This is a genomic window from Acidovorax sp. 22279, from assembly GCF_052045435.1.
GTDB lineage: Bacteria > Pseudomonadota > Gammaproteobacteria > Burkholderiales > Burkholderiaceae_C > Acidovorax > Acidovorax delafieldii.
Map to the genome: position 1 here is coordinate 113,870 of NZ_JBQEOV010000003.1, position 113,506 is coordinate 227,375.

The 113,506-nt window shown below is 64.8% G+C and carries 101 protein-coding genes (2 of these 101 cut by a window edge); 64 read left to right on the forward strand and 37 right to left on the reverse strand.

Going from position 1 to position 113,506, the window contains the following annotated elements; all coding sequences use genetic code 11:
• The 3 genes from yghU to ACTJKQ_RS05040 form a co-directional block, all read left to right on the forward strand.
• On the forward strand, positions 1-671 hold the 3' portion of the coding sequence (gene yghU, locus ACTJKQ_RS05030; protein WP_440596209.1) for a glutathione-dependent disulfide-bond oxidoreductase. It extends 229 nt beyond the left edge of the window; only the last 671 of its 900 coding nucleotides appear in the window; its start codon lies beyond the left edge, outside the window; the stop codon is at positions 669-671.
• A gap of 21 nt (positions 672-692) precedes the next feature.
• Positions 693-1,325 (forward strand): glutathione S-transferase family protein, encoded by a 633-nt coding sequence (locus ACTJKQ_RS05035; RefSeq protein ID WP_440596210.1) that lies wholly within the window; start codon positions 693-695, stop codon positions 1,323-1,325.
• 70 nt (positions 1,326-1,395) lie between these two features.
• Complete coding sequence (locus tag ACTJKQ_RS05040; RefSeq protein WP_440596211.1) at positions 1,396-2,325, forward strand: LysR family transcriptional regulator; 930 nt, start codon at positions 1,396-1,398, stop codon at positions 2,323-2,325.
• A gap of 63 nt (positions 2,326-2,388) precedes the next feature.
• Here ACTJKQ_RS05040 and ACTJKQ_RS05045 read toward each other — a convergent pair whose 3' ends face one another.
• Positions 2,389-3,603: a D-amino acid dehydrogenase gene (locus ACTJKQ_RS05045; RefSeq protein ID WP_440596212.1), complete on the reverse strand. Its 1,215-nt coding sequence runs from the start codon at positions 3,601-3,603 to the stop codon at positions 2,389-2,391.
• 356 nt (positions 3,604-3,959) lie between these two features.
• Here ACTJKQ_RS05045 and ACTJKQ_RS05050 point away from each other — a divergent pair, with 356 nt between their 5' ends.
• From ACTJKQ_RS05050 to ACTJKQ_RS05060, 3 genes are all read left to right on the forward strand, one after another.
• Positions 3,960-4,850 carry an amino acid ABC transporter substrate-binding protein gene (locus tag ACTJKQ_RS05050; protein ID WP_056061154.1) on the forward strand — a complete coding sequence of 297 codons (891 nt, stop codon included), beginning with the start codon at positions 3,960-3,962 and terminating at the stop codon, positions 4,848-4,850.
• A gap of 11 nt (positions 4,851-4,861) precedes the next feature.
• Entirely contained in the window at positions 4,862-5,674 is an 813-nt protein-coding gene (locus ACTJKQ_RS05055) for an aspartate/glutamate racemase family protein (protein WP_108498741.1), read from the forward strand.
• A gap of 95 nt (positions 5,675-5,769) precedes the next feature.
• The gene (locus ACTJKQ_RS05060) at positions 5,770-6,765 is read left to right on the forward strand and encodes an amino acid ABC transporter substrate-binding protein (RefSeq protein WP_440596213.1); all 996 of its coding nucleotides are present in this window, start codon (positions 5,770-5,772) and stop codon (positions 6,763-6,765) included.
• Positions 6,766-6,786: 21 nt separating this feature from the next.
• On the opposite strand, the gene ACTJKQ_RS05065 is transcribed toward ACTJKQ_RS05060, so the two are convergent.
• Positions 6,787-7,677 (reverse strand): NAD-dependent epimerase/dehydratase family protein, encoded by an 891-nt coding sequence (locus tag ACTJKQ_RS05065; RefSeq protein ID WP_440596214.1) that lies wholly within the window; start codon positions 7,675-7,677, stop codon positions 6,787-6,789.
• A 93-nt stretch (positions 7,678-7,770) separates the two neighbouring features.
• Positions 7,771-10,161, reverse strand: a complete 2,391-nt coding sequence (locus tag ACTJKQ_RS05070) for a PAS-domain containing protein (RefSeq protein WP_440596215.1) — start codon at positions 10,159-10,161, stop codon at positions 7,771-7,773.
• Between the two features lie 259 nt (positions 10,162-10,420).
• Between ACTJKQ_RS05070 and ACTJKQ_RS05075 the strand changes: the two genes are divergently transcribed.
• The 3 genes from ACTJKQ_RS05075 (at position 10,421) to arsA (ending at position 14,444) form a co-directional block, all read left to right on the forward strand.
• Entirely contained in the window at positions 10,421-11,317 is an 897-nt protein-coding gene (locus tag ACTJKQ_RS05075) for a dienelactone hydrolase family protein (RefSeq protein ID WP_440596216.1), read from the forward strand.
• A 402-nt stretch (positions 11,318-11,719) separates the two neighbouring features.
• Positions 11,720-12,559 (forward strand): ZIP family metal transporter, encoded by an 840-nt coding sequence (locus ACTJKQ_RS05080; RefSeq protein WP_056747512.1) that lies wholly within the window; start codon positions 11,720-11,722, stop codon positions 12,557-12,559.
• A gap of 52 nt (positions 12,560-12,611) precedes the next feature.
• A complete protein-coding gene (gene arsA / locus ACTJKQ_RS05085) occupies positions 12,612-14,444 on the forward strand; it encodes an arsenical pump-driving ATPase (protein WP_440596217.1) in 1,833 nt (610 codons plus the stop codon).
• Between the two features lie 101 nt (positions 14,445-14,545).
• Here arsA and ACTJKQ_RS05090 read toward each other — a convergent pair whose 3' ends face one another.
• Positions 14,546-15,295, reverse strand: a complete 750-nt coding sequence (locus ACTJKQ_RS05090; RefSeq protein WP_056061176.1) for a LytR/AlgR family response regulator transcription factor — start codon at positions 15,293-15,295, stop codon at positions 14,546-14,548.
• A complete protein-coding gene (locus tag ACTJKQ_RS05095; protein WP_099729638.1) occupies positions 15,276-16,526 on the reverse strand; it encodes a sensor histidine kinase in 1,251 nt (416 codons plus the stop codon). Before ACTJKQ_RS05095 ends, ACTJKQ_RS05090 begins: the two co-directional genes overlap by 20 nt.
• 52 nt (positions 16,527-16,578) lie before the next feature.
• Between ACTJKQ_RS05095 and argH the strand changes: the two genes are divergently transcribed.
• The 3 genes from argH (at position 16,579) to ACTJKQ_RS05110 (ending at position 20,787) form a co-directional block, all read left to right on the forward strand.
• A complete protein-coding gene (gene argH, locus ACTJKQ_RS05100; RefSeq protein WP_440596218.1) occupies positions 16,579-18,066 on the forward strand; it encodes an argininosuccinate lyase in 1,488 nt (495 codons plus the stop codon).
• 41 nt (positions 18,067-18,107) lie between these two features.
• Entirely contained in the window at positions 18,108-19,097 is a 990-nt protein-coding gene (locus ACTJKQ_RS05105) for a Bug family tripartite tricarboxylate transporter substrate binding protein (RefSeq protein WP_099729640.1), read from the forward strand.
• Between the two features lie 232 nt (positions 19,098-19,329).
• Positions 19,330-20,787, forward strand: a complete 1,458-nt coding sequence (locus ACTJKQ_RS05110) for a diguanylate cyclase domain-containing protein (protein ID WP_440596219.1) — start codon at positions 19,330-19,332, stop codon at positions 20,785-20,787.
• Between the two features lie 125 nt (positions 20,788-20,912).
• Here the strand turns inward: ACTJKQ_RS05110 and ACTJKQ_RS05115 are convergent, their stop codons facing one another.
• Together ACTJKQ_RS05115 and ACTJKQ_RS05120 are read right to left on the reverse strand one after the other, a co-directional pair.
• A complete protein-coding gene (locus tag ACTJKQ_RS05115; protein WP_056061194.1) occupies positions 20,913-21,521 on the reverse strand; it encodes a hypothetical protein in 609 nt (202 codons plus the stop codon).
• Positions 21,522-21,563: 42 nt separating this feature from the next.
• Entirely contained in the window at positions 21,564-23,681 is a 2,118-nt protein-coding gene (locus tag ACTJKQ_RS05120) for a catalase (protein WP_440596220.1), read from the reverse strand.
• 222 nt (positions 23,682-23,903) lie between these two features.
• Between ACTJKQ_RS05120 and ACTJKQ_RS05125 the strand changes: the two genes are divergently transcribed.
• From ACTJKQ_RS05125 to ACTJKQ_RS05150, 6 genes are all read left to right on the forward strand, one after another.
• Entirely contained in the window at positions 23,904-29,876 is a 5,973-nt protein-coding gene (locus ACTJKQ_RS05125; protein WP_440596337.1) for an alpha-2-macroglobulin family protein, read from the forward strand.
• Positions 29,877-29,955: 79 nt separating this feature from the next.
• Complete coding sequence (locus ACTJKQ_RS05130; protein WP_056747520.1) at positions 29,956-30,324, forward strand: hypothetical protein; 369 nt, start codon at positions 29,956-29,958, stop codon at positions 30,322-30,324.
• A gap of 55 nt (positions 30,325-30,379) precedes the next feature.
• Entirely contained in the window at positions 30,380-31,249 is an 870-nt protein-coding gene (locus tag ACTJKQ_RS05135) for a methylglyoxal synthase (RefSeq protein WP_440596221.1), read from the forward strand.
• Positions 31,250-31,309: 60 nt separating this feature from the next.
• Positions 31,310-33,631 (forward strand): penicillin-binding protein 1C, encoded by a 2,322-nt coding sequence (pbpC, locus tag ACTJKQ_RS05140; protein ID WP_440596338.1) that lies wholly within the window; start codon positions 31,310-31,312, stop codon positions 33,629-33,631.
• 84 nt (positions 33,632-33,715) lie between these two features.
• Complete coding sequence (locus ACTJKQ_RS05145; RefSeq protein WP_440596222.1) at positions 33,716-36,004, forward strand: diguanylate cyclase domain-containing protein; 2,289 nt, start codon at positions 33,716-33,718, stop codon at positions 36,002-36,004.
• A gap of 142 nt (positions 36,005-36,146) precedes the next feature.
• Positions 36,147-37,313, forward strand: coding sequence for an alpha-hydroxy acid oxidase (locus tag ACTJKQ_RS05150; protein ID WP_108499988.1), 1,167 nt, complete (start codon positions 36,147-36,149; stop codon positions 37,311-37,313).
• A gap of 15 nt (positions 37,314-37,328) precedes the next feature.
• Here ACTJKQ_RS05150 and ACTJKQ_RS05155 read toward each other — a convergent pair whose 3' ends face one another.
• The gene (locus tag ACTJKQ_RS05155; RefSeq protein WP_436078047.1) at positions 37,329-37,742 is read right to left on the reverse strand and encodes a c-type cytochrome; all 414 of its coding nucleotides are present in this window, start codon (positions 37,740-37,742) and stop codon (positions 37,329-37,331) included.
• A gap of 245 nt (positions 37,743-37,987) precedes the next feature.
• On the opposite strand from ACTJKQ_RS05155, the gene ACTJKQ_RS05160 reads away from it, so the two are divergent.
• The 9 genes from ACTJKQ_RS05160 (at position 37,988) to ACTJKQ_RS05200 (ending at position 46,236) form a co-directional block, all read left to right on the forward strand.
• Positions 37,988-38,563: an RNA polymerase sigma factor gene (locus tag ACTJKQ_RS05160; RefSeq protein WP_395455790.1), complete on the forward strand. Its 576-nt coding sequence runs from the start codon at positions 37,988-37,990 to the stop codon at positions 38,561-38,563.
• Positions 38,564-38,570: 7 nt separating this feature from the next.
• Positions 38,571-39,362 (forward strand): anti-sigma factor, encoded by a 792-nt coding sequence (locus ACTJKQ_RS05165; protein ID WP_440596223.1) that lies wholly within the window; start codon positions 38,571-38,573, stop codon positions 39,360-39,362.
• Between the two features lie 149 nt (positions 39,363-39,511).
• Entirely contained in the window at positions 39,512-41,065 is a 1,554-nt protein-coding gene (locus ACTJKQ_RS05170; protein ID WP_440596224.1) for a DUF4331 domain-containing protein, read from the forward strand.
• Positions 41,066-41,082: 17 nt separating this feature from the next.
• Positions 41,083-41,334, forward strand: coding sequence for a hypothetical protein (locus tag ACTJKQ_RS05175; RefSeq protein ID WP_440596225.1), 252 nt, complete (start codon positions 41,083-41,085; stop codon positions 41,332-41,334).
• A gap of 96 nt (positions 41,335-41,430) precedes the next feature.
• Positions 41,431-42,573 carry a hypothetical protein gene (locus ACTJKQ_RS05180; protein WP_440596226.1) on the forward strand — a complete coding sequence of 381 codons (1,143 nt, stop codon included), beginning with the start codon at positions 41,431-41,433 and terminating at the stop codon, positions 42,571-42,573.
• Positions 42,574-42,581: 8 nt separating this feature from the next.
• Positions 42,582-43,901 (forward strand): HupE/UreJ family protein, encoded by a 1,320-nt coding sequence (locus tag ACTJKQ_RS05185; protein ID WP_440596227.1) that lies wholly within the window; start codon positions 42,582-42,584, stop codon positions 43,899-43,901.
• A 146-nt stretch (positions 43,902-44,047) separates the two neighbouring features.
• On the forward strand, positions 44,048-44,980 hold the full coding sequence (locus ACTJKQ_RS05190; protein WP_440596228.1) for a DUF3034 family protein: 933 nt from the start codon (positions 44,048-44,050) through the stop codon (positions 44,978-44,980).
• 10 nt (positions 44,981-44,990) lie between these two features.
• A complete protein-coding gene (locus ACTJKQ_RS05195; RefSeq protein ID WP_288850892.1) occupies positions 44,991-45,467 on the forward strand; it encodes a group I truncated hemoglobin in 477 nt (158 codons plus the stop codon).
• A 79-nt stretch (positions 45,468-45,546) separates the two neighbouring features.
• Positions 45,547-46,236, forward strand: a complete 690-nt coding sequence (locus ACTJKQ_RS05200; RefSeq protein WP_440596229.1) for a cupredoxin domain-containing protein — start codon at positions 45,547-45,549, stop codon at positions 46,234-46,236.
• Positions 46,237-46,370: 134 nt separating this feature from the next.
• Here the strand turns inward: ACTJKQ_RS05200 and ACTJKQ_RS05205 are convergent, their stop codons facing one another.
• The 8 genes from ACTJKQ_RS05205 to ACTJKQ_RS05240 form a co-directional block, all read right to left on the reverse strand.
• Positions 46,371-47,354: a c-type cytochrome gene (locus tag ACTJKQ_RS05205; protein ID WP_440596230.1), complete on the reverse strand. Its 984-nt coding sequence runs from the start codon at positions 47,352-47,354 to the stop codon at positions 46,371-46,373.
• A gap of 193 nt (positions 47,355-47,547) precedes the next feature.
• Positions 47,548-48,618 (reverse strand): ABC transporter substrate-binding protein, encoded by a 1,071-nt coding sequence (locus tag ACTJKQ_RS05210; RefSeq protein WP_440596231.1) that lies wholly within the window; start codon positions 48,616-48,618, stop codon positions 47,548-47,550.
• A 50-nt stretch (positions 48,619-48,668) separates the two neighbouring features.
• Positions 48,669-49,826: an NAD(P)/FAD-dependent oxidoreductase gene (locus ACTJKQ_RS05215; RefSeq protein WP_440596232.1), complete on the reverse strand. Its 1,158-nt coding sequence runs from the start codon at positions 49,824-49,826 to the stop codon at positions 48,669-48,671.
• The gene (locus ACTJKQ_RS05220) at positions 49,823-51,223 is read right to left on the reverse strand and encodes an FAD-dependent oxidoreductase (protein WP_440596233.1); all 1,401 of its coding nucleotides are present in this window, start codon (positions 51,221-51,223) and stop codon (positions 49,823-49,825) included. Before ACTJKQ_RS05220 ends, ACTJKQ_RS05215 begins: the two co-directional genes overlap by 4 nt.
• Positions 51,220-51,516, reverse strand: coding sequence for a (2Fe-2S)-binding protein (locus ACTJKQ_RS05225; RefSeq protein WP_440596234.1), 297 nt, complete (start codon positions 51,514-51,516; stop codon positions 51,220-51,222). Before ACTJKQ_RS05225 ends, ACTJKQ_RS05220 begins: the two co-directional genes overlap by 4 nt.
• Positions 51,517-51,531: 15 nt before the next feature.
• Entirely contained in the window at positions 51,532-52,326 is a 795-nt protein-coding gene (locus ACTJKQ_RS05230) for an ABC transporter permease (protein ID WP_440596235.1), read from the reverse strand.
• A 4-nt stretch (positions 52,327-52,330) separates the two neighbouring features.
• Entirely contained in the window at positions 52,331-53,203 is an 873-nt protein-coding gene (locus ACTJKQ_RS05235) for an ABC transporter permease (RefSeq protein WP_440596236.1), read from the reverse strand.
• Positions 53,200-54,306 carry an ABC transporter ATP-binding protein gene (locus tag ACTJKQ_RS05240; RefSeq protein WP_440596237.1) on the reverse strand — a complete coding sequence of 369 codons (1,107 nt, stop codon included), beginning with the start codon at positions 54,304-54,306 and terminating at the stop codon, positions 53,200-53,202. Before ACTJKQ_RS05240 ends, ACTJKQ_RS05235 begins: the two co-directional genes overlap by 4 nt.
• 286 nt (positions 54,307-54,592) lie before the next feature.
• Between ACTJKQ_RS05240 and ACTJKQ_RS05245 the strand changes: the two genes are divergently transcribed.
• The gene (locus ACTJKQ_RS05245) at positions 54,593-55,447 is read left to right on the forward strand and encodes an IclR family transcriptional regulator (protein ID WP_121943455.1); all 855 of its coding nucleotides are present in this window, start codon (positions 54,593-54,595) and stop codon (positions 55,445-55,447) included.
• Between the two features lie 45 nt (positions 55,448-55,492).
• On the opposite strand, the gene ACTJKQ_RS05250 is transcribed toward ACTJKQ_RS05245, so the two are convergent.
• Positions 55,493-56,191 carry a DUF4336 domain-containing protein gene (locus tag ACTJKQ_RS05250; RefSeq protein ID WP_440596238.1) on the reverse strand — a complete coding sequence of 233 codons (699 nt, stop codon included), beginning with the start codon at positions 56,189-56,191 and terminating at the stop codon, positions 55,493-55,495.
• A gap of 173 nt (positions 56,192-56,364) precedes the next feature.
• Between ACTJKQ_RS05250 and ACTJKQ_RS05255 the strand changes: the two genes are divergently transcribed.
• The gene (locus ACTJKQ_RS05255) at positions 56,365-56,931 is read left to right on the forward strand and encodes an ankyrin repeat domain-containing protein (protein WP_440596239.1); all 567 of its coding nucleotides are present in this window, start codon (positions 56,365-56,367) and stop codon (positions 56,929-56,931) included.
• A gap of 108 nt (positions 56,932-57,039) precedes the next feature.
• Here the strand turns inward: ACTJKQ_RS05255 and ACTJKQ_RS05260 are convergent, their stop codons facing one another.
• Positions 57,040-57,951, reverse strand: a complete 912-nt coding sequence (locus ACTJKQ_RS05260) for a LysR family transcriptional regulator (protein WP_440596240.1) — start codon at positions 57,949-57,951, stop codon at positions 57,040-57,042.
• 256 nt (positions 57,952-58,207) lie between these two features.
• Between ACTJKQ_RS05260 and amaB the strand changes: the two genes are divergently transcribed.
• The 5 genes from amaB (at position 58,208) to ACTJKQ_RS05285 (ending at position 64,887) form a co-directional block, all read left to right on the forward strand.
• Complete coding sequence (gene amaB / locus ACTJKQ_RS05265; protein WP_440596241.1) at positions 58,208-59,743, forward strand: L-piperidine-6-carboxylate dehydrogenase; 1,536 nt, start codon at positions 58,208-58,210, stop codon at positions 59,741-59,743.
• Between the two features lie 23 nt (positions 59,744-59,766).
• On the forward strand, positions 59,767-60,963 hold the full coding sequence (locus tag ACTJKQ_RS05270; RefSeq protein WP_440596242.1) for an NAD(P)/FAD-dependent oxidoreductase: 1,197 nt from the start codon (positions 59,767-59,769) through the stop codon (positions 60,961-60,963).
• Between the two features lie 74 nt (positions 60,964-61,037).
• Entirely contained in the window at positions 61,038-61,955 is a 918-nt protein-coding gene (locus ACTJKQ_RS05275) for an amino acid ABC transporter substrate-binding protein (protein ID WP_440596243.1), read from the forward strand.
• Positions 61,952-63,178 (forward strand): pyridoxal phosphate-dependent aminotransferase, encoded by a 1,227-nt coding sequence (locus tag ACTJKQ_RS05280; RefSeq protein ID WP_440596244.1) that lies wholly within the window; start codon positions 61,952-61,954, stop codon positions 63,176-63,178. Before ACTJKQ_RS05275 ends, ACTJKQ_RS05280 begins: the two co-directional genes overlap by 4 nt.
• A gap of 23 nt (positions 63,179-63,201) precedes the next feature.
• On the forward strand, positions 63,202-64,887 hold the full coding sequence (locus ACTJKQ_RS05285) for a thiamine pyrophosphate-binding protein (protein WP_440596245.1): 1,686 nt from the start codon (positions 63,202-63,204) through the stop codon (positions 64,885-64,887).
• 30 nt (positions 64,888-64,917) lie between these two features.
• Here the strand turns inward: ACTJKQ_RS05285 and ACTJKQ_RS05290 are convergent, their stop codons facing one another.
• A complete protein-coding gene (locus ACTJKQ_RS05290) occupies positions 64,918-65,799 on the reverse strand; it encodes a LysR family transcriptional regulator (protein ID WP_440596246.1) in 882 nt (293 codons plus the stop codon).
• Positions 65,800-65,934: 135 nt separating this feature from the next.
• Here ACTJKQ_RS05290 and ACTJKQ_RS05295 point away from each other — a divergent pair, with 135 nt between their 5' ends.
• The 4 genes from ACTJKQ_RS05295 to ACTJKQ_RS05310 all read left to right on the forward strand — a co-directional run bounded on the left by ACTJKQ_RS05295 (position 65,935) and on the right by ACTJKQ_RS05310 (position 70,349).
• Positions 65,935-66,882 carry a DMT family transporter gene (locus ACTJKQ_RS05295; protein ID WP_440596247.1) on the forward strand — a complete coding sequence of 316 codons (948 nt, stop codon included), beginning with the start codon at positions 65,935-65,937 and terminating at the stop codon, positions 66,880-66,882.
• A 45-nt stretch (positions 66,883-66,927) separates the two neighbouring features.
• Positions 66,928-68,235 (forward strand): Y-family DNA polymerase, encoded by a 1,308-nt coding sequence (locus tag ACTJKQ_RS05300; RefSeq protein WP_440596248.1) that lies wholly within the window; start codon positions 66,928-66,930, stop codon positions 68,233-68,235.
• Positions 68,236-68,429: 194 nt separating this feature from the next.
• Entirely contained in the window at positions 68,430-69,989 is a 1,560-nt protein-coding gene (locus ACTJKQ_RS05305) for a methyl-accepting chemotaxis protein (protein WP_440596249.1), read from the forward strand.
• 93 nt (positions 69,990-70,082) lie between these two features.
• Positions 70,083-70,349, forward strand: a complete 267-nt coding sequence (locus tag ACTJKQ_RS05310; RefSeq protein WP_056061307.1) for a hypothetical protein — start codon at positions 70,083-70,085, stop codon at positions 70,347-70,349.
• 32 nt (positions 70,350-70,381) lie between these two features.
• Here ACTJKQ_RS05310 and queF read toward each other — a convergent pair whose 3' ends face one another.
• The 4 genes from queF to ACTJKQ_RS05330 all read right to left on the reverse strand — a co-directional run bounded on the left by queF (position 70,382) and on the right by ACTJKQ_RS05330 (position 76,436).
• Positions 70,382-71,227: an NADPH-dependent 7-cyano-7-deazaguanine reductase QueF gene (gene queF / locus ACTJKQ_RS05315; RefSeq protein WP_260666767.1), complete on the reverse strand. Its 846-nt coding sequence runs from the start codon at positions 71,225-71,227 to the stop codon at positions 70,382-70,384.
• 99 nt (positions 71,228-71,326) lie between these two features.
• Entirely contained in the window at positions 71,327-72,232 is a 906-nt protein-coding gene (locus tag ACTJKQ_RS05320) for a 2OG-Fe(II) oxygenase (protein WP_260666768.1), read from the reverse strand.
• Positions 72,233-72,268: 36 nt separating this feature from the next.
• A complete protein-coding gene (gene yaaA / locus ACTJKQ_RS05325; RefSeq protein WP_440596250.1) occupies positions 72,269-73,054 on the reverse strand; it encodes a peroxide stress protein YaaA in 786 nt (261 codons plus the stop codon).
• A 226-nt stretch (positions 73,055-73,280) separates the two neighbouring features.
• Complete coding sequence (locus ACTJKQ_RS05330; RefSeq protein WP_260666770.1) at positions 73,281-76,436, reverse strand: Rne/Rng family ribonuclease; 3,156 nt, start codon at positions 76,434-76,436, stop codon at positions 73,281-73,283.
• Positions 76,437-77,035: 599 nt separating this feature from the next.
• On the opposite strand from ACTJKQ_RS05330, the gene ACTJKQ_RS05335 reads away from it, so the two are divergent.
• The 4 genes from ACTJKQ_RS05335 to ACTJKQ_RS05350 all read left to right on the forward strand — a co-directional run bounded on the left by ACTJKQ_RS05335 (position 77,036) and on the right by ACTJKQ_RS05350 (position 80,283).
• Complete coding sequence (locus tag ACTJKQ_RS05335; RefSeq protein WP_440596251.1) at positions 77,036-78,037, forward strand: RluA family pseudouridine synthase; 1,002 nt, start codon at positions 77,036-77,038, stop codon at positions 78,035-78,037.
• A 25-nt stretch (positions 78,038-78,062) separates the two neighbouring features.
• On the forward strand, positions 78,063-78,737 hold the full coding sequence (locus ACTJKQ_RS05340) for an HAD family hydrolase (protein ID WP_108497127.1): 675 nt from the start codon (positions 78,063-78,065) through the stop codon (positions 78,735-78,737).
• A 26-nt stretch (positions 78,738-78,763) separates the two neighbouring features.
• On the forward strand, positions 78,764-79,144 hold the full coding sequence (locus ACTJKQ_RS05345) for a Rieske (2Fe-2S) protein (RefSeq protein WP_056061328.1): 381 nt from the start codon (positions 78,764-78,766) through the stop codon (positions 79,142-79,144).
• Between the two features lie 92 nt (positions 79,145-79,236).
• Positions 79,237-80,283: a S49 family peptidase gene (locus ACTJKQ_RS05350; RefSeq protein ID WP_099729682.1), complete on the forward strand. Its 1,047-nt coding sequence runs from the start codon at positions 79,237-79,239 to the stop codon at positions 80,281-80,283.
• A gap of 274 nt (positions 80,284-80,557) precedes the next feature.
• Here ACTJKQ_RS05350 and ACTJKQ_RS05355 read toward each other — a convergent pair whose 3' ends face one another.
• The gene (locus ACTJKQ_RS05355) at positions 80,558-81,334 is read right to left on the reverse strand and encodes an SAM-dependent methyltransferase (RefSeq protein WP_108497130.1); all 777 of its coding nucleotides are present in this window, start codon (positions 81,332-81,334) and stop codon (positions 80,558-80,560) included.
• Entirely contained in the window at positions 81,331-81,930 is a 600-nt protein-coding gene (locus tag ACTJKQ_RS05360) for a Maf family nucleotide pyrophosphatase (RefSeq protein WP_056747581.1), read from the reverse strand. The genes ACTJKQ_RS05355 and ACTJKQ_RS05360 overlap by 4 nt, the downstream gene beginning before the upstream one ends.
• 25 nt (positions 81,931-81,955) lie before the next feature.
• On the opposite strand from ACTJKQ_RS05360, the gene ACTJKQ_RS05365 reads away from it, so the two are divergent.
• The 22 genes from ACTJKQ_RS05365 (at position 81,956) to nagZ (ending at position 101,635) form a co-directional block, all read left to right on the forward strand.
• Positions 81,956-82,504, forward strand: a complete 549-nt coding sequence (locus tag ACTJKQ_RS05365; protein WP_056061340.1) for a YceD family protein — start codon at positions 81,956-81,958, stop codon at positions 82,502-82,504.
• A gap of 111 nt (positions 82,505-82,615) precedes the next feature.
• Positions 82,616-82,798 carry a 50S ribosomal protein L32 gene (rpmF, locus tag ACTJKQ_RS05370; RefSeq protein ID WP_005794249.1) on the forward strand — a complete coding sequence of 61 codons (183 nt, stop codon included), beginning with the start codon at positions 82,616-82,618 and terminating at the stop codon, positions 82,796-82,798.
• 107 nt (positions 82,799-82,905) lie between these two features.
• Positions 82,906-83,958 (forward strand): phosphate acyltransferase PlsX, encoded by a 1,053-nt coding sequence (plsX, locus tag ACTJKQ_RS05375; protein WP_099729686.1) that lies wholly within the window; start codon positions 82,906-82,908, stop codon positions 83,956-83,958.
• Positions 83,958-84,935: a beta-ketoacyl-ACP synthase III gene (locus ACTJKQ_RS05380; RefSeq protein WP_099729687.1), complete on the forward strand. Its 978-nt coding sequence runs from the start codon at positions 83,958-83,960 to the stop codon at positions 84,933-84,935. Before plsX ends, ACTJKQ_RS05380 begins: the two co-directional genes overlap by 1 nt.
• Positions 84,936-84,994: 59 nt before the next feature.
• Complete coding sequence (fabD, locus tag ACTJKQ_RS05385) at positions 84,995-85,945, forward strand: ACP S-malonyltransferase (RefSeq protein WP_440596252.1); 951 nt, start codon at positions 84,995-84,997, stop codon at positions 85,943-85,945.
• Complete coding sequence (fabG, locus tag ACTJKQ_RS05390; protein ID WP_056061353.1) at positions 85,942-86,700, forward strand: 3-oxoacyl-ACP reductase FabG; 759 nt, start codon at positions 85,942-85,944, stop codon at positions 86,698-86,700. The genes fabD and fabG overlap by 4 nt, the downstream gene beginning before the upstream one ends.
• Positions 86,701-86,803: 103 nt before the next feature.
• Entirely contained in the window at positions 86,804-87,043 is a 240-nt protein-coding gene (acpP, locus tag ACTJKQ_RS05395; protein WP_003058049.1) for an acyl carrier protein, read from the forward strand.
• Between the two features lie 48 nt (positions 87,044-87,091).
• Positions 87,092-88,336, forward strand: coding sequence for a beta-ketoacyl-ACP synthase II (gene fabF, locus ACTJKQ_RS05400; RefSeq protein ID WP_056061355.1), 1,245 nt, complete (start codon positions 87,092-87,094; stop codon positions 88,334-88,336).
• Between the two features lie 329 nt (positions 88,337-88,665).
• Positions 88,666-88,980, forward strand: coding sequence for a hypothetical protein (locus ACTJKQ_RS05405; protein WP_440596253.1), 315 nt, complete (start codon positions 88,666-88,668; stop codon positions 88,978-88,980).
• Between the two features lie 6 nt (positions 88,981-88,986).
• On the forward strand, positions 88,987-89,613 hold the full coding sequence (rpoE, locus tag ACTJKQ_RS05410) for an RNA polymerase sigma factor RpoE (protein ID WP_440596254.1): 627 nt from the start codon (positions 88,987-88,989) through the stop codon (positions 89,611-89,613).
• Positions 89,614-89,622: 9 nt separating this feature from the next.
• Positions 89,623-90,273 carry a sigma-E factor negative regulatory protein gene (locus ACTJKQ_RS05415; RefSeq protein ID WP_082522408.1) on the forward strand — a complete coding sequence of 217 codons (651 nt, stop codon included), beginning with the start codon at positions 89,623-89,625 and terminating at the stop codon, positions 90,271-90,273.
• A 194-nt stretch (positions 90,274-90,467) separates the two neighbouring features.
• Positions 90,468-91,370 carry a MucB/RseB C-terminal domain-containing protein gene (locus tag ACTJKQ_RS05420; RefSeq protein WP_440596255.1) on the forward strand — a complete coding sequence of 301 codons (903 nt, stop codon included), beginning with the start codon at positions 90,468-90,470 and terminating at the stop codon, positions 91,368-91,370.
• A gap of 161 nt (positions 91,371-91,531) precedes the next feature.
• The gene (locus tag ACTJKQ_RS05425) at positions 91,532-93,001 is read left to right on the forward strand and encodes a Do family serine endopeptidase (protein ID WP_099729690.1); all 1,470 of its coding nucleotides are present in this window, start codon (positions 91,532-91,534) and stop codon (positions 92,999-93,001) included.
• A 509-nt stretch (positions 93,002-93,510) separates the two neighbouring features.
• The gene (gene lepA, locus ACTJKQ_RS05430) at positions 93,511-95,319 is read left to right on the forward strand and encodes a translation elongation factor 4 (protein ID WP_056061364.1); all 1,809 of its coding nucleotides are present in this window, start codon (positions 93,511-93,513) and stop codon (positions 95,317-95,319) included.
• Complete coding sequence (gene lepB, locus ACTJKQ_RS05435) at positions 95,319-96,293, forward strand: signal peptidase I (protein WP_436078017.1); 975 nt, start codon at positions 95,319-95,321, stop codon at positions 96,291-96,293. The genes lepA and lepB overlap by 1 nt, the downstream gene beginning before the upstream one ends.
• 37 nt (positions 96,294-96,330) lie before the next feature.
• Complete coding sequence (locus ACTJKQ_RS05440) at positions 96,331-96,693, forward strand: DUF4845 domain-containing protein (protein WP_056061375.1); 363 nt, start codon at positions 96,331-96,333, stop codon at positions 96,691-96,693.
• On the forward strand, positions 96,694-97,377 hold the full coding sequence (gene rnc, locus ACTJKQ_RS05445) for a ribonuclease III (RefSeq protein ID WP_108497139.1): 684 nt from the start codon (positions 96,694-96,696) through the stop codon (positions 97,375-97,377).
• Entirely contained in the window at positions 97,374-98,378 is a 1,005-nt protein-coding gene (gene era, locus ACTJKQ_RS05450) for a GTPase Era (RefSeq protein WP_440596256.1), read from the forward strand. The genes rnc and era overlap by 4 nt, the downstream gene beginning before the upstream one ends.
• 92 nt (positions 98,379-98,470) lie before the next feature.
• Positions 98,471-99,235 carry a DNA repair protein RecO gene (recO, locus tag ACTJKQ_RS05455; protein ID WP_440596257.1) on the forward strand — a complete coding sequence of 255 codons (765 nt, stop codon included), beginning with the start codon at positions 98,471-98,473 and terminating at the stop codon, positions 99,233-99,235.
• The gene (locus ACTJKQ_RS05460; protein WP_440596258.1) at positions 99,232-100,014 is read left to right on the forward strand and encodes a pyridoxine 5'-phosphate synthase; all 783 of its coding nucleotides are present in this window, start codon (positions 99,232-99,234) and stop codon (positions 100,012-100,014) included. Before recO ends, ACTJKQ_RS05460 begins: the two co-directional genes overlap by 4 nt.
• Before the next feature lie 58 nt (positions 100,015-100,072).
• Positions 100,073-100,480 carry a holo-ACP synthase gene (gene acpS / locus ACTJKQ_RS05465; RefSeq protein WP_056747600.1) on the forward strand — a complete coding sequence of 136 codons (408 nt, stop codon included), beginning with the start codon at positions 100,073-100,075 and terminating at the stop codon, positions 100,478-100,480.
• A gap of 63 nt (positions 100,481-100,543) precedes the next feature.
• Entirely contained in the window at positions 100,544-101,635 is a 1,092-nt protein-coding gene (nagZ, locus tag ACTJKQ_RS05470; RefSeq protein WP_440596259.1) for a beta-N-acetylhexosaminidase, read from the forward strand.
• Between the two features lie 60 nt (positions 101,636-101,695).
• On the opposite strand, the gene ACTJKQ_RS05475 is transcribed toward nagZ, so the two are convergent.
• From ACTJKQ_RS05475 to ACTJKQ_RS05530, 12 genes are all read right to left on the reverse strand, one after another.
• Complete coding sequence (locus tag ACTJKQ_RS05475) at positions 101,696-102,355, reverse strand: mechanosensitive ion channel family protein (protein WP_108499018.1); 660 nt, start codon at positions 102,353-102,355, stop codon at positions 101,696-101,698.
• 62 nt (positions 102,356-102,417) lie between these two features.
• The gene (locus ACTJKQ_RS05480; protein ID WP_440596260.1) at positions 102,418-103,452 is read right to left on the reverse strand and encodes a GGDEF domain-containing response regulator; all 1,035 of its coding nucleotides are present in this window, start codon (positions 103,450-103,452) and stop codon (positions 102,418-102,420) included.
• 72 nt (positions 103,453-103,524) lie between these two features.
• Positions 103,525-105,069 carry a lysine--tRNA ligase gene (gene lysS, locus ACTJKQ_RS05485; protein WP_440596261.1) on the reverse strand — a complete coding sequence of 515 codons (1,545 nt, stop codon included), beginning with the start codon at positions 105,067-105,069 and terminating at the stop codon, positions 103,525-103,527.
• Between the two features lie 64 nt (positions 105,070-105,133).
• Positions 105,134-105,766: a sugar transferase gene (locus tag ACTJKQ_RS05490; protein ID WP_440596262.1), complete on the reverse strand. Its 633-nt coding sequence runs from the start codon at positions 105,764-105,766 to the stop codon at positions 105,134-105,136.
• Between the two features lie 2 nt (positions 105,767-105,768).
• On the reverse strand, positions 105,769-106,923 hold the full coding sequence (locus ACTJKQ_RS05495; RefSeq protein ID WP_056061407.1) for a DegT/DnrJ/EryC1/StrS family aminotransferase: 1,155 nt from the start codon (positions 106,921-106,923) through the stop codon (positions 105,769-105,771).
• Complete coding sequence (locus ACTJKQ_RS05500; protein ID WP_056061410.1) at positions 106,920-107,615, reverse strand: class I SAM-dependent methyltransferase; 696 nt, start codon at positions 107,613-107,615, stop codon at positions 106,920-106,922. The genes ACTJKQ_RS05495 and ACTJKQ_RS05500 overlap by 4 nt, the downstream gene beginning before the upstream one ends.
• Entirely contained in the window at positions 107,612-108,826 is a 1,215-nt protein-coding gene (locus ACTJKQ_RS05505; protein ID WP_056061412.1) for a glycosyltransferase family 4 protein, read from the reverse strand. Before ACTJKQ_RS05505 ends, ACTJKQ_RS05500 begins: the two co-directional genes overlap by 4 nt.
• Before the next feature lie 32 nt (positions 108,827-108,858).
• The gene (locus ACTJKQ_RS05510) at positions 108,859-109,914 is read right to left on the reverse strand and encodes a glycosyltransferase (RefSeq protein WP_440596263.1); all 1,056 of its coding nucleotides are present in this window, start codon (positions 109,912-109,914) and stop codon (positions 108,859-108,861) included.
• Positions 109,907-110,509, reverse strand: a complete 603-nt coding sequence (locus ACTJKQ_RS05515) for an acyltransferase (RefSeq protein ID WP_440596264.1) — start codon at positions 110,507-110,509, stop codon at positions 109,907-109,909. The genes ACTJKQ_RS05510 and ACTJKQ_RS05515 overlap by 8 nt, the downstream gene beginning before the upstream one ends.
• On the reverse strand, positions 110,493-111,725 hold the full coding sequence (locus ACTJKQ_RS05520; protein WP_440596265.1) for a lipopolysaccharide biosynthesis protein: 1,233 nt from the start codon (positions 111,723-111,725) through the stop codon (positions 110,493-110,495). Before ACTJKQ_RS05520 ends, ACTJKQ_RS05515 begins: the two co-directional genes overlap by 17 nt.
• Positions 111,726-112,010: 285 nt before the next feature.
• Positions 112,011-113,099: a DegT/DnrJ/EryC1/StrS family aminotransferase gene (locus ACTJKQ_RS05525; protein ID WP_440596266.1), complete on the reverse strand. Its 1,089-nt coding sequence runs from the start codon at positions 113,097-113,099 to the stop codon at positions 112,011-112,013.
• A gap of 4 nt (positions 113,100-113,103) precedes the next feature.
• On the reverse strand, positions 113,104-113,506 hold the 3' portion of the coding sequence (locus ACTJKQ_RS05530) for an acyltransferase (protein WP_056061427.1). The gene runs 182 nt beyond the window's last position; only the last 403 of its 585 coding nucleotides appear in the window; its start codon lies off the right edge, out of view — the gene reads right to left on this strand; the stop codon is at positions 113,104-113,106.

A 113,506-nucleotide genomic window follows, 5' to 3' on the forward strand; every position in this document is an offset into this window, starting at 1 on the left:
CGTGGCTGATCCGCATCAACGAGGGTGAGCAGTTTGGCAGCGGCTTCGTGTCTGTGAACCCCAACTCCAAGATCCCCGCGCTGCTGGACCGCACCGACCCGGCCAACCCGGTGCGGGTGTTCGAGTCCGGCGCCATCCTGATGTACCTGGCCGAGAAGTTCGGTAGCGCCTTCTTGCCCAAAGACGGCGCTGCGCGCGCCGAGTGCCTGTCGTGGCTGTTCTGGCAGATGGGCAGCGCGCCGTTTGTGGGTGGCGGGTTTGGGCATTTTTATGCCTATGCGCCGGTCAAGATCGAGTACGCGATTGACCGCTATGCGATGGAGGCCAAGCGCCAGCTGGATGTGCTGAACCAGCGCCTGGCCGTGACCGAATACGTGGCGGGCGATGAGTACACGGTGGCCGACATTGCGATCTGGCCCTGGTACGGCTTGTTGGTGAAAGGGCAGGCCTACAACGCGGGCGAGTTTTTGCAGGTGCACGAATACACGCATGTGGTGCGCTGGGCCGAGCAGATCGCCAAGCGCCCGGCGGTGCAGCGGGGCCGCAAGGTCAACCGCGTCAACGGCGACCTGGCCAGCCAGTTGCGCGAGCGGCATGACGCCAGCGACTTTGACACCAAGACGCAAGACAAGATTGAGGCTGCAGCAGCAGCTTCTTCACCCACACGCTGAGTGTTTTTGCAAGGCGTCACCATGATCACTTTGTACGACTGCTCCACCGCGCCCAGCCCGCGCCGCGCGCGCATCCTGCTGGCAGAAAAGGGTGTGGCCCACGACACCGTGCAGGTGGACCTGCGCAATGGCGAGCAACTGGGCGATGCCTACCGCCAGATCAACCCGCAGTGCACGGTGCCCGCGCTGCGCACCGAAGAGGGTCTGCTGCTGACCGACAACGCGGCGATCACGGCGTATCTCGAAGCGCGCTACCCGCAGCCTGCACTGCTGGGCGAAACGCCTGCAGAAAAGGCCGAGATTGCGAGCTGGAACTGGCGCATGGAGTTCGAGGGCCTGCAGGCCATTGCCGAAGCGCTGCGCAACAGCGCTCCCGCCATGGTCAACCGGGCATTGCCCGGCGCGGTGGACTACCCGCAAATCCCGGCCCTGGCCGAGCGGGGGCTGGTGCGCGTGGGGCAATTCTTTCAGTTGCTCAACGAGCGCTTGGTGGACCGCGACTTCATTGCCACCGACCGCTTCAGCGTGGCCGACATCACGGCGGTGGTGGCGGTGGACTTTGCGCGTGTGGTCAAGCACAAGCCGGGCGAGCAGCACCCGCACTTGCTGCGCTGGCGCGCTGCCATGGAGGCGCGGCCGTCGATGTCGTTGTAGCGGCATGCAAGCGCTGCAATGGGTGGATGCAAGGATTGCGCATCGGGCCTGTTCCTTGCATTGTTAGGTGATGCGCCTTCGCCACATAGAAGTCTTCAACGCCGTCATGCTCACCGGCAGCGTGAGCGCGGCAGCCCGTCTCATCAACGTCACGCAGCCTGCGGTCAGCCGCATCCTGGCGCATGCCGAACTGCAGCTGGGCTTTCCGCTGTTCCTCCGGCTCAAGGGCAAGCTGGTGCCCACCACCGAGGCACAGACCCTGTACCCGCACATCGAGCGCCTGTTCACCCAGCTCGATGATGTGCAGCGCCTGGCCAACAGCCTCAAGAGCGACCGGCGTGAGGGTGAGTTGCATATCCTGAGCGTGCTGGCGCTGAGCTACGAGGTGCTGCCGCGTGCGTTGCGTTTTTTCAGGAAAAAGCACCCGGATGTGCAGGTGACCATCGACGCGCTGCATTCGCCCCAGATCGTCTCGGCCCTGGTGCTGCAGGAGGCGGATGTGGGCTTTGTGTTCAGCGCCATCGCCCACCCCGCGCTCACGCAGGAGCATCTGGCCGATGGGCGCATGGTGTGTGTAGCGCCCAAGGGCATGCTGGGTGCTGCGCTGGTGGCGGCCGGTGTGGTGCATCTGGCCGACCTGGCAGACACGCCGGTGGTGCGGCTGGATGTGCGCGACCCCATCGGCACGGTGGTCAACCACGCGTGCCGCGAGGCGGGCGTGGGCCTGCAGACGGCGTTCACGGTGCAGACCTACCATGCGGCGCTGGCGCTGGCGCACCATGGTCACGCCGTGGCGCTGGTGGACGCCTGCACGGCGGCATCGGCCGACCGCAGCAAGGTGGATGTGCTGGCGCTGGCGCCGCACATTGCCGTGCCCATCAAGTCGCTACGTACTGTCAACCGCCCCAGCTCACTGCTGGCCAGTGCCATGACGCAATGCATGCGCCAGGCGGTGGCAGAGACGCTGGAAGCGGTGGGCCTGCAGCCCGAGGTGGAGTGAACGCGCCACCTGCCGAGGCGGGTGGTGCCTTGTGCGGCTGCAGAGCGTGGGAGTGCGGGAGAGTCAGGCGGGCGCCAGCAGCTCGGCCACCTGCGCCGCCGTGCCGAACGCTAGCGTGAACCCCAAAGAGCCATGGCCTGTGTTGAGCAGCAAGTTGTCCGGTGCCCCCACCCAACGGCCTACGATCGGCAGTCCGGTGGGCGTGGCGGGGCGCATGCCGGTCCAGGCATGCAGCTCTCCGCCTTGATGGCAGGTTGGGAAAACGGCGCGGGTGGCATCGCGCAGGCTCTGGATGCGCGCGGCAGGTATGCGTGCATCGTGCCCCACCAGTTCGGCCATGCCCGCCACCCGCAGGCGCTGGCCGATGCGCGCAAACACCACCTTGCGTGCAGCATCGGTCACATTGATGCGAGGCGCTGCCGATGGTGTGGGGTTGGTATCCAGCGTGATGCTGTAGCCCTTGAGGGGGTATACCGGCAAGCGCAACCCCAGCGTCTGCGCCGCCGGGTGGCTGCGGCTGCCCAGGGCCAGCACAAGCTGTTGCGCCTCGATGGCTCCTGCACTGGTCTGCACCGCAGCAATGCGGGATCCCTCGCGCACAAAGCCTTGGACCGTGGCGCCCAGCATGAAGCGCACCCCCCGTGCGGCCAGCACGGCCTGCAAGCCTTGGCAGACCTGGAGGCAGTCGGCAGCGCATTCACTGGGGGTGTAGATGGCTCCGGCAATGCGCGGCTGGTAGTGCAGCAGCGCGGGCTCAAGCTCCACGCAACGCTGGGCCGAAACCGCCTGCTGTTCGCTGCCCCACTGGCGCTGCAGGTCCATCTGGCGTTGGGCAGCGGCCAGGCCGGCTGCGGTGTCGTACAGCACCAGCTTGCCGGTGCTGGAGAAATTGCAGTCCAGAGACTCTGCCTGCAGCATGGTTTCCAGATGATGGCGGCTCAGGGCGGCCAGGGCCAGCAGTTGTGCGGTGCTGCGTTCGGAAGTCTGCCGGTTGCAGGCGCGCAGAAACTCGAGCCCCCAGCGCCACTGTTGGGTATCCCACTGCAGGCGCAGCTTGAGTGGGGAGGTGGGCGAGAGCAGCAACCGTGGCAGCTGCCGCCAGATGCTGGCGTCCGCCAGCGGTTGTACATAGCTGTAGCTCAGTTGCGCGCCATTACCACCGCTGGCGCCCGTGCCGGGCTGCGCCTGGTCGATGACCGTGACCTGCAGGCCGCGCTGTCGAAGTTCATACGCCGTGGCCAGGCCGACGATGCCTGCGCCCAATACACATACCTGCATCGGAGAGAGTGAAACGGTTGGAGGAGATGACAACGAATGTAGGCGGCGGCGCACCTGCTGAACAATGCCAAAGCAGTGCCTTGCCATGTCAGGAAGTTATGCACTGGCCAACACCCGGTGTTTTCAGGATGGGCCGGCGGAAGAGGGGGGGCGCCGCGATACAAGGGCCGCAAAGCAGGCAGGACGATCCACGATGGTGCGCGGAGGTGCACCGAAACAGAGCCATAACTTTTCATCATGGTGGACCCGTGCAAATGAATTGTTCAAGACGGCCGCAAATTTTTACAGTGCCCCTGCATCTTGCTTTCTCGTCTGTCCGACTGTCTGTTCACCTGATTTTTTGCAAAGGGATTCCCATGAAGCTCTCCGCTGTCACCGCTGCTGTCCTCGTGGTCGCCGGTGTGCTGGCCAGTACCGTGGCCAGTGCCGACACCCTCAAGAAGATTGCCGACTCCGGCAAGATCACGCTGGCCTACCGCGAGTCGTCGGTGCCCTTCAGCTATCTGGCGGGCCCGGGCAACCCGGTGGGCATGTCGGTGGACATCTCCAACGCCGTGGTCGATGCGGTGAAGAAGCGGTTGAACAACCCTGCCATCAAGGTGGAGCTGCAGGCCGTGACTTCGCAAAACCGCATTCCGCTGTTGACCAACGGCACCGTGGACCTCGAGTGCGGATCGACCACCAACAACACGGCGCGCGGCAAGGACGTGCAATTTGCCATCAACTATTTCTACACCGGCACCCGGCTGCTGACCAAGAAGGCCTCGGGCGTCAAGAACTACGCCGACCTCGCCAAGAAAAAAGTGGCCAGCACCTCAGGCACCACCAACGCGCAGGTGATCCGCAAGTACAACCGCGACAACAACCTGGACATGGACATCGTGCTGGGCAAAGACCACGAGGACTCGCTGCTGCTGGTGGACACCGGCCGTGCAGAGGCCTTCGCCATGGACGACATCCTGCTGTTTGGATTGATGGGCAACACGCGCAACCCGGCCGACTGGGTGGTGGTGGGCGACTCGCTGCAGGTCGAACCCTATGCCTGCATGCTGCGCAAGGACGACCCGCAGTTCCAGACGCTGGTCAACGGCGTGATCGGCGGGATGATGAAGTCGGGCGAGTTCGACAAGCTCTACACCAAGTGGTTCATGTCGCCAGTGCCCCCGCGCGGCCAGAACCTCAACCTGCCCATGAGCAAGGAGCTGCGCGACAACCTGGTGGCCCAGAGCGACAAGCCTGCGCTGTGATGGGTGTGAGCATGTTGCCGTCCACCCCGCACCCTCCGGCCCCGCAGGTGGTGGGCATTCTGGGGGGCATGGGGCCTGCTGCGGGTGCCGACTTTGTGCGCCTGTTTGTGCAGGCCTGCACTGACCGCATGGCGGCGCTGGGCATCCCTGTGCACGACCAGGCTTACCCTGAGCATTGGCTGGCGCAGGTGCCCATTCCCGACCGCACGGCGGCCTTGCACGACACCCGCCCCGGGGCCCACCAGCCTGCAGACCCGATGCTGCAGGCCACGGGCCGCCTGGCGGCCCTGGGCGCGCGCGTGGTGGCCATTGCGTGCAACACGGCGCATGCCTGGCATGGCCTGCTGCAGCAGCGCTTTCCGCAGTTGATGGTGCTGCATGGTGTGCAAGAGGTCGCTGCAGACCTGGCGCTGCACAAGGTGCATGGCGTGGGCCTGCTGGCCACGCAGGGTGCCTACGAGGCGGGCTTGTACCAGCGCGAGCTGGAGCACCGCGACATCGACTGCTTTGTGCCCGAACCCCGTGAGCGCGACCAGCTGATGCAGGGCATCTACGACGGCGTGAAGGCCGGCAACTACGCGCTGGCCCGCCAGCGGTTCGAGTCCGTGTCGCTGGTGCTGCAGCAACGCTATGGGGTCTCCACGCTCATCATGGGCTGCACAGAAATTCCACTCGCACTGTCAGAGCACCCCCGGCTGGAGGGGCTGACGCTAGTCAACCCGTCCATGGTGCTGGCGGCTGCCTTGGCGCGGCATGCGTACGGAAACACGGGCATGGAAGCCCCGCCCCCCACTGGGTCTTCAGCTTCGCGGGCTGCGGTATAGCGCTGTAGAGCCCTGGTGCCGCTGCGCCCCGGTACGCCAGCCAGCGCACAGGCCATTGCCCAGGTGGCATCACGAAAACTTCGAAGAGGCAAGCCATGACATGTGAAGCGAATCCCGCGAGGTTTGGGATGGTGCGTGCGCTGGCTGCTGCCTGCGCTGCGTGTGCGACGGCGGGGGTCATCGCGCAGAACACGGGGACCGCTGCGGGCCTATCGACCTCTGCGAAGACGGAAGTGCCAAGCACCGCCTTGGCGCGCACAGCGGAGCCTCCGGGCCAGACGCTGCAGCGCATCCAGGCCACGGGAAGAGTGGTCATCGGCCACCGCGAATCTTCTCTGCCGATGTCCTATGTGGCCAATGGGGTGCCCGTGGGCTACAGCGTGGACGTGTGCCTGCAGATCGCACAGGCCATCGGTCGCCATCTGCAGCGGCGCGATCTGCGGGTGGACTACCGTCAGGTCACGTCGGGCAACCGCTTTGAGGCCATCGAGCGCGGCGATGTGGACCTGGAATGCGGCTCCACCACCAACACGGCTGCGCGCAGGCAGCGGGTGGCTTTCACCATTGCGCACTTCATTGCGTCATCACGCATCGTGGTGCAAAGCCAGCGCCCCTTCGAGCGTATCGAAGACCTGGACGGCAAGACCGTGGCTTCGACGGTGGGCACCACCAACATCGATTCGCTGGCGCGCGAGGCTGCCAACAAATCAGTGCGCCTGCGCATCGAGCCCGCCCGTGACCATGCCGAGGGCTTTGGCTGGGTGGTGGATGGCAGGGTGGACGGCTTTGCGATGGACGATGTGCTGCTCTATGGCCTGCGTGCCAGCCATGCCCGCCCGCAAGACCTGAAGGTGATTGGCAAGCCCATGACCATCGAGCCCTATGCGGTGGCGTTCGCGCGCAACGACCCTGCGCTCAAGGCCGTGGTCGATGCGGAGCTGCGGCGGCTCATCCAGACGCGGGAGCTGCACCGCCTGTACGACAAGTGGTTCACCCAGCCCATTCCTCCCCATGGCATCAATCTGGGCATGCGCATGTCGCATCTGCTGGTGGATTCGCTGCGGTATCCGTCGGACTTCGTGCCCCAGTGACGAGGGCACAGACGGTGCGCGTCAGCGCCAGGCGGTCGCCACCAGCTGGCTGTAATGCACCGCCTTGCGGCCCAGCAGCTGCTCGAACACGGCGGGGTTGCCCACGTTGTCGCTGCCCAGCATGGTCAGGGTTTCGGTGCACCAGGGCACGCTGGGCACTGAGTCGCCGAGGCGGGCGCTCAGCTGGGTGAGCGGGTCGGGCAGGCGCAGCACATGGGCTTTGCCATGGCCCAGTTGCTGGCGCAGGCAGGCAATGAAGTCGCCCATGGTCAGGGCCTCCGGCCCAGCGCACTCGACGATGCCCTGGGTGGAGATGGCGGGCCCCAGCAGTGCAACGATGGCGGCGGCCAGATCGTGCACCGACACGGGCTGCACCCGCGCCGTGAGCATGGGGCCGGGGAACAGCGCCACTGGCAGGCGCGCCAGGTTCATGAACAGCGCACTGCTGTCGCCGCCTTTGCCAAACACCACACTGGGGCGCAGGATGGCGGGGTGCAATGCACCTTGTTTGGCCAACGCCAGCAGGTGCGTGTCTGCAGCGCGCTTGGTGGTGGCATAGCGGGTGGCACTGCCCTCAATGCCCAGGGCCGAAACATGCACCACGCGCCGCACACCCGCCTGGGCGCAGGCATCAAACAGCGCGACAGGCGTGTGCTGGTGCACTGCGTCGATGGGGCGCGCACGGCTGTCGCGCAGCACCCCCACGGCGTTGACCACGGCATCGATACCCGCTAGGCGCGGCAGCCAGGCCTGGGCCGAGGTGTCGCGCGCAAAGTCCATGGGCACCTGCAAGGCGCCGGGTGACCGGTGCCGGGGTGATACGCCGCCGTGCACCTGGTGTCCTGCACGGGTGAGTGCGGAAGCCACGGTGCGGCCCACAAAACCCGTGGAGCCGGTGAGCAAAATGTTCATCAGCGTTGTCCTGCAAAGAAGGTGAAGCGTGCAAAAACCGGAAGGCCCGGCGCGGACCTGCTCAGGCCGTCGCCACTCCCGCGGGCAACACCGTCACTGCGCAGGTGTGAAGACCTCGAAGCGGTTGCGGCCGCCGTACTTGGCGCGGTACAGAGCCGCATCGGCCGCATGCACGAGTGTGTCAGAACTGGCGCCGGGGCGTGGCACCAGGCTGGCAATGCCCATGCTGAGCGTGATGTAGGGCGCCGTGGGGGAGCGGGGGTGGGCCAGGGCCGCCTCGCGCAGGCTGGCCATGCAGCGCTCTGCCACCGTCACTGCCTCGGGCAGGGGCACATCGGGCAGCAGCAGCACAAACTCCTCGCCGCCGTAGCGTGCGGCCACCTCGTCGGCCCTGCGGATGGTGCCCTGCAGCAGTTGCGCCACGCGGCGCAGGCATTCGTCACCGGCCAGATGGCCGTAGTGGTCGTTGTAGAGCTTGAAGTGGTCGATATCGATCAGGATCACGGCCAGCGGCAGCTGGTGCCGCCCGCAGCGCATCCATTCGGTGGCCAGCCGCTCGTCAAAGCGCCTGCGGTTGCCAATGCCCGTCACACCGTCGGTGGTGGACAGAAGGGCCAGCTTGGCGTTGGCGGCGGCCAGTTCCTGCTCCTTGCGCACCAGTTGGGTCACGTCTGTGCGCACACCGGCGATGCCACCCTGGGGGGTGCGCCGCTCGTCGGCCTGCAGCCAGCGGCCCTCGGGCAGGCGCTGCAGCACGGCATGGTTGGCCGCGCGGTGGTCGGCCATGCGCTGGGCGAGCCAGGCCTCTTCGTTGCCAATGGCGTCGGGGTACTGGCCGCGCTCGGCGCCGTAGCGCGCGATCTGTTCAAACGTGCTGCCGGGCACGATCATGGGGGCCGAGATCGGGTACAGGCGCCGGTACTGGGCGTTGCACACCACCAGCTTGTCTTCTGCATCGAACAGGGCAAAACCTTCTGGCAGGGACTCAACGGCGTCCTGCAGCAGCTGGCGGGCCTGCTGCGCCGCCTGCTGCGCGGCCTCCAGGGCCTGGCGCTGCTCGATGAGGTTGGTGATGTCCAGCCGCACGGCCACGACGTAGTTCTCGGGGGTGCGGGTTTCGTAGATGTTGATCCAGCGGCCATCGCTCAGACGCTGCACCAGGGTGGATGTGCTGCTGCCGTGCTCTGACAGGCGCTCTGCGATCCATGCCTCCTCGCGCCCCTTGGCCGAAGGGATCAGGCCGCGCGAGACCGAATAGCGCAGGATGTCCACAAAACCCTTGCCCAGGTGGTCCGCATAGTTGATGTACGGATACATGCGGGACAGCTGCTGGTTGTAGAGCACCAGCCGGTCCTGCTCGTCGAAGATCTCGATGCCCACGGGCAGGGCCTCCACCGCGCGCTCCAGCAGCTGGCGCATGCGCTGGCTTTCCTGTCGGGCGGTCTCGACCTTCTGGCGCTGTTCGATCAGGTCGCTGATGTCCAGGCGCACGCACACCGTCATGCCGGACGGGGTGCGGCATTCGTGCATGTGCATCCACGTGCCGTTGGGGTAGTGGCGCACTTCGGGGCCGGGCCGATGGCCCCGGATGGCCAGCTCATGCGCAAGCCAGAGCTCTTCCTGGTCCTTGGCCTCCTCGGGGATGCCGTAGCGCAGGCCCTCGCGCAGCAGTTCCTCATACGTCTTGCCCAGGGACTCAGCCACGGGCAGGTGCGGACGCAGGCGCGCCATCTGGTCATTGCACAGCACCAGCCGGTCTTGCTCGTCATAGATGTCCAGCCCGGCGGGCATCGCATTGACGGCCTCGCGCAGGCTGCGTTCGGCACGTTCGGCGTCGTGCAGGGCCTGCTTGAGTGCGCGTTCCTTGTGCACTGCGTCCGTGATGTCGGCGCGCAGCACCACCATGCCGCCCCCCTCTTGCAGTCGCTCGGTGATGAGCATCCAGCGGTCGCCCTCGACCTCCTGCACCTCGGGCTGGCCGGGCGAGCGATGGCGGGCCATGCGGTCGGCCAGCCAGGCATTGGTGTCCTGCCGCGCAGCCACGATGTGGCCGGATTCGGCAGCGCGGCGCAGCACGTCTTCAAAGCGGGTGCCGTAATCGACGGCCATGGTGGTGCCGGGGCTGACTTCCCGGTAGCGGGGATTGCACAGCACCAAGCGGTCGTCAGCGTCGTAGATGGCCAACCCGTCGGGCAGGATGTCCAGCGTGGCGCACAGCTGGTTGGTGGCCCGCTGCGCAGCATCCTGCGCGGCCCTGGCGGTGGCATGCATCGCCAGTAACCGGAGGCTCAGCCACCAGCACAGCACCGCACTGGCCACCAGCGCCAGCCCGGCACCCGCACTGGCCAGTCGCATGGCCGGGTCCATGCTTTGGCGGGCCAGCGCCCAGGTCAGCAACCCCAAGCCCCCCGCGCCGCAAATCCCGACCACCAGTCGGACCAGCAGCTGTCCGCGCAGGGGGAGTGGTGTGGGATGAGGGGGCATGCGCTCGGGCCGGTGCGGGTGGTCTGCGGGAGGTGGGCGGGTGGATGAAGAAAGAAAAAGGCAAATGTGGGCGGGCGAGCAGGCGTTTGCGCGGTGGCGGGTTGGTGACGCATGCCCACGGCGACGGTGCTCGCGGAAAGTCTAGCAGTGCTCCCCGTTTTTCGGTATCCGAAAATGCGGAGGCGGTGCAAACCCCATAGACTCCGGGGCTGGCAGTTTCCACCCCGTGGCCCATCCCCCCTTTTTTTGGAGAAAACCGATGTTCAATGACGACCTCCATGCCGACGCCCAGGCGCTGTTGCCGGGCCGCACCACCGAAGCGGGCGCCACGCGCCGCACTGCGCTGCAGGCAGCGCTGGGCCTGGGTTATGCGGCGGCGGCCACCCCCATCATGGCGCAGACGGCCATTGCCACGCCGGCAGACGGCCTGACGGTGGGGGAAGTGAGCTTCACGGTCAATGGCTTCAAGGTGCCGGCCTACCGCGCAGCACCGGCTGGCAAGACCGGCCTGCCCGTGGTGCTGGTGATCCAAGAAATTTTTGGCGTGCACGAATACATCGCCGACACCTGCCGCCGCTTTGCCAAGGCGGGTTACCTGGCCATTGCCCCACAGCTGTACGCGCGCCAGGGCGATGCCACCACCTATACCGACATTGCCAAGCTGATGGCTGAAGTGGTGTCCAAGGTGCCCGACGCCCAGGTGATGGCCGACCTGGACGGCGCTGTGGCATGGGCCGCAGCCAACGGGGGCGATGGCGCCCGGGTGGGGATCACCGGCTTTTGCTGGGGTGGCCGCATCACCTGGCTGTATGCCGCACACGGCCCCGTCAAGGCCGGCGTGGCATGGTACGGGCGGCTGGTGGGGCAAGCGAGCGAGCTCACCCCCAAGCACCCTGTGGACCTGGCGCCCATCCTCAAGGCGCCGGTGCTGGGCCTGTATGGCGAAAAAGACACCGGTATCCCCCTTGACACGGTTGATAAGATGAAAGCGGCCTTGTCCAGTGGCTCGCCACAGGCCAAGGCGTCGGAATTTGTGGTGTACCCCGATGCACCGCATGCCTTCCATGCCGACTACCGCGCCAGCTACCGCAAGGAAGCGGCCGAAGACGGCTGGAAGCGTGCGCTGGCCTGGTTCAAGACGCACGGTGTGGTTTGATGCACAAACCCCCGGCCCACCAGGCCACCCGCAGCCGCCCCACACCCGGGGCGGCTTTTTTCATCTTGCATCGGGCGTGCAGAGTTTGAACAAAATGAGCGCAAGAACCTGTTCAAGCTCTTTTCAGGGATCGCATTGGAGTGCAATCGGGATGAGTGGATGCTTCGGGTGCGCCGCATGGGCTCATGCCCATGCAAGCAGCCGGGGCGTCCAATCGCTCGATTTCACTCCAACCCTTCGGGCAAGTGCCTTGCCGGGCGGTCTGCGGCGTTGCGGCGCTTGCCAATAGCACGGGCTATTGGCTGCGCACCGCGCCTTGCATCCCATCCCAGCAAGGTACTTGTGCGACCCTGAGAAGAGCTTGAACAGGTTCTTTGGCTTACAGATAAAGCGCAACAAGCTATGACTTTGGTAGCAATCATTCTGGCCACACTGGCCGCTGGTATCGGCAGCGTGTGGCTGGCCGCCTTGCTCATGCGGCTGGGCCTGGGTGGGCGGAGCGACAGCGTGGGGCCGCAGCACCTGCTCAGCCTGGCCGCGGGTGCCTTGCTGGCCACGGCCTTCATGCACCTGTTGCCCGAGGCGTTCGAGAGCCAGGCGGGCGCCCACGACCTGTTTGCCACCCTGCTGGTGGGTGTGGTGTTCTTCTTTTTGCTGGACAAGGCCGAACTGTGGCACCACGGGCATGAGCACAGCCACGCAGAGACCGCTGCCCATAGCCATGCCCACCATGACCATGGCCACGAAACCGGCCATGACCACGGCCACGCGCACCACCACCACGGCCCGCGCTCGGGAGGCTGGGCGGTGCTCACGGGTGACAGCGTGCATTGTTTTGGCGACGGCATCCTGATTGCCTCGGCCTTCATGGCCGACATTCGCCTGGGGGTGATTGCCGCCGTGTCGGTGCTTGCGCATGAGGTGCCGCACCACATGGGCGACCTGGTGGTGCTGCGCCAGACCAGCCCCAACCGGCGCATGGCGCTGGTGAAGGTGTCGCTGGCGGGGGCCGTGACGGCGCTGGGCGGGGTGGTGGGCTACTTCCTGGTGGGGCAGCTGCAAGACTTCCTGCCGTACTTCCTGGCCGTGGCGTCGAGCAGCTTTGTGTACGTGGCGCTGGCCGACCTGATCCCCCAGCTGCAAAAACGCCTGACCGCGCGCGAAACCGTGTTGCAGATTGCCTGGCTGATTGCCGGCATGGCCGTGGTCACGCTGGTGAGCGGGGCGGCGCACGCGCACTGACGCCCTTGACCTGGCTCAAGGCCGTGCCGCACGGTTCTGCCATGCTGGGCCCATGACTGTCCCACACGCCACCCCCATCTCCCTGGGGCTGCTCGCCCAGCCCACGCGTTTCCTTTTCTTCACGGGCAAGGGCGGGGTGGGCAAGACATCGCTGTCCACGGCTGCGGCCATTGCCCTGGCAGATGCGGGCCGCCAGGTGCTGCTGGTCAGCACCGACGCGGCCTCCAACCTGGATGAAATGCTGGGCGTGCCGCTGTCCAACCAGCCAGTGGCCGTGCCCGGGGTGCCGGGGCTGCACATGCTCAACATCGATCCCGACACGGCCGCCGAGGCCTACCGCCAGCGTGTGCTGGCGCAGCTGGAGGCCACCGCCACCAGCGATGAACGCGCCACGGTGCGCGAGCAACTCTCGGGCGCCTGCACCACTGAGATCGCTGCATTTGACGAATTTGCCGCGCTGCTGGCCAGCGAGGGCAGTGACACCGGCCATGTGTTCGACCATGTGGTGTTCGACACGGCCCCCACCGGCCACACGCTGCGCCTGCTGAGCCTGCCCAAGGCCTGGACCGGATTCCTGGCCGGCAATGACCGGGGTGCCTCGTGCCTGGGGCCGCACTCGGGCCTCAAGATGCAGGAGGCTCGCTTCAACGCCGCCCTGGCCGCGCTGAGCGACCCGGCCCTGACCACCGTGGTGCTGGTCACCCGCCCCGACCCCCGACCCATGCAAGAGGCCGCGCGCACCGCGCTGGAGCTGCGCGCCCTGGGCCTGGCCAACCAGCGCCTGGCCATCAACGGCGTGTTCCATGCCAGCCGACTGGGGCAAGACGCGGTGGCCGACGCCATCGAGGCCCTGGGCCGTCAGGCCATGGACCAGATGCCCGATGCGCTGGCGCATTTGCCGCGCGACGAGGTGCCGCTGCGCGCCTTCGACACCGTGGGCCTGCCTGCGCTGCGGGCCTTGCTGGGTGGCGGCGATGTGACGTTGCGCGCGCCCACTGCCGCAGTGGGTGTGCCGTTGCAGGCGGAGCCCCTCGCCGCCCTTGCCGACGCGCTGGCCGCCAAGGGCCACGGCCTCATCATGGTGATGGGCAAGGGCGGCGTGGGCAAGACCACCATCGCCGCCGCGCTCGCTGTGGGCCTGGTGCAGCGTGGTCACAGCGTGCACCTCACCACCACCGACCCGGCGGCCCATGTACAAAGCCAGCTCGATGGCAGCCTGCCGGGCCTGAAGGTGGGGCGCATCGACCCGCACGCCGAGACCCAGGCCTACATCGACAAGATCATGGCCACACGCGGCAAGGCGCTGGACGACGCGGGCCGCGCCCTGCTGCTGGAAGACCTGCAATCGCCCTGTACCGAAGAGGTAGCCGTGTTCCACGCCTTCAGCCGCGTGGTGAACGAGGCCCGCAGCGCCTTTGTGGTGCTGGACACGGCGCCCACCGGCCACAGCCTGCTGCTGATGGACGCCACCGGCGCCTACCACCGGCAGATGACGCAGCAGTACGAAGGCAACGTGAACGCCAAGCACATCATCACGCCGCTGATGCGCTTGCAAGACGCCGACATGACCCATGTGGTCATCGTCACGCTGCCCGAGGTCACGCCCGTGAGCCAAGCCGCCGCGCTGCAGGACGACCTGCGCCGCGCCCGCATCGAGCCCTGGGCCTGGGTCATCAACAAAAGCGTGGCGGCCACCGGCACCAGCGACCCCTTGCTGCAGGCCCGGCTGGCGGGCGAGCAACAGCAGGCCGCGCGCATCGCCAGCGGTCTGGCGCAGCGTACCTACGTGCTGCCCTGGCTGGCACAGCCGCCTGTGGGCGTGGAGGCGCTGGGGCGGCTGGTGGCCGCACCGCCTGCAGTCACAGGAGATTTGCTATCTCATTGATAGCTGCTCAGGCATATGGAACTAGCACTGGCGGCCAAAATGGCTAAAAAAATATCTGTAGAGGTGTTCCAAGGCCCTCACAGGCCTGCGCAGCCCTCCTGCTAGCGCGCCAGCTCCTCGCGCACGGCCGCCACCTGCCGCCGCGACACCGCCAGCAGCTCGGTCGATCCCTGTAACCGCACCGCCCAGCCTTCGCCCTCCTCTGGGTCGTAGTGCTTTTCCAGCGCGCGCACGGCGCGGCGCGCCACCAGCGCATTGCGGTGGATGCGCAGGAAGCGCGGTGCAAACTTGGCTTCCAGCTCGCTCAGCGAGCCGTCCATGATGTAGCTGCGCGTGGTGGTGCGCACGGTCACGTATTTCTGCTCGGCCTTGAAGTACAGCACCTCGGTCAGCGGCAGGCGTTCGGTGCGGCCCCGGTCCTGGATCAGCAGGGTCTCGCCCTCGGGCAGGCTGGGCACGGCGCTGGGCCCTGCGGGGCGGCTGGTGCGCTGCACTTTGGCCAGGGCCTGCTGCAGGCGCTCACGGCGCACGGGTTTGGTCAGGTAGTCCACGGCATCCAGCTCGAACGCGCTCACTGCGTGGTCGGCGTGGGCCGTCACAAACACCACGGCCGGGGGCTGGGGCAGGGCCTGCAGTGCATGGGCCAGGGCCAGGCCGTCCTGGCCGGGCATGTGGATGTCCAGCAGCACCAGGTCGTACCCACGCCCCCCGGTGGGACCAAGCAGCGCCATGGTCTCGGCGGCGTTGGAGGCCTCTGCCACCGTGCAGCGCTGGATGTCCGAGCAGTCGGACAGCAGGGTGCGCAAGCGGCTGCGCGCCAGGGCTTCGTCGTCAACGATCAGGATGTTCATGGGGTTTGGAGGGGGTAGGTTCGGTCGGGGCCACCGCGCCTCGGCGGTAGCCGCCCCGCAGGTCGCCACGCCCGCGCAAGGGCGTGCGCGGGCGGGCGGCAGGGGTGGGGTCGGCGGCGGGCAGGGTGATGCGCACCTGGTACAGCCCGTCCTGCACGCCAGCGGTGAATTCGCCCTGCACGTCATGCAGCAAGGCCAGCCGCGCGCGCACGTTGGCCAGTGCGATGCCATGGCCCCGCGTGCTGGGCTCGTCGTGTTTGCCGGTTTTGCCCTCTTTGGGGGGCAGGGTGTTGGTGATGCGCACCACCACGCGGGTGCCGCGCAGCTCGGTCAGCACGCGCAGCTTGCCGCCCCGGGCGCTGGGCTCCACGCCATGTTTGACGGCGTTTTCCACCAGCGGCTGCAGCAGCAGCGGCGGCAGGCGCGCGCTGTCGGTGCGTGGGTCCAGGTTCCACTGCACCTGCAGTCGCTTGCCAAAGCGCACCTGCTCAATGCCCAGGTAGCGGCGCGCCAGGGTGATCTCCTCGGCCAGCGTGGTCGATTCGCCCTGCTCGATGAGGGCCACGCGGAACAGGTCCGACAGGTCTTCGAGCAGCGACTCGGCCTTGGCCGGCTCCTCACGCACCAGCGCAATGGCGCTGTTGAGTGTGTTGAACAAAAAATGCGGGCGGATGCGCGACTGCAGCTCGGTCAGGCGCGCCGTGGTGGCTGCCGGGGTGCGGCCGCGGGCGCGCAGCACCAGCGCAGCCACCAGCATGGCCGCCAGCAACGCGCCTGTCGCTGCGCTGGCCAGCCAGGGCGGCGATGCCGACAGGCCCACCAGCGCCAGCATGGCGCAGGCATAGGCACCGGCCACGGCCCCCAGCAGCACCCCGGCGGCATATTGCTGCGCGGTGGACAGGCGCTGCAGCACCGTCTTGAGGCTGCAGGCCGTGATCAGCCACACCAGCGTGGCCGGCAGCGCGCCGCCGGTCAGCAGCGCCAGGCTGGCCAGCCATTCGACGGGGCTGCCGGCGCCATACATGGCACCCACGCCCACCACCACCTCCACAAACAGCACCGCCCGCAGCACCACACCGACCTGGCACGCATCGAACACCAGGGCCCGCCCACGTGGCGGCTGCCCGCCAGGCCCGGCGCCCGCAGCGGCCCGCACGCTGCGCGCAGGCCTGTCTGGCAGGGCGGAATCCGGCGGCGGGGGCTGGGTCGATAAAATTTGGGTGTTTTGCATTGCGGCATCCGGACAGTCCGGGTGTCTGAACCACCGGATTATTGCCCTCCTTATGTCCAAAGCCCAAGCCACCAGCGCCGACTCTGCGCCGTCCCACAACCAGCTCGACACCAAGGCCCAGGCCTGGTCGGCGCTGTTTTCCGAGCCCATGAGCGACCTGGTCAAGCGCTACACCTCCAGCGTTTTCTTCGACAAGCGCCTGTGGCAGGCCGACATTGCAGGCAGCCTGGCGCATGCCGAAATGCTGGCCGCGCAGGGCATCATCAGTGCCGAAGACCACGCCTCCATCCAGCGCGGCATGGCCCAGATCACGTCGGAAATCGAGTCCGGCGCCTTCGAGTGGAAGCTGGACCTGGAAGACGTGCACCTGAACATCGAAGCCCGCCTGACGCAGCTGGTGGGCGACGCTGGCAAGCGACTGCACACCGGCCGCAGCCGCAACGACCAGGTGGCCACCGACGTGCGCCTGTGGCTGCGCGGCGAGATCGACCTGATCGGCGACCTGCTCAAAGAGCTGCAGGTGTCGCTGGTCGATGTGGCCGAGCAGAACGTCGAGGTGATCCTGCCCGGCTTCACCCACCTGCAGGTGGCCCAGCCCGTGAGCTTTGGCCACCACATGCTGGCCTACGTGGAGATGTTCAAGCGCGACGCCGAGCGTATGGCCGACGTGCGCCGCCGCACCAATGTGCTGCCGCTGGGCAGCGCGGCCCTGGCCGGCACCACCTACCCACTGGACCGCGAGCGCGTGGCCAAGACGCTGGGCATGGTGGATGCGAACGGCTCCCCCGTGGTGTGCCAGAACAGCCTGGACGCCGTGAGCGACCGCGACTTCGCCATCGAATTCACCGCTGCCGCCAGCCTGTGCATGGTGCACGTGAGCCGCCTGTCCGAAGAACTCATCATCTGGATGAGCCAGAACTTCGGCTTCATCAAGATTGCGGATCGCTTCACCACTGGCTCGTCGATCATGCCGCAGAAGAAAAACCCCGACGTGCCCGAACTCGCGCGCGGCAAGACGGGCCGCGTGGTCGGTCACCTGATGGGCCTGATCACGCTGATGAAGGGCCAGCCCCTGGCCTACAACAAGGATAACCAGGAAGACAAAGAACCGCTGTTCGACACCGTGGACACGCTCAAGGACACGCTGCGCATCTTCGCCGAGATGGTCGGCGGCCAGTTGAACCCCGCCACGGGCAAGAATGAGGGCGGCATCACCGTCAACGCCCAGGCCATGGAGCAGGCCGCACTCAAGGGCTATGCCACGGCCACCGACCTGGCCGACTACCTGGTCAAGAAGGGCCTGCCCTTCCGCGATGCGCACGAGACGGTGGCCCACGCCGTGAAGGCGGCCACCACCCATGCGTGTGACCTGTCGGAGCTGCCCCTGACCGTGCTGCAGGGCTTTCACCCCGCCATCGAGAAGGATGTGTACGAGTGCCTGAGCCTGCGGGGCTCGCTCAACGCCCGCAACACGCTGGGCGGCACGGCCCCGGCGCAGGTGCGTGCCCAGCTGGCGCGCCACCGCGCCCGCCTGGCCTGATCTTTGCACCGCCTGTTGACCCTCTACCCTGGAGCTTTTTCATGACAACTTCTCGCCGCAGCCTGCTGTCCCGCCTTGTGCGCACGGGTGCTTTTGTGGGGGCCGCGCTGGCCGTGGGCCTGGCGTCTGCCCAGCAGGCCAAGCCCATCCGCCTGCTTGTGGGTTTTCCGCCCGGCGGCGGTACGGACGCCATCGCGCGCACGCTGTCCGAGAAGCTCAAGGATGAGCTGGGCCAGCCTGTGGTGGTCGAAAACCGCCCCGGCGCGGGCGGCCAGATTGCCGCGCAGGCACTCAAGGCCTCGGCGCCCGACGGCACCACGCTGTTCCTCACGCACGACCACACCATCTCCATCCTGCCCCAGGTGGTGAAGAACCCCGGCTACGAACCCGCGCGCGACTTTGTGGCGGTGGGCGGTTTTGCCACGTTTGTGAATGCGTTTGCCGTGTCGGGCGGTACGCCGGCCAAGTCGTTCACCGAATACGTGCAGTGGGTCAAGACGGCCGGTGGCAGCAAGGGCGCGGTGGGCATTCCTGCGCCAGCTTCCACTCCAGAGTTTCTGGTCAAGCTGGTCGGGCAAAAGTACCAGCTGGACCTGGTCTCGGCGCCGTACCGGGGCAGCGCCCCCATGATGGCCGACATGCTGGGCAACCAGATCAGCGCGGGCGTGGCCTCGGTGCAGGACTTCATGGAAAACCACAAGGCCGGCAAGGTGCGCGTGGTGGGCGTGCTGGGCACCAAGCGCCAGGCCTCCATGCCCGACGTGCCCACGTTCGACGAGATGGGCCTCAAGGGCTTTGAAGACCTGCCGTACTACGGCATCTACGCACCCACCGGAACGCCGCAAAAGTTCATCACCGACTTCTCGAACGCGCTGGCCAAGGTGGTGGCCCAGCCCGATGTGCGCGAGCACCTCACCGCCATGGGCCTCACGGTGGGCTACATGTCGCCCCAGCAGCTGGCCACGCGCGAGAAGGCCTACACCGAGGCCTGGACGCGCATCATCAAGACCAGCGGGTTTGTAGCGCAATAAAGGACGGGGAGGGCTGCTGCGAAGCCGCCTGACCCCAGCCCCCCTCCGCATTCGCATCACCGGCGGTGTTTGCTGTGCGTATGGTACGTGCGGTACGTGCCGTGGGGCTGTGGCCACAAGGGGCCGTCTCACCGACCGGCTGGGTGTCTCCAAAGCGGCCGCCGTGCGCAGTCGGTGCTGGCCGGTCTGCACAGACCATGGCACCATCCGGCACCCATCCCGGACCTCATTCATGCCCACCAGCCGCCTCCCTTCGAACTGGATCCATCACCGGTACCTGCCCCTCGTGGTGGGTGTGTGCAGCAGCACACTGGCCGCCTTGCTGGCCTGGGTGGTCATCGATATCTCTCACACCAAGGCGCGGGCCGAGATTGCTGCGCAGGCGCAAAGCCACCTGCTGCAGATCCGCGACCGCCTGGACAGGCAATTGCAAAGCACGCTGTCGGTGCCCGAAACGGTGTCCGCCTTCATTGCCGCACAGGGCAGCATGTCGCCCGACATCTTTGCCACCGTGGTGGGCCGCCTGCTGGAGCACCAGCGCAATATCCGCAACCTGGCTCTGGCGCCCGACAACGTCATCAGCGATGTGTACCCGCGCGTGGGCAATGAGCGAGCGATTGGCCTGCGGTACCTGGACAACCCGCAGCAGCGTGGAGCGGTGGAGCGGGCCATCCAGACCCGCCGCACTGTCGTTGCGGGTCCCATTCCGCTGGTGCAAGGGGGGCTCGGCATCATCAGCCGCACGCCGGTGTTTCTGGCGCATCCGCCGGGGCGTGCACCGGTGGGTGGGCCCCGTTACTGGGGCATCGTGTCGCTCACCGTCAATGCCGACACCCTGTTCGCCGACGTGGGCCTGAACTCGGACCAGATGGGTTTTCAGGTGGCGGCACGTGGACTGGACGCCATGGGCGCGCAGGGCGCGGTGTTCATCGGCCGCCCTCAGTTGTTCGACGAGGAGCCGGCCACGCTCGATGTGCCCTTGCCGGGTGGCGGCAGCTGGATCCTGGGCGCGGTCCCCACGGGCGGGTGGGGGGCTGCAGGCCGTGCACCCGCGCTGGTGGTGATGCTGGCCTATGCGTTCGCGCTGGTGCTGGGGCTGTTGAGCGCTCGGCTGGTGCGCGCCCACCAGCAGGTGCTGGCGCTGGCCAGCCATGACCGCCTGACGGGGCTGCCCAACCGGCGCCTGTTTGAAGACCGCTTGTCGCAGGCGGTGCTGACGGCCTACCGTGACCACCGTGCGGGCGCATTGCTGCTGGTGGACCTGGATGGTTTCAAGGCGGTCAATGACAGTCTGGGGCACGGCAGTGGCGATCAGGTGCTGGTGCGTGTGGCGCAGCGTCTGGCCGGGCTGGCCCGTGCCAATGACACCGCCGCCCGCCTGGGCGGCGACGAATTTGCACTGGTGTTGAACGCTGTGGCGTCCCCGGAGGCCGCCATGGAACTGGCCCACAAGGTGCTGGCAGCGCTGGTGGCGCCCATTGGACTCGACAGTGGCCAACACGTGCTGACCGGCGCAAGCGTTGGGGTCGCTTTGTTCCAGGGCCCTGCTGTGGAATCCATGCCCGCGCTCATGGACCGGGCGGACCGGGCGCTGTACACCAGCAAGCGCAGCGGCAAAGGGCTGGCCACATTGGCCGAAGCCCCCGGCGCTGCAGAGTTGCCGCAGGAGACCCCGCCGCCCTTGGCCTGAGAAGCATGTTTGCATCGGAATCAAGCAAAAATAGCTGCAGGCGCTAGTGCATAAAGCGCTTGCAGCTATATTTTTAGGAGCGTTTGCTGCCACAGGGCCTGTCGTCGTGCAGCCCCGCAACCCGGTCACAGCATGGCCGTGCGCTGCTGCTCGGCGCGCGATGCGCCAATGGCGGTCTCCACGTTCTTGACCTCCTCGGGCGGGGGCAGCACGGCAGGCATGCCCAGGGCCTGAATGGCCAACTCGCGGCACCAGCCTTTGGTGTGGTACAGGTGGTGGTCCTCGTCTTTTTCCACGGCCTTGTGCGCTACCTTGAGGGTGTGGCCCACATCGCCCGTGGCCACCTTGGCGACCTGGCCCAGCAGCTCCCAGTTGGCGTGGTCCTTGGTCTCTGCGTGCACCACACATTCGCAGGCCACCAGCTGTGCAGCGTCGGGGCTGCCAGACTTTTTGGCCAGCTGCATCGCCTGCACCAGGGACGTGCCAATGTGCTTGACCACGGCCCGCGTGGGCGACTGCGTATCGGGGTCCAGGCCCAGCGCATCGCAGATGCCGCGCACCACGTTCTGGTGCGCCAGCGTTTCTTCCAGATAACCTTGCCATTCCTTCTTCAGGTCGGGGTTGATGGCGCATGTGAGGGCGGTGCGGTACACCTGTTCGCCGCCGAGTTCGGTCTCCATCATCTGCAGGACGAGGTCGTCGAGTTGGTGGCTGTCGTAGTGGCTTTTGGGCATGGGGGCTCCTTGGGGTGGTGGGGTGAACGAAAAGGTGGGGCTTCAGGCCAGCGTGCGCACTTTGGGTTCGCGCTCCCACTGGCGGGTCTGGGCAGCGGCGATGAAGCCCTGGGCGTCGGCCGGGTCCACTACGCCTGCATCGGGCTCGATGCCACCTGCCTGCAGGATGGCCCGGGTGCCCTTGCAGGCGGCAATGGCCTTGAGGTGGCCGAACGCGTCGCGGAACCAGTCGACGGCCGCCGCCTCCTTGGCCAGATGTGCGCCCATGTCGGGCGACAGGATGGAGGCCACGGCGTCAAACACCACCGATGGCGTGCCCACCAGCTGGCCATCGGCGGGCAGCAGCGTGCCGTCTTTCAGCACGGCACCGCCCACCTTGGGGGCCACGATCTTCACGGTGGCGCCGACTTTCTCCAGCGCCTTGCGCAGGTTGGTCACCGAGGCGCCGTTGGAGCCGTCGGCCACCAGAATGCCGATGGAGCGGCCCTGCAGCGTGGGCTTCATGCGGTCGATGATGCGCAGGGCGGGCGACAGGGGCAGGTCCTGCACCGGCTCGGTGGTGGCCGGGGCAGGGGGCAGTGCCGGCAGCCCCAGGCCGTCGGCCACGCGCTGGGCCAGGTCTGCGTCCACATGCAGCAGATGGCCCACCACCGCTTCGCGCACATGGGGTGTGCCGACCTTGGACAGCTCGAACACCAGCGCCGAGGCCATGTGGGCCTGCTCCAGCGGGCTCTGGCTGCGGTAGAACATGCGCGCCTGGCTGTAGTGGTCGGCAAAACTCTCGGCCCGCACGCGGCCCTTCACGCCATCGTCGGCCTGCGCGAAGTGGCGAAAGCCTTGCGCGAGCGAGGCGCGGGGCGTGTCAGGCTGCAGGCTGCTGGGTTCGTAGTTGACGCGGCCCTTGGGCACCTGCATCTGCATGTGCCCGTCGCGCTGCATGTTGTGGAACGGGCACTTGGGGGCATTGATGGGGATCTGCGCAAAGTTGGGCCCGCCCAGGCGCGACAGCTGTGTGTCCAGGTACGAGAACAGGCGGCCCTGCAGCAGGGGGTCGTTGCTGAAGTCGATGCCGGGCGGCACGTTGGCGGGGCAGAACGCCACCTGCTCGGTCTCGGCAAAAAAATTGTCGGGCCAGCGGTTGAGCACCATGCGGCCAATGGGCTGCAGGGGCACCAGTTCTTCGGGGATGAGCTTGGTGGGGTCGAGATGGTCAAACGGGAAGCGTTCGGCATCCTGCTCAGTGAACAGCTGCACCGACAGCTCCCACTCGGGAAAGTCGCCCGCCTCGATGGCTTCGAACAGGTCGCGCCGGTGGTAGTCGTTGTCGGCAGATTGCAGCTTGACGGCCTCGTCCCACACGGTGGACTGGATGCCCAGCTTGGGCCGCCAGTGGAACTTCACAAACGTGCTCTCGCCCGCCGCGTTCAGCAGGCGGAAGCTGTGCACGCCAAAACCTTCCATCATGCGCAGGCTGCGGGGAATGGTGCGGTCGCTCATGGCCCACATCACCATGTGCAGGGTTTCGGGCATCAGCGAGACAAAGTCCCAGAAGGTGTCGTGCGCGCTGGCCGCCTGCGGAAAGCCCCGGTCGGGCTCCATCTTCACGGCGTGCACCAGGTCCGGGAACTTCATCGCGTCCTGGATGAAGAACACGGGGATGTTGTTGCCCACCAGGTCCCAGTTGCCTTCTGGCGTGTAGAACTTGACGGCAAAGCCGCGCACGTCGCGCGGCGTGTCCACCGAGCCTGCGCCCCCGGCTACGGTCGAAAAGCGGGTGAATACAGGGGTCTGTACACCGATGTCGGTCAGCACCTTGGCGGTGGTGTACTTCTTGAGCGAGTGCGTGAGTTCAAAGAAACCATGGGCTGCCGTGCCCCGTGCATGCACGATGCGCTCGGGAATGCGTTCATGGTCAAAGTGCGTGATCTTCTCGCGCAGGATGAAGTCTTCGAGTAGCGTGGGGCCGCGCGGCGCAGTGCGCAGCGAGTTCTGGTTGTCGGCAACCGGAATACCCTGCTGCGTGGTCAGCACCGGGTGTTTGCCGCCCGCCTGTTGCTGCAGCTCGCCCGCGTTGCCGCGAAAGTTATCGGACTGGGTGGAAGAAGGCAGGGCAGACGGCGATTTGTGGGCCGCGCTGCGCGAGGTAGGGGGTCGTGCCATGGGCGCTCCTGGGTGGTGCGTGGGGTAAAACGAAGCCACCATCTTTGGGCGCTGAGCGTTCCCAGCGGGTAGGACATGGCCCCATCGGCGCGTCGTCGGGCGCGCGTGATGACGGCTTGCCCGGCCGATACGTAAGTGCTTGCAACACACACCCGGGCGACATGGCACTTTGTTACGCTTGCTGGTTCCTTCGGAGGGGATAGCGTGAACGCAAAAAAATGGATGTTGGCCGCCAGCCTGTCTCTGGTGGCCTGGGGGGCCCAGGCCCTGCAGATCACCAGCTTCTCGCCCCAGGGCGAGGTGGCGCGCGTGCGCCAGGTGGTGGCCAAGTTCGACGCTGCTGCGGTCAATTTTGGGGACCCCAAGGCGGCCACACCCCTGAGCCTGAGCTGCAGCGACGCCAGTGTGACCAAGGGCACGGGCCGCTGGACTGGCGAGCGCGAGTGGGTGTTTGACTTCGAGCGCGACCTGCCGCCAGGCGTGCGTTGCACCGCCAGCGTCAAGCCGGGCTTCAAATCGCCCGCTGGCGCAGAACTGACGGGCGCCAAGAGCTATCAGTTCAATAGCGGCGGGCCATTTGTGCAGAACCTCCGCCCCAGCACCTACGAGCAGATCGACGAAGAGCAGTTCTTTGTGCTGTTCCTCAATGGTCCGGCCACCACGGCCAGCGTGCAGAGCAACGTGTGGTGCACGGCCGAAGGCGTGGGCGAGCGCATCCCCGTGCGTTTGATCGAGGGGGCGCAGCGCGCCGAAATCCTCAAGGGCCTGGGCCTGGAGAAAGACGCAGCACGCGAGCCCCTGTCCTTTGCCACGCTGGCCTGCAACCGCCGGTTCACCTCGGGCTCGCGCATGCAGATCGTGTTCGGCAAGGGGGTGGCCACCCCCAGCGGAGTCGCCAACACGGTGGAAAAACGCTTTGACTTCAAGGTGCGTGAGCCGTTTTCGGCCGAGTTCAGCTGCGAGCGCGAAAACGCCCAGGCAGCCTGCCTGCCGATCCGGCCGATGATGCTGTCGTTCAACGCGCCCGTGCCGCGCAAGCTGGCGGCTGCCATTCGCCTCAAGTCCGCCAAGGAAACCCTCAAGCCCCAGATCGATGGCGGCGCAGAAGGTGCCCAGGCCGATGCCCTGGTCAACAGCCTGCAGTTCAACGCGCCGCTGGCCGAGAACACCGCTTTCACCATCGAGCTGCCCAAGGACTTCAAGGACGCCTCGGGCCGCGCGCTGCGCAATGCGGACAACTTCCCGCTCAAGGTGTCCACTGGCGGCATGCCGCCGCTGGCCAAGTTTGCAGCGGCGCCTTTTGGCATCGTGGAGCGTTTTGCCGAAGGCCCCGCGTCGGACAATCCGCCTGCGCTGCTGCCCGTGACGCTGCGCAACGTGGAGGCTGCCCTGCGTGTGCAGGGCCTGCAAGCGGGTGTTGCGACAGCCACCGCACCGGCGGGCAAGGTGAGCACGCTCAAGCCCCGCACCGACGCGGACATCATTGCCTGGTTTCGCAAGGTGCAGCGCTATGACAGTTACGTGGTCAACCGCAAGCAGGCGCGCCAGGACGTGACCGGCCCCCTGCCCAAGGTGCTGGATGACGACAAGGAATACGTGCAGTCGCGCATGCTGTCGCTGCTGGCAGGCAAGGGCGGCGTCAAGACGCTGGACCTGCCCAAGCCATCGAGCAACGACCCGCGCCCGTTCGAGGTGGTGGGCATTCCGCTCACACCCGGCTTCCATGTGGTGGAGATCGCGTCGCAAAAGCTCGGCGCCTCGCTGCTGGACGACCGCCATGGCGAAGGCCGCACGATGTACGTGCGCACCTCGGCGCTGGTGACCAACCTGGGCGTGCATTTCAAGCTGGGCCGCGAAAACGCCATGGCCTGGGTCACCACGCTGGACAAGGGCCAGCCCGTGCAGGGCGCCACGGTGCGCGTGTCGGACTGCCGAGGCAACGAACTGGCGCAGGCCGTGACCGACGCACAGGGTATTGCCCGTGTGGAGGGCCTTTCGTCCGAACCGCCCGGCTGCAATTCCAATTCTGAGGACGAGGTCGGCCAGTCGTACTTTGTGAGCGCGCGCCACAAGGGGGTGGATGGCGTGGAGGACATGGCCTTCACCTGGAGCGACTGGCAGCGGGGCATTGAGCCCTGGCGCTTCAATGTGCCCACCAGCCGGGCACCCTCGCCGGACGAGCGCGTCCACACCATCTTTGATCGCACGCTGTTCCGCGCGGGCGAAACCGTGTCGATGAAGCACCTTCTGCGCGCTGAAACGCGCCAGGGTTTTGCCCTGTCGGCATCGCGTCCCGACACCCTCGTCATCACCCACCTGGGCAGCGGCCAGCAGTTCACCCAACCCCTGGTGTGGCGCGGCACGGCCACCGGGGGGCTCAGTGCGCAAAGCACCTTTGCGATTCCGCCCGCTGCCAAGCTGGGCGTGTACCAGGTCGAGCTGGGGGGCAACGGCACGGTGAATGGCAGCCTGGCGTCGGGCTCGTTCCGCGTGGAGGAGTTCCGCCTGCCCGTGCTGGAAGGCCGCATCGCCCCGGTCGAGAAAAAGGCGCTGGTGCGCGTGCGTTCGGTGCCCACCGACGTGCAGATCAACTACGTGGCCGGTGGCGGCGCGGCCAACCTGCCGGTGCGCGTGTCGGCCCTGGTGCGCGGCAAGTCCCTGGAGTTCAGCGACTACGACACCTTCCGCTTCAACCCGCCCCGCAAGCGCGAGCAGAGCAGCGCCAACAGCGACGACGAAGAGGCCACCGCCAGCCAGGACGCGCGCGTGATTGCCGACAAGCTGCCGCTCACCCTCGACAAGAACGGTGCGGGCAAGGTCACCATCGACAATATGCCCCAGGCCCGCCAGCCGCAGGAACTGCTGCTGGAGGCCACCTACGCTGACCCCAATGGCGAGGTGCAGACCATTCGCAGCACGCAGACGCTGTGGCCCTCCGGTGTGGTGGCAGGCATCAAGACCGAGGGCTGGGTGTCTGCGCGCCAGAAGATCCGCTTCCAGGCGCTGGCGCTGCAGCACAACGGCAAGCCTGCGGCCGACACCTCGCTGCAGGTGCAGGCCATGGCCCGCATCACCACCACCACGCGCAAGCGCATGGTGGGTGGCTTCTACAGCTACGACAACCAGACCGATACCAAGGACCTGGGCACACTGTGCAGCGGCAAAAGCGACGCGCGCGGCCTGTTGCTGTGCGAGGCCAAGCTCGACGAGGCGGGCGAGGTGGAGCTGGTGGTCACGGCCACGGACAAGGACGGCAACACCAGCGTGGCCGCTTCGTCGGTGTGGGTCACGCGCCAGGGCGAGCTGTGGTTTGGCGGCGAAGACCACGACCGCATCGATCTGCTGGCCGAGAAGAAGAGCTACCAGCCCGGCGAGACCGCCAAGTTCCAGGTGCGCATGCCGTTCCGCTTTGCCACGGCCCTGGTGGCCGTGGAACGTGAGGGCATCATCGACACGCAGGTGGTGCAGCTCAACGGCCAGGACCCCACAGTGAGCCTGAAGGTGCAGCCCGACTGGGGACCCAATGTCTACGTGAGCGTGCTGGCCTTGCGGGGGCGCCTGCGCGAGGTGCCGTGGTACAGCTTCTTCACCTGGGGTTTCAAGGCGCCGCGCGAGTGGTGGACCTCGTTCTGGTACGAAGGCAAGGAATACCAGGCGCCCACGGCGCTGGTGGACTTGTCCAAGCCCGCCTACCGCCTGGGCGTGGCTGAAATTCGCGTGGGCACGCAGGCCCACCAGATCGATGTGAAGGTGCAGGCTGACAAGGAGAGCTATGCCGTGCGCGGCAAGGCCCAGGTCACCATCACCGCCACGCTGCCGGGCGGCAAGCCCGCCGCCAATGCCGAAGTGGCCCTGGCCGCTGTGGACCAGGCGCTGCTGGAGCTGATGCCCAACAACAGCTGGAACCTGCTCGAAGCCATGCTGCAGCGCCGCAGCTGGGGTGTGGAGACATCGACCGCGCAGATGGAAATCATCGGCCGGCGCCACTACGGCAAGAAGGCCGTGCCCGCCGGCGGCGGTGGGGGCAAGTCGCCCACGCGCGAGCTGCTGGACACCCTGCTGCTGTGGGAGCCCGCGCTCAAGCTCGACGCCAACGGCCAGGCCAAGGTCACCGTGCCGCTCAACGATGCGCTGACCACCTTCAAGATCGTGGCGGTGGCCGATGCGTCCACCGGGCTGTTTGGCACCGGCAGCACCAGCATCCGCGCCACGCAGGACCTGCAGATCATCAGCGGCCTGCCGCCGCTGGTGCGCGAGGACGACCAGTTCCGCGCGCAGATCACGCTGCGCAACACCACCAAGGCCGCCATGAAGGTGGAGGTGGCACCACGCGCCACGCTGCTGGACCTGAAGTCGCAGACCATCGATATACCGGCGGGAGAGGCGCGTGAGGTGGCCTGGGACGTGACGGCCCCAGCGCAGCTGGCGCAGACGCGCGCCGAGGCCATCCTGTGGGAGATCGAAGCCAAGGACCAGGTCAGTGGTGCCCGCGACGCCCTCAAGGCCCGCCAGCGCATCGTGCAGGCGGTGCCGCTCACCGTGCAGCAGGCAACGCTGGTGCAGGTGGACGGTAGCTACAACCTCGATGTGAACCCACCTGCCGACGCATTGCCCGGCCGGGGCGGCCTCAAGATGTCGCTGCAGCCCAAGCTGGCCGAAGGCCTGCCCGGGGTGCGCGACTGGTGGGCGCGCTACCCGTTTGCCTGCCTGGAGCAAAAGACCAGCAAGGCCGTGGGCCTGCGTGATGGCGCGCTGTGGCAGACCGTGGTGGCGCAGTTGCCCACCTACCTCGACAGCGATGGCCTGGCCAATTACTTCCCGCCGCGCGATGGCGACGCCAACCGGGGCAGCGACACCCTGACGGCCTATGTGCTGGCCGCCACGCACGAGGCCGCCAGCATCAACCCCGCGTTTGCCTTGCCCGACGAGGCCCGCGCGCCCATGGAGCGTGGCCTGATCGCGTTTGTGGAAGGCCGCATCCAGCGCAACTTCTGGAGCCCGCGCAAGGACCTGGACATGCGCAAGGTGGCTGCGCTCGAAGCGCTGTCGCGCTACGGCAAGGCCCAGGGCCGCATGGTCAGTAGCATCACCATCGCGCCCAACCAGTGGCCCACCCACACGGTGATCGACTGGGTGAATGTGCTTAAGCGCGTGGCCGATGTGCCCGAGCGCGACAAGCGCCTGGCCGAGGCGATGCAGATCCTGCGCGGCCGCCTGTCGTTCCAGGGCACCAAGCTCATCTTCAGCAACGAGCAGGACGACTACTGGTGGTGGCTGATGCAGAACGGCGACGTGAACACTGCCCGCCTGATGCTGGCCGTGATGGACGACCCGGCCTGGAAGGACGACATGGGCCGCCTGGCCAACGGTTTCATCAGCCGCCAGCAGGCAGGCGCCTGGCACACCACCACGGCCAACCTGTGGGGCGGCCTGGCGTTGGAAAAATTCAGCGCCAAGTTCGAGGCCACAGCCGTGTCGGGCACCACCAAGGCCAGCATGGGTGGCAACACCGCCAGCGTGGACTGGAGCAAGGTGGACCGCGTGAAGGCGTCGGACGCCACCGGCGCTCCCAACCAGATCACCTGGTTTGGCGCCCCTGCATCGCCCGGCAACCTGAAGAACAACGGCATGTTCCTGCCCTGGAGCAAGGCGGGCGGCAAGGAGCAGCTGGCCGTCGCGCACCAGGGCCCGGGCAAGCCTTGGCTCACGCTGCAGTCGGTGGCGGCCATTGATCTCAAGGCGCCGTTCGCGGCGGGCTATGCGATCAAGAAGACCATCACCCCGGTGGAGCAGGCCAACAAGTCGCTGCCCGCCGGCCAGTACACACGCGGCGACGTGCTGCGCGTGACGCTGGAGGTCAACGCCACGGCCGACATGACCTGGGTGGCCATCACCGACCCCATCCCGGGCGGGGCCACCATCCTGGGCAGCGGCCTGGGTCGCGATTCCGAGATCGCCACGCAGGGCGAAAAGAAGAGCGGCGCTGGCTGGCCCGCGTTCGAGGAGCGCAGTTTTGAGTCCTTCCGCAGCTACTACGAGTACCTGCCCAAGGGCACCGTCAAGATGGAGTACACCGTGCGGCTGAACAACGCGGGCGACTTTGCGCTGCCACCGAGCCGGGTCGAGGCCATGTACGCGCCCGAGATGTTTGGCGAGTCGCCCAACGCACGGGTGAAGGTGCAGGTGGCCAAATAAGTCGCCACACCCCAACGCCACTTCGTCATAACGTCGCCATGCACAGCCTTGCCCGTCGCCCACCCCAGGCACGCATGCCATGAGCCTCAGCGTCTTTCTGGAGCTGCGGTTCTGGCTGCTGGTGGGGTTCTCGCTGGTGCTGCCGGTGGGCATTTATGCACTGCTGCTGGTCACGCGGTCGATCTCGCGCTGGGCGGTGCTGGGGTTTGGTGTGGCCCTGGTGCTGATCGCGGGGGTGGATGTGTACCTGCTGCAGTCCATGGCAGCACAGGCCAAGAGCACGCCGTCGCTGGCCGACGATGTGTGGTTCAGTTCCGAGCTGACGATTGCGCTGTACCTGCTGCCGGTGGTGTTCGGCGGTATCGGCGTCAACCTGATCTCGCATGTGCTGCTGCGTCACCTGACCGAGGCCGAGGGGCGGTTTGACCGTGAGCACTCCGATCGTTGAGTCGTGAGGCGCTTACGATGTTCAGATCCCTTCGTTTTCAGAAAGTCAACCCACCATGATCCTGGGTCTTGCTGCCAACCGCTTGCACCACCACACCGAAGATGCGGCGCTCTTTGCCTGGCTGCGCGCCTGCGAGGCGGGCATCCGGGAACTGCAGCTGGGGCTGCACGCCGTGGGCCGCACGCACGATGCCATCGTCGCTGCGGGCATGCTGCAGGGGTACCGGCCGCTGGTGCGCTATCCCTACGGGCGCGACGGTGGGCTGATGAAAGTGGTGGCAGAGGTGGTGGGCATGGGGGAAGGGCGCACGCTCGATGGCGCGATCTACCTCACCGACCCTGTGGACCCTTCTTCCATCTTCCCCGAGGCGCTGGCCCTCAAGCGGCAGTGTGTGATCCACGGCAAGCCGTTTCTTTCCACCGTGGCCAGCGCACGCGACTGGATCGAGATGGAGCGCATCCACGCCGGGTTGCCGCCCGATCCGCAGGCCGACCGGTTTCATGACCATGGCACCCAGACGCTGGCCCTGATTGCGCACGACGCGTGCAAGCAGGCCATGCTCGACTTTGCGGATCGCAACTTTGATGTGCTGTCGCAGTTTCGCCACCGGGTGGCCACCGGCACCACGGGCCAGCGACTGAACGCCCTGGCGTGGAGCAAGGGCTGGCCCGAAGGGCAGCCCTGGGTGCAGCGTTTTAACAGCGGGCCGCTGGGTGGCGATGCGCAGATTGCCGACCTTGTGTTGGAGCGCCGTTGCCACCGCGCCGTTTTTTTTGAGGACCCGCATGTGGCGCGCCAGCACGAGGCCGACATCCAGCTGCTGGAGCGCGCCGTGACCACCGCCACGCACGACGCGGTGTGTGTCACCGTGCCGGGCGTGGCGCAGCGCTGGTGCGACGCCGTGCGCCTGCGCGCGGCGCGCTGATAGTGCTTTCATTTCTGCGCGTTTGTGTTCCTTCCCTTCGCTTCCTTCGTCACCTTGCGCATGCGCACCCAGGCCACCGCTCTGGTGCTGGCGGCCTGCGCCTCGGGCGCCTGGGCCATTCCCACGTTTGACGAGGTGCGCGCGGACTTCAAGCCCTCGGACACCCTGATCCTCTCGCGCGAAGGCGAGGTGCTGCAGCGCTTGCGCACCGACGCCACCGTGCGGCGTGGCCAGTGGGTGCCACTGGCCGATGTGTCGCCCGCGCTGCGCCAGGCGCTCGTGCTCAGCGAAGACAAGCGGTTTTTTGAACACAGCGGCGTGGACTGGCGTGCGGCCTCGGCCGCCGCCTGGGGCAACCTGTGGAACCAGCGTACACGCGGGGCCAGCACCATCACCATGCAGCTCGCGGGTCTGCTGGACGGGGACTGGCGCCAGGGCCCCGGAGGGCGCACGGTGGTGCAGAAGGTCGGTCAGACCGTGGCGGCCCAGGTGCTGGACCGGCGCTGGCGCAAGGACCAGATCCTGGAGGCGTACCTCAACCTGGTGCCGTTTCGTAGCGAGCTGGTGGGCATCGATGCATTGAGCCGCACCTTGTTTGATAAGGCGGCCCACGGCCTGGACGACCGCGAAGCCGCGGTGGCAGCGGCCCTGGTGCGCGCGCCCAACGCACGGCCTGCGCTGGTGGCTCAGCGTGCCTGCGGCGTGCTGCGCGACATGCAGCATCGCCCTTCCACCCCCGCCTCGCCCGCTGCACCGGCGGTGCGCCTGGACTGCGATGCGCTGGACCTGTTCACCACGGCCGCATTACAACGCCGCGCTTTTGATGCCAGCGAGGGTGTGGCGCCGCACTTTGCACGCTACCTGCTGCGCCAGCGGGACAAGGACAGCGCTGTGCCCGAGCGGGTGGCCACCACCCTGCGCGCGCCGTTGCAGCGTTTTGCGATGCAGAGCCTGCAGCAGCACCTGCGCGAGTTGCGCGGGCGCCATGTGGAAGACGGCGCGGTGCTGGTGCTGGACAACGCCACGGGCGCGGTGCTGGCCTGGGTGGGGTCATCCGGCCAGCTCAGCCAGGCCAGCGAGGTCGATGGGGTGCTGGCGCTGCGCCAGCCGGGCTCCACGCTCAAGCCGTTCTTGTACGCCCAGGCGATTGCAGAGCGGCGGCTCACGGCGGCCTCGCTGGTGGAGGACTCGCCCGCGCAGATCACCACGGCGGGCGGGCTCTACATTCCGCAAAACTACGACCGCCAGTTCAAGGGCTGGGTGTCGGTGCGCACGGCACTGGCGGCGTCGCTCAACGTGCCCGCCGTGCGCACGCTGGTCATGGTCACGCCCGACGCGTTCCACCGGCAGCTCGGGGCCATGGGATTGCCGCTGCGCGAAAGTGGCGACTACTTTGGCTACAGCCTGGCACTGGGTAGCCCCGAGGTACCGCTGCTGCACCTGACCAATGCCTATCGCACGCTCGCCAACGGCGGGCGTGCCAGTCCTGTTGCAGTCACGCTCGCCAACGGCGGGCGACAGGGCAGCGTAGCCCCGGCCGATGCCAAGCCCCGCTTTACGCCAGCCACCGACCCACGCGCCGCCTTCATCGTGGGTGACATCCTGTCCGACGGCAATGCACGCGCCCGCACCTTCGGCACCGACAGCGTGTTGGCCACCCGCTTCTGGACGGCCGTGAAAACCGGCACCAGCAAGGACATGCGCGACAACTGGGCGGTGGGCTGGTCCGAGCGCTACACGGTGGGTGTGTGGGTGGGCAATGCCAGTGGCGCGGCCATGCACGAGGTCAGCGGCACCAGTGGTGCAGCGCCCATCTGGGCAGCGGTGATGGGCTTTCTGCACGCCCGCGAGCCCAGCCGGGCCCCCAAGGCTCCTGGAGGCCTGGTCAGGGCGGCTGTGCGGTTTGGTCCGGGCCAGCCGCCCTCTGCAGGCATCCCCCAGCCGCTGGAGGCTGCGCGCGACGAATGGTTTGTGCCTGGCACGCAGCAGTCTTTGTTTGCTATTGATTCAATAGCTTCCGAGCCATATTCCACTAGCGCATCTGGCCAAAAAGTCTCCAAAAACGCTGCCTCGATCCCTATGACGCCTCCTGCAGGTGCCTCTGCCCGCATCACCGCCCCGGCGTCCGGCACGGTGATCGCGCTGGACCCGGACATCCCGCCGATGCGCCAGCGCCTGCAGTTCACCGCCACGGGCGATGCAGTGCAGTGGCGGCTGGACGGCAAAACCCTGGGCCGGGGGCCTCGGGTGGCCTGGATGCCGTGGCCCGGGCGGCATGTCGTGCAGATCACCGATGCCCAGGGCAAGGTGCTGGACGAGGTCCGGCTGGAGGTGCGTGGTGCCGGTGTGGCGGCAGCGCCCCCCCGGGCAGGTGCGCATTGACGCTGACAAATCCGAGGAATACGGTGTGAATTCGGGCTAAGTCCCGGTTAAGGCGACTGTTTAAAATGGTTACAGACTATCTCTATGCCCTCGCTTCGCCAGTTTTTCTCTCACCGCCTGATCTGGCTGGCTTTGCTGGTGGCTCTGGGTATTGGTGCGTTGTTCGCCCGCACCATCTGGACCATTCGCAATGACGAGTGGAGCTATGCGGTCCAGACCAATTCCAACCTGGTCCGCACCTTGGACCAGGGGCTGGCCTGGGCGCTGGACTCTTTCGACAAATCCCTGGAGGGCGTGGCCCGTGAGGTCGCGCGACCCGAGGTGTGGGCGCTGCCACCCGACCTCCGTTCACGGGTGGTGTTCGACAACTCGCTGCGTGCGGGGGGGGCGGGCGACGTGCTCGTCCTGGATGCTGAGGGCAATGTCGTTCTGGACTCGGGCTCGCTCGTTCCTCGTCGGGTCAATTTGGCCGACCGCGACTACTTTCAAGCGTTTCGTGACCAGGGAAAGCAAGGGCTGTTCTTTGGCAAGCCCGTACCTTCGCGGGTGACGGGCCTCAACATCCTGCCGATCTCTCGTGCTTACTACCACCCCGATGGCAGCTTTGCCGGGGTGGTGGTGGGAGCCATTCGCCTGAGTTATTTCAAAGAGCTGTATGGGTCTTTGGATCTCGGAAACAACAGCGGTATCAACCTCTTCCGGCAGGACGGGGTGGTGATATCGCGCTTTCCCTACGGAGACGCCGATGTTGGCAAATCCATCGCGGGCTCTCCGAACCTGGTGCGCTTCCAGACCGAGGGCGCGGGATCGTTCGTCGGTGTAGCGGCGCTTGACGGGATTGAGCGCCTGTATTCCTTCCGGCCCGTGGGCAACTATCCGCTGATCCTGAACGTCGCCCAGTCCACCGACACCATCCTGGCCAAGTGGCGGAGCAGCGCCTGGGTGCTGGGCGGCTTTGCCGTGCTGCTGATGTTGGGCTGCCTGGGGCTGGCCCTGCTTTTTGTGCGGGAGCTGGTGTTGCGCCAGCAGGTGTCGGCGCGCCTGACCGAGGCCGAGCACGACCTGCGCACCACCCTCGACAATGTGCCCTCGATGATTGCCTACTGGGATGCCGGTATGCACAACCGCTTTGCCAACCGCGCAGCGCTCGAGGAGTTTGGTACCTACCCGGCACCGGTGCGTGGCCGCCACATCAGCGAGTTGCTCAGCGAGGCCCGGTACGCGGCCAGCAAGCCCAATTACGACTTGGCGTTGGCAGGCAAGCCACTGCGCTTTGAGCGCACGGACGAGGACCAAGACGGCCTGCCGCGCCACTGCATCGTGTCCTATCTACCCGATACCGATGAGCGCGGCGTGGTCACCGGGCTTTTTGTGCAAGTGACGGACATCACCGAGCGCAAGCGCATGGAGAACGAGCTGTTCGACGAGAAAGAGCGCGTGCGCCTCACCCTGCAATCCATCGGCGATGCCGTGGTCTGCTCGGACGCCAGGGGCTTGGTGACCTACCTCAACCCCGTGGCCGAACGCCTCACGGGCTGGCAGGCGTTTGATGCGGCCGGACACAACGTGGACGAGGTGGTCAGCCTGCGCAGCCCCGACAACGACGAGCCCTTGCCCAACACGCTGCGCACTGCGATTCAGCATGGCGCGGCCACAGAACCCGTACGGGGCGTGCTGGTGCACCGCACCAGCGGCCAGCGCTTCCAGGTGGAGGAGACGGCCAGCCCCATTGCGGACCGCCATGGTGCCGTGACCGGCGCAGTGGCCGTGCTGCGCGACGTGACCGAGGCCGTGGCCATGGCCGAGCGCATGGCCCACCTGGCCCAGTACGACGCACTGACCGACCTGCCCAACCGCGTGCTGCTGCAGGACCGAGCACAGCTGGCCATGGCGCAGGCGCGGCGCGAAGGCAAGTCGCTGGCGGTGATGTACCTGGACCTTGATGGCTTCAAGGAGGTCAACGACCGCCTGGGCCACGATGTGGGCGATGTCCTGCTGGTGCAGTTTGCCCAGCGCCTGCAGGCAGCGGTGCGTGCGTCCGACACGGTGTGCCGGCAGGGGGGCGATGAGTTTGTGGTGCTGCTGCCGGGGTTGGATGGGGTGGAGCACGCCTGCCTGGTGGCGCGCAAGATCCTGGCGGCCTGTGACGCGGCGTTTGCCCTCGCTGGGCAGCCGGTGCGGGTGGGTGTGAGCGGTGGCATTGCGCTGTTCCCGCAGCACGGCAGCACGTTCGATGAGCTGTCGCGCCATGCTGACGGCGCCATGTATGCGGCCAAACGCGGCGGGCGCATGCGCTTCATGCTGTACCAGGGCCCTGATGCCGATCCCGAGGTGGTGTTGCCCGAGCCATCTCAAGTGGCCGCGGCCCAGTAGTCCACCTGCTGAAGTCGGGCGTCCGGGCGGCATGGCGCTGTCCGTCGCTGGAAATTTGTTGCAAGCCGTCGAAAAAATTTTGATGGCTGGCCCCTGCGTCACCGCCTACCATTTGGCGCATTCCCCATCCTGGAGAGCCTGCGTGCCCAATCTGTCCAAAATCACCTGCATCGAAGACCTGCGTGTCATTGCCCAGCGCCGCGTGCCGCGCATGTTCTATGACTACGCCGATTCGGGCTCGTACACCGAGGGCACCTACCGCGCCAACGAGAGCGACTTCCAGCGCATCAAGCTGCGCCAGCGCGTGGCCGTGAACATGGAAGGCCGCACGACCCGCACCACCATGGTGGGGCAGGACGTGGCCATGCCCGTGGCCATAGCGCCCACTGGCCTCACCGGCATGCAGCATGCCGATGGCGAGATCCTGGGGGCCAAGGCGGCCAAGGCGTTTGGCATCCCGTTCACCCTCTCGACCATGAGCATCTGCTCCATCGAAGACGTGGCCGAACACACGGGCCGCCACCCGTTCTGGTTCCAGGTGTATGTGATGCGGGACCGCGACTTCATCGAACGCCTGATCGACCGCGCCAAGGCGGCCAACTGCTCGGCGCTGCAGCTCACGCTCGATCTGCAGATCCTGGGCCAGCGCCACAAGGACATCAAGAACGGCCTCTCGGCCCCGCCCAAGCCCACCATCGCCAACCTCATCAACCTGGCCACCAAGCCGCGCTGGTGCATGGGCATGCTGGGCACAAAACGCCGCAGCTTCGGCAACATCGTGGGCCACGCCAAGGGTGTGGGCGACCTGTCGTCGCTGTCGTCGTGGACGGCCGAGCAGTTCGACCCGCAGCTCAACTGGGGCGATGTGGAGTGGATCAAGAAGCGCTGGGGCGGCAAGCTGATCCTCAAAGGCATCATGGACGCCGAAGATGCGCGCCTGGCCGTCAACAGCGGTGCCGACGCACTGATCGTCAGCAACCACGGCGGGCGCCAGCTCGATGGCGCGCCATCCTCCATTGCCGCACTGCCAGGCATTGCCGCGGCAGCGGGCAAGAACATCGAGGTGTGGATGGACGGCGGCATCCGCAGCGGGCAGGATGTGCTCAAGGCCCGCGCTTTGGGCGCGCAGGGCACGCTGATTGGCCGCAGCTTCTTGTACGGCCTGGGGGCCTACGGCGAGGCGGGCGTTACGCGTGCGCTGCAGATCATCCAGAAAGAGCTGGACATCACCATGGCGTTCTGTGGCCATACCAACATCAACAACGTCGATTCGTCGATCCTGCTGCCGGGTACCTTTCCCACGGCCTGAGCGGCTGAAAGCCCTCTACCGCGCGGCCGTCGTCGGCGCCGGCAGGCGCTTGAGCGTGGCCAGGTAGGCCACCACGTCCTCGCGGCCCTGCGCATCGTCGAGCTGGTAGTCCATGCCCTGGCCGGGGATCAGCGCCTCGGGGTCGGTCAGCCAGGCCTTGAGAGTGGCACGCGTCCACAGCAGCTTGCTTGCGCGCAGCGCGGGCGAGTAGTCAAAATCCTTTAGCGCGCCCGCGCGGCGCCCCACCACGCCCCGGTGCGCCGGGCCGTCGCCATGCTGGTCCGGGCTGTGGCAGCTGCTGCAATGCGCCGCGTACAGCGCAGCGCCACGCTCCACCGACTGGGCCGCAGCGGGGCTGTGGGCCCCCCACAGCAAGGTGGCCGCAACGGCAACCCAATGAACAGGGAACAGTGGGCGAGGCAGAGGCATGGCGGGCAGCATGGGGTGGAAAGCGCGAGCGTTGTGGGCAGAGGTGACTCTTGCAGTACGGACGATCCCGTCGCCTGGATTCATGCCCGTCGCGGTGGGGTGCCCGATACCCCGACTACACCAATTTGCCGAGCCAGGGCACTGTTTTTGTGCCCGGCGACATCCAAAGTGCCTGCTGTGGCGTATTCACCTACAGCAAAGCCCCGCAAGGCCTGCCAACCCGATCAATCCAAGACAATGGGCGCATGAGCACCCTCCACCCAGACAGTGAACTGATGGACCTCCTAGACCGCATTGCCGCGCAGGACGACTCCGCGCTGAAAAAGCTGTACGAGCGCACCTCGTCGCAGCTTTTTGGCCTGGCCCTGCGCATCGTCCGCAACCGCGATGCGGCGGAGGATGTGCTGCAGGAGGCGTTTTTGACCATCTGGCGCGGCGCGGGCAACTACCGCGCATCGCTGAGTCCGCCCATGGCGTGGATGGGTTTGATCGTGCGCAGCCGGGCGCTGGATGCCCTGCGCAAGCGCACCACAGACCGGTCCGATCTGATGAACGAGCTGGATGACGAGATGGCGCAGACGCTGGAGGGCGACATGCCCAACCCCATGGACGCCGCCGATGCCAGCGAGCAGGCCTTTGCGCTGCACCACTGTCTGGGAAAGCTCGATCACAAGCAGCGCGAAGTGGTGAGCCTGGCCTACCTGCGCGACCAGAGCCACGGGGAGCTGGCCGAGCAACTCAAGCTGCCGCTGGGTACCGTCAAGACCTGGATCCGTCGGGGCCTGGAACAGCTGCGCACCTGCATGGCGCGTTTTGCGTGAGGTTGCCATGAACATTACCCAACACCCCGAACTGCTCGAACGCCTGGCTGCCAGCTACGCCCTGGGCACACTGCGTGGCGGCGCCCGCCGCCGATTTGAAAGCCTGGCCCGCGAACACGCCACCGTGCGCGCTGCAGCGCTGGTCTGGCAGACCCGCTGGTCCGGCCTGACCGAGTTGCAGCCCGCCATCCACCCCGCGCCCGCCGTGTGGACGCGCATCGACAACCTGGTGCAGGCCGACCGGGCTGCGTCCGCCATGCAAGCTGCCCGTGTGCACCAGGCCGCAGAGGCCCCAGGTGGCTGGTGGCGCAACCTGCTGGTGTGGCGCGGTGCGGCAGCTGCGGGCGCCATCGCCACGCTGGCGGCTGTGGTGGTGGGCGTGCAGGTCAATGGAGGCCTGCGTGCCACCACGGGCGCGCAGATCGCCGCACTGCAGCAACAACTGCAAGCCACACCCCAGATCCAGTACGTGGCGGTGTTGGCCGATGACAAGGCCGACGCGTCGATGCTGGTGACGTTCGACCCCAAGAACAACCAGCTCGTGCTGCAGCGCGTGGGCGGTTTCCAGGAGGGGGCGGACAAGTCCTTGCAACTGTGGGCACTGCCGCCCTCTGGCGGCCCGCGCTCATTGGGCGTGCTGGGGCAGGACAAGCTGCTCAAGCTGGTGGCCCAGGAGGGCGATGTGAAAGAAGTCCCCACCCTGGCCATCAGTCTGGAGCCCAAGGGGGGTGTGCCCAGCGCCACGGGCCCCACAGGGCCGGTGCTGTTCAAGGGCGCTCTGATCCGCAAGGCCACCTGACACCCGGGTTTCAGGCAGTAGCGTACAGGTCTGGAAGAACCGGTGGCAAAAGAAAAGAATAGTCGCCACCGTTGAATCCACGGGTTTCTCTTCGTCGTATTCAAGGTGGGGTGCTTGGCACCCCACCATCCACCTACGAGGAGATCCCCATGCCATTGAAAAAAATCAGTCTGGCCGTGCTGGCTGTTCTGGCTGCCAGCGCAGCGGGCGTCAGTCTGGCGTCCAGCCACCGCGAGGCGCCGTTCATCACGACCCAGCCCAAGGTTGACGGCAGTGACTTCTACCTGTTCAACAGCTACGAACCGGGTCGAGCGGGTTTTGTCACCATGATCGCCAACTACCTGCCGCTGCAGGATGCCTATGGCGGCCCCAACTACTTCAGCCTGGACTCGAATGCGCTGTACGAGATCCACATCGACAACAACGGCGACGCAGCGGAGGACATCACCTTTCAGTTCCGCTTCAAGAACACGCTGAACAATGGTGGCAACGGCATCACGCTCGATATCGGTCCTGATGGTGCCCGCAAGAAGGTGGCCATTCCGCTGCGCAACGCCGGTGGCATCAGCGGCGCAGCGGGCGACCCGCTGGCTTACCGCGAAGAGTACGAGATGTTCATCGTGCGCGGTGACCGCCGTACCGGCAAGCGCGAGCAGATCACCACGGCCGGTGGGGGCACCACCTTCACCAAGCCCATCGACTACATCGGTGAAAAATCGCTGGGCAATGCGGCCGCCTACGACGCCTACGCCGGTAAGTATGTGTATGGCATCAACATCCCCGGCTGCTCCACCCCCGGCAAGGTGTTTGTGGGCCAGCGGCAGGACCCGTTCCCGGTGTCGTTGGGCACCATCTTTGATCTGGTGAATGCACCTGCCGCCGTCATCACCAGCGAGTCGAATGCTGCGGCCTTCGGCGCGGGCCAGATTGCCAACAAGAACGTGACGTCGCTCGCGGTGGAAGTGCCCACCAATTGCCTCACGGCGGCATCGGGCGAGAAGGTCATTGGCGGCTGGACCACTGCCAGCCTGCGCCAGGCCCGCTTGCTCAATGGCAAGCCAGACTCGGGCCTGCAGACCAGCGAGAAGGCCGGTGGCGCATGGACGCAGGTCTCGCGCCTGGGCATGCCGCTGGTCAACGAGGTGGTGATTGGCCTCAAGGACAAGGACAAGTTCAACGCATCCAAGCCCAAGGATGATGCGGCCAACTTTGCGGACTACGTGACGCACCCCACGCTGCCCGCGCTGGTCGAGACGCTGTTTGGCGCAAAGGCCCCCACGAATTTCCCGCGTACCGACCTGATGACGGCCTTCCTCACGGGGCTGCCCACCGTCAATCGCCCCGGCAACATCACCGGCCTGGGTGCCGGCGGCCCCCTGGCCGAAATGCTGCGCTTGAACACGGGCATTGCCGCCACGGCTGCGGCTGCGCAGAACTCGCTGGGGGTGGTGGCAGGGGACGCGGCCGGCTTCCCGAACGGCCGCCGCTTGGGCGACGACGTGGTGGACGTATCGCTGCGCGTGGCCATGGGGGCGCTGTGTACGGTGACGGGTGCCACGGACACGCTCAAGGTTGGCTGCAAGCCGGGTGATGCCCCGGCAGGAGGGGTAGCGTTTGTGGACGGCTCGCGCACCAAGGCGACGGACTACCGTACGGCGTTTCCGTATGTGAACCCGCCGCTCCCCGGTGCCAAGAACTTCTGATCCGAAGGAGCCACACCATGCAAAAGAACCTTCGGATTCAGCACCTGGCCCTTACTTCGGTGGCGGCATTGGCCATCACCGGTTGCGGCGGGGGCGGCAGCGGCGACAACACGGCAGACCCTGGCAATGGGGGCCCCGTGATGGTGAACGCGTTCGCGTATGTGCAGCCCATTGTGGCCAGCGGCGCATCGGACACCACCGAACCTCAGGCGGTGGACCAGCTGGTGCTGTCCAGTACCGAGACTGAAGAGCCCGATTCGCGGCTCTGACCCTTGCGCGATGTCTTGGCTGCGCCCCGAAGGGGTGTGGCCAGGGCGTGCGTGGGTGATTGTGTCTCTTTCGATATCCGCTGTTGTCACGAGCCCATGAAGAAACCTCATCACTGTTTGTGCGTGGCCTTGTGCCTGGTGTTCTGGGCGGGTACGGCCCTGGCGGCCTTGCCGCAGGACTTGCCACCCGGCCTCGATGCCGATGTGGTCGAGCGTCTGCCCGAGCGTGTGAGCGCAGCCCCCGCCACGCCCCAGGCTGCTGCCGCCACGGCCCGGCGCTGGATCACGCTGTCACGCGAGACGGCGGACCCGCGTTACCTGGGCCGGGCACAGGCGGCCCTGGCACGCTGGTGGAGCCAGGCGGACGCCCCGGCCGATCTGCTGGTGTTGCAGGCCACCGTAGAGCAAGGGCGCCATGAATTTTCAGCCGCGCGCGCCACGCTGGAGCGCGCCTTGCAAACCAACCCCGCACAGGTGCAGGGCTGGCTCACGCTGGCCACGCTGGAGCGTGTGGCCGCGCGCTATGAGGCCGCCGAGGCCGCCTGCCGCAACGTAGCCCGCTATGGTGCTGCGCTGTACGCCACCGCCTGCCTGCTCGAAACCCGTTCACTGCAAGGCCAGCACGATGCCGCACGCAATGGCTTCACCGCCCTGCGGCAGCAGGTTGCGGGGGATGCTGCCCAGCGGGCCTGGATCGGGTCGTTGCTGGCCGAGAGCGAAGAGCGCGCAGGGCGCGATGACGCTGCCGACGCGGCCTACCGCCGCAGCCTGGCCGATGGCCCCGACGGCTACACCGCGCTGGCCTATGCCGACCAGCTGTTGCGCCGCAATCGTGCAAGCGCCGCGCTGGAGGTGCTCCGGCACCAGCCCGACAGCGACTCCGTGCTGCTGCGGCGCGCGCAGGCCCTGCGGCTGATGGGGGACGCCGCGTGGCAGCCCCTGGTGCGCGACCTGGAAGCGCGTTTTGCCGCCATCGCGGCGCGCGGTGAGGGGCTGGACGCCCACGCCCGGGAGCGTGCCTTGCTGGCGCTGTGGTTGCAGGGGCAACCCGCCGCCGCATGGAAGGCGGCCCGCACCAACCTTGCCCTGCAAAAAGAGCCCCTCGACTGGTGGCTTGCACTGCAGACCTCTGAGCAGTCGGGCGACGCTGCTGCCCACCAGGCCGTGCGGCAGGCCCTGCAGCAAGCAGGGCTGCAAGACCTGCGTCTGGCGCGCTGGCAGACCCGGGGAGCCCAATGATGCGCTGCATGCACTGGATAACGGGCCTCCTGCGCCCACACGGGCGTTCCCTGCGGGCCATGGTGGCTGTCGCGTTGACTGCCGCAGCACTGGCGCCCAGCGCCTGGGCCCACAAGGCCAGCGACGCCTATCTGCGGGTGGCGGATGCGCCGGCATCCCTGGGCACTGCAGGGGCGGGCGCATCGATAGGCCTTGTGCTGTCGGTGGCCTTGAAGGATGTGGATGCCGCGCTGGAGCAGCTCGATGCCGATGGCGACCGCCAGCTCACATGGGGCGAGGTGCGACAGTCCATGCCCGCCATCGTCCAGTGGGTGGGCCAGGGCATGTTGTGGCAGTGCGACGGAACGGCGACGGTGCCTGCCTGGCGCTTTGAAGCGTTGGAGCAGCGCACCGATGGGCGTTACGCGCGACTGGCTGCCACGCTGCCCTGTGCGCCAGCCCAGGCGGTCACCCTGCGCTACGGCCTGATGCAGGGCATCGACCCCACACACCGCCTGCTGGTGGGCGGCGCGTTGAGCGGCCAGACGCTGGCAGCCGTGCTGGCCCCTGACGGGCGCTCGGGCACCGACCTGCGCTCTGCGGGCAGCCGCGCAGGACAAGCGGGGGCAGACGGTGCGGAAGGGGCTCAAGGTGCGGACGCAACAGAGCCCGGCGCCCCACGCGGCGGGTTGGCCACGCTGCTGCACTTTGTGACCGAGGGGGTGCACCACATCCTGTCTGGCTACGACCACCTGGCCTTTTTGCTGGCACTGTTGCTGCCCATCTCTCTGGCGCGGCCGCAGCCCCGCCACCGCGATCTGCCATTGCACACGGAGTCCGGCACAACGCCGATCGCTGAAACCCCGGCCTCCGGCGCCAGGGACCGCTTCGCCGGGATCAAGGCGCTCCTGCTCACGGTGACCTGTTTCACCGTGGGCCATTCCATCACGCTGGCACTGGCAGGCCTGGGCTGGGTCACCGTGTCGGGCAACTGGGTGGAGCCCGCCATTGCCATCAGCATCGGCATCTCGGCGTTGCTGAACCTGTTTCCCGTCCAAGGCCTGCGCAGTAGCTGGCTTGCTCTGGGCTTTGGGCTGGTGCACGGGCTGGGTTTTTCCGGGGTGCTGGTCGAAGCGAGCGTGGTGGGGGCTTCGCTGTTGTGGGCCCTGGCGGGGTTCAACCTGGGGGTTGAAGTGGGCCAACTGATGGTGGTCGCCCTGTGGTGCGCGGTCTCGGTGGCATTGGCGCGCAGGGCGTGGTACCGCTCGGTGGTGGTGCGTGGGGGCTCCGTCGCGTTGCTGGTGCTGTCGCTGTACTGGACCGTGGAGCGCCTTGCCTTCGCTGGCTGACGAGAACGGTGCCCGGTCCGTCGTGGGGGCCAGACCCTGATCAGGCGCTAAAGACCCTTTGCGGTACTCTGGATTCACATCTGGACGCCGCCCGTGTGCGTAATGACGCTGTCGTAGCAATTATTTACAAACACGAGGAGCGCCCCATGAAGAGTCCCCTTTCCATCGCCGTGCTGGCTGGCGTTGCACTGGCCTGCAGTGCGGCCCAGGCCGACACCGGCAAGCTGCTCCTCACCGGTGGTGTCAGCACCATCGCCGGATCGGCGGGCGGCGGGCTGACCCCCTGGGCAGTGATTGGCAGCAACGCCACCGAGGGCGAGGTGGGTGTCAGCGCCTATGCCACCCGCGCGGCCACCCAGGATTACAGCCTGAACGGCTATGGCGTGGCCGTGGGGCTGCACGACCGCCTGGAGCTGTCGCTGGCGCGCCAGGACTTTGATGCCTCGCCCGCGATCGCGCTCAACGGCATTGCGCCGTTTGGCGTGACACCCGGCCAGCACATCAAGATGGATGTGCTCGGCATCAAGCTCAAAGTGGCGGGCGACGCGGTGCTCAACAGCGACAGCTGGATGCCCCAGATTGCGGTGGGGCTGGAGCACAAGCAGGTGCACCCGGGCTCCATCAGGTCAGTGCTGGACTTTCTGGGCACCAAAACCAGCGGCACTGATGTGTACGTGAGCGCCACCAAGCTGCTGCTGGCGCAAAGCGTGCTGGTCAACGGCACGCTGCGCTACACCAACGCCAACCAGAACGGCCTGCTGGGCTTTGGCTCGGTCGCGCCTGGCAAGAACAGCCGCAGCCTGCAGCCCGAGTTCTCGGTGGCGTACCTGATCAACAAGAACCTGGCGGTGGGCGCTGAATACCGCTTCAAGCCCAACAACCTGCAGGCAATGGGCGCTGCGGCAGGCCTGGGCACGGCCCTGCGCGAAGACGACTGGAAGGACATCTTTGTGGCCTGGGCGCCCAGCAAGAACGTGTCGCTCACGCTGGCCTATGTGGACCTGGGCCGCATCGTGCCCGGCATCACCAACAACCGCCGCCAGACCGGCTACTACCTGTCGGCCCAAGTCGCCTTCTGAGGACATTGTCATGACGCACTCCAAAACCCTCATCGCCCTGGCCGTCTCCCTGGGCGGCTTGCTGGCTGCGCCGGTCTTTGCGCAGACCGCTGCGGCTCCGGTGGCGAACACTGCTGCCCCTGTGGCCCCTGCCGGCCTGTACCAGGCCCTGGGCGAAAAGCCCGGCATCACCCGCCTGGTAGACGATTTTGTGAACCGTGTGGTCAAGGACCCACGCATCGGCAGCCACTTCAAGGACACCAAACCAGCCGCCCTCAAGGAGAGCCTGACCGACCAGTTTTGCCAGTTGAGCGGGGGGCCTTGCAAATATGAAGGCGCTGACATGAAATCGGCCCATGCCGACATGGACATCAACAAGGGCCACTTCAACGCCCTGGTAGAGGTGCTGCAAAGCGCCATGGATGCCCAGGGCATACCGTTCGCTCAACAAAACCGCCTGCTGGCGTTGTTGGCGCCCATGCACCGTGATGTGATCACCAAGCGGTAAGACCATGAAAAACGCTATATTTTTAATAGCTGCTAGCGCAATATTCACTAGCGCTTGGGCCGGAAATGTTCAAATTCAGGTGCTGGACCGCGAGGGCAAGCCCGTGCCCGACGCCGTGGTGGTGGTGTACCCCGGTGCCACTGCGGGCGCGGCCCCCAGCCTGCTGCAGCCCAGCCCCACCATTGAGCAGGAGCGCATGCGTTTTGTGCCTGCCGTCACCGTGGTGATGCCCGGCACCACCGTGCGTTTCACCAACCAGGACCGCTGGGATCACCATGTGCGCGGCAACCCTACAGGCGTAGCCGCTGCGGCGACCTCTGCTGCGCCTAGTTCCAATTTTGAGCTGCGCCTGGCCGGCAAGGCCGACGGCAAGCCCGCCAACTTTGCGGACGTCAAACTCGACACCCCTGGCGTGGTGCTGCTGGGCTGCCACCTGCACGGTTCCATGCGCGGCCACGTGTTTGTGACCGATTCGGCCTGGACACTCAAGACCGACAACGATGGCATTGCCCGATTTGCCAGCGTACCGGATGGCGCCGCACAGGTGCGCGTGTGGCACGCCGAGCAACTGGTGGACCTGCCGCGCAAGGCGCTGAATGTGGTGCCCGGCCCGGTGCTGGATACCGTGCAGCTCAGCGTGGTGCCACGGGTGCGCCGCGCACCACCGGCTGCGCCCGCCGGCCCTACCAACAGCCCCGGTGGGCCCATGGGGTCGTACAGCCAGGCGCCCGTCTCGCCTCCCCAGGCACATCAGCACCCGGGCAGCTGACCCGCCACCACAGCGGGTGGTCCAAAGGGGGCGGGTCAGCAGGGCAGCGATTTTTGGGGGCGTGGTCCGTCGCCCGCTCTTTCGTCTGAGTGTCTGCGGGCGTCCCCCTGCGGGGTCGTCCACAGGCTCTCAGGTCAACCTGGCAGCTTGAGCCCGCCCGGCCCGGAGGGCACGGTGTTGGCGCTGCTCTTTTGGCTGCCGGCCGTTGCGCTGCCCACGTCCTGCTTCACGCTGCCAGGGGGTGCGTTCAGGTACAGGTACAGCGCTTGCGCATCCACGTCGCTGAGTTGCCCGAGCGACTCGAATGGCATCACCTGGATCGGTGTGCCGTCAGGCCGCTTACCCGTGCGCAGCATGGCCACAAAGCTTGCGGCGTTGGGGTAGCGTGCCAGGGCGCTGCCGGCACTGTGTGTGCCAGGGCGGATGTCTGCTGCCGCAGGCCAGTCAGGCGGGCCGCCGGGGATTTTTCCGCCCGACAGGTCGGCACCATGGCAGCCGATGCACATGTTGGCCACGTACTGGCCGTTGGCCAACGTCACTCCGGCAGCCGTCGGCCGTGAGGGGGCCAGCTGGTGGTCAATGCGCGAGGCCGCGTCGGGAATGGCTCCCAGCCCATACAGCACCCAGGCAGGGTGCGGCAGATCGATCACGGCCTGCGTGCCCTCCTTGGGGGGAAACTGGCGCACATACGACACCAGGGCGTTCAGGTCTTCGTTGGTGAAGCGGTTGTAGTCCTCGCTGGGCATGACCAGCACCGGGCGGCCATTGGGCTTGACGCCGTGGCGGATCACGCTGTTCCAGTCCTCGGGCTGGTAGCGCGCCACCACGCCAGCCGGCGTGATGTTGGGCCCTACGATGCGCGTGCCCTTGCCATCGTTGACGAACTCGCGGCCCGTGCCTTGTGCGCCATGGCAGTCGGTGCAGCCACGCGATGCATACAGATAGCGCCCACGTTCGATGGTCTGCGCATCGGTGGTGTAGGCCACGGGGCGGGGTTTGATGTCGATGTAGCGGTTGCGTTTTTGCTCGGCCAGGTACAGGCCGCTGGCGGCGGTGGCGACAACGATCACGCCCAGCAGCAGCGCGCTGCCTGCGGTCCATTTGATCCAGCGTTTCATGGTGGTATCCCTCTTCTTCGAATGGTGGCGTACGGGCTGAACGAATCAGCATGCCCAGGCGCCGGATTCTGAAGTCGAAGAAGCGGTTTGTGGCACCCCACCACCGCAGGGTATGGCGGGGCCGGTGACATTTGTCACAAACGGCCCGCCGGTGTGAGCAGGTGTAGCCTGTTCACACGCGCTCCATATCCTCTCAGCGCTCGATGGTCTTGTTCCAGCGCGCGTTCCACGCAGGGCGGTTGGTGTTCACGCTGTCCCAGTCCAGCGTCACGGCGTTTTTCATCCACTGGCTGATCTGCGCGACCTGGGCGGCACCTTCACCCACGGCAGGCGCCTTGGGGTTGGTGGGAATCTGCGCGCCAAACTGCAGCACGTTGGCCTGTGCCAGCGGGCTCAGCAGAAACTCGGCCAGCTTTTGCGCCAGTTCGGGCTCGCTGTTCTTGGCGATCACGCATTGGCCGGTCATCAGCACTACCGAGCCCTCCTTGGGCTGTGCGTATTCCACCGGAATGCCCTTGGCCTTCAAGGCCGCCACACTGGTGGGTGTGAGCGGGAAGATCGCCGCTTCGCCCGTCTGCACCATCTCCGAAATCTTGGCCGAGCTGGGGATGTACTCCAGCACGTTGGGGCCAATGGTCTTGGCCCAGTTGTTGAAGCCAGGCTCCACGTTCTTGTCGTTGCCGCCCTGGATGCGGTTGAACATCAAAAAGCCGTGCAGCCCGAACGACGACGACGGCATGGACTGGAACACCACCTTGCCCTTGTACTTGGGGTCGGCAAAGTCCATCCACGACGTAGGCGCGGCCCAGCCCTTTTCGGCAAACATCTTGGTGTTGTAGGCGATGCCGGTCATGCCCAGGCTCACGCCGCTGGCCAGGTCGTCCTTGAAGCGCGCGGCGGGGTAGATGTCGTTCAGGTGCGGGTTGGGCTTTTGCTTTTCGCACAGGCCCATGCCCATGGCGCGCACCATGATGCCGTCGTCCAGAAACATCACGTGCATCTGTGGCTTGTCCTTGTTGGCCTGGGCCTTGGCCAGGATGTCCGAGGACGTGCCAGGCACCACCACCACCTTCACGCCATGCAGCTTCTCGAACGCCGGGAACACGTACTGCGTGTACGCCTTCTCCATCGTGCCGCCATTCATGCCGATGTACAGCGTTTTGGTCTGCGCGGTGGCGGTGCCTGTGGCGGCCACGGCGGTCAGTGCAGCGGCCGTCACAAGGGCGCGGCGGGTGCGGCTGGAAAAGCGGGGGGAGAAGGTCATGGTGGTTTCCTTTCTGGTGGGGAGGGGAGTTTTGTCGGTGGCAAACGGGGTCAGTGGGCAGCGGCAGTGCTGGCCACGTCAGCCACCGTCGTTGGGTGAAATCGCTCAATCGCAAAGGCATCAATCGGCGTGGTGCTGCGGCCATCGCGTGCCAGCTCTGCCAGCACCTCGCCCACGCCGGGGCCAATCTGAAAGCCCGCACCCGCAAAGCCAAAGCCATGGATCAGGCCGGGCGTGGTGTGGCTCTTGCCCAGCACCGGCTGGCGGTCAGGCAGATAGCCTTCGGTGCCGCTCCAGGTGCGAATGAAGTGCGCGTTCTTGAGGGCGGGCAGCAGCTCTACCGCCTGCACTGCCAGGGTCGCGATGGCGCTGCGCTCGGAGCGGGCGCGGTCGGCATCCAGCGCCACACCTGCGCCGCCGCCCAGCACCAGATTGCCGCGCGCCACCTGTCGGCAGTAGATGCCGCCGCCTTCCACACCCAGGCTCCAGTGCATGAAAAAGGGCAGGGGCTCGGTCACCGCCATGGCCGGATGGCCGGAGTGAATGGGCACGGCCTCGCCAAACTGCGCGGCCAGCGCACCGGCCCAGGCACCAGCGCAGTTGATGAGCACGGGCGCACGCACCGCCACGGTGGTGCCGGAGCGCACGGTAAACCGTTGCCCGTCGTGCTCCACCGAGGTCATCGGTGTGCGTTCCAGAATCTGCGCACCTGCACGCCGTGCAGCCAGTGCAAAGGCGGGCGACACCAGGCGCGGGTTGGCTTGGCCGTCATCGGGGCACAGCGAGCCACCCACGGCGCGCCCGCCCAGCCAGGGGCAGCGCTCGCGCAGCGTGGTGCCCGAGATGAGCTGGATGCCCAGGTCGAAGTCGCGGCTCAAGTGGGCATAGGCTTCCAGCGAAGCCATGTCCGCCTCGCTGCGCCCGATCTTGAAGTGCCCGCTGCGCTGGTATTCACCATCGGTGCCAATCAGCGCGGGCAGGTTGGCCCACACCTGGTGGGCGCGCTGCGCCAGGGGCAGTTGGCTCACAGGGCGGCCTTGGCGGCGCACGCCGCCATAGTTCACGCCGCTGGAGCGCGAGCCGCACAGGTCACGCTCCAGCAGCACCACCGCCACACCTTTGCGGCGCAGTGCCAGTGCGGCCGATGCACCCATGATGCCGCCGCCCACAATGGCAACGTCGGTGTCAATGGTTCGGGGTGTGGTCATTCGGCAGCCTCCGCCCGGGCTTGCAGGTGGATGGGGATGGGCTTGATGGGCGCTTGTCCGCGCAGCCGTCCTACCGTGTCAATCGGCTTGCCTGTGGCGTGGGCCAGGATTTCTGCAGCGGCCACACCGCACATGCGGCCCTGGCAGCGGCCCATGCCCACGCGGGTCAGGGCTTTAAGACGGTTCATCTCGTCTGCGCCCGCATCCCGCGCACAGGCGCGCAGCTCACCGGCTGTGATGTTCTCGCAGCGGCACACCACCAGCGCGTCGGGCGTGTGGGCCGCCCAGTTGGTGGGGAAGGGGAAGGCGCGCTCCAGCCCTTGGCGGAAGGGCATCAAGTCCGCGAGCTTGCATTCCAGCTCTGCAGCGCGTGCGGTATCCACTTTCACGCCATGGTCTGCCAGCAGCGCCAGCGCTGCGCGCTCGCCCGCCCATTCGGCCGCATCAGCGCCCATGATGCCCGCGCCATCGCCCGCCAGGTACACGCCGGCCACGCTGGTGCGCCCTGCGCTGTCGCGCTCGGGCAGGTGGGCGCGGTGCATCGGGGCCCAGGCAAAGCGGCAGCCCAGCAGGTCTGCCAGTTGGGTTTCGGACCGTAGGGCGTAGCCAAAGCCCACGGCATCGCACTGCACGGTGTGCTCGTTCTCGCCGTCTGTCCACACCACGGCATTGACCCGTGTTTCGCCCTCCACGCGAACAGGCCGCACGCCGGTGTGCACCGCCACGCCGTGCGCGCGCAGCCAGCCCACGTAGTACATCCCTTTGGCCAGCACGGCGGGCTGCGTCAGCATGCCGGGCAGGGCGGCCAGTTGGTCCGCAAATCGGGCGGTATCCAGCACCGCGGCGACCTTCACACCAGCCTTTGCCCCCGCCTTGGCATATTGGTACGCCACCAGATACAGCAGCGGTCCGGTGCCCATCAGCACCACGTGGCGGCCGATGGTGCAGCCCTGGAACTTCAGCGCCACTTGAGCGCCACCCAGCGTGTACACGCCGGGCAGCGCCCAGCCGGGCACGGGCAGCACGCGGTCGGTGGCGCCGCTGGCCACGATGATCTGGCCGTAGGGCACCGTGCGCGTGGTCTGTGTGGGGCTGTGCAGCACATCGAGCTGGCCGCCCTGGGCGTTCCACACCAGGCTATTGGGTTGGTAGTCGATGTGGGCGGCCAGGCCATCCAGCGTGCTGTGCAGCGCCGTGGCGCGTGATGCCTCGGTGCCGTATAGCGTCTGCGCGCTGCGAGCAAAGTGGGCAGGCGGGCGGCGGTAGATTTGCCCGCCGCCGCGCGCGGCCTCGTCAATTACCACCGGCCGCAAGCCATGCGCCGCCAGGGTTTGCGCGGCGCGAATGCCCGCAGGGCCTGCGCCCACAATCACGGGTTGCAAGGTGGAGGCGGTCATGCGGGCGCTCCGGTGGTCAGCTGCATGCCTGCCTGGATGAAGGTGGCGCAAGACCGCAGCCGCTCACCCGTGGCGGTCATCACCCAGCAGTCCTGGCAGGCACCCATCAGGCAAAAGCCTGCGCGCGGCTCGTGGCTGAACTCGTTGCGGCGCAACTGGGCGCGGTGCGTGAGGATGGCCGTGAGCACCGTGTCGCCTTCGAGCGCAGTGGCGGGTTCGCCATCGAGCACGAAGGGCACTGGTGTGCGGTCTTTTTCGGCCACGCGGTGGAGCAGAGGTTGGCTGTAACTCATGGTTGCGGTGCTCATTTATTTCCGGCCGACCAGAACGCGATCGAGTCCATACACTCGGTCGAGAATCACCATCGCGCAGGCCGTCAGGGCCACCATCAGTGCCGACACCGCAGCCATCAGCGGGTCAATCGACTCGGTGGCGTACATGTACATGCGCACCGGCAGCGTCACCGTGCTGGGCGAGGTGACAAAGATCGACATGGTCACTTCGTCAAAGCTGTTGATGAAGGCCAGCATCCACCCGCCCGTCACACCGGGCAGGATCATCGGCAGCGTGATGCGCATGAACACGGTGGCTTGGCTCGCCCCCAGCGACAGGGCCGCGTGCTCGGCACTGCGGTCAAACCCCACCAACGCCGCCACCACCAGCCGCAGCGTGTAGGGCGTGACGATGAGCGCATGCGCAAACACCAGCCAGCCAAAGCTGCCAGTGCCGCCCAGCAGTGCAAACAGGCGCAGCAGGGCCACGCCCAGTACCAGATGCGGAATGATCAGTGGCGACAGAAACAGACCGTTCAAAAAGCCGCGCCCCGCAAAGTCGTAGCGCGTGATGGCAATGCCTGCAGGCACCGCCAGCACCGTGGCCAGCGTGGCCGATGCCAGCGCCAGCCACAGGCTGTTCCAGAACGACTGCACAAAGTCCGGGTGTTCAAACACCGCCTTGAACCAGCGCAGCGAGAACTCGGTGGTGGGCAGTGTCAGCGTGTTGTGCGGCGTGAACGCCACGATGCACACCACCAGCAGCGGGGCGAGCATGAAAGTGATGACCAGCGCGTTGAATGCGAGGGCCAAAGGTCCGTTCTTCTGCATAGATTCAGCCCAGTGCTTTCTTGTAGCGGCCTTCAACCAAGCGGTTGTAGCTAAGCATGACCACCAGGTTGGCCACCAGCAACGTGAGCGCAATCGCCGCGCCCAAAGGCCAGTTCAGCTCGTGCAGGTATTCGTCGTACACCACCGTGGCCACCATCTTCAGCCGCCGCCCGCCCAGCAGGCCGGGGATGGCGAACGAACTGGCCGCCAGCCCAAACACGATCAGGCTTCCCGACAGGATGCCGGGCAGCACCTGCGGCAACACAATGCGCCGCAGCGTGGTGAAGGGTGTGGCCTGCAGCGACAGGGCGGCGTTCTCCACACCCGGGTCGAGCTTTTGCAGCGAGGTCCACACCGGGATCACCATGAACGGCAGCATCACATGCACCAGCGCAATCACCACGGCGATCTCGGTGTAAAGCATCTTCACGGGGCCAAATCCAAGTAGCCCGAACAGCCCATTTACCAGCCCCTCAGGCCCCAGCAGCATGCTCCAGCCAAAGGCCCGTACCACCACGGATACCAGCAGCGGTGCCAGCACCACCAGCAGCAAGATGGAGCGCCACGGGTTGCCCATGCGGCTCAGGATGTAGGCCTCGGGTGCGCCAATGGCCACGCAGATCAGCGTGACCAGCCCCGCAATCCAGAACGTGCGCCAGAAGATCGTGTGGTAATACGAATCGGTGAACACATGGGCGTAGTGCTCCAGCGTGAACTCGCCTGCCTTCACCCCTGTGGCCAGGTCGAACGCGTTGAACGACAGCACGGCCGTGAGTGCCAGCGGCACCAGCAGCAGTACCGTGAACAGCAGCAGCGCCGGGCCGGACAACCACCAGGGCACGGCCTTTTTGTGCAGCAAGGTGGTGGCCAGGCTCATGGCGCCACCTCGGCGGCGTCTTCGGCCTCCAGCTCGGCCATGGCGGTTTCATCGGCGGGCAGCAGGCGCATGCAGTGGTCGGGCCAGTCCACGCCCGTGCGCTCGCCCTCGGCCAGCGCAGCGCGGCCGTCGTTGGGCACCAGCACCATCAGGTCGCCCACGGGGGTGCCCACACGGTACAGCCACTGGCTGCCCAGGAAGAACCGCTCGCACACCTGACCATCCATCCGGCCCTGCACGGCGGGCACCAGTTGCACTTTTTCAGGCCGCACGCTCAGCAGCACGGCGGCGCCGGGGCGGTAGCGGGCACCGTCCACCGCCATCGTGAGGGCGCCCACCTTCACCTGCGTGTGTGTGCCGCTCGCATGGGCGACTTGGCCCGGTAGCAGGTTGGCCTTGCCCACAAAGGTGGAGATGAAGCGCGTGCGCGGGTGCTCGTACACGCGGTGCGGGTGGTCGATCTGCGTGGCGCGGCCGGCTTCCATCACCACCACACGGTCGCTGATGGACATGGCTTCGCTCTGGTCGTGCGTGACCATGATGGTGGTGGTGCCCACCTTGCGCTGGATTTGCCGCAGCTCAAACTGCATCTCCTCACGCAGCTTGGCGTCGAGGTTGGACAGGGGCTCGTCCAGCAGCAGCACGTGCGGCTCGATCACCAGCGCACGTGCCAGGGCCACCCGCTGGCGCTGGCCGCCCGACAGCTCGCGCGGGTAGCGCGTGGCATGCTGCTCCAGATGCACCAGCGCCAGGGCCTGGGCCACGCGCTCGGCGCGTTCGGCCTTGGGCACCTTGCGCATCTCCAGCCCAAAGCTCACGTTGGCCGCCACCGTCATGTGCGGGAACAGCGCATAGCTCTGGAACACGATGCCCAGCCCACGCGTGTTGGCCTTGGCGTGGGTGATGTCCTTGCCATCGAGCTCGATGCGCCCGCTGGTCACGGCCTCGAACCCCGCCACCATCTGCAGCGTGGTCGTCTTGCCGCAGCCCGACGGGCCCAGCAACGACACAAATTCACCCTTTTGCACCGTGAGGTTCATGGACTGCACCGCGCAGGTGCTGCCATAGAACTTGGTCACATCCGTGAGCTTGAGAAACGACATGGCGAAAGCCTTTCCGGTGGTGGCATCGCACGGTTTGCCTGGGGGGCTGTGCGTGTCACCTGCTGTGGAGTTGCATGGATGGGCTGCGGGCCTTCGGTGTGCTTGCACCGGGGTGGTGCAAGTGCCGCACAAAGGCTGGAACAGCCGCTCGATTCAATTGAATCTATTGCAATAAACAAACCAGAATGCTTCGGGTATTCCATTAATCAGAATTTTTATTGAATTTATTCCGTTCAATGAAATATGATGCCTCCAGTTTGATCAACGAATTCCACAGGAGCGAGGTATGGAAGCCGCATCCACCGCCACCGGCGGCGTACCCCGGGTGTTTGCCGTCATCCGGGCCCTGTCGGCCGTGCAGGCCGAGGGCGGGCGAGTCACCCAATTGGCGCGTGCCGTGGGCCTCACGCAAGGCACTACGCACCGTTTGCTGCAATCGCTGGTGGCAGAGGGCATGGTCGAGCAGGACGAGCGCAGCAAGCTCTACCGACTGAGCATGGACTTTTTCGCCCTGGCTGCCAAAGCGGGCAACCCCGGCGACCTGCGCAGCCTGTGCCGCCCTGCATTGCTGCGCCTGTGCGCCAGCCTGGGAGACAGCATCTTTCTGTTGGTGCGCAGCGGGTTCGATGCCGTGTGCCTGGACCGCAGCGAGGGGCCGTTCCCCATCCGCTCCTTCACCGGCGACATCGGCGGCCGCGTGGCCCTGGGCGTGGGGCAGGGTGCGCTGGCCATCCTGGCCTTCTTGCCCGAGGCCGAGCGCGAAGAGGTCATCCGCTTCAACCTCTCCCGCGTGCGCGAGTACGGCGTGTTTGACGAGGTCTATTTGCGCACCGAGATCGAGCGTGTGCGCCAGCTGGGCTACGCGGGCCGCAATACCGGCTTGCTCGAAGGCATGGCTGGTGTAGCCGTACCCATACTGGACCGCGAAGGTCGGGCCGTCGCTGCATTGAGCGTGGGCACTATCTCCGCGCGCTTGAACGATGACCGTCTGCCGACCGTCGTGGAGTTGCTCAAACGCGAGGCGGCCGCGATTGGGCCGAAGATCAATCCGTTTGATGCAACGCTGAGAAGGCCGGCACAGAGTTTGTCATCCGTGCGAGCCGAGGCGCAGGCCATTGCACCTGCGGAACCTGGGGCGTGATCTGTTGAGCGAGGTTCCGAGTTCCCGAAAGCAACGGCTTGCGGGTCAACTTGCGCTCAGAAACACCGACAGCGCTTGCGCCGCCTGTGCGTGTGCTTCGCTGTCAATCACTTGGTTGTGGGCCGTCACCACCCGTGTGAACGGCCAGCGCAACACATGCGCGGCACTGCGGGCCGCCGCAGTGCGGTCGCGCACCAATGCACGCACTGTAAGCGGCACAGCCATTTGGCGCCGTACCCCTGTCAACGTGGCATAGGCCTGTGTGAGCCAGGGCAGATCGCCCGCCATCCTCTGCAGGAGGTCCGTCACGATGAGCGTGGCAGACGGCCGGTGAAACCACACCGACTCATTGCCCGCCGGGATGCCCTCAAACGCAAAGTGCTCCAGCTCAGGCAGCCACTCGGGGAGGTCGCCTGCAGGCAGCGCATGCAGCGTAGCGGCCAAATCTGGCCGTTTTTGCGCAAGCCCTTGAGGGCCGTAGACCACCGCGCCCGGGAAGGCTGCGGCACAGGGCGCCAGAAAAAGGTGGTGCATCTTGTTCGGCGCCACGACAAAGGCCACGCTGCCGAGGCTTTGCAACTGGCGCAACAACGCGCTGCCGGGCTGCATTGGGATGGGAGAGTGGATGAAAAGCTTGCGCCCTGGCAGACGCACTACCGTCATGCGCGTGGTGATGGGAAGGCCGTTGGCCTTGAACGCGTGGGTGGCGTGCCAGAGATCGGTATCGAGGGGTTCAAGTTGCATGGCGCAGGATGGTGCCCTGTCCCTAGAGGCGGCGTCTTGAACGAATTCGACATGGTGCAGAGTTTTGTCGTGTGGTTGGACGCTTTGGAGAAAATCAATTCTTAAAGCAGATAGGGTCCACGCCCCTGTTTGTTCGAACGCTATAGTTCGCTGGGTTGAAATTCCCGGGTGCTATGGGATCTTTTCCCTCGCCATTCGCGCAACGCCCCACACCGGCAAACCCAGGTCGTCTGCCATCTCCAGGAGGTATCAATGTCCAGCGTTTTCAGAACGGCCCCTTCCGCCTCGGATGGTTCTGCGATGCAAGCGACGGAGAGGCAATGATTCGCAAAGGTCCGACGAAGAACGAACGCTCTGGTGTGGATCGCATGGGGCGCACGGAACTTCACTATGCGGCTCTGGAGGCCGACTTATTGAAGGTCAAGCAACTTCTGTTGGCCGATGCGGACCCCAATGCGTCCGATGTCAATGGTTTGACTCCACTGCATTTCGCTGCACAGTCCAACAGCTACGCCGTCAGTGAGGCCCTGATATTGGCGGGAGTGAGCGTGGACTCTGTTGATGCCAATGGAAACACACCGCTTTCAGATGCTGTTTTCCATTCAGATGGCAGCGGCGATTTGATCAAGTTGTTGCTTCGCTCCGGCGCTGACAGAAACAAAGAGAACAACTACGGTATCTCGCCTCTGGAGCTTGCTCAGTCCATTGGCAATTTTGACCTAGCGCAGTTTTTTCAGTAGCTTTCAGGCATCGTCAGGCACTCGGGTCAACCCGGGGCCGCGCATGCTCCCTGTGCAATTCCTCAAGCGCTTGAGCGCGGGTGCCCTTCTGTTTAAGCGGTGAGCGTTTCACCCCTGCCTCTGCCCTGCGCACTCTCCCACAACCCAGTTCCTGAAAGCCTTCACTAGCGGCGTTTGCGCCCGCGCCTCTGGGTACACGAGGTAGTACGCATCGGTGCTGGTCAGCACCTGGTCGGACAGCTCCACCAGGCTCCCTGCCGCCAGCTCCTGCTCGATCAAGAAGCGCGGCAGCAGCGCTGCCCCCAGGTGCGACACGGCAGCCTGCGCAATCATGGCGAAGTGTTCAGACTGGGGGCCGCGCAGGGCCAGGGCTGTGGGGGCGCCCACCAGCTCGAACCATTCGGCCCATTGGGTGGGGCGGGTGCTTTGCTGCAGCAGCACCACGCGCGTGAGGTCTTGCGGTGTGTGAATGTTGTGGCGGTCGCGGTAAGCGGGGCTGCACACGGGCACGGTTTCTTCGTGCATCAGGTATTCGCACACGGCGCCTGCCCAGTGCGGCGTGCCGAAGTGGATGGCAGCGTCAAACGGTGTGCCTGCAAAGTCAAACGGCTCGGTGCGGGCCGAGAAGTTGACCAGTGCCTCAGGGTGCAGCGCCATGAAGCCGCCCAGTCGCGGGATGAGCCAGCGGGTGCCCAGCGTGGGCAGCACAGCCAGGTTGAGCAGGCCGTCGGTGCTGGAGAACGCCATGGCCTTTTGTGTGCTGGCCGACAGCTGTTGCAGCACGTTTTGCACGTCGGCCGCGTAGACGCGGCCCGCGTCGGTCAGCACCACACGCTGGCGCACACGGTGGAAGAGGGCTGTGCCGATCTGCTCCTCCAACTGGCGGATCTGGCGCGACACGGCGCTTTGCGTGAGGTGCAGTTCCTCGGCCGCGCGCGACACGCTCTGGTGGCGCGCTGCCGCCTCAAAGGCCAGCAGGTCGGCGGTGGAAGGCAGGAAGGCGCGGCGCAGCAGGGTCATGGCGGCAAATGGGATCAATCATGCGCAGAGGGAATGAGCGGCTCTGTCAGGTTGTGCATGGTTTTGGGCTGTGGCGCTAGTGCATCAAGCGCTAGTAGCTCTGCAATTTTCAGGCACTTCATGCTGATTTGTGATCAAGTAGTTCCATTTTTTTGCTATCCAGCACGGCGCGATTGGCGGATATTGGCGCATTGATCGCGCGTTTTCTCCCACGCTGCTTCCTTCTATTCGCCTCCACTCACCTTTGCGAGCCGCCATGTCTGCCACCCCTGCCGCCACCCCCCTTGTGTCCGAAGTCGATCAACTGCTGCAACGCCTGGGCGTGCCCCGCGCCGCCTACACCGGCGGCACGCTGGCTGCGCGTTCGCCCATCACGGGCGAGGTGCTGGCCCAGGTGCCACAGCAAAGCCCGGCCGATGCCACGGCTGCCATCGGCCGCGCGCATGCGGCCTTTTTGGCGTGGCGCAATGTGCCCGCACCGCGCCGGGGCGAGCTGGTGCGCCTGCTGGGCGAAGAGTTGCGTGCCGCCAAGGCGGACCTCGGCCTGCTGGTGACCATCGAGGCGGGCAAGATCCCGTCCGAAGGCCAGGGCGAGGTGCAGGAGATGATCGACATCTGCGACTTTGCCGTGGGCCTGTCGCGCCAGCTGTACGGCCTGACGATTGCCACCGAGCGCCCCGGCCACCGCATGATGGAAACCTGGCACCCACTGGGCGTGTGCGGAGTGATCTCGGCCTTTAACTTCCCGGTGGCCGTGTGGTCGTGGAACGCCGCGCTGGCGCTGGTGTGTGGTGATTCAGTGGTGTGGAAACCTTCGGAAAAGACCCCGCTCACGTCCCTGGCCACGCACGCGATTGCCCAGCGCGCCATTGCGCGTTTTGGCAGCGACGCACCCGAGGGCCTGCTGGAGCTGATCGTGGGCCAGCGCGACCTTGGCGAGGTGCTGGTGGATGACGCCCGCGTGCCCGTGCTATCGGCCACGGGGTCCACCGCCATGGGCCGCGCCGTGGGCCCGCGCCTGGCAGCGCGGTTTGCGCGCGGCATTCTGGAGCTGGGCGGCAACAACGCAGCCATCGTGGCGCCCACGGCCGATTTGAACCTGGCCCTGCGCGGCATTGCGTTCGCCGCCATGGGCACGGCGGGCCAGCGCTGCACCACGCTGCGCCGCCTGTTTGTGCACGAGAGCATTTACGACCAATTGGTGCCCCAGCTCGCCAAGGTGTACGCCAACGTGCAGGTGGGCGACCCGCGCACGCCCGGCACGCTGGTGGGCCCGCTGATCGACCGCCCTGCGTTTGACGGCATGCAAAAGGCGCTGGAGCAAAGCCGTGCGCTGGGTGCCACGGTGCACGGTGGTGGCCGCGTGGAAGGCATCGGCGGTGCCGATGCGTACTACGTGCGCCCCGCACTGGTGGAGCTGCAAAAACACGAAGGCCCCGCGCTGCACGAAACCTTTGCGCCCGTCCTGTACGTGGTGCGCTACAGCACCATTGACGAAGCCATTGCCATGAACAACGCCGTGGGCGCGGGCCTGTCGTCGTCCATCTTCACGCTCAATGTGCGCGAGGCCGAGTTGTTCATGTCTGCCGCAGGCTCGGACTGCGGCATTGCCAACGTGAACATTGGCCCCAGCGGCGCCGAAATTGGCGGCGCGTTTGGCGGTGAGAAGGAAACCGGCGGAGGCCGCGAAGCGGGATCGGACAGCTGGAAGGCCTACATGCGCCGCGCGACCAACACCATCAACTACTCCACCGCGCTGCCTCTGGCACAAGGCGTGACGTTTGACGTGTAACCCACGCGCTGGTTGCCCCGTTCATGTTGATTGCTAAGGACTCACACCCCATCGTCATCATCGGCGGTGGTGTCATCGGCAGTGCGATTGCGTACTTCCTCACGCTGCAGCAACCGGGCTGCGAGGTGGTGGTGGTCGAGCGCGACGCGACCTATGCGCGGGCGTCGTCGGCGCTGTCGGCCAGTTCCATCCGCCAGCAGTTCTCGACGGACATCAACATCCAGATCTCGGCGTTTGGCATCGACTTTCTGCGCAACGTGGGCCAACTGTTGGCGTGCCATGGTGATGTGCCTGACATCGGTCTGCACGAAGGCGGCTATCTGTACCTGGCCACCCAGCCGGGCGAGGCCACGCTGCGCGAGAACCATGCGTTGCAAAAGCAGCACGGCGCCGATGTGGCGCTGCTGAGCCCGCAGCAACTGGCAGAGCGCTTTCCTTGGCTGGCGCTGCAGGATGTGGCGCTGGGCTCGCTGGGCCTGTCGGGCGAGGGCTGGTTTGATGGTTACCTGCTGCTGACGGCCCTGCGCAAAAAGGCGCAAAGCCAGGGCGTGCGCTACATGGCCGATGAGGCCGTGGGGCTGGATACGGCGGCCAGCGATGGCGTGTTGCACGTGAACGCGGTGCGCCTGCAAAGCGGCACCGTGCTGCCCTGCCGTTATGCCGTGAACGCCGGTGGCCCCTGGGCAGCTGCCATTGCAGGCTGGGCGGGCATTGATCTGCCGGTGGTGGGCAAGCGCCGCACGGTGTTCAACCTCGCCAGCCCTGCGGCGCTGCCGGGTTGCCCCCTGCTCATCGACACCAGTGGCATCTGGCTGCGGCCCGAGGGCCAAGGCTTTATCTGCGGCTTTGCGCCTGATGCGGACAACGACGCTGACTTTGCCCCGCTGGAGCCCGAGTTCGCGGCGTTCGAGGACCATATCTGGCCCACGTTGGCAGAGCGCATCCCCGGCTTTGAGGCACTGCGCATGCAGGGTGCCTGGGCGGGCTATTACGAGATGAACACGTTTGACCACAACGCCATCGTGGGCCTGCACCCGGCGTGCGACAACCTGGTGTTTGCCAACGGCTTTTCGGGTCACGGGCTGCAGCAGTGCCCTGCCGTGGGCCGAGGCGTGGCCGAGCTGTTGCTTACGGGCAGCTACCAAAGCCTGGACCTGTCGCCGCTGTCCATCGAGCGCATTGCACGCAACGCACCACTGCTCGAAAAGAACGTGATCTGAGCACCATCGGTACCGCCAGTTTTCCCTCACCCCTTTCTCAACCTGCCAACCACAAAACATACGGAGACAACGACATGGCAATTTCCCGCAAGACCTTCACAGCGCTCGCTGCAGGCCTGACCCTGGCCTGCATGGCCACGGCCCCCGCGCTGGCGCAGACGGTCACCCAGCCCACGCTGGAGAAGATCAAGGCATCGGGTAAGGCCGTGCTGGGCGTGCGCGAGACCTCGCCACCCATGGCCTATGCGCTGGGCGCGAATGAAAAATACGTGGGCTACCACGTCGAACTGTGCGAGCGCGTGCTGAAAGAAATCGCACCCGACGCCAAGCTCGAATACATGGCGGTGACGGCGCAGAACACGCTGCCCCTGGTGCAGAACGGCACGCTGGACATCGGCTGCGGCCCCACCACCAACAACACCGCGCGCCAGCAGCAGGTGGCGTTTGCGGTGACCACCTATGTGAGCGAAGTGCGCATGGCAGTGCGCAAGGATTCGGACCTGAAGTCCATCAGCCAGCTCGCAGGCCGCACCATTGCGGCATCCACTGGCACCACCGCCGTGCAATTGCTGCGCAAGCAAGAGCGCGCGCTGGGTGGCGCGCCCATCAAGACCGTGCTGGGCAAGGACCACCATGAGAGCTTCTTGCTGCTCGAAACCGGCCGCGCCGACGCTTTTGTGCTCGATGACAACCTGCTGGCCGGGATGATTGCCAACTCCAAGGACCCCTCGGCCTACCGCATCGTGGGCGAGCCGCTGGGTGCCGAGCCCATTGCACTGCTGTTCCGCAAGGACGACCCCACCTTCAAGGCTGCGGTGGATGGTGTGTTAACCAAGCTGATGCAAAGCGGCGAGATGGAAAAGATCTACACCAAGTGGTTTGTAAACCCCATCCCGCCCAAGAACATGAGCCTGAACCTGCCGCTGGGTACCACGCTGCGCCAGCTGTTCACCACCCCCAACGACAAGCCCCTGGAGACTTACCAGCAATGAATGCTGCCATCCCCGCCACGGCCTTCCGCGCGGCCGACCGCCTCGGCGCCATCGGCGTCTCGGAAATCGTGCGCCTGACGCAAGAGGCCAACCAGCTCAAGCGCCAGGGCCAGCCCGTGATCGTGCTGGGCCTGGGCGAGCCCGACTTCGATACGCCGGCCCACATCCTGGAGGCCGCGCAGCAGGCCATGGCGCGGGGGGAGACGCACTACACGGTGCTGGACGGCACGGCCGAACTCAAGGCCGCCATCCAGCACAAGTTCAAGCACGACAACGGGCTGGACTTTCAGCTCAACGAGATCACCGCAGGCGCGGGTGCCAAGCAGATCCTCTACAACGCGCTGATGGCCTCGGTGAACCCTGGCGACGAGGTGATCCTGCCCGCGCCGTACTGGACCTCGTATGCCGACATGGTGCTGATTGCAGGCGGTGTACCCGTGGTCGTGCCCTGCACCGAGGCCAACGGGTTTCGCATCACGCCCGAGCAGCTGGAGGCCGCCATCACGCCGCGTACGCGCTGGGTGTTCATCAACTCGCCCTCCAACCCCAGCGGGGCCGCCTACAGTGCCGAGCAGCTGCTGCCCGTGCTGGAAGTGGTGGAGCGCCACCCGCAGGTGTGGCTGCTGGCGGACGACATCTACGAACACATCCTGTACGACGGCCGCGCTTTTGCCACGCCCGCCGCTGTGCTGCCCTCGCTGCGCGATCGCACGCTGACGGTGAACGGCGTCTCCAAGTCGTATGCCATGACGGGCTGGCGCCTGGGCTACGGCGCAGGCCCCAAGGCGCTGATTGCCGCCATGGCGGTGGTGCAGAGCCAGGCCACGTCGTGTCCCTCGTCCATCAGCCAGGCGGCGGCCGTGGCGGCGCTGACGGGGCCGCAAGACGTGGTGCGGGAGCGCTGCCAAGCTTTCCAAGACCGGCGTGACCTGGTGGTGGCGTCGCTCAATGCCTCGCCGGGCTTGCGCTGCCGCGTGCCGGAGGGCGCGTTCTATACCTTTGCCAGCTGCGAAGGTGTGCTGGGCCGCACCACGTCGGGCGGCATGCTGCTGCGCACCGATGCCGACTTCTGCGCCTACCTGCTGCGCGAGCACCATGTGGCCGTGGTGCCCGGCGGGGTGCTGGGGCTGGCGCCATACTTCCGCATCTCTTACGCAGCCTCTACCGCTGATTTGCAAGAAGCCTGCGCACGCATCCAGCGCGCCTGCCAGGCCCTGTTCTGACTTTCTGATCCGATACCGTTGATATGAACACGACCTCCCTCACTCCCCGCACCGGCGGCCAGATCTTGGTGCAGCAGCTCATCACCCATGGTGTGAAGCAGCTCTTTTGCGTGCCCGGCGAAAGCTACCTGGCCGTGCTCGATGCCCTGCACGATGCCGACATCGGCGTGACGGTATGCCGCCAGGAGGGCGGGGCGGCCATGATGGCCGAGGCGCAGGGCAAGCTCACAGGCCAGCCCGGCATCTGCTTTGTGACGCGCGGGCCCGGTGCCACCAATGCATCGGCCGGTGTGCACATCGCGCACCAGGACTCGACCCCCATGATCCTGTTTGTGGGCCAGGTGGCACGCAACGCCATGGGGCGTGAGGCGTTTCAGGAGCTGGACTACAGCGCGGTGTTCGGCACCATGGCCAAGTGGGTGGTGCAGATTGACGACCCGGCCCGTGTGCCCGAGCTGATCTCGCGCGCATTCCATGTCGCCACCTCGGGCCGCCCTGGCCCCGTGGTGGTGGCGCTGCCCGAGGACATGCTGACCGAGGCCGCTACCGTGGCCGATGCGCTGCCCTACCAGGTGACGGAGACCCACCCTGGCACTGCGCAGATGGCCGAGCTGGCGCAGCGCCTGCAAGCCGCCAAAAATCCCGTGGCCATCCTGGGCGGCAGCCGCTGGTCTGAGCAGGCGGTGCGCGAGTTCACCGCGTTTGCCGAAGCGTGGTCCATTCCGGTGTACTGCTCGTTCCGCCGCCAGATGCTGTTCCCTGCCACACATGCCTGCTACGGCGGTGACCTGGGCCTGGGCGTCAACCCCAAGCTGCTGGCGCGCATCAAGGCGTCGGACCTGGTGCTGGTGGTGGGCGGGCGTCTGTCTGAAGTGCCCTCGCAGGGCTATGAGCTGTTCGACATTCCCACCCCCGCGCAGCCCCTGGTGCATGTGCATGCAGATGCGGATGAACTGGGCAAGCTGTATCGCCCCACCCAGGCCATCCACGCCACGCCACAGGCTTTCACAGCTGCATTGAATTCTGTGCGACCCACGGCGGCAGTGCCCTGGAAGGCGCACGCTGAAGCGGCCCATGCCGAGTACCTGGCCTGGAGCGACACGGCGCCCATCCGCATCCCTGGCAACCTGCAAATGGGCCAGGTGATGCAGCACCTCAAAGACGTGCTGCCCGCCGACACCATCTTCTGCAACGGCGCGGGTAACTTCGCTACGTGGATTCACCGCTTCTGGCCCTTCACCACCTACGCGAGCCAGCTCGCGCCCACCAGCGGGTCGATGGGCTACGGCCTGCCCGCGGGTGTGGGCGGCAAGCGCTTGTGGCCACAGCGCGAGGTGGTGATCTTTGCGGGCGATGGCGACTTTTTGATGCACGGTCAGGAGTTTGCGACCGCCGTGCAGTACGGCCTGCCCATCATCGTGGTGCTGCTGGACAACGCCATGTACGGCACCATCCGCATGCACCAGGAGCGCGAATACCCCGGTCGCATCAGCGCCACGCAGCTCAAGAACCCCGACTTCAAGGCCTACGCCCAGGCCTTTGGCGGCCATGGCGAGCGTGTGGAGCGTACCGAAGACTTTGCTCCGGCTCTTGCCCGCGCCCGTGCCAGCGGCCTGCCCAGCGTGCTCCACTGCCTGATCGACCCCGAGGCGATCACGCCCACCGGCACGTTGCAGGGCATTCGCAGCGCAGCACTCTCCAAGAAGTAGGCTCCCGTTTCGTAAGCAGGCGCTAGGCGCTCAGCCGGTCACGCGGGCGCCGCCCGACTGCCGCAGGGTCTGCACCAGCAGGTTCTGCAGGCTGTCCACCGCCTTGGAGCCGCGCGATGCGCGGCTGCGGTACACGGCCACCTCCATAGGGGCCAGTGGCCCCAGGCCTTGCTCGGTGCCGAGCACCTGCAGTTGCGATGGCACGCTGCAGTGGGTGAGGGCGGCCACGGCCAGGCCGCTTTCCACCGCTGCAATTTGCCCGGCCAGGCTGGAGCTGTGATAGACCACCTTGTAGCGGCGCCCCTGCTGCGCCAGCGCGTGGATAGCGCCGCGCCGCGCCAGGCTGGCCGATTCGTACACAGCAATGGGCAGCGGGTCGCGCCTCCACAACTCGAACTGCGCCGACCCCACCCACACCATGGGCTCATGGAACAGCAGCGTGCCCCGGCGTGCGTGGTCGCGCGAGATCAGGGCCAGGTCCAGGTCGCCATTGGCAACACGCGGGATGAGTGCTGTGGACTGCTCGCAGTCCAGCTCAATCTCCACCGCACTGTGACGGGGCGCAAAGCGCTTGAGCGCAGGCGTGAGGTAGCGCGCTGCGTAGTCATCCGGCACCCCCAGCCGTACCCGGCCTGTGAGGGCGTCGCCGTTCAGTGCGTCATGCGCTTCTGCGTGCAGTTCCAGAATGCGGCGCGCATAGCCCAGCAGGGTTTCACCCTCGGGCGTGAGGTGCTGCTTGCGTGCGTCGCGCTCCAGCAGTCGGTGGCCTACAGCGTCTTCGAGCTTTTTGAGCTGCATGCTGACCGCCGACTGGGAACGGTGCACCTCGGCCGCCGCGCCAGAGAGCGAGCCTGCATCCACCACAGCCACCAGGCACTGAAGCCAATCGAATTGCAAATCGCGGTAGCTCATGGATTGCCCCAGTGATGATGTATTCGATGATCGAATGGTTGGTTTGTAAATTATGCGCTTTGGATTGCAATGGCTGGCAGCCACACTGCGGGCATGCAGCAGTCTTCCTCTACCGTTTCAGGTACATCCGCACCCGTGGTTCCAGCGTCCGCTTCGCCTGTGGCCGTTGCCCACATGCAGCCGGATGCCCGCCGGCTGGATGGCTGGCTCGCCTTCGTGCTGGGCAACGCGCTGCTGGGCACCATCGGCGTGTTTGTGCACGAGGCGCAGGCGGCGCCGTTGACGGTGACGTGGTTCCGGTGCGCGTTTGGCCTCATCGGGCTCACGTTGTGGATGGCCTGGCGCAACCAGTCTTGGTCGGCACTTCGCCAGGGGCTCTGGGTGGGCTGGGCTGCTTTGCCGTGGGTGTTGCTGCTCAGTGGGCTCATGTTGGCGAGCTGGTGGCTGTTTTTCACCGCGATCCAGCAGGTGCCCACCGGGGTGGCGGTGGTGCTGTTCCATGTGCAACCGCTGTGGGTGTTGCTGCTGGGGGCTTGGTGGCTCAAAGAAGCCGTGCCTCGGCAGCGCGTGGTGTCAGTGCTGGTCGCGATGGTGGGGTTGGTGCTGGCCACGGGCGTGGCCGGGGGGCTGTCTTCCTCAGGTGCCGGGCATGCGTCTGGCTACTGGGTGGGCGTAGGGCTTTGTCTGGTCGGTGCGCTGTGCACTGCCACCGTCACAGTGGTTGCCAAGCGCCTGGGGGCGCTGCCGGTGGGCGCGCTGGCGTGGTGGCAATGCGCGCTGGGTGCAGCCGTGCTGTGGGTGGCCCCCGTGGGCCAAGGCTGGCCCGCCTGGGGTGCCCCATGGGCATGGCTGGCCGGGCTGGGGCTGATCCACACGGGACTGGCATACACCCTGATGTACGCGGGCATGGCCCGCCTGGCGACGGCCCGGGTGGCGGTACTGCAGTTTGCTTACCCCACGGTCGCCATCGTGGTGGACTGGGTGTACTTTCAGCACACCTTGGGAGGTTGGCAAATGGCGGGTGTGGTGCTGATGCTGGGGGCCATCGGGGCCGGGGAGCGCAATGCGCGGCGCAATCGCTAATCATCCGCCTGCGGTGGGAGGGCGCCGCCCCGCACAATATCGGGTGTGACCGCCACCGAGCCCGATTCTCCTGAGACACCACCTCCTGCGCAGGCTGCCCCTACCGGCAAGCTGCGCCGCATCGCGCACCTGGACATGGACGCGTTCTTTGCGTCCGTCGAGTTGCTGCGCTACCCGCAACTCAAAGGCTTGCCTGTGGTGATCGGTGGCGGGCGGCGCAAGGTGGACGAGCTGCTGCTGCGCGGGCCAGGCGGCACCGAGGAGCGCGAGCGGCGCTTCATACCGGTGGAAGACTTTCCGCTGCTCAAGGACTACGTGGGCCGGGGTGTGATCACCACGGCCACCTACCCGGCGCGGCAGTTCGGCGTGGGCTCGGCCATGGGCATGATGAAGGCCGCCAAGTTGTGCCCGCAGGCCATCGTGTTGCCGGTGGATTTTGACGAGGTGCGACGCTTTTCGCGCCTGTTCAAGAGCACCATCACCGAGATCGCACCGGTGATGCAGGACCGGGGGGTGGACGAGGTGTACATCGACTTCACCGACGTGCCCGGCGGCCAGCGCGAAGGCGGGCGGGTGCTGGCGAGGCTCATCCAGAAAAGCATCTTTGATAGGACCGGGCTGACCTGCTCGATCGGCGTGGCGCCCAACCGGCTGCTGGCCAAGATGGCCAGCGAGTTCAACAAGCCCAACGGCATCTCCATCGTTTACGAGGAAGACCTGCAGAGCAAAATCTGGCCCTTGAACGTGCGCAAGATCAATGGCATCGGTCCCAAGGCGGGCGAGAAGCTGGCACGGCTGGGCATTGAAACCATCGGGCAGCTTGCCGCGCAGGATGAGCAGTGGCTGATGGGCCACTTTGGCAAATCCACCGGCGCCTGGATGCACCGGGTGGCCTGGGGCCGCGACGACAGCCCGGTGGTGACCGAGAGCGAGCCGGTGAGCATGAGCCGCGAGACCACCTTCGACCGCGACCTGCATGCGGTGCGTGACCGGGCTGAGCTGGGAGCCATTTTTACCGACCTGTGCATGCGGCTGGCCGAAGATCTGCAGCGCAAGGGCTATGTGGCGCGCACCATCGGTATCAAGCTGCGCTACGACGACTTCAAGATCGCGACGCGTGACCACACCGCCAACAGCTACACCGCCGACGGGGCGACCATCCGGCAGCTGGCGGGGCAATGCCTCAAGCGCGTGCCGCTGGACAAGCGCCTGCGGCTGCTCGGCGTGCGGGCCAGCACACTGGCGCGGCGGGGGGAAGAGCCTGCGCTGGAGCCGCGTGCCGCAGCGGCCGCAGAGGGGCGTCGGCGCGGGCCTCGGGCAGAGGCGACCATGGAAACCGGGCAGCTTTTTTGATTGAGGCAGCGGATTTCCAAAAGGCGGTGAGCAGGCGCTCATTGTTTGCGCTTTGAGGGGCGTGAGGAGGCACCTTTTTGGGGCAAAGCAGGGGAGGGAGCAGTTAGACTTGATTCGTATCAAGCGGTTACATACAACACGCCAAAAAAAAGCCGCGCCGCCTGCCCCTGCCGCAGGCCCTTCAGGAGCCTCGAATGCGCATCAATCTGCCAGTGACCCAGCAGAATTTTGACTACCCCGGTGATGAGCTGCTGGTGTCCAGCACCAACACCAAGGGTGAGATCACGCACTGCAACCCGGCGTTCGTGCGCGTCAGCGGTTACAGCTACGACGAACTCATTGGCCAGCCCCACAACATCATTCGCCACCCCGACATGCCGGCCGAGGCCTACAAGGACATGTGGCGCACCATAGGCCGGGGCGAGCCCTGGACGGGCTTGGTCAAGAACCGCCGCAAGAACGGCGACCACTACTGGGTGCGAGCCAACGTCACCCCCATCATGGAGGGCGGCAAGCCACGCGCCTATATGTCGGTGCGCACCAAGCCCAGTGCGGCCGAGATGGTGGCCGCCGAGGCCCTGTATGCACAGATGCGCAGCGAGGCGGCTTCGGGCGCAAGCAGCTTCTACCTGGACTCGGGCAACGTGCGCTACCGGGGAGTGCGTGGCTGGCAGCAGCGCCTGGCGCAGATGGCGCTGCTGCCCCGCATGGCGATCCTGCTGCTGATGACGGTGCTGCTGGCCTTGTTGCCCGACGTGATGGGGCTGCAAGGCACCACCGCCTGGGTGGCCCGCCTGGTGCTGCTGTTGCTGGGGGCGGGGTGGACGCTGTGGCGCTTTCAGGCCACCGTGCTGCAGGGCGTGCACGATGCCACTCGCTTCGCGTCCGACATCTCGGCCTGCAACCTTGCTACGTCGGTGGGCACCGACTACCCCCAGCCCCTGGGCGCGCTGATGCAGCGCCTGCAGCAGACCCAGGTCAACCTGCGCGCCGTGGTGGGCGACGTGCGCACCGAGGTGCGCAACTTCATCGAATCGGCCGACGAAATCGCGCGCGGCGGCATGGACCTGTCAGCCCGCACCGAGTCGCAGGCCAGCAGCCTGGAAGAGACCGCTGCTGCGATGGAGCAACTGGCCAGCACGGTGCTGCAGACGTCGGAGACAGCGGCCAAGGTGTCGCACGAGAGCGCACAGAGCAGCGACATCGCCACGCGTGGCGGCCAGGCGGTGCAGGAGGTGGGCGCGGCCATGCAGCAGATGAAGCTGTCGTCCACCAGGATCAGCGAGATCGTGGGCGTGATCGAGGGCATTGCCTTCCAGACCAACCTGCTGGCGCTCAACGCCGCCGTGGAGGCGGCCCGTGCAGGCGAGCAGGGTCGGGGCTTTGCAGTGGTGGCGGGCGAGGTGCGGGCCCTGGCGCAACGCAGCGCCAGCTCGGCCAAGGAGATCAGCGGTCTGATTGGCGTCACGGTGAACCAGATTGCCAGCGGCGCGCAGCAGATGGACCATGCCGGTACCACCATCGAGGGTGTGGTCCATGCGGTGGAACGCGTGAGCACGCTGGTCCAGCAGATCAGCAGCGCCACCAAGGAGCAGTCGCAGGGCATTGCCCAGGTCAACGAGGCCGTGACCCAGCTCGACACCGTGACGCAGCAGAACGCCGCGCTGGTGGAGGAATCTGCCGCCGCCGCCCAGGGCCTCAAGGAGAGCGCGGTGTCGCTGGGCCGCTCGGTGGACGTGTTCCGGCTGGGGTGAGCGGCGCTGCAACGAGCCGCCAAGGAACACTCGCACCTTGACGAATTCTTACTCGTAACTTACAGTGATTTTCCCGTTTTCCGGGAGATCACCATGACCCTCGACGAGCTGCAGCGCATCAAGCAGTGGCATGTGGCGCACAAGGCCGACCACCCGCTCGAATACCACCTGTGGGACCTGGTGCTGACGGTCTGGATGCTGGGCTGGGTGGGCTGGTTTCCCATCTGCGCTTTTGGCGAGCCCTGCGCCGCGCCGGTCTGCCTGATCGGCATTTTTGTCCCCAGCCTGTACGTTGCCTGGCGCACCCGCGCGCACCTGCGCCACACCCTGCGGTGCGACTGGATCGATGCGCGCAACTGACGGGCGCGGTCGGTTGACGGGGATGGTCAGGCCTACTGGCGCGCAGTGCGCACGTTGCGCGGCAGGGCTTGCGGGTGGCTGGTGCGCAGCGGGTTGATGTCCAGCCCGCCCCGGCGCGTGTAGCGCGCATACACCGTGAGCTTGATGGGTTTGCAGCGCGTCCACACGTCCATGAAGATGCGCTCCACGCACTGCTCGTGGAATTCGTTGTGGTTGCGAAAGCTCACCAGGTACTGCAGCAGGCCTTCCTGGTTGATCTGCGGGCCGCTGTAGCTGATCTGCACGCTGCCCCAGTCGGGCTGGCCGGTCACCAGGCAGTTGCTCTTGAGCAGGTTGCTGGTCAGCGTCTCGGTCACGGGCGCTTCATTGAATGTGGCCGTCAGCAGGTCGGGCGCGGGCTGGTAGCGCGTGCATTCCACGTCCAGCCGGTCCAGGCTCAGGCCGTCCAGCTCGTGCACGGGCTCCTGGTCGAACAGCTCGGGTGCGATGAGCTTCACGCCCACGGTGGCGGGGTGCTCGGCGCCGCGCCACACGGCCTCGCTGATGTCGGCGCGGATGCGGGCCTGCACCTCGGCCGCATCGGCAAAACGGGTGTTGTTGAAGCTGTTGAGATACAGCTTGAACGACTTGCTCTCGACGATGTTGGGCGTCTCGCACGGCACAGTGATGTGCGCCAGTGCCACCTGCGGCTTGCCACGCGCATTCAGCCAGGACAGCTCGAATGCCGTCCACAGGTCGGCCCCGAAGAAGGGCGCCGCGCCGGTGATGCCGATCTCGGCCCGCTTACCCGCGCGGGGGATGGGGAACAGCAGCGAGGCGTCGTACTGGTCCACATAGGCCGATGCCTTGCCGAGTTGGGATTGTTCTGGCGTGTTCATGGCCTGGTCTTTCGGGTGTGTGGGTTCTAAGGGAGTCTGTGCTATTGCTACTATTTTTATAGCTGCTGGCGCATGTTCGACTAGCGCATGCCGGAGTTTTTACTGAAATTCCCGCTCACGCAGCCATTTGGTGGCAATCCATTTGTCCCCAGCGATCACGGGGGCGCCGCCATGCAGGGTGCGGGTGGACGGGTGCGGGCGCTCGTAGCTGAAGAACACCGCGTTGCCACGCTGCGGCGCCACCTCCAGGTGCACGTCGGGGAAGGTGGTGCCGCCGCCTTTGTCAGGTGTGTTCAGGTACATCACCAGCGTGCCCACGCGCTGGCCGCCGCGCTGGATGATGCTGGGCGTGCCGGGCTCGGCGGGGTCGAAGTAGTCGTAGTGCGGCTTGTATTCAGCGCCGGGGCGGTAGTGCAGCACCTGCAGGCCTTCGCCGTTTTCGATGGGCCAGTGGAGCAGGCGCGCAATGCGCTCCTCGATGCGCTGGATCAGGGGACTTTGCCCGCGCTGGAAGAACATGCCGTCGCTGGTGCGGTCGGCATTGATCTCTTCGCCCCCGGTCTTGGTGGCCACGGTGAGCGAGCGTGCCATGCGGGGCTCTGCAGCGGCTATCAGGGCATCACACTCCTCGGGCGACAGCAGGTTGCCAAACACCACGATGCGCGGCTGTGCCATGGCCAGCAGCACATTCACGGTGCGGTCTCCGCAGTCCACCTGGGCGGGGGATTCATCCAGCCGGGGCTCGGGCACCCGCACGGCCGAGGGCAGGCCCTGCTGCACAGCCAGGTCGTTCAGGTGCTCCTGCAGCGTGATCTCCAGCGCATCCGCCGCCACGTCTTCGTCCCAGCCCGCGTCACGCATGGACTGCAGCACCACGGGCGCAGCGTAGCCCGCCTGGGCCTGCTCGATGATCCAGCGGCGCAACTCGGGGGTGATGGCCTGCCGCGCTGCGCTGGCGTGCTGGGTGGTGGTGCTGTCCGGGTGCTGGTCAGAACGCGATGCCATGGCGGTCCTTCAACAAGAGCAGGGTGGTGGGCGGGTTTATACGGAGGCCGGGGTCTTGCGCCGGAAGACCAGGCGCTCGGGCTCGGATGATGCCGGGGCAAAGGCATAGCCGTCCAGGTCAAACCCTTCGAGCTGGTGGGGTGTGGCAAGGCGGTGGGTGATGGCGTAGCGCGCCATCAGGCCGCGTGCGCGCTTGGCAAAGAAGCTGATGATCTTGTAGTTGCCGCCTTTCCAGTCCTCGAACACGCATTCGATCACGCGGGCCTTGAGTGCCTTGCGGTCCACGGCCTTGAAGTATTCCTGCGAGGCGAGGTTGATCACCACTGGCGTGGTGTCGGCGCGCAGCCGGGTGTTCAGGTGCTCGGCAATCTGGCGGCCCCAGAACTGGTACAGGTTGCTGCCTGCCTCGGTGGCCAGGCGCGTGCCCATCTCCAGGCGATAGGGCTGCATGCGGTCCAGCGGCCGCAGCACACCGTACAGGCCGCTGAGGATGGCGACATGGCTCTGGGCCCAGTGCAGGTCGTCAGTGCTCAGGCTGCGGGCTTGCAGCCCCTCGTACACGTCGCCATTGAAAGCCAGCACCGCCTGGCGCGAGTTGTGGGCCGTGAAGCGGGGGCGCCAGGCCTGGTAACGCGCCACGTTCAGCGCCGCGAGCGTGTCGCTCAGTTCCATCAGCGACGCGATCTGCTGCGGCGACTGCTCCCGCAGGACGTCGATCAGGGCCGTGGACTGCGGCACAAACTGGGGCGTGGTGTGCGGCAGGCCTTCGGGAACGGGTGTGTCGTAGTCGAGCGATTTGGCGGGAGACAGCAGGAACAGCATGGGGGCGAAGGGTCCGTGGATCTCGGGGGTGAAGTGTGGCCTGGAAAGCGCGGGTTGCCGGCAGCACCAGCGGCCTGAAATGGTACCTGCTGGACGACCGTCTTCTGTCGCTTGCGGGTATTGGCGCCCAGCACGTTGCTTGCTCAGTTGCCCACGCAAAGAAGGCGGCCTGAGCCGCCTTCTTTGCGTGGGCTGCGGCCCTGGGGGCAGCAGCCATTGCAGCGCATCAGGCTGCGGGGGGCTGCTCAAACGGCAGTGCCATGGCCGACAGGTCGCGGCGGGTTTCCACCAGCACCAGCGGACCTTCGTCCAGCACCACCGCAGGGGGGCGCTCGCGGGGCACGCGGATGGGCTTGGGCTCGGCAGCGATGGCGGCCTGCACGGCAGCGATCTTGTCCGCGTCAGAGTTCACCCACTGCAGGCCCGATGCGGCAGCCACTTGCTGCAGTTCATCGATGGGCAGCGTGAACGCCTGAACGCGGGGCAGTCCCTTGGCTTGTGCAGCTGTCGCCACGGGGGCCTGGGCGGCTACCGCCGGTGCAGGTGCTGCGACAGGTGCCGGTGCAGCCACCGGTGCGGCTGCAGGGTTTGCAACGGGCGCTGCAACAGCTGCCGTGGTAACAGGCGCTGCGGCTGGCTCAGTGGCTGAAGCGGCTGGGGCTGCCACAGGAGCTGCGACAGGGGTTGCCGCCGGTGCCACAGGCTCGGCGGCGGGCGCGTTGCTGAAGTAGCTGCGGCGCGGCGCCTCGTCCTGTGCCGGTGCGGGCTCGGCCTGGGTGGGGTCAAAGTCCAGCATCGCTGGCGCAGCTGCTTCGGCGTTGCCGTTGTTGTCGCGCGGGCCACGCTCGCCACGTTCGCGGCGGTCACGGCCATAGCGGTCGCGGGAGCGGCGCTCGCGGCGCTGCTCTTCGGTGGCGCCATTGCCGTTGGCGGGTGCGTCATTGCCGCTCAGGTCCAGGTCCGGCAGCGATGCCAGTGGAGCGGTGTCCGCAAAGTCACCAGCGGCGGCTGTGGCGCCTGCCTCCTGGGCCTCGACCGCGCGGGGAGCGCGTTCACCGCGTTCACCACGGTTGCCACCGCGATCACCCCGTTCGCGGCGCGGACCGCGCTCGCCACGGGGTTGCTGCGCCGGCTGGCCTTCTGCGCCACCGGTGTTGCCTGCGTTGGGGCCTTCCACCGGAGTGGTAGCTGCGTTGTTGTCACCATTCACGCCAGCGTTCAGGTTGCGCGGCTCGCTGTCGCGGCGACCACGGCCCCCTTCACGGCCTTCGCCACGTCCGTTGCGGCCCCCTTCACGGCCTTCGCCTTCGGGACGGCGCTCTGCGTCGCGGGGTGGACGATTGTCTGCATCGCGGGGTGCGCGGCCTTCGGCCGAGCGTTCGCCACGGCGGCCACGGCCTTCGCCAGAGCTGCCTTCGCGGTTGCCATCACGCGGTGCGCCTTCGCGCTGGCCGTCCCGGTTGCCATCGCGGCCGCCACGGCGGCCACGGCTTTCACCGTTGCGGCCTTCGCGGCGCGGTTCGCCACGGCTGGTGGTTTCGGCAGCGGCAGGTGCGGCTGCGGGCGATGCCGTTGTGACCGGGGTGGGGGCTGCCGGTGCGCTGCCAAAGCCAAACAGGCTCTTGAGCCAGGCGAAGAAGCCTTGCTCTTGCGGTGCGGCAGGGGCGGGTGCTGGAGCGGCTACTGGTGCAGGTGCAGGGGTGGCAGCGGCTGCAGGGCGTTGGCCACCACGGGGTGGGCGTGCGGCGCCTTCGGGGCGGGGCTCAGCCACGGGGGCGGGTGCGTCAGGCAGCACGCCCTTGATCACCGGGGTCTGCTTGTTGGTGGGCTCCTGCGAGCGGCGCGTCACGGCCGTGGGGTCTTCCACTTCTTCGGCGAGCTTGTAGCTGGCTTCGATGTGGTCCAGGCGCGGGTCGTCGTGCTTGAGGCGTTCCAGGCGGTAGTTGGGGGTTTCCAGCGTCTTGTTGGGCACCATCAGCACGGCCACGCGCTGCTTGAGTTCGATCTTGGCGATCTCGGTGCGCTTTTCGTTCAGCAGGAACGAAGCCACTTCCACCGGCACCTGGCAGTGCACAGCGGCCGTGTTGTCCTTCATGGACTCTTCCTGAATGATCCGCAGGATCTGCAGGGCCGAAGATTCGGTATCGCGGATGTGGCCCGAGCCGCCGCAGCGTGGGCAGGGGATGGACGAGCCTTCGCTCAAGGCGGGCTTGAGGCGCTGGCGGCTCATCTCCATCAGGCCGAACTTGCTGATGGTGCCGAACTGCACGCGGGCGCGGTCCTGGCGCAGCGCGTCGCGCAGGCGGTTTTCCACTTCGCGGCGGTTCTTGCTCTCCTCCATGTCGATGAAGTCGATCACGATCAGGCCGCCCAGGTCGCGCAGGCGCATCTGGCGGGCCACTTCGTCGGCGGCTTCCAGGTTGGTGCGGGTGGCGGTTTCCTCGATGTCGCCGCCCTTGATGGCGCGGGCCGAGTTCACGTCCACGCTGACCAGCGCTTCGGTGTGGTCGATCACGATGGCGCCGCCCGAGGGCAGTTGCACGGTGCGGGCATAGGCCGATTCGATCTGGTGCTCGATCTGGAAGCGGCTGAACAGCGCGGCGTCGTCGCGGTAGCGCTTCACGCGGGCGGCATGCTCGGGCATGACGTGCGCCATGAACTGCTGCGCCTGTTCGTAGATGTCGTCGGTATCGATGAGGATGTCACCGATGTCGTTGTTGAAGTAGTCGCGGATCGCGCGGATGACGAGGCTCGATTCCTGGTAGATCAGGAAGGCGCCCTTGCCGCCCTTGGCGGCGCCGTCGATGGCGTTCCACAGCTTGAGCAGGTAGTTCAGGTCCCACTGCAGCTCGGGCGCGGTGCGGCCAATGCCGGCGGTGCGCGCGATGATGGACATGCCGTTGGGGTATTCCAGCTGGTCCATCGCCTCCTTGAGCTCGGCGCGGTCCTCGCCCTCGATGCGGCGCGAGACGCCACCACCGCGGGGGTTGTTGGGCATCAGCACCACATAGCGGCCGGCCAGCGAGACGAAGGTGGTCAGGGCTGCGCCCTTGTTGCCGCGCTCTTCTTTTTCGACCTGGACCAGCAGTTCCTGGCCTTCCTTGATCACTTCATTGATGCGCGCCTGGCTGGGCGAGACACCGGGGGTGAAGTAGCTGCGCGAGATTTCCTTGAATGGCAGGAACCCGTGGCGGTCTTCGCCGTAGTCCACAAAACAGGCTTCCAGCGAAGGCTCGACGCGGGTGACGACGGCCTTATAGATGTTGCCCTTGCGCTGTTCGCGCCCTTCGATTTCGATTTCGTAGTCGAGGAGCTTTTGTCCGTCGACGATGGCCAGGCGCCGTTCTTCGGGCTGCGTGGCGTTGATGAGCATCCGCTTCATGATGCGATTCCTTCAGTGTTTCGCGGACAGCAGCGGTGCAGCCCACCTGACCCACAGGGAGGGCTGCTCGGGCTGCCGCCCACAGTTTCCAAACCAATACAACAAGCTCTACAGGAGCTGTGAATGCCTGGACTGACGCATCGAAACGAAGGGAATTGCCGGGAATGCCAATGATCTGCCGCGCTCTAGCGCAGCATCGTGAGGCAGGGGCGCGTGGATGGGGGCGAGTGGTAGGAGCGCAGTTTTGCTATCAAAAAAGTAGCTGATTGCGCTTGCTGGTTGGGCGTTGGGGCTGAATTGGAGCGTGCAGCCGGGGGCATCAGCCACCGCCACAAGGTCACCATCCAGCTCATCAACAACCACATGCTCGCTTTGATCCGCTGACAGGCTGCGCCCGGGTAGGGAACATCTGCCAGCTTGGGGGATTCCGTATCAGTGTTTCAATCTGTCAGCCCGCCGCACGGCGTGCTGGCCACCACAGGCATCTGGCCTGCAATCTGCGCGCACGACGCCCGGTGGCATCGACCTGCCTGCGTGAGGGGCAAGGGCTGTGTGGACTAAACTCCAGACAAATCAACCACTTACATAACAACGCGCAGGTGAAACACATTATAGGGGCCAAACCGCCCACAGCCCCTGCGGGGCTTCCCGCAGCCCGCCTGGTGGAAGTGGATGCTGACTCCGCTGGCCAGCGGCTCGATAACTTTTTGATACGCCACTTGAAAGGCGTGCCAAAAACGCATGTCTACCGCATCATCCGCAGCGGTGAGGTCCGCATCAACAAAGGCCGCGTGAGCGCCGACACCCGCGTGGAAGTAGGGGACGTGGTGCGCCTGCCGCCCGTGCGCATCTCCGACAAGGTGGCCGAGAAGGCCGAGCGTCCGGCGCCTGCGCGCGAATTTCCCATCCTGCTCGAAGACGAGCACCTGATTGCCCTGGACAAGCCCGCGGGCGTGGCGGTGCACGGCGGCAGCGGCGTGAGTTTTGGCGTGATCGAGCAATTGCGCCAGGCGCGGCCGGCTTCCAAGTTCCTGGAACTGGTGCACCGCCTGGACCGCGAGACCTCGGGCATCCTGCTGGTGGCCAAGAAGCGGTCAGCGCTCACTCACCTGCAAGACCAGTTCCGTGAGCGCGAGACAGGCAAGACCTATCTGGCACTCGTCACGGGCATCTGGCCTGCCAACAAAAAGGTCATCGACCTGCCACTGCACAAGTACCTGCAGGCCGACGGCGAGCGCCGCGTGCGTGTGACCACGGCCGATGACCCGGATGGCATGCGCTCCATCACACTGGTCAAGGTGCGCAGCACCGTGCCCGCGCGCCCCGCTCAAGGCCTGCCGGCGATGTCCCTGCTGGAGGTGACCATCAAGACAGGCCGCACCCATCAGATCCGTGTGCACCTGGCAAGCCAGGGCCACGCCATCGTGGGTGATGACAAATACGGTGACTTTGACCTCAACAAGCGCCTGCAGAAGCTCTCGATGAAGCGCATGTTCCTGCACGCATGGCGGTTACAGTTCAACCACCCCGCCTCGGGCGAGCGTGTGCAACTGATTGCCGAGCTACCCCCTGAGCTGGCCGATTTCGTGTCCCCTGCCTGACGATCCTGCGCGAAGAAACCCCTCCATGTCTGCCAAAAACTTCCGTCCGCGCCGCTTCGACCTCATCGCCTTTGACTGGGATGGCACCCTGTTCGACTCCACCGCCATCATCGTGCGCTGCATCCAGGCAGCGGTGCGCGACGTGGGCGGCACGGTACCCACAGACAAGGAGGCCGCCTATGTGATTGGCATGGGCCTGATGCAGGCGCTGGCCCATGCCGCCCCTGATGTGCCACCCGAAAAGTACACCGAGCTGGGCAATCGCTACCGCTTCCACTACATCCAGCACCAGGACGACCTGAGCCTGTTCGATGGCGTGTTGCCGCTGCTGAGCGATCTGCGTGAACGTGGGCACCTGCTGGCCGTGGCCACGGGCAAAAGCCGGCGCGGGCTGGACGAGGCGCTGCATTCGGTGGATTTGCGCGGCGTGTTCGACGGCTCCCGCACCGCCGACCAGACCGCTGGCAAGCCGCACCCCCTGATGCTGCAGGAGCTGATGGCCGAATTTGACGTGGCGCCTGAGCGCCTGCTGATGATTGGCGACACCACCCATGACCTGCAGATGGCGGTCAACGCGGGCTGTGCGAGCGTAGGGGTGAGCTATGGCGCACACGAGCCCGACGCCTTTCATGCCCTCCAGCCGCTGGCGGTTGTGCATTCGGTGCGCGAGCTGCACGACTGGCTGCTGCACAACGCTTGACGCGGGTATTGGAGCGGGACGAGCCCATGACCATACCCTCCACTGACCAGCCTATCGCGCTGTGCAACAGTGCCGACCTTGTCGATGGAGGCTTGGCCGTGCCGTTTGATGTGCAGTACGCAGGCCAGACGTGCAGGGCCTTTGCGATTCGCTACCGAGGCCTCCCGCACGCTTACCTCAACCGCTGCACCCATGTGGCGATGGAGATGGACTACCAGCCCAACCGTTTTTTTGATGACACAGGCCACTGGCTGTTGTGTGCCACCCACGGGGCGGCCTACTTGCCCCATACCGGCCAGTGTGCGGGCGGTCCCTGCCGCGGTGGGCTGGTCAAAATTGCCCTGTCGGAGAGCGATGGTGTGGTGCGCTGGCATACTGCCTACAACCTGCAGCCTGTAGAGTTCTAGAAAATCCGGATGAATTACCCTGATGTGCTGCCGCCCGATGCGGGCCACCGCAAAGCGCGGGCCGCAGCGGTGCAGTGCCCAGGACGCATGACATGACTGACCCCCAGCAGCCCGCCTCGTCGGGCTTTGACCCCAAAAGCAATTCCGCCCCCGATCTGTGGGCGCAAGCAGCTACTAATTCAGGAGCCCCTGTGAGCGATTCATCGCGTGAACCCGGGTGGGAACGCGCCACGCTGGAAAAGCTGGCCTTTGCCGCCCTCAACGAACAACGCAGCACCCGCCGCTGGAAGATTTTTTTCCGCTTGGCATGGCTGGTGTTGTTTGCTGCTGTTGCGTTCGTGGCCCTGCGTCAGGCATCTCCCAGCACCAGCAAAAGCACGCCGCACACCGCCGTGGTGGACATCAAGGGCGAGATCGCCAGTGGCGCCGAGGCCAGTGCCGAGTTTGTGGTGGCCGCCATGCGCAGCGCGCTGGAGGATGAGGGCTCGCAAGCGCTGGTGCTGCTCATCAACTCGCCCGGTGGCAGCCCGGTGCAGGCCGGCATCATCAACGACGAGATCGTGCGCCTGAAAGCCAAGCACAACAAGCCGATCTACGCGGTGGTCGAAGAAACCTGCGCCTCGGCTGCCTACTACATTGCAGCCGCCGCCGACGATATCTACGTGGACAAGGCCAGCATCGTGGGCAGCATTGGTGTGCTGATGGACGGTTTTGGATTCACCGGCGTGATGGAGAAGGTGGGCGTGGAGCGCCGCCTGCTCACCGCAGGCGAGAACAAGGGTTTTCTGGACCCTTTCAGCCCGCAGACCGAGAAGCAGCGCGCCTACGCGCAGACCATGCTCGACCAGATCCACCAACAGTTCATTGCCGTGGTGAAAGCGGGGCGCGGTGACCGTCTCAAGACCACGCCCGATACCTTCAGCGGCTTGTTCTGGACGGGCCAGCAGGCCGTGGAAATGGGCCTGGCGGACAAGCTGGGTAACCTGGACTATGTCGCGCGCGAAGTGGTCAAGGCCGAAGACATCATCGACTACACCCGCCGCGACAACGTGGCCGAGCGCCTGGCCAAGCGGTTTGGCGCGGCGGTGGGCATGGGCGCCGTCAAGTCACTGGCCATATCGGGGCCACAGTTGCGCTGATATTCGCCTCGGAGTCGGCCGGGGGCGTGATCATCCGCGCAAGCCCCTGCATCGATGGCAGATATCTATTTGAAGCTCCTGCAGAGGTATCTGCCGGGGTTTTTTGTTGGGCCTGGGTGCGCTGTGCTGCGGTGCCGGTGTGGGGCCGTTGTGAAGTGGCCTGAGGGGTTTGGGGGTGTTTTGGGGCGGTTGCGCCAGTGAAATATGCCTGGAATGCTCCTGAATATGTAGCATTCCAGGCGCCTCGCCCGTAGCGTGTTACCCCGTCGCTGTCTCAACGCCCCAGCGCAAACACCACGGGGGTGCGGTTGTCCGGCGGTGCGGGCTGCTGCTTCCACTGGCGCACCAGCTGGCTTTGCACCCGCGCGTCGGGCAGGGTCAGGCCGCTGGCCAGCGCCAGCCGGGTGTGCGGCTGCAGGGTCTGAACCAGTGCCTGCCACAGTGCTGGGTTGCGGTACGGGGTCTCGATGAACAGCTGGGTCTGGCCCGTGCGCAGCGCGATGCCTTCCAGCTCCTTGATGCGCTGTGTGCGCTCTTGTCCGTCTTGTGGCAGATAGCCGACGAAGGCGAAGTTTTGTCCATTGAGGCCACTGGCGGCCAGGGCCAGCAGCAGCGACACCGGCCCTACCAACGGCACCACGCGCAGGCCCAGGTCGTGCGCGGCCCGCACCACCGACGAGCCAGGGTCGGCCACTGCGGGCATGCCAGCTTCGCTGACCAGGCCGATGTCGTGCCCGTTCAGGGCTGCAGCCAGCAGCGGGCGGGCGTCGAACGGCGCTGAGCCTTTGTCGCCGTGGTCACCTTTTTTGTGCACTTCACGGGGCAACTCGGTGATCTGCTGTTGCTGTAGAGAGAGGGCCAGGGGGTGCAGCGCGTCAATGCGCTTGAGATAGGCGCGCGTGCTCTTGGCGTTTTCGCACACCCAGTGGGTCAGGCGGGCGGCTGTCTGCAGGGTGGCCGAGGGCAGGGCATCCTGCAGTGGGGCCTGGGTGTCGCAGCCAAAGTCGAGGGGGGCGGGCACCAGGTACAGCGTGCCGGTTTTTACGTTCATGGCAGCACCAGCCCTGCTGCGCGCAGCATGCGGCATGTGCGGATCAGTGGCAGCCCGATGAGTGCCGTGGGGTCGTCGCTGTGGATGGCGTCCAGCAGGGCAATACCAAGGCCTTCGCTCTTGGCGCTGCCCGCGCAGTCGTAGGGCTGCTCGGCGCGCAGGTAGCGCTCGATTTCTTCATCCGACAGGTCGCGGAACTTCACCTCTACGGGGGCGAGGTCCACCTGTTCAAAGCCGGTGGCCGCGCACACCACCGCCAGGGCGGTTTGGAACACCACCGTCTGGCCGCGCATCTGGCGCAACTGCTGCACCGCGCGATCGTGCTGGCCCGGTTTGCCCAGCGGCTCTCCGGCCAGGTCGGCCACCTGGTCGGATCCGATCACCACGGCTTCGGGGTGCTGCCGCGCCACAGCTTGCGCTTTGGCCAGAGCCAGGCGCAAGGCCAGGGCGCGGGGCGCCTCGCCGGGCAGGGGAGTCTCATCGACATGGGGGGCGGTCACTTCGAAAGGCAGGTTCAGCCGTTCCAGCAATTCGCGCCGGTAGCGCGAGGTCGAGCCCAATACCAGAGGGCGTTGCGGGGAGGGGGATTGATGCATGCGCCGATTCTCTTACACTGCCGCCATGACCAAGGAATTCTCCGCCCAGCGCCTCGACGTGAAAGCCTTCGCACAGGCGGGCGGTCGGCTGGCGGGACACGACTCGCTGCTGAAGTACGAACGCCTGGCGCAAGAGGCCAAAGGCCTGCACCCCGACCTGTTGGTGGACTGGGAGGCGACGGGCGAAGTGCGTACTGCCCTGGGAGGCATGGGGCAGGTCTGGCTGCACATCAAGGTGCGCGCCAGCTTCCCCATGGAGTGCCAGCGCTGCCTGACGCCGGTCGATGTGCCCCTGGAGGTGGATCGTGAGTTCCGCTTTGTGGCGGACGAAGCCACGGCCGAGGCCCTGGACGATGAGAGCGAAGAAGACCTGCTGGCCCTGAGCCGCGAGTTTGATCTGCACGAACTCATCGAAGACGAACTGTTGATGGCGTTGCCCGTGGTGCCCAAACACGACGAGTGCCCGACCTCGGTGCCGCTGGCGTCTTCGGACGACGATTTTGAAGAAGCCAACGCCGAAAAACCCAACCCGTTTGCCGCGCTGGCAGCCTTGCGCAAAGACGCCAAGGACTGATTCATCGACCCAAAAATCATTTGGGTTATAATCGTGGGCTTCACGCGAACCCCATCGTGTCTTTTTGGGCTGATCGCGTTTTTACCAACCTATTCCAGATCAGGAGCCATCATGGCCGTTCAGCAAAACAAAAAGTCCCCTTCCAAGCGCGGCATGCACCGCTCGCACAATGCCCTGAACGTGCCAGGCATTGCTGTGGAACCCACCACTGGTGAAACGCACCTGCGTCACCACATCAGCCCCAACGGTTTCTACCGTGGCCGTCAGGTGCTGAAGAACAAGTCTGAAGCCTGACCTTCACCCCATCCAAAGGCCCGTTGCTACAAACCCTGTAGCGCGGGCCTTTGTTTTGACCGTCGTATTCATCTCTCGGCCCTTTGGGCCGGCCGGACAAGTCGCCCATGATCACACTGGCTGTTGACTGCATGGGGGGCGACCATGGCCCCCGCGTCACGCTCGCGGCGTGCCGCCAGTTTCTCGACCACCACCCGGATGCCCGTCTGCTGCTCGTTGGCCTGGCGGACAGCCTGCAATCGTTCTCCCACGACCGAGCCACCATCGTTCCCGCTACCGAAGTGGTCGCTATGGATGACCCGGTGGAAGTGGCCTTGCGCAAAAAGAAGGATTCTTCGATGCGCGTGGCCATCCAGCAAGTCAAGGATGGCACGGCTTCGGCGGCCGTGTCTGCGGGCAATACCGGTGCCTTGATGGCCATTGCCCGCTATCTGCTCAAGACGTTGGACGGTATCGACCGTCCTGCCATCGCTACCCAGCTGCCCAACGCCACCGGTGGTGCCACCACGGTGCTGGACCTGGGGGCCAACGTCGATTGCTCGGCCGAGCACCTGCTGCAGTTCGCCGTGATGGGCTCTGCCCTGGTATCCGTCCTTCAGGAGGGTGGCGAGCCCACGGTGGGTTTGCTGAACATTGGTGAAGAGGTCATCAAAGGCAGTGAGGTGATCAAAAAGGCGGGTGAATTGCTGCGATCTGCCGCTAATTCCGGCGATTTGAACTTCTATGGCAATGTGGAGGGCAACGATATCTTCAAGGGTACGGTGGATATCGTGGTCTGTGATGGTTTTGTGGGCAATGTGGCGCTCAAGGCCAGCGAAGGTGTGGCCTCGATGATCATCGGAGCACTTAAAACCGAATTTTCACGCCACATTTTTACCAAAATGGCCGCTATCGTCGCCTATCCGATCTTAAAAGCGTTGATGAAGCGCATGGATTACCGCCGTTACAACGGCGCGGCGTTGCTCGGCCTGCGCGGGCTGGTGTTCAAGAGTCACGGATCGGCAGACGCCATGGCTTTCGAGCAGGCGTTGAACCGGGCGTATGATGCAGCCCGCAACAACCTGCTCGACCGTGTCCGGACCCGGATTGCGCACGCGGCGCCCCTGCTGGCGCCTGCAGATGCCCAGCCCCAGCCTGGCGTTGCGGCGACCGCACAATAATGAGACGTTATTCCCGCATTACCGGCACCGGCAGCTACCTGCCTCCCCGCCGGTTGACCAACGCTGATCTGGTCGCCGAACTGGGCCAGCGCGGTATCGAAACCTCCGATGAATGGATTGTGGAGCGCACCGGCATCCGGGCGCGCCACTTTGCGGCGCCGGATGTGACCGCCAGCGACTTGGGGTTGGAGGCTGCGCGCAATGCCCTGCAGGCCGCCGGCCTGCAGCCCACCGATATCGATCTGATCATCGTGGCCACGTCCACGCCGGACATGGTGTTCCCGTCCGTTGCGTGTATCTTGCAGAACAAGCTGGGTGCCAATGGATGCCCTGCGTTTGATGTGCAAGCTGTGTGCAGCGGTTTTGTCTATGCCCTGTCGGTGGCGGACGCCATGATCCAGACAGGTGCTGCCAATCGCGCGCTGGTGATTGGTGCAGAGGTTTTCAGCCGCATCCTGGACTTCAACGACCGCACCACCTGTGTGTTGTTCGGTGATGGTGCGGGCGCTGTGGTGCTGGAGGCCTCTGACACGCCTGGCATTCTGTCGAGCGACCTGCACGCCGACGGCAAGCATGTCGATATTTTGTGTGTGCCCGGCAATGTGTCCGGCGGCAAGGTGCTTGGGGATCCGGTCCTCAAAATGGACGGACAGGCGGTCTTCAAGCTGGCAGTGGGTGTGCTGGAAAAGGCGGCCCACGCGGCCCTGGCCAAGGCCGGGCTGACCGAGGCCGATATCGACTGGCTGATCCCGCACCAGGCCAACATCCGCATCATGCAGAGCACCGCCCGCAAACTGAAGATGTCCATGGACAAGGTGGTGGTCACGGTGGACCAACACGGCAACACCTCGGCAGCCTCCATTCCGCTGGCTTTGGACCATGGGGTGCGCACCGGTCAGGTCAAGAAAGGCGAAACCCTGCTGCTCGAAGGTGTGGGTGGTGGTTTTACCTGGGGTGCTGTGCTCCTGAAGTTGTAGCTGCTGGCGCAATAAGTATCTGCGCTACCGGCCGGTTTCATCATATTTCTGGATTTTTCATGAAGTCTTTTGCATTTGTCTTTCCGGGGCAAGGCTCGCAATCGGTTGGCATGCTCGATGGTTGGGGTGACCACCCGGTGGTGGCGCAGACCCTGCAGGAAGCCTCGGATGCTCTAGGTGAGGATGTCGGCCTGCTGATCAAGGAAGGCCCCAAGGAGGCTTTGGCCCTCACCACCAACACCCAGCCGGTGATGCTGGTCGCTGGCGTGGCGGCATGGCGGGTGTGGCGCGCAGAAGGTGGCGCAGCCCCGGTGGCCGTTGCCGGGCATTCGCTGGGCGAATACTCCGCCCTGGCGGCGGCTGGTGTGTTGACGCTCGCGCAGGCGGCCCCGCTGGTGCGGCTGCGTGCGGCGGCCATGCAAGAGGCGGTGCCTGTCGGCACCGGCGCCATGGCGGCCATTCTGGGCATGGAGGCTTCCAAGGTCATCGCTGGTTGTGCCGAGGCTTTGGCATCGTTCGGGCCAGGTACGGCTGAGGTGGTGGAGGCTGTCAATTTCAACGACCCGATCCAGACCGTGATCGCCGGTACCAAGGCGGGTGTGGACAAGGCCTGTGAGGTGCTCAAGGCGGCGGGCGCCAAGCGCGCATTGCCCCTGCCAGTGTCGGCGCCTTTCCATTCCAGCCTGATGAGGCCTGCGGCTGAAAAGCTGCGTATGGCGCTGGCGGAGGTTGCGCTTGCTACCCCTCAGATTCCGGTGGTCAACAACGTGGACGTGGTGGTGCAGCAAGACGCTGATGCCATTCGCGAAGCGCTCTACCGCCAGGCCTTTGGCCCCGTCCGCTGGGTGGAATGCGTGCACGCGCTGAAAGGCCGTGGTGTGACGCACATCATTGAATGTGGCCCTGGCAAGGTGCTGGCAGGCCTCACCAAACGCATCGACCCTGAACTGGTCGGCGCAGCATTGTTTGACTCGGCCACGCTGGCTGAAACCCGGGAGTTGTTGGCATGACGGAATCGACCCAGACAGCAGTGCAGGCGGCGCAAGTGGCGCTGGTGACCGGTGCATCGCGCGGCATCGGTGCTGCCATTGCCCTGGAGTTGGCGGTGCGCGGCTACCAAGTGGTGGGTACAGCCACCACGGATGAAGGCGCTGCGCGCATCAGCCAGGCGCTGTCGGCTTACCCTGGTTGCCGCGGTGCCAATCTGAACGTGAACGATGTGGCTGCGGTCGAGGCCCTGATGGACGCCATCGTCAAGCAGCAAGGTGGCCTGCATGTGCTGGTGAACAACGCGGGCATTACGCGCGACACTCTGGCCATGCGCATGAAAGACGACGACTGGGATGCCGTGCTGGACACCAATCTCAAGGCGGTATTCCGCACGAGCCGCGCAGCGATCCGGCCGATGATGAAGCAGCGCTTTGGGCGCATCATCAGCATCACCAGCGTGGTGGGTGCGTCGGGCAATCCAGGCCAGGCCAACTACGCTGCGGCCAAGGCGGGTGTGGCGGGCATGACGCGCGCACTGGCCCGTGAGCTGGGCAGCCGCAGCATCACCGTGAACTGCGTCGCACCCGGTTTCATCGAGACCGACATGACCTCCGTGTTGCCCGAAGACCAGCAAAAAGCGCTCAATGCGCAGATCCCGCTGGGTCACATGGGCAAGCCGGCCGACATCGCGCACGCGGTGGCGTACCTTGCCTCGCGCGAGGCTGGCTATGTGACGGGGCAGGAGTTGCATGTCAATGGCGGCATGTACATGTAGTTATTGAAAGTTAACGCCGGTTCATCCGGACGGCGGGTCGTTTAGGGGCTTCTCCTTAAGCGGCTAGAATCGCGGATTCATTCACAACCCCCAGAGGGAAACCATGAGCGATATCGAAGCACGCGTCAAAAAAATCATTGCCGAACAACTCGGTGTGGAAGAGTCCCAAGTCACCAATGAAAAGGCCTTCGTGGCAGACCTCGGTGCCGACTCGCTCGACACGGTGGAACTGGTGATGGCTCTGGAAGACGAATTCGGCATCGAGATCCCGGACGAAGACGCCGAGAAGATCACCACGGTGCAAAACGCCATCGACTACGCCAACACCCACCAGAAGGCCTGAGCGGCGCCTTGCGCCTGACTCAAGCGATCAGCAGAAGGTTTTATACGCATGAGCCGTCGTCGCGTTGTCGTGACCGGCCTGGGTTGCGTCAGCCCCGTGGGTAACACGGTGGCCGAGTCCTGGGCCAATCTCCTTGCCGGCCAGTCCGGCATTGATCTCATCACCAAGTTCGATGCATCGAACTTCGCCTGCAAGATTGCGGGAGAGGTCAAAGGTCTTGACCTAGAGTCGTACATCAGCGCCAAGGATGCGCGCGCGATGGATACCTTCATCCACTATGGCATCGCTGCTGCAGCGCAGGCCGTCCAGGACGCAGGGCTTCCCACGGGTGAAGCGCTCAGTGAGGAGTTCGCCACACGCATTGCCTGCGTGATCGGCTCCGGCATTGGCGGCCTCCCGCTGATCGAAAACACCCACGCCGAGCTGGTCAGCCGCGGGCCACGGCGTATCACCCCATTTTTTGTACCTGCGTCCATCATCAACATGGTGGCAGGGCATGTGTCCATGCGCTTTGGCTTCAAGGGGCCCAACCTTGCCGTGGTGACTGCCTGCACAACAGGCTTGCACTGTATCGGCGAGGCCGGTCGCATGATCGAATATGGCGATGCGGACGTGGTCGTGGCTGGCGGTACCGAATCCACGGTATCTCCGCTGGGCATCGGCGGGTTTGCCGCCATGCGGGCCCTGTCCACCCGCAACGACGACCCCAAGACGGCATCCCGCCCCTGGGACAAGGACCGCGACGGTTTTGTGCTGGGCGAAGGCGCAGGTGTGATGGTGCTCGAAGAGTATGAACACGCCAAAGCGCGAGGCGCCAAGATTTATGCCGAACTCAGCGGCTTCGGCATGAGCGCAGATGCAGGTCACATGACCGCTCCCAACATGGATGGGCCCCGGCGCGCCATGCTCAGCGCGTTGCGCAACGCCGGGATCAATGCCGATCAGGTGGATTACCTTAATGCCCACGGCACGTCCACTCCTCTGGGTGACATCAACGAAACCAATGCAATCAAAGCGGCCTTGGGCGACCACGCCTACAAGACCGTTGTGAGCTCCACCAAATCCATGACGGGCCACTTGCTCGGCGGTGCGGGAGGGATTGAAAGTGTGTTCACCGTGCTGGCACTGCATGAACAAAAAGTGCCGCCCACCATCAACCTGTTCAACCAGGATCCGGAGTGTGATCTCGACTACTGCGCCAATACGGCGCGGGACATGAAGATTGATGTGGCCGTCAAGAACAACTTTGGCTTTGGCGGCACCAACGGAACGCTGGTATTCAAACGCGTCTGATTGCGCGCACATACCAATCTCGGATTCGGTGGCAATACGTATCGCTCGTGGGCCTGCGGGCGATGTGTCATTGACTGTGGTGTCGGTCCGTCATCGAGTTGGCGCTTGATCCGTCCGTCGAAGGGAGCTGTCTTGTGACGCGGCTTTCGAGATGGCCTCCCTCTGTCCAATATTCGCTGCGTCGCAGTCGGGCTCTGGGCGTGCTGTTGGCTGCATGGGTGCTTGCTGGTGGTGCCGTTTTGGTTGCCTGGATCGCTTGGGGTAGCCGTGCTGCGCATCTGTCTATCGCAGTGGCCCTGTGTTTCTGGCTGCCAGCGATGGCGGCTGCCATGCACTTTTGGTGGAGCCAAGCCCGTGGAGTTTTGCAGTTCGACGGCCAAGCCTGGACGCTGAACCGAGTGGCGCCGCCCATCAGTGTGCCGCTGACGCTTTCAGCGCCCCCGGAGGTGCTTCTGGATCTGCAGGCGCATCTGTGGGTGCGCATCTTGCTCGTCGGACATCCGCCGCTGTGGTTGTGGCTGGAGCGTTCCAGCCAGCCAGAGCGCTGGATGGACTTGCGCCGTGCGGTATATTCGCGCGCCAGATCGGGCGCTGACAACGCTGACGAAACCGCCCGGCAAGCTGCCCCAGGGCGTGAATACTGAGTATCCATGACTGTAATTCCGCCCTCCCCCTCCGAAGACAGCGACCTCCAACTGGTGGAGCGCACGGTAGCGGGCGACCAGCGCGCCTATGAATTGCTGGTCATCAAGTACCAACGCCGCATCGAACGACTGATCGGGCGCATGGTGCGCGACACGGACCTCGTGCAGGACATTGCCCAGGAAACCTTCATTCGCGCCTATCGGGCGCTGCACCAGTTTCGCGGCGACGCCCAGTTTTACACCTGGCTGTACCGGATTGCTGTCAATACAGCCAAGAAGGCGCTCATGGACATGAAGCGCAACCCGGTCATTTCCGAAAATGCATTCAGGGGTTCGGAGGACGAGGATGAAACTTCCCGCTTTGGACACGAACTAACCAGCGACGAAACCCCTGAAACTGTCCTTGCGGCCCAGGAAATCGCCCAGGTCGTGAATGCAGCCATGGAGGCCTTGCCCGATGATCTGCGCCAAGCTGTCACGCTGCGAGAGATTGAAGGGCTCAGTTATGAAGAAATTGCTACCGCGATGGGGTGCCCCATTGGTACGGTGCGATCTCGAATTTTTCGGGCGCGAGAAGCCATTTCGGCCAAAGTGCGACCCTTGCTCGAAAACCAGTCGGGCAAACGGTGGTGAGGTGATTGAATGAACAAGGCACAAACAGGTATCACCGCCTCGGCGGACGTCAGCTTGACCGGCGGACGGAGCGAACAGCTATCTGCTCTGGCGGATGGTCAGCTGCACGGCGATGAGTTTGCCGATGCGCTGGCCTGGGCGGCGGAAGACGAAGGACGCGACACATGGGCGGTTTATCACCTTGTGGGCGATGCGTTGCGTTCTTCTGATTTGGCGCGGCCAGCAAATCCAGCGTTTTTGTCCCGCTTGCGCGAAGAGCTGGCCAAGGAGGCTCCGCCACAGCGTCCACATGTTCCAGCCCAACTGGGCATCGTAGCCACCCCTCTGCCTGTGGCTGCCAATGCTTCGGTTTTCCGTTGGAAGATGGTTGCGGGTTTTGCGTCGCTGGCCGCCGTGGCGGCCATTGGCTGGACCTCGTTTTCCCAACTGCAGGGGGCGGGTGGAGCGGGTGCTCAACTGGCCGCGTCTTCCCCCGAGCGTGCGACGGCGCAAGGCGCGCCTGTCGTGGCTGTTGCTGATGCGGACGGCCAGCAAGTGATGATCCGGGATCCTCGATTGGATGAGTTGCTGGCGGCCCATAAGCAGTTTGGCAGTACGTCGGCCCTGCAGATGCCTGCTGGCTTTTTGCGCAACGCTACTTTTGAGACTCCTGGCCGCTGAATCGTGAACGGTATGTCTGGCGCTGAGATCGTGTGATGAACCCCTCTGGAGTTGCGAAGGTCTTTGGAAATACCCGGGTTCGATGGCTTGGGTCGCTGATAGCCGCAGCGATGTGTGGCTTGTTCGTGGGGCCTGTGGCGGGGGCTCCTGCTGCATCCTCTGAGTCAACTACCACTGCAGTGGCCGAGCGCGACATGGCGCAGTGGATCGAGCGCATGCACAGCGCACCGTGCAGCCGAGCCTATGCCGGAACCTTTGTGGTGTTGTCGGCCAACGGCGCCATGTCCAGCTCACGCATCTGGCACGCATGCGATGGCCAGCAACAATTGGAGCGGGTTGAATCGCTCAGTGGCACTCCGCGCACGGTCTATCGCCGTAACGACGAAGTTCGTACCTTCCTGCCCCAGGCGCGCGTTGTGCGGTCAGACCGCCGCGATGTATCTGGGCTCTTTCCGCGCGTACCTGTTGTCAGCGGTACATCGATCGCCCAGTTCTACACGCCCCGCCTGCTGGGGCAGGAGCGCGTGGCTGGCTTCGTGTCGGACGTGGTCTGGTTTCAGCCGGCGGATACCCTGCGGTTCGGTTATCGGCTCTGGAGCGAGCGTGAAACCGGGCTGGTGGTGAAGCTGCAGACGCTGGCGGCTGATGGTCGGGTCTTGGAGCAAGCGGCTTTTTCCGAGCTGGATCTCAATGCGCCGGTGAAGGTTGATCAGCTGACGCGTCTGATGGACGCGACTTCGGGTTACAAGGTGGTGGCACCCTCAGTGGTCAAAACTACGGCAAAGGCCGAAGGTTGGGCCTTGCGCCAGCCCGTGGCCGGATTTGTGCCTGTCAGCTGTCACCGACGGGCGATGTCTGACGCTCCGGATGCCTCCAGTGTCTTGCAGTGCCTGTACTCCGATGGACTGGCCTCGGTGTCGTTGTTTCTGGAGCCCTTCGACCCGCAGCGTCATCCCGCGCAGCCCCAGGTGTCCAGCATGGGCGCTACACAGCTGGTAGCTCAGCGTGGGCCGTCAGACACGTGGTTGACCGCAGTGGGAGAGGTACCTCTGCAGACACTGCGCCTTTTTGTAGGTCAGCTGGAGCGCCTGCGCTGACAGCCGCGCTGCCGATGACTGCGGGCCGCCATACCCGGTCATTTGGCGGTTTGTGTGGGCATGGAGGGCGTGACGAATGCGGGGAACCATTTGGCGTCACACTCTTCACAGTCACACACAATTCGTGAACAGCATTCGCCAAGAATCAAGAAAGGTCGAAGATGCCGAAGTTTGATGGAAGTATGTTGCGTTCGGTGGCAGTGGCATGCCTGATGGGTGGTCTGGCCACGGTCTCGGTAGCGCCCCATGCGGCGTTGGCACAACCTGCACCGCTGGTTCGGGGCTTGCCTGATTTCACCGATCTGGTGGATCAGGTGGGGCCGTCAGTGGTCAACATCCGCACCGTCGAGAAAGCGTCCAGTCGAGCCAGCGCCAATGGCATGGACGAAGAGATGCTGGAATTTTTTCGCCGATTTGGGGTACCCATCCCCAATGCTCCGCGTCAACAGCGGCCTCAACGGCCTCAACAGGAAGAAGAGGCGCAGCCACGTGGAGTGGGATCGGGTTTCATTCTGACCTCTGACGGGTTTGTGATGACCAACGCGCATGTGGTTGAAGGCGCTGACGAGGTCATTGTGACCTTGACGGACAAGCGTGAGTTCAAGGCGCGCATCGTGGGGGCTGACAAGCGCACTGACGTGGCCGTTGTGAAGATCGAGGCGTCAGGATTGCCTGCTGTGAAAGTGGGGGATGTGAGTCGCCTCCGAGTGGGCGAGTGGGTGATGGCGATCGGCTCACCCTTTGGGCTGGAAAACACGGTCACTGCGGGCATCGTCAGTGCCAAGCAGCGCGATACGGGTGACTACCTGCCCTTCATCCAGACCGATGTGGCCATCAACCCCGGAAACTCTGGCGGGCCGCTTATCAACATGCGTGGTGAGGTGGTGGGCATTAACAGCCAGATCTATTCCCGCTCTGGCGGATTCATGGGTATCTCGTTCGCCATCCCCATGGATGAAGCCATTCGTGTGAGTGAGCAGCTGCGCGCTTCGGGCCGTGTGACGCGTGGCCGTATCGGTGTCCAGATCGGGCAAGTCACCAAGGATGTTGCTGAGTCGATTGGCCTGGGCAAGGCGCAGGGCGCTCTGGTGACCGGAGTGGAGGCAGGATCGCCCGCCGACAAAGCGGGTGTGGAGGCGGGCGACATCATCACGCGCTTTGATGGCAAACCCATCGAGAAGGTGGCAGACCTGCCGCGCCTTGTGGGCAACACCAAACCAGGCAATCGCAGTTCGGTGACGGTGTTCCGTCGCGGTGCATCCCGCGATCTGGCCATCACCATCGCGGAGATCGAACCTGACAAGCCCGCCACCAAAGTAGCCGAGCGCGAGGAGAAGCCCAAGGCCTCTGCCGCTGCACAGCAGATCGGTTTGTCAGTGACGGAACTGACGGATGCCCAGAAGAAGGAACTCAAGCTCAAGGGCGGGGTGGTCGTGGCGACCGCCACGGACGCGGCAGCACGCGCTGGCCTCCGGGAAGGGGACATCATCCTGTCGGTTGCCAACACCGAAGTGGCGGGCGTGAAAGAGTTTGAATCCGTGTTGTCCAAGGCTGATAAGAGCAAGTCCATCAACGTGCTGTATCGCCGTGGCGAGTGGGCTCAGTACGCGCTGATTCGCCCCGGCAGATAAGCGCCACAAGCGAGAACGAGGATGGCCCGGAGTCGGGCCATTCCCTACGTTTCAAGGGGGCCATTGTCGGTGCCTGGTTTTTTTGAGGGGTTGGCAGGAAGCGCCCACACCAGTCTAGATGTTAGCTTTTGCTAACTTTTCAGAGGTCCATCAACCAGTTTCGATAGAATAGAGACTTGCGTTCAACACTTATCTGCATATCGACGGGCGCTCTGTTCACGATGTGGGATGTTTTTGAGCAATGCACAGTTGATCCACAGCTCACCCACAAGTTGTCCAGCGTTGTTCTTGTGCAGACTGTGTATAAACTGTGTATAAAATTCCTGTTGCACCCTGGCAACTTCCCTTGGATGCCGAGGGTCGGGCTTTTTCAGGCGGCCTTTTTGCCTACAATGAAGCTCCAACTATCGCAGTTGCCAATGATTGTTGGTTCAGGGCGCGTCGCCATTCGACGCGCCCTTTTTTCTTGTGCGCACTGTTTTAATTCAATCACTTGACGCTTTCCGTTGATGAATCACATCAGAAATTTTTCCATCATTGCGCACATCGACCATGGCAAGTCGACGCTTGCCGACCGCTTGATTCAGCGGTGCGGGGGTCTTGCAGATCGTGAGATGGAGGCCCAGGTTCTGGACTCGATGGATATCGAAAAAGAGCGTGGGATAACCATCAAGGCGCAGACCGCTGCGCTGCAGTACAAGGCCCAGGATGGGCAGGTCTACAACCTCAATCTGATCGACACGCCAGGGCATGTGGACTTCTCGTATGAGGTGAGTCGTTCGCTGTCTGCATGCGAGGGTGCGCTGTTGGTGGTGGATGCATCGCAGGGGGTCGAAGCGCAGACTGTGGCCAACTGCTACACCGCTCTGGATCTGGGTGTGGAAGTGGTGCCGGTGCTCAACAAGATGGATCTGCCCAACGCTGATCCAGACAACGCCAAGGCCGAGATCGAAGATGTGATCGGCATTGATGCCACCGACGCGATTCCTTGTTCTGCCAAAACCGGTATGGGAATCGATGAGATTCTGGAGGCGATTGTTGCCAAGGTGCCCGCACCACGTGGCAATGCCGATGGCCCGCTGCGCGCGATGATCATCGACAGCTGGTTTGACAGCTACGTGGGGGTGGTCATGCTGGTGCGTGTGGTCGATGGCCGCTTGCTCAAGGGCGAGCGCATCAAGATGATGGCCACGGGCGCGGTGTACAACGCCGACAACCTGGGGGTGTTCACGCCCGCCAACGAGCCGCGCAATTCCCTCGATGCGGGGCAGGTGGGCTACATCATTGCCGGCATCAAGGAGCTGCAGGCCGCCAAGGTGGGTGACACCATCACGCTCGAGAAGAAGCTCCCCAACAATGCAGGGCCTGCTACGGACGCGCTGCCTGGTTTCAAGGAGATCCAGCCCCAGGTGTTCGCAGGTCTTTACCCCACCGAAGCCAGTGAGTACGACTCGCTGCGTGACGCCCTGGAAAAGCTCAAGCTCAACGATGCTTCGCTTCACTATGAGCCCGAGGTGAGTCAGGCGCTGGGCTTTGGCTTCCGCTGCGGCTTTCTCGGACTGTTGCACATGGAGATCGTGCAAGAGCGGCTGGAGCGCGAATTCGACCAGGACCTCATCACGACGGCCCCCAGTGTGGTCTATGAGGTGGTCAAGGCCGACGGCGAAGTGATCATGGTCGAGAACCCTTCCAAGATGCCTGACCAGGGTCGTCTGGAGGAAATCCGCGAGCCTATCGTGACGGTCCATCTGTACATGCCGCAGGATTATGTCGGCCCGGTGATGACGCTGGCCAATCAGAAGCGTGGCGTGCAGATGAACATGGCGTACCACGGTCGCCAGGTAATGCTCACTTACGAAATGCCGCTCGGTGAAATCGTGCTCGACTTCTTTGACAAGCTCAAATCGGTCTCGCGCGGCTACGCCTCCATGGACTACGAGTTCAAGGAGTACCGTGCCTCCGATGTGGTGAAGGTTGATATCCTGCTCAACGGAGAAAAGGTGGATGCCTTGTCCATCATCGTGCACCGCTCGCAGTCGCAGTACCGTGGCCGAGCAGTGGTTGCCAAGATGCGCGAGATCATCAGCCGCCAGATGTATGACGTGGCCATCCAGGCGGCCATTGGCGCCAACATCATTGCGCGCGAAACCATCAAGGCACTGCGCAAAAACGTGTTGGCCAAATGTTATGGCGGCGATATCACCCGCAAACGCAAGCTTCTTGAGAAGCAGAAAGCAGGCAAAAAGCGCATGAAACAGATCGGATCGGTCGAGGTGCCTCAAGAGGCATTCCTGGCCATTTTGCAGGTGGAAGATTGATGCAATTCATGCAAATTTTGACGTCACTGGTGCTGGCGGCCTTCGTGGGCTATATCGGTGCCTGGTATACCGGAGCTATCGAGGGCAACTTTGCACTGCTTTTGTTTCTGGCGACGGTCGTCACCGGCATTTACTGGCTAGCAGAGCGCATTTATTTTCTGCCCCGGCGGCGCCGCGCGGCGCAGGCCATCGAGGACGCAGCAACTGAGCGGCGTGCAGAGCTGGATCGCATGGGCATCCAGAAGGTGGATGTGGATGTGCAGGAAGCCAAGGGCCGCATCCTCATGCAACCCTGGTGGCTGGACTGGACTGCGGGGTTGTTCCCAGTCATCGCTGCGGTGTTTTTCTTGCGCTCGTTCCTTTTCGAGCCTTTCAAGATTCCATCGGGCTCCATGATCCCAACGCTGCTCGTTGGCGACCTGATTTTGGTGAATAAATTCACCTATGGCATTCGACTGCCTGTCATCAACACACGGTTGACCGAGGGATCCAGGCCCGTTCGCGGCGATGTTCTGGTGTTCCGCTATCCACCACAGCCCAGCATGGACTACATCAAGCGTGTGGTAGGGGTGCCGGGCGATGAGGTGGCCTACATCAACAAGCGCCTCACCATCAACGGTAAAGCTGTTGACACCAAGGCGTTGCCCGACTTCTTTGAAGAAGACTCCATGCGTTACTTCAAGCAGTTTGAAGAGCAACTGGGTGATCAGCCGCACCGGTTGCTGAACAATCCCGATGTGCCCGCTTTTGTACAAGGCGCCAGCAATTTTGCTTATCGCGAAAACTGCCGCTACAGTGTAGAAGGTGTCACTTGCAAGGTGCCGGAGGGGCACTATTTCATGATGGGCGACAACCGCGACAACTCGCTCGATTCCCGTTACTGGGGGTTTGTGCCCGAGGGCAACATCGTGGGCAAGGCCTTTTTTGTCTGGATGAATTTCGGTAATCTCAAGCGCATCGGCTCGTTCCATTGAGTGCGGGCGATTGCAAATAACATTGAGGGGGTCATTGATGAAAACATATCGCACTGCAAGCCGCTCAAGCCAACGCGGGTTGTCGTTTTTTGGGCTGATTTTTGTGGGGCTGATTGCCGTGGCGGCTTTTGCTATCGGAGGTCAATCAATTCCGATCTTCCTTGAGTACGCTTCGGCGAAAAAGGCAATTGAAAAAGCCAAGTTGGAAAGCACCGTACCCGGGGTGCGGGCGGCTTTTGATCGTGCGGCATCTATTGATGACATTCGGTCAATCAAGGGCGCCGACCTTGAGGTAACCAAGCGTGGCGAGAAGGTGGTGGTGTCGTTCAAATACTCGCGCGAGATTCCCCTGGCGGGTCCAGCCTATCTGGTCTACCGCTTTGATGCGCAGACCAACTAGGTGCAGCCCGGTCTTTTAGCGCTGCAGGATCGCCTGCAGCATGTGTTTGCCGATCCTTCGCTGCTCCAGCGTGCCACTACACACCGCAGTTTCTCTGCGGACCATAACGAGCGGCTTGAATTTCTGGGCGACTCCGTTTTGAACCTGGCGGTGGCCAGCCTGCTGTACCAGCGTTTGTCTGCGTTGCCCGAGGGGGACTTGTCGCGGGTGCGGGCCAATCTGGTCAAGCAGGACACGTTGCACCAGTTGGCGGTGCGACTCAAAGTCTCAGAGGTACTGCGCCTCGGAGAGGGTGAGGCGAAATCAGGGGGGCAGCAGCGCCCCTCCATCCTAGCGGACGCGTTGGAGGCCCTGATTGGGGCGGTGTATCTGGATGCCGGCTACACCAGCGCAGAAGCGCTGGTGCACCGTCTTTTCCAGGGCGTGGAGATCAACCCGCAGATGCAGGCAGCATCCAAGGACGCCAAAACCGCGTTGCAGGAGTGGCTCCAGGGCCGCAAAATGAGGCTGCCGCAGTACAAGGTGGTCGCGACGGTGGGTGCGGCCCACCGCCAGACCTTTGACGTCGAGTGCGATATTCCCGAACTGGGCCTGACCGAGCGTGGCATCGGCGGTTCCCGCAGGGCAGGCGAGCAAGCCGCCGCCGCGGCCATGCTGGCCACTTTGAAAGCAAAGAATTTATGAATGACGCTACCAAAGATGTAGCTGCTGACCAGGGTGTTGAAAGCGCCCCGGTGCAAAACGATCTGGAAGCCATGCTGGCTGCTGCGGGGGCTCCGGCGGCTGTGCCCGGCCAACGCTGTGGTGTGATCGCCATTGTTGGCAAGCCCAACGTGGGCAAGTCCACCTTGCTCAATGCCCTGGTGGGGCAAAAGATCAGCATCACCTCGCGCAAGGCGCAGACCACGCGCCACCGCATCACAGGCATTCGCACCCTGGACCAGACGCAGTTCATTTTTGTGGACACCCCTGGCTTCCAGACCCGGCACGCCACCGCACTCAACAAGTCGCTGAACAAGACGGTGATGGGCGCGATTGGCGACGTGGACCTGATCCTTTTTGTGGTGGAAGCTGGCAACTTCACGCTGGCGGATGCCAAGGTGCTTTCGCTGTTCAAGCCGGGCATTCCCACGCTGCTGGTGGCCAACAAGCTGGACATGGTGCACCGCCGTGCCGAGCTGGCCCCCTGGCTCAAGAGCATGCAGGAGCGCCATCCGTTTGCCGAGTTCGTGCCCATGTCAGCCAAGAACAAGGGCGACATCGAGCGTTTGTTTGGCATCTGCGCCAAATACCTGCCCGAGCAGGCCTGGTGGTATGGCGAGGATGAACTGACCGACCGCAGCGAGAAGTTCCTGGCCTCTGAAACCGTGCGCGAGAAGCTGTTTCGTTTCACGGGCGACGAACTGCCCTACACCTCGACCGTGGTCATCGACAAGTTCGATGAGGAAAAGAGCAAGCAGCACAAACGCCTGGTCAAGATTGCCGCCACCATCGTGGTGGAGCGTGACAACCACAAGATGATGGTCATTGGCGACAAGGGCGAGCGCCTGAAGCGCATTGGCACCGAGGCACGCCAGGAGCTGGAAAAGCTCATGGACGCCAAGGTGTTCCTGGAGCTGTGGGTCAAGGTCCGCTCCGGCTGGGCCGATGACGAAGCCCGGGTCCGCTCCTTCGGCTACGAGTAAGCCCCGAAAGCTGACTTCCCCGTCTTCCTGCGCACACACCCCGCAGCAGGCGTCACGGGCGATCCCTCCGTACCATTCATCCCCGCAGCACCGTGGCCGTAGCCAAGCGCATTTCTGATGAACCTGCGTTCGTGCTGCACAGCTACGACTGGAGCGAATCCAGCCTGATCCTGGAGGTCTTCTGCCGCCAGCAAGGGCGGACCGCACTGGTGGCCAAAGGGGCCAAGAAGCCCAGCTCCAACTTCCGCCCGGTGCTGCTGCCGCTGCAGCCCTTGCTGGTGACCTACACGCTCACGGGCGATGGCCATGCGGACATCCACACGCTCAAGGGCGCTGAATGGGTGGGGGGGCATGTGATGCCCACAGGCGATGCCTTGCTGTCGGGCATGTACCTCAATGAACTGCTGCTGCGCCTGCTGGCGAGGGCAGACCCGCACCCGGCGTTGTTTGATGCCTATGCAGGAGTGGTGCGCGTGCTGGCCAGTGAGCATGGCGATGCGCTCGAGGCGGTGCTGCGCAGTTTTGAGCTGCTGCTCCTGCGCGAGATCGGTCTCTTGCCGGGACTGGACGTGCAGACCATGACCTTAGCCCCCCTGGAGCCGGGCACCCGCTACACCCTGGTACCCGAAGGCGGCTTGCGCGCCGCGTCGGCAGCGGACCGCGCAGGCCTGCTGGGCAGCCAGTGGCGGGCCCTGCAGCATGGCCTGGATGACGTGGCCAGCTACACCGCCACCTTGCGCGCATGTGCCCCCGTGGCGACCGAACTCAAGCCGCAGCTGCGTGCCCTGCTGCAATACCATTGCGGCAGCCCGACGCTGCGCACCCGCCAGCTCATGATTGATTTGCAGGCCCTATGAATCCATCCTCTCACTCTCCCCAGCGCACCGCCTTGTCCGTCAATGTCAACAAGGTGGCCTTGGTGCGCAACACGCGACACCTGGGCATTCCCAGCGTCACCCGCGCGGCCGAGTTGTGCCTGCAAGCGGGTGCGCAGGGCATCACGGTGCACCCCCGGCCCGACGAACGCCACATCCGCAGCCAGGACGTGCATGAGCTGGCAACCCTGATGAAGGCTTGGCCCGACCGCGAATACAACATCGAGGGCAACCCGTCGCAGAACCTGATGGATTTCATTCGCCAGGTGCGCCCCCAGCAGGCGACTTTTGTGCCCGACAGCGAGGACCAGTTCACCAGCGACCACGGCTGGAGCTTTCCGCAAGATGCCGAGCGCCTGGCGCCCCTGGTGGTCGAATGCAAGGCACTGGGTGTGCGCGTGAGCCTCTTCATGGACCCGGTCCCTGAGCAAATGGCAGCGGCCAAGGCCGTGGGAGCCGACCGGGTGGAGCTGTACACCGAGCCCTATGCCGCCGCCTGGGGCTCGGCACAGCAGGCGGCCGAGCTCAAACGCTATGCCGCAGCCGCCCAGGCCGCGCTGGATGTCGGATTGGGCGTCAACGCTGGCCATGACCTCAACCGGGACAACCTTGCGGCTTTTGTGCGCGAAGTGCCGGGCGTTCTGGAGGTCTCGATTGGCCATGCGCTGATTGCTGATGCGCTGGAGCTGGGCTACGCCGCAACCGTGCAGGCGTACCTGGACTGCATTGCCCAGGGCTTTGTGGGCGCAGGAAACTCCTGATTTGATAGCTGCAGAGGCATGTTTCACTAGCGCTTCTAGCCATTTTGATTGAAATTTCATGATCTACGGCATCGGCACCGACATCTGCGACGTGCGCCGCATCGCGGCCAGTCTGGCGCGCCACGGCGATCGCTTTGCTGAAAAGGTGCTGGCCGAGGGCGAACTAGCCACCTGGCGTGAACGCAGCGCGCGCTGGCCCGACCGGGGTTTGCGCTACCTGGCCACCCGGTTCTCGGCCAAGGAGGCTTTCAGCAAGGCGATCGGCCTGGGCATGCGCATGCCCATGACCTGGCGCCATTGCGAGGTCGCCAAGCTACGCAGCGGCCAGCCTGTCATCGTGCTGCACGGCGCGCTCAAGGAATGGTTTGAGGCCCAAGGCTTGCAGGCGCACCTGAGCGTGACCGACGAAACCGACTACGCCGCCAGCTTCTGTGTGGTAGAAAAAATCCAAACCAAATTGCCTTGAAGCGCATGATTCATATGTGCTGATAGCTATCAATTGAGTAGCAATTGACCCTTGAAACGTCCCATGACTGAACACGCACCCCTGATCCTCGACGTCGCTGGCACCACCCTTAATGCCGATGACCGCCGCCGCCTGGCGCACCCACTCACGGGGGGTGTCATCCTGTTTGCCCGCAACTGGGAAAACCGCGCACAGCTGCTGCAGCTCACCAGCAGCATCAAGGCCGTGCGCGACGACCTGCTGATCTGTGTGGACCACGAAGGCGGCCGCGTGCAGCGCTTTCGCACCGATGGTTTCACCCACCTGCCGCCCATGCGTGCGCTGGGAGAGATGTGGATGGATGACGGCAAGGGCGCCAAGGCTGTGCCCGGCAGCGGCGCCCTGCGCGCCACCAATGCGGCCACGGCGGCGGGTTATGTGCTGGGTACCGAATTGCGCGCCTGCGGTGTGGACTTCAGCTTCACGCCCGTGCTCGATCTGGATTGGGGCGAAAGCGGAGTGATCGGAGACCGGTCCTTCCACCGCGACCCCCGTGTGGTGGCGCTGCTGGCCAAGAGCCTCATGCACGGCCTGCTGCAGGCGGGCATGGCCAACTGCGGCAAGCACTTCCCTGGCCACGGCTTTGTCAAGGCCGACTCGCACACCGAGGTACCCGTAGACAAGCGCAGCCTCAAGGCCATCCTGGCCGACGATGCGGCGCCTTACCCCTGGCTCAGCAGCACGCTCACCAGTGTGATGCCGGCCCATGTGATCTACCCCAAGGTGGACAGCCGCCCCGCGGGTTTCTCGCAGCGCTGGCTGCAAGACATCCTGCGCCGTCAGATGCGTTTTGACGGCGCGATCTTCAGCGACGACCTCAGCATGGAAGGGGCCCGCCGCCTGGACGGCCAGGTGGTCAGCTACACCGATGCCGCCGTGGCGGCGTTGGAAGCGGGTTGCGACCTGGTGCTGCTGTGCAACCAGAGCGTGGGTGAGGGCAAGGCGGTGGACGAACTCATCACGGGCCTCGACAACGCCCGCAACCTGGGGCGCTGGCAACCCAGTGTGGACAGCGAATCCCGCCGCCTGGCGTTGCTGCCCGAAACCCTGCCGCAGGCCTGGGATGAACTGATGTACCAGCCTGCCTACCTGCAGGCGCTGGACCTGTTGCCCTGACCTGCGTGTGGTGGTGTGTCCGGTACGGCGCCACCCCTTGCGGTGCAGCGCGGTTACCCACTAGGGCGTGTTGAAGGGCCCTGGCGTCACAGGCGTCGGTGCGGCCGGTGAGGCATTGGCTGCCGCATCCGCAGTGGCCGCAGGCGGGGCAGGGGGCGGCGGCACTCCTTGAAACCTGCGCACAACGCGCTGGAACACCAGCGCATTCGGAATCTGCAGCCAAGCCGTGTGACCGGTGGCTGCGCCGTGGTCTTCCAGCGTGGTGTAAAGCAGGTTGATGTCCACCACGCGCCCCTTGGCGCCAGGCTTCTCTGCGGTGTCCAGCACCTCGATGTAGTCGCCGATCTTGAAGGGCCGCACGGTGAAGATCAGCAGCGCACAAAACAGGTTGGACAGCACGCTCCAGGCCGCGAAGAACGCGACGGCACCCACGGTGGCAAAACCGGTGAAGGCGGTCCAGAGCACCGTGGCCGACACCCCCATGCGCTCCAGCACCAGCAGCACGGCGCTGGCAATGATGAGCCAGCGGATCAGGCCGTTGATGGGCACCAGCAGTTCATTGGGCAACTGGTAGTGGGCGCTGGCACGGCGCACCAGGCGCCTCAGTGTGCGCTGCAACAGCCAGGCGACAAACAGAATCAGCAGGATCTGCGAGCCAGGAATGATGACCTCAAGCCAGTCCTGCATCCACTCGGGCAGTCGGGTTTTCAGAACTTGCATGCGGGAGACGGCGGTACGGGCGTTGCGTTCGGTCGCGTCGAAAGAGAAGAAGTGGAAGAAACTCAATTGCGCAATTGCTCCACGGTGTCCATTTGCATTTCAAAACTGAAGAAGCGGTTGCGGCCCTGGGCCTTGGCGGCATAGAGCGCCTGGTCGGCCCGCATGATCATGCTCTCGGCGTTGGTGCTGTCGTCGGGCACGCAGGTCGTGATGCCACCCGACAGGGTCAGTGTGTCGCCCAGTGGGGAGTCTGCGTGTGCAATGGCGCGCACCTTGAGCAGCTGCCCCAGGGCGCGTGCAAAGGTCATGGCGCCGGAGCGGGGCGTGTTGGGCAGGATGAGTGCGAACTCTTCCCCCCCGTAGCGCGAGGCCACGTCCCGGGGGCGCACACAGACCTCGCGCAACAGGCGGCCCACCTCTTTCAGGCAGGCGTCTCCTTGCACATGGCCGCTGGCGTCGTTGAAAAGCTTGAAGTGGTCCAGATCGCACAGCATCAGCGTGAGCGGCGTGCCGTCGCGTCGCGCGGCCAGGATCTCGTTGTGCAGGATGCGGTCAAACCCGCGGCGGTTGACGAGGCCCGTGAGCGCATCGATTTCCACCATCTCGTTAAGCCGCTGATTGGCGACATGCAACTCGGCCGACATTGACACCAGCCGTCGGCGCATGTCCAGCAACCGCCGCATGGCGCGCAGCTTGGCCATCAGCACGATGGGCTTGACGGGTTTGACCAGGTAGTCGTCGCCCCCCACCTCAATGCCGCGCCACACATCCAGTTCGTTGTCCAGGCCCGACAGGAAGATGATGGGCGTCCAGTCCCCCGCCTCGCTCTCACGCATCTGCTGCGCCACCCAGTAGCCATCCTGGCCTGGCAGCTTGATGTCCAGCAGCACCAGATCGGGCCGGTGGGTCTTGAACAGATGCAGCGCAGCCGGGCCCTCGGGTGCCTCGAAGATGTCGGACACACCCGCCCGCCGCAGTTCGGCCACCAGCGCCGCGCGCACGGACCCCTGGTCTTCGACCACCAGTACCGAAAAAGCATTGCCCGAAGGCAGGGGCTCGTTGGAAGGGTAGGGCGCGTTGCTGGAGCTGAAGGGCACGGTATGTCTCCTTGGTGCCTGGTGACCGGTAGAGGGGGCAGTCGCAGACTGCCCTCCGACGCAAATCAGGCCTCAGGACTCGCGGCGCAGCGCAGGGAACAGAATCACGTCGCGGATGCTGGGGCTGTCAGTCAGCAGCATCATGAGGCGGTCAATACCAATGCCGCAACCCCCCGTGGGTGGCATGCCGTATTCCAGTGCGCGCACGAAGTCGTGGTCGTAGAACATGGCTTCGTCGTCGCCGCTGTCCTTGGCAGCTACCTGGGCGTGGAAGCGGGCGGCCTGGTCTTCGGCATCGTTCAGCTCGCTGAAGCCGTTGCCGAACTCGCGGCCCGTGATGTACAGCTCAAAGCGTTCGGTCACCTCGGGGCGCGTATCGTTGGCGCGGGCCAGCGGGCTGATTTCGGTGGGGTGCTCCATGATGAAGGTGGGCTGCCACAGCTTGTCTTCCACAGTCTCTTCAAAGTAGAACACCTGCAGGCTGGCCAGAGAGCGTGTGGAGAGCTTGTCCTTCTCTTCCGTCATGCCCAGCTTCTTGAGGGCGCTGATGAGCCAGGCCGCATCGTCCACATGGGCGCCAGCTTCGGTGTACTGGAAGATCGCTTCGCGGATGGTCAGGCGCGCAAACGGCTGGCTCAGGTCCACGGCGCGCCCACCGTAGCTCAGCTGCAGCGAGCCCGTGGCCTTCAGGGCCACCTCGCGGATCAGCGTCTCGGTGAAGTCCATCAGGTCCAGGTAGTTCCAGTACGCCGCGTAGAACTCCATCATGGTGAACTCGGGGTTGTGGCGCACCGAGATACCTTCGTTGCGGTAGCTGCGGTTGATCTCGAACACGCGCTCGAAGCCGCCCACGATCAGGCGCTTCAGGTACAGCTCGGGCGCGATGCGCAGGTACATCTCCTGCTCCAGCGCGTTGTGGTGCGTCACGAACGGCTTGGCATTGGCACCGCCCGGGATGGGGTGCAGCATGGGCGTTTCGACTTCGAGGAAGCCGTGGCTCACCATGAACTCGCGCAGGCCGCTCACGGCCTTGCTGCGGGCCACGAAGCGCTTGCGGGCCTGCTCATCGGTGATCAGGTCCACATAGCGCTGGCGGTACTTCTGCTCCTGGTCGGCCATGCCGTGGAACTTGTCGGGCAGCGGGCGCAGGCTCTTGGTGAGCAGGCGCAGGCTGGTCACCTTGACCGACAGCTCGCCGGTCTTGGTCTTCATCAGCAAGCCTTCGGCACCAACGATGTCGCCCAGATCCCAGTGCTTGAAGGCCGCATATAGCTCTTCGCCCACAGCGTCACGGGTCACATAGAGCTGTATACGCCCACCCACTTCGCCCAGCGAGCCATCCTGGATCGTGGCGAAGCTGGCCTTGCCCATCACCCGCTTGAGCATCATGCGGCCGGCCACAGACACATTCACCGGCGTGGCTTCCAGAGACTCGTTCGTGGCAGCGCTGTGTTCCAGGTGCAACTGGGCAGCCTTGTGGCCGGGCTTGAAGTTGTTGGGAAAAGCAACGCTACCGCCGTTGGCCTGGGCTTCGCGCAGAGCGCGGAGCTTTTCGCGGCGCTCGGCGATGAGCTGGTTGTCGTCCTGAGGTGCGGGGGCGTGGATTTGGTCTGACATAGGTGCCGTCGGTGCGGAGCGTGGAGTGGAGGGCTGCGTTCAGCCGAACCGTTGATTTTATCGGCTACGCACTGCCTGAAGGTCCTCGGCCCCTGGACGAGTGGTAGCACCAAAGCGCGGATATGGTTCTGGCGATGATTTTCAGATCCGCCCACAGCGTGTGCGAGCGGGCGTACTGCGCCGCGTAGCGCAACTTGACGGGGAGAATCTCCTCGACATACGTGCGCTCGGGGTCGCTGCTTTGGCCCAGCAAGGTGCTTTCGTCGCGGAATTCGATGGATGCGTGGTCTGTGATGCCCGGACGCACACTGAGTATTAGCTCCCGCAGGTCATTGGGGTAAAGCGCGACATAGTGAGGCACCTCAGGCCGTGGTCCAACGAGGCTCATCTGGCCCAGCAGCACATTCACCAGCTGCGGCAGTTCATCTGCTTTGGTACGCCGCAGCCAGTAACCAGCGCGCGTAATGCGGGCGTCGGCACCGATCGTAATGGCGGGGCCATGTGCTTCTGCACGCTGGTGCATGGTGCGGAACTTGTAAATGTGGAACAGCTTGCCTGCGCGTCCCACGCGCTGCTGGCGGAACAATGCTGGGCCAGGTGAGTCGCACACCACCCACAGCGCCACCGCCAGCAGCAAGGGCGTGAGCGCCAACAGCCCAAACGCAGCAAATACTAGGTCGAACAACCGCTTGGGCATGGTCAGCCCAGCACCTCTTGCAAAGCTGCAATCACACGCTCCTGGTCGTTGTCGCTCATGGCGGTAAACAGGGGAATGCTGATCATCGACTGGTAGGCCGCATCGGCCACAGGAAACATCGCGGGGGTCAGCTGATACCGGTCGCGCCAGTATGGGTGTCGGTGCAGGGGGACATAGTGCACACTTGTACCGATACCCCGATCCGACAGTGCCTGGATGACCTCGTCACGCCCCAGCGGTGCATCGGCTCTTATCCGGATGACATACAAGTGCCAGGCATGGGTGTCGCCATGTGGCGCGCTGGCGGGCAAGGTCAGCGGCAGTTGTGCGAGCTGTTCGTGATACCGGTGGGCGAGGGTCTGACGCCGTTGCAAGAATTGCGGCAACCTCTCCAGCTGCTTTACGCCCATGGCGGCGGCTACGTCCGTCATGTTGTATTTGAAGCCCGGCGCTACGACCTCGTAGTACCACGCCGGGGTTTTCGAAGTAAAGCGGTCAAACGCATCGCGGTTCATGCCGTGCAGGCGCATCACGCGCATGCGCTGGGCCAGGGCTGCGTCGCGCGTCACTACCATGCCGCCTTCGCCGGTGGTGATGGTTTTGTTGGCGTAGAAGCTGAACACCGTCACGTCTGACTGCAACTGCCCCACCAGCGCGCCGCGCCAGGTGGTGGGCAATGCATGGGCCGCGTCTTCCACCACCTTCAAGCCGTGTTCTTTGGCGATGGTGAGGATCGCATCCATGTCGCACGCCAGGCCACCGTAGTGCACGGGCACGATGGCTTTGGTGCGGGGCGTGATGGCGGCACGGATCTTTTCTGGGTCGGTGTTCAGCGTGACCGGGTCCACATCCACCAGCACCGCGTCGGCCCCCAGGTAGCGCACCACTTCGACGGTGGCGGTGAAGGTGAGCGTGGGGGCAATCACCTCATCCCCTGGGCCAAGGCCCAGAGCCTCCAGCGCCAGGTGCAAACCTGCCGTGGCCGAATTCACGGCCACGCCGTGCAGCCCGCCGCCCAGGTAGTCCACAAAGTTCTGTTCAAACTGGCGCGTGACGGGGCCGGTGGTGACCCAGCCGGAGCGCATGGCCTCGGTGACAGCGGCGATTTCGACGTCGCCAATGTCAGGGCGGGCGAAAGGGAGGAAAGGCTGGCTCATGACTTGGCTATCCAGCAGAGGATGTGTGTACGCAGCCATGGGAGGCTGTTGAACAAGGTGTAGAGCATGGGATGAACGGGCGCCACACGGCGAGCTATCGGCGGAGCCAGTGTGATGCGCCGAGCGCTCATCTTGGCTTGGGGGAAGAGTGCTTTCACACGGCTAAGAGGCACACCACGAACGTCAGCATTTCGTGGGTTGTTAAATGTGAAGTCGTACCAGAGGACAGCACCGCCTGGCTTGATCCACTGCCACAAAGTAGCGGCCAGATGTTGCTGAAAGTGATCATCTAGTAGCGAAGAAAAAACTGTGGAAACCAGAACAATGTCCTGGGATTCAGGCGCAATGGCTGCTTGGGATGCATCACCCTCCAAGAGTTCCAGCTGTAACGGCAGCGTGTTGCGCGCTTGTCGGAAACGGTCGGGCAGCAACTCAATACCTCTGAGGTGTTGTGGCTCGAAACCGATTCGCAGGAGTTCCAGCAAGTTACCACCTGTGCCGCAGCCTACCTCCAGCAGACGGAGCGTGGCTAGGTCAGTTGTGCCGTGCTGACTGAACATTTTCAACATGGCACGTTGACGCTCCTGCACACCCAAATAAACCTCCGGGCGCAGAAAGCTGTACCGTTTATTACTGTGTGAGCGACGGGAATATCTGCTGGTGACTGCGTTGAGCTCATCTGAAGTGGTCATGCCATAACTTCCAGAAACTGCTGCGCAAGTACAGGGTAGGTGTGACGCGCCAATACAAAAGCCTGCCCCCGTTGGCCCATGTCCTGGCGCTGCTGAGGTGTGGCCGCTGCAAGTTGAAGCAAGCCTTGGGCAACGGCTTGGGGTGATTCTGGCGCCACGGTCAATCCGCAGTCAGCCTCTGTTACGGGGTCATTTCCTGCCTCTACCGAATGGAGAATGGCGCACCCCGCCATCATGTAGTCCATGAGTTTGTTGGGCGCTATGCCGAACCGATAGAGTGGCGTCCGTTGCCAGCCAATGTAGGCAATATCGAAGTGCGCCAACAACGCAGGTATCTGTGACTTGGGAACCGGGTCAAACAGTGAAACATTGCTTAGACCTTCATTGCGTATTCGTTGCGCTAACCGCGCTTTTTCGTGACCATCCCCCACCAAGATGAATGACAGCGACGAATTGCGTAGCATTGCAGCAGCGTCTAAAAGTACGTCCAGTGCATTAGGTAAACCATGTGAGCCGGCATAGCCGACGATGGTTTTGCCGGCTGCTTTCAGTAAATTCAGGTGATGTGTCAGTGGGCCTGCCAGCGGTGCCGGCGCATCGGCCCATTCCTCTGGTGATATGCCATTGGGCACGATGCGCAGCTTGCGAAGATCCAGCCCATGTTGGGCCATGTGTTCTGCCACATTTGGCAGCATGGATACCACATAGTTCGAATCACGGTAGGCGTCGTTTTCTGCCTTTTGGCACAAGAGAATGAAAGGGTGCCACCACGGCATGCCAGACAGCTCCATTGGCGAGGCTGGCCAGAGGTCGTGCACCTCATAAATCAATTTGGCTTTTGCCATCTTGGCAATGTGCCTTGCAACCCAAATATCCATGGGATATGTGCTGGACGCAATTACCACGTCGGGCTTGTATTTCGTCGCTAGCGTAGGCGCCAGTTGCCACACTTGGTGCAAAAAACTCCAAATATTCTTTACCCGGCCCAGCCCATTGCCTCGGTATGTAGGGGTGGGCAGCCAGAGGTATGCAATTCCGTCCACTTCTTCGCGTGCCTTTTGCGGTTGTTTCGTGCGTACGTGAGAGAACGTGGCCGCGACGATAGCGACCTCATTCCCAGCTCGCACCCATTCGCGTGCGAGGTAATACGGCCGATATTCCATGCCCAATGAGGGCGAGCCCGCGTAGTGGTTGAGGTAGAGGATTTTCATGCCTAATGCAAGGCCAGCAGTTGCTTGGACGCTTAAACCATGAGCTTTCGGTAGAGCTGGTCGATACTGTCCATTTGCGTCTTGCGGTCGCCGTCCCGAGCTATGCGCTCGACGTTGCGCTCGCCGGTCTTGCGAGCCTGCGCATCATCGCTGGCAAGCCGAAGCAAAACTCGGGCTAGAGCTGATACATCGCCGGCGGGCACCAGCAGCTCGGGGTCTATCCACTGCCGATTGGCAGGTAAATCGCTGGCCACCACGGCTAGTCCACAGGCCATGCTCTCGAGCATGGCCACAGAGGTCGCATCGCTTATGGGCACGGATATGGAAATCTTGCAGCGCGCCAGTACGGCAGCCATGCCCGCATCGTCTAGGCGGCCATGGAAAATTACGTTCTGCGCTAGTCCATGTGCTTGCACCTTTGAGCGCAGTGCTGGTTCGAGTGAGCCTCCGCCGAGCAGGTGGAGGCGCATGGGTACGTCAAGTAACTGAACGCACAGAATTGCGAAGGCATCGATTAGCGTGCTTATCTGATAATTTGGTTCCCAGGCCCTCAGACTTACGATATGCAGGCAATCCTTGCTTTCCCAGGGCGCTGGGGAAAAGCGTGTGCGATCCACGCCCCAGTGGACTTCGTGCACTGGGGCCCGCGGGTGGTACTGCAGTGCGGCTTCTACAAGGTCGACCGAGTCGCCTGTGATGAGGTCGGCGCGGCGCAGGGTCCAGCTGGTGAGCCAACGCATCCACGGGCGGGTATGTGGCGTGACGAGCAGGTCGCTACCCCATGCTGTCATCACCAACGGATGGTGGGCGCAGCGCGCAGCCAAGTAACCGTAGGATGTGACATAGTGGGCGTGCACAATGTTGGGTGACAGTTCATTCACATAGCGGCGCGCTGCGGATGCGCGTAGCAGCCAGTCGGTTGGACGCTGAACCGGCGGTAGGATGTATTGCTCCACGCCATCAAGCGGCTCGGGGCGTGCCGTGATGAGAGAGACATGCCAGCCGCGCGCGCGCATTTCCAGCGCCCAGCGTCGGGTGTGCGGGCTGCTGGCGTCGCCCAGCAGGCATAGGTGGCGGCGGTCAGCCATGCACCGGCTCCGCCAGAGGTAACTCACCAGCCCAGGCTGCGTAGTGCGATGCCAGTTCGGGGTGCCGCTCAAGCAGCTGGGCGTCACCTAGTCGGACGTCACCGATGACGCGGGCAGGCGAGCCGGCCAATATGGCGAAATCCGGCACATGACCGCGAATGCGGGAATGGGCGCAAACTACCACGCCCTTGCCGATGTGGCTGCCTGCCTCGACCACGCTGTGCGGGCCAATGAAGCTGTAGGCGCCGATGACGATGGGCGAGCGCACATAACCGGGTGCCGTGCCCTCGTAGCTTGCATAGGCCCTGCCGAGCAGCCGAATGCTACGGTGCGAGCTGTGCGTGACAATGCTGACAAAGTTGGTGATCTGTACGCCTTCCCCAATGCGCAGCCCGGCAGTAGCGTCTAGGAAGTTGAACTGACCTATGAACACATGGTCGGCCAGTTCCAGTCCAGCTTCTCCCTCGATGCAGGTGCTGGGGGCTATGCGGGTTTGGGGTAGGTAAGGGCCAGCGCGGCCTTGCTCGCCGAACACCATGCGGAAAAAGAGCTGCCGCCAGAGCCAGCGGCGCAAGCGGTTAAGAAAGACTCTCATGGGGAATGTCGCTCCAGGTAGCAAGGGCCTGGAAATAATAAAGGAAGTACGTAGCCATAGCGGCAGAGACACCCCAGGCCGCACCAGCAAGTCCTCCCCAGTGGAGGCCTGTGGTCAGCCCGACGAAGAACAGGATCTGTCCTACGAGGGAGATCCGTAACGCCCAGGGCTGGGCGTGCCAAGCCAGTGTTACTACTGAGAGCGGAGAAGCAATGAAGTGCAGGCCTATGTAAATGCCCAAGCCTCTGGCCAGCGTGCCAGCATCACTCCATTGCGTACCGAAAACCCAGGTGAACAAACCGGGCCCCCAGAAAAGCAGGACGGCTGTCAGCGGCGCTGCCAAGAGGGTCAGCACCGCAATGGTGCGGCGCACCAAACCCCGCGCTTCGGCCGCGCTGCGTGCCTGCAGTAGCTGCGGGTAGAGCGTCTGCGATAACGCGCTCCCCAGCAACGTGGCGGGGGCCTTCAGGTAGCGCAGCGCCAGAGCCCAGAAGCCGGCAGCCGCATCTCCGGCCCAGGCAGCGATGAGCAGAAGGGTTAGCGTGTCTTGGAGCGCACCAATGAAAGCGTGCGGTGTGTTGTAAAGCGGAAAGTTTCGGTGACGTGTTGCCATGGCCTTAAGACGGGTCAGCGGTTGACTCCTCAGCCGCCGCCAGCCACCCTGCGGAGCTGGCCTTGCTAGCAGCCAGGCGGAGCACAAGCCTGCAACGATGGGGCCCAGCATCAGTCCCACAGGCCCTACCTTGAGTAGGCCCAGCAGCATCTGTAGCAAGGTCCCCCCTCCTTGTTGCAACAGGCGTGCCCACGTAAGTAGACTGAAGCGCTGCGTCCGCGTGCTCCAGAGCGTAAGCCACTGGGTTGCTCCAATGCTCAGCACGCCTGCGGGCACTAGCCAGGCCAAGGGCATGTCCCGCCAGAAAACCAGCAGAACTGCCACGGGCGCTGATACCACTGTGGCGGCGAACAACAAGCGCGCACACAGTGCCATCAGTAGGGCGGCGCCGCGTGGAGTTTTTTCGAGTGGTAACGCGAACTCGTAACGCACACAGGCCATCACGGCCAAGTTGGTGACCACTGCCCAGAGCAGTGCGTACTGACCGAAGTCTTCAGGCGTGTAAAGCCGTGTGAGGAATGGCCCGAGCAAGATGGGTAGTGCGTGAGCAAGCACGCTGCCTGTCAGCAGCATGAGCGTAGCGCGCAGCAAGCCTTTTTTCATAGTGGGGGCACATCAGTGGCTTGGTGTTCTTGCACTTGTGGAGTGATAAATTGCGTGGTCAAAACGCTTCGTCCGGTTAGCTAGTCAAAATTACTTTGCGTCGGAAGTTGGGGCGTGCAGACGATGACGCTTATTCACGGTAGGTTGCAGCATTTCAAATTCGATGCAGCTGAACTACCGCTGAATATGTTCAGTGCACTTAAATGTTGCGATCAGATATCTTGCATTAGTAACGATCCTTCCAGGGAGATTTTGCCGCGCATTTTGTTCGTATATATTTAGCGCTTACATTGCACGCACCAATGCTTGAGCAATCAGGTCTATGCTGGCATTATCCAGATATGGGTGTATGGGGAGGCTGATCACTTTTTTCGCTACGTTGTCCCCAACGGGTAGAGAGGCATTGGTATCTGCTACCGCTGGTTGCTGGTTCAGCGGTATGGGGTAATGCACCACAGTGGGTATGCCTGCTTGCCGCATTCGTTCTTGTGCTTGTTCGCGTTGGTGCACTTGCACGGTGTATTGAGCCCAGGCGCTTTGGTTCTCCTCCTCGACGTGTGGAGTGCTGGTGATGCCGGCGTGGTTCAACAGCTGTGTGTAACGCTTGGCTGCTTGTTGGCGTGCAGCAACTTCTTCATCTAGGATGGCTAGCTTGGATAGCAAGACAGCGGCTTGCAGTGTGTCCAGCCGACTATTAACGCCTACTCGGACATGGTGATAGCGACGGTCTTGGCCGTGGCGGGCGATCTGGCGGATGATCTTTGCCAACTCGTCGTCGTTGGTGAAGATGGCACCACCGTCGCCATAGCAGCCTAAGGGCTTGCTAGGGAAGAAGCTGGTGCAGGAAATGGGGGTGAGGTTGCAGCTTTTGCGACCTTTGTAGGTAGCACCAAAGCTTTGAGCCGCGTCTTCAACGACGGTAACGCCATGTTTTTGGGCGATCGCGTTGATGGCGTCGTAGTCAGCACATTGACCGTACAGGCTGACGGGGATGATCGCTTTGGTACGCGGAGTGATAGCTGCTTCTAGCAGGGCAGGATTCAGGTTGTAGGTGCGCGGGTCGATGTCCACGTACACGGGCTTTGCGCGCAGAAGCGCTGCGGTCTCAGCAGTGGCAATGTACGTGAATCCGGGGGTGATGACTTCGTCGCCAGGGCCAATGCCTAGTGCCATCTGAGCGATTTGCAGCGCGTCGGTGCCATTGGCGACGGTGATGCAGTGTTTGGCGCCGGTGTAGGCGGTCAGCTTTTCTTCCAGCTCGGCCACTTCGGGCCCTAATATGTACTGGCCGTGCGCAAGCACGCGGGCCATGGCGGCGTCGATCTCGCTTTTGATGCGCGCCTGCTGGGCCTTGAGGTCGACGAAATCAATCATTAATCTATATAGAGAGTTTGGTAATTGTTTGATCGTGGAGCACATAGCGAGCCCCTGTATGTGGGCAGGTGGCTTCGCCGTAGCCCGCCAGGGGGAGCGCAAGTTGCTCACCAAATTCACTTATCCACCCAATCTGCAGTGCGGGTACGCCTACTACCAATGCGTAGGCGGGCACATCTTTGTTAACCACGGCGCCAGCGCCCACAAAAGCGTATTCGCCAATAGTGGTACCACATAGGATGGTGCAGTTGGCACCCAGGGTGGCGCCATGTTTGACCCGTGTATTGCGGTATTGGCTTTTGCGTTCAACGAATGCGCGAGGGTTGTGTACGTTGGTGAACACCATGCTCGGCCCGCAAAACACACCATCTTCGAGAGTTACGTTGTCGTACACGCTGACGTTGTTC

Bases quoted from the DNA above. Each gene is read 5' to 3' on its own strand.
- ACTJKQ_RS05035 (WP_440596210.1), top strand. From the start codon at position 693: ATGATCACTTTGTACGACTGCTCCACCGCGCCCAGCCCGCGCCGCGCG.
- ACTJKQ_RS05040 (WP_440596211.1), top strand. From the start codon at position 1,396: ATGCGCCTTCGCCACATAGAAGTCTTCAACGCCGTCATGCTCACCGGC.
- ACTJKQ_RS05045 (WP_440596212.1), bottom strand. From the start codon at position 3,603: ATGCAGGTATGTGTATTGGGCGCAGGCATCGTCGGCCTGGCCACGGCG.
- ACTJKQ_RS05050 (WP_056061154.1), top strand. From the start codon at position 3,960: ATGAAGCTCTCCGCTGTCACCGCTGCTGTCCTCGTGGTCGCCGGTGTG.
- ACTJKQ_RS05055 (WP_108498741.1), top strand. From the start codon at position 4,862: ATGTTGCCGTCCACCCCGCACCCTCCGGCCCCGCAGGTGGTGGGCATT.
- ACTJKQ_RS05060 (WP_440596213.1), top strand. From the start codon at position 5,770: ATGACATGTGAAGCGAATCCCGCGAGGTTTGGGATGGTGCGTGCGCTG.
- ACTJKQ_RS05065 (WP_440596214.1), bottom strand. From the start codon at position 7,677: ATGAACATTTTGCTCACCGGCTCCACGGGTTTTGTGGGCCGCACCGTG.
- ACTJKQ_RS05070 (WP_440596215.1), bottom strand. From the start codon at position 10,161: ATGCCCCCTCATCCCACACCACTCCCCCTGCGCGGACAGCTGCTGGTC.
- ACTJKQ_RS05075 (WP_440596216.1), top strand. From the start codon at position 10,421: ATGTTCAATGACGACCTCCATGCCGACGCCCAGGCGCTGTTGCCGGGC.
- ACTJKQ_RS05080 (WP_056747512.1), top strand. From the start codon at position 11,720: ATGACTTTGGTAGCAATCATTCTGGCCACACTGGCCGCTGGTATCGGC.
- arsA (WP_440596217.1), top strand. From the start codon at position 12,612: ATGACTGTCCCACACGCCACCCCCATCTCCCTGGGGCTGCTCGCCCAG.
- ACTJKQ_RS05090 (WP_056061176.1), bottom strand. From the start codon at position 15,295: ATGAACATCCTGATCGTTGACGACGAAGCCCTGGCGCGCAGCCGCTTG.
- ACTJKQ_RS05095 (WP_099729638.1), bottom strand. From the start codon at position 16,526: ATGCAAAACACCCAAATTTTATCGACCCAGCCCCCGCCGCCGGATTCC.
- argH (WP_440596218.1), top strand. From the start codon at position 16,579: ATGTCCAAAGCCCAAGCCACCAGCGCCGACTCTGCGCCGTCCCACAAC.
- ACTJKQ_RS05105 (WP_099729640.1), top strand. From the start codon at position 18,108: ATGACAACTTCTCGCCGCAGCCTGCTGTCCCGCCTTGTGCGCACGGGT.
- ACTJKQ_RS05110 (WP_440596219.1), top strand. From the start codon at position 19,330: ATGCCCACCAGCCGCCTCCCTTCGAACTGGATCCATCACCGGTACCTG.
- ACTJKQ_RS05115 (WP_056061194.1), bottom strand. From the start codon at position 21,521: ATGCCCAAAAGCCACTACGACAGCCACCAACTCGACGACCTCGTCCTG.
- ACTJKQ_RS05120 (WP_440596220.1), bottom strand. From the start codon at position 23,681: ATGGCACGACCCCCTACCTCGCGCAGCGCGGCCCACAAATCGCCGTCT.
- ACTJKQ_RS05125 (WP_440596337.1), top strand. From the start codon at position 23,904: ATGTTGGCCGCCAGCCTGTCTCTGGTGGCCTGGGGGGCCCAGGCCCTG.
- ACTJKQ_RS05130 (WP_056747520.1), top strand. From the start codon at position 29,956: ATGAGCCTCAGCGTCTTTCTGGAGCTGCGGTTCTGGCTGCTGGTGGGG.
- ACTJKQ_RS05135 (WP_440596221.1), top strand. From the start codon at position 30,380: ATGATCCTGGGTCTTGCTGCCAACCGCTTGCACCACCACACCGAAGAT.
- pbpC (WP_440596338.1), top strand. From the start codon at position 31,310: ATGCGCACCCAGGCCACCGCTCTGGTGCTGGCGGCCTGCGCCTCGGGC.
- ACTJKQ_RS05145 (WP_440596222.1), top strand. From the start codon at position 33,716: ATGCCCTCGCTTCGCCAGTTTTTCTCTCACCGCCTGATCTGGCTGGCT.
- ACTJKQ_RS05155 (WP_436078047.1), bottom strand. From the start codon at position 37,742: ATGCCTCTGCCTCGCCCACTGTTCCCTGTTCATTGGGTTGCCGTTGCG.
- ACTJKQ_RS05160 (WP_395455790.1), top strand. From the start codon at position 37,988: ATGAGCACCCTCCACCCAGACAGTGAACTGATGGACCTCCTAGACCGC.
- ACTJKQ_RS05165 (WP_440596223.1), top strand. From the start codon at position 38,571: ATGAACATTACCCAACACCCCGAACTGCTCGAACGCCTGGCTGCCAGC.
- ACTJKQ_RS05170 (WP_440596224.1), top strand. From the start codon at position 39,512: ATGCCATTGAAAAAAATCAGTCTGGCCGTGCTGGCTGTTCTGGCTGCC.
- ACTJKQ_RS05175 (WP_440596225.1), top strand. From the start codon at position 41,083: ATGCAAAAGAACCTTCGGATTCAGCACCTGGCCCTTACTTCGGTGGCG.
- ACTJKQ_RS05180 (WP_440596226.1), top strand. From the start codon at position 41,431: ATGAAGAAACCTCATCACTGTTTGTGCGTGGCCTTGTGCCTGGTGTTC.
- ACTJKQ_RS05185 (WP_440596227.1), top strand. From the start codon at position 42,582: ATGCACTGGATAACGGGCCTCCTGCGCCCACACGGGCGTTCCCTGCGG.
- ACTJKQ_RS05190 (WP_440596228.1), top strand. From the start codon at position 44,048: ATGAAGAGTCCCCTTTCCATCGCCGTGCTGGCTGGCGTTGCACTGGCC.
- ACTJKQ_RS05195 (WP_288850892.1), top strand. From the start codon at position 44,991: ATGACGCACTCCAAAACCCTCATCGCCCTGGCCGTCTCCCTGGGCGGC.
- ACTJKQ_RS05205 (WP_440596230.1), bottom strand. From the start codon at position 47,354: ATGAAACGCTGGATCAAATGGACCGCAGGCAGCGCGCTGCTGCTGGGC.
- ACTJKQ_RS05210 (WP_440596231.1), bottom strand. From the start codon at position 48,618: ATGACCTTCTCCCCCCGCTTTTCCAGCCGCACCCGCCGCGCCCTTGTG.
- ACTJKQ_RS05215 (WP_440596232.1), bottom strand. From the start codon at position 49,826: ATGACCACACCCCGAACCATTGACACCGACGTTGCCATTGTGGGCGGC.
- ACTJKQ_RS05220 (WP_440596233.1), bottom strand. From the start codon at position 51,223: ATGACCGCCTCCACCTTGCAACCCGTGATTGTGGGCGCAGGCCCTGCG.
- ACTJKQ_RS05225 (WP_440596234.1), bottom strand. From the start codon at position 51,516: ATGAGTTACAGCCAACCTCTGCTCCACCGCGTGGCCGAAAAAGACCGC.
- ACTJKQ_RS05230 (WP_440596235.1), bottom strand. From the start codon at position 52,326: ATGCAGAAGAACGGACCTTTGGCCCTCGCATTCAACGCGCTGGTCATC.
- ACTJKQ_RS05235 (WP_440596236.1), bottom strand. From the start codon at position 53,203: ATGAGCCTGGCCACCACCTTGCTGCACAAAAAGGCCGTGCCCTGGTGG.
- ACTJKQ_RS05240 (WP_440596237.1), bottom strand. From the start codon at position 54,306: ATGTCGTTTCTCAAGCTCACGGATGTGACCAAGTTCTATGGCAGCACC.
- ACTJKQ_RS05245 (WP_121943455.1), top strand. From the start codon at position 54,593: ATGGAAGCCGCATCCACCGCCACCGGCGGCGTACCCCGGGTGTTTGCC.
- ACTJKQ_RS05250 (WP_440596238.1), bottom strand. From the start codon at position 56,191: ATGCAACTTGAACCCCTCGATACCGATCTCTGGCACGCCACCCACGCG.
- ACTJKQ_RS05255 (WP_440596239.1), top strand. From the start codon at position 56,365: ATGGGATCTTTTCCCTCGCCATTCGCGCAACGCCCCACACCGGCAAAC.
- ACTJKQ_RS05260 (WP_440596240.1), bottom strand. From the start codon at position 57,951: ATGACCCTGCTGCGCCGCGCCTTCCTGCCTTCCACCGCCGACCTGCTG.
- amaB (WP_440596241.1), top strand. From the start codon at position 58,208: ATGTCTGCCACCCCTGCCGCCACCCCCCTTGTGTCCGAAGTCGATCAA.
- ACTJKQ_RS05270 (WP_440596242.1), top strand. From the start codon at position 59,767: ATGTTGATTGCTAAGGACTCACACCCCATCGTCATCATCGGCGGTGGT.
- ACTJKQ_RS05275 (WP_440596243.1), top strand. From the start codon at position 61,038: ATGGCAATTTCCCGCAAGACCTTCACAGCGCTCGCTGCAGGCCTGACC.
- ACTJKQ_RS05280 (WP_440596244.1), top strand. From the start codon at position 61,952: ATGAATGCTGCCATCCCCGCCACGGCCTTCCGCGCGGCCGACCGCCTC.
- ACTJKQ_RS05285 (WP_440596245.1), top strand. From the start codon at position 63,202: ATGAACACGACCTCCCTCACTCCCCGCACCGGCGGCCAGATCTTGGTG.
- ACTJKQ_RS05290 (WP_440596246.1), bottom strand. From the start codon at position 65,799: ATGAGCTACCGCGATTTGCAATTCGATTGGCTTCAGTGCCTGGTGGCT.
- ACTJKQ_RS05305 (WP_440596249.1), top strand. From the start codon at position 68,430: ATGCGCATCAATCTGCCAGTGACCCAGCAGAATTTTGACTACCCCGGT.
- ACTJKQ_RS05310 (WP_056061307.1), top strand. From the start codon at position 70,083: ATGACCCTCGACGAGCTGCAGCGCATCAAGCAGTGGCATGTGGCGCAC.
- queF (WP_260666767.1), bottom strand. From the start codon at position 71,227: ATGAACACGCCAGAACAATCCCAACTCGGCAAGGCATCGGCCTATGTG.
- ACTJKQ_RS05320 (WP_260666768.1), bottom strand. From the start codon at position 72,232: ATGGCATCGCGTTCTGACCAGCACCCGGACAGCACCACCACCCAGCAC.
- yaaA (WP_440596250.1), bottom strand. From the start codon at position 73,054: ATGCTGTTCCTGCTGTCTCCCGCCAAATCGCTCGACTACGACACACCC.
- ACTJKQ_RS05330 (WP_260666770.1), bottom strand. From the start codon at position 76,436: ATGAAGCGGATGCTCATCAACGCCACGCAGCCCGAAGAACGGCGCCTG.
- ACTJKQ_RS05340 (WP_108497127.1), top strand. From the start codon at position 78,063: ATGTCTGCCAAAAACTTCCGTCCGCGCCGCTTCGACCTCATCGCCTTT.
- ACTJKQ_RS05345 (WP_056061328.1), top strand. From the start codon at position 78,764: ATGACCATACCCTCCACTGACCAGCCTATCGCGCTGTGCAACAGTGCC.
- ACTJKQ_RS05350 (WP_099729682.1), top strand. From the start codon at position 79,237: ATGACTGACCCCCAGCAGCCCGCCTCGTCGGGCTTTGACCCCAAAAGC.
- ACTJKQ_RS05355 (WP_108497130.1), bottom strand. From the start codon at position 81,334: ATGAACGTAAAAACCGGCACGCTGTACCTGGTGCCCGCCCCCCTCGAC.
- ACTJKQ_RS05360 (WP_056747581.1), bottom strand. From the start codon at position 81,930: ATGCATCAATCCCCCTCCCCGCAACGCCCTCTGGTATTGGGCTCGACC.
- ACTJKQ_RS05365 (WP_056061340.1), top strand. From the start codon at position 81,956: ATGACCAAGGAATTCTCCGCCCAGCGCCTCGACGTGAAAGCCTTCGCA.
- rpmF (WP_005794249.1), top strand. From the start codon at position 82,616: ATGGCCGTTCAGCAAAACAAAAAGTCCCCTTCCAAGCGCGGCATGCAC.
- plsX (WP_099729686.1), top strand. From the start codon at position 82,906: ATGATCACACTGGCTGTTGACTGCATGGGGGGCGACCATGGCCCCCGC.
- ACTJKQ_RS05380 (WP_099729687.1), top strand. From the start codon at position 83,958: ATGAGACGTTATTCCCGCATTACCGGCACCGGCAGCTACCTGCCTCCC.
- fabD (WP_440596252.1), top strand. From the start codon at position 84,995: ATGAAGTCTTTTGCATTTGTCTTTCCGGGGCAAGGCTCGCAATCGGTT.
- fabG (WP_056061353.1), top strand. From the start codon at position 85,942: ATGACGGAATCGACCCAGACAGCAGTGCAGGCGGCGCAAGTGGCGCTG.
- acpP (WP_003058049.1), top strand. From the start codon at position 86,804: ATGAGCGATATCGAAGCACGCGTCAAAAAAATCATTGCCGAACAACTC.
- fabF (WP_056061355.1), top strand. From the start codon at position 87,092: ATGAGCCGTCGTCGCGTTGTCGTGACCGGCCTGGGTTGCGTCAGCCCC.
- ACTJKQ_RS05405 (WP_440596253.1), top strand. From the start codon at position 88,666: ATGCACTTTTGGTGGAGCCAAGCCCGTGGAGTTTTGCAGTTCGACGGC.
- rpoE (WP_440596254.1), top strand. From the start codon at position 88,987: ATGACTGTAATTCCGCCCTCCCCCTCCGAAGACAGCGACCTCCAACTG.
- ACTJKQ_RS05415 (WP_082522408.1), top strand. From the start codon at position 89,623: ATGAACAAGGCACAAACAGGTATCACCGCCTCGGCGGACGTCAGCTTG.
- ACTJKQ_RS05420 (WP_440596255.1), top strand. From the start codon at position 90,468: ATGGCGCAGTGGATCGAGCGCATGCACAGCGCACCGTGCAGCCGAGCC.
- ACTJKQ_RS05425 (WP_099729690.1), top strand. From the start codon at position 91,532: ATGCCGAAGTTTGATGGAAGTATGTTGCGTTCGGTGGCAGTGGCATGC.
- lepA (WP_056061364.1), top strand. From the start codon at position 93,511: ATGAATCACATCAGAAATTTTTCCATCATTGCGCACATCGACCATGGC.
- lepB (WP_436078017.1), top strand. From the start codon at position 95,319: ATGCAATTCATGCAAATTTTGACGTCACTGGTGCTGGCGGCCTTCGTG.
- ACTJKQ_RS05440 (WP_056061375.1), top strand. From the start codon at position 96,331: ATGAAAACATATCGCACTGCAAGCCGCTCAAGCCAACGCGGGTTGTCG.
- era (WP_440596256.1), top strand. From the start codon at position 97,374: ATGAATGACGCTACCAAAGATGTAGCTGCTGACCAGGGTGTTGAAAGC.
- ACTJKQ_RS05460 (WP_440596258.1), top strand. From the start codon at position 99,232: ATGAATCCATCCTCTCACTCTCCCCAGCGCACCGCCTTGTCCGTCAAT.
- acpS (WP_056747600.1), top strand. From the start codon at position 100,073: ATGATCTACGGCATCGGCACCGACATCTGCGACGTGCGCCGCATCGCG.
- nagZ (WP_440596259.1), top strand. From the start codon at position 100,544: ATGACTGAACACGCACCCCTGATCCTCGACGTCGCTGGCACCACCCTT.
- ACTJKQ_RS05475 (WP_108499018.1), bottom strand. From the start codon at position 102,355: ATGCAAGTTCTGAAAACCCGACTGCCCGAGTGGATGCAGGACTGGCTT.
- lysS (WP_440596261.1), bottom strand. From the start codon at position 105,069: ATGTCAGACCAAATCCACGCCCCCGCACCTCAGGACGACAACCAGCTC.
- ACTJKQ_RS05490 (WP_440596262.1), bottom strand. From the start codon at position 105,766: ATGCCCAAGCGGTTGTTCGACCTAGTATTTGCTGCGTTTGGGCTGTTG.
- ACTJKQ_RS05495 (WP_056061407.1), bottom strand. From the start codon at position 106,923: ATGAGCCAGCCTTTCCTCCCTTTCGCCCGCCCTGACATTGGCGACGTC.
- ACTJKQ_RS05500 (WP_056061410.1), bottom strand. From the start codon at position 107,615: ATGACCACTTCAGATGAGCTCAACGCAGTCACCAGCAGATATTCCCGT.
- ACTJKQ_RS05505 (WP_056061412.1), bottom strand. From the start codon at position 108,826: ATGAAAATCCTCTACCTCAACCACTACGCGGGCTCGCCCTCATTGGGC.
- ACTJKQ_RS05510 (WP_440596263.1), bottom strand. From the start codon at position 109,914: ATGGCTGACCGCCGCCACCTATGCCTGCTGGGCGACGCCAGCAGCCCG.
- ACTJKQ_RS05515 (WP_440596264.1), bottom strand. From the start codon at position 110,509: ATGAGAGTCTTTCTTAACCGCTTGCGCCGCTGGCTCTGGCGGCAGCTC.
- ACTJKQ_RS05520 (WP_440596265.1), bottom strand. From the start codon at position 111,725: ATGAAAAAAGGCTTGCTGCGCGCTACGCTCATGCTGCTGACAGGCAGC.
- ACTJKQ_RS05525 (WP_440596266.1), bottom strand. From the start codon at position 113,099: ATGATTGATTTCGTCGACCTCAAGGCCCAGCAGGCGCGCATCAAAAGC.